Origin of the sequence: Veillonella tobetsuensis, from assembly GCF_001078375.1 — a bacterium.
GTDB classification, from domain to species: domain Bacteria; phylum Bacillota; class Negativicutes; order Veillonellales; family Veillonellaceae; genus Veillonella; species Veillonella tobetsuensis.
Map to the genome: position 1 here is coordinate 1 of NZ_BBXI01000009.1, position 115,343 is coordinate 115,343.

Consider the following 115,343-nt stretch of genomic DNA (forward strand, 5'->3'; position numbering starts at 1 on the left):
GATCCCATGTAGACGACATGGTTGATAGGCCAGGTGTGGAAGAGCCGTGAGGTTTGGAGCTGACTGGTACTAATAGATCGAGGGCTTTACTTAAGCAGTGTAGCCAATGTAAAGGAGCATTGCGACGCATACATTGCGCGTAATCGCTTATGTCGCAGCGTAAGATTTTGTGAAACAAAATCCACAGCTGACGACGAAAATAAATTAGTCTAGAATTTCTAGTGCAACAAATATATATAACTTCTATGTGGTTTTCAGAGTACAAACTCTGACAGATTCAGTGGCGATAGCTATGAGGGTCCACCTGTTCCCATCTCGAACACAGTAGTTAAGCTCATAAACGCCGAAAGTACTTGGCTGGAGACGGCCTGGGAGGATAGGAAGCCGCTGATTGACTAAAAGAAAAAGGTCTACCTAAAGGTAGGCCTTTTTCTTTTTGCTAGTCTTCGACTAGCTAATCCTACTAGAGCCGTCTCCAGCCAAGATTGTAGAGGTATTATCTAACTAAGTGTCCGTGTCAGACGGCGTGTGAAACCTAGGGCAATAGGGCGTAAAGGAGCGCAGCGACGCGTACGTCCATTGCATCAGGTTCGACGAAGCCCTACTATTAGAACCGTGCATTAAAAGACTATTTTAAATACGATCATGGGCGAGTGTGATAAGAAGTCGTAAAAAAAGAGCTGCCTAGGCAACTCTTTTAGTACTTATTCAACACCAATCATTACACTTGTAGATTTGATAACAGCAATAACTTCTTTACCTACCTCTAACTCTAATTCTTTTACAGATTGAAGTGTAATATCTGCAGTTATGATATTATCATTACCTACATTAATTTTTACAATAGCATTAACGGCACCTTCGTTTATTTCAATAATAGTTCCTTTTAATTGATTTCTTGCGCTTAATTTCATATGTGTCCTCCAGAATAATAAATAGGATTATTTGATAAATATTATACATAAATTAAGAAAAATAGCCATGATGTACATCACATCATGGCTATTTAGGGTGGAGCGGGCGAAGGGAATCGAACCCTCCTCTCAAGCTTGGGAAGCTCGCATTCTACCGATGAACTACGCCCGCATGATGTACATATTGTATCATACTATAATATATACATTCAAGTGGAGCTTGTTTATATACTCTATACCCATAGTGGTTTCTGTATTGTATTGATATCAAAATAGATGTATAAAATAATGAGGAAGGAGGCATATGTATGTCAAAAATTTATAAAATTCATAAATGGTTATCTATAGTTTCTGTGCTATTTTTCTTAATGTTTTGTATTACAGGACTTATTCTCATGTTCCGAACTGAATTAAATGCATGGGCTCAAGGAGGGTCACATCATTCCTCGTTATCAATGGCGATGAGCCAACAAGAAATATCTATTTTTAATTATGCTGATGAAGGTGCCCTATTAGTGAAAGAAAAATATCCGTCTAAGGATATTTTAAATATTTCTCCAGCTATGGGGGCTGCACATATTTTACGGTATCGTATTATTGATTCTTCCGCAACTGTAGCACCTCCAGCGCGTATGGGGATGGGAGGGGATTATGTATTATATAATCCTGAAACAAAGGGGCTTATTACTACGCATCATGAAACGCCTGCACATCCTTGGGTTCGAAGTGTATTACACACACTTCATCAACTACATACACGATTAGACCTTGGTAAAACAGGAATTTATATTGTAACAATTTTATCTTTAGTATGTGGGTTATCTATTATTTCTGGTGTTTTTTTATATGGTCCATTTCGTAAAAGCTTTGCCAAATCTACTGTATTGTCTAACTATATGAAATTAAGTACATTACACCGAGAATTTGCTATGGTTGCTACTGTATGGGGATTTATCTTATGTATTACAGGTGTATGGATAGGTGGATTTTTTATTGCTAATGACAGCTATAATGCAGATGTACTACACACTGCAAAGCAAGAACTTTCAGTTGGTCAATCTGACATTTTACAACCATCTGAAGCTATCTCTCGAATTATGAAAGCATACCCAGATCGTCAGCTTATATCTATAGATTATCCATCTAAATTTAATGATCATCATTATGCATTTTATTTAGGTGCTGAAAATGATGATGATCCAGCTATGTTCTTGGGCCAACCAGTCTATGCTAATTTATATACTGATTCTACTAAGGATATGTATTCTACAAAAAATATCCCCTGGTATTTTACGGGCATGACTACAATGATTAATCTCCATATTCATAATCATAATACGATGGCTCTTAAAATATTATGGGCCATCTGGGATATTGTTCTTATTGTAGGAATTGTGACTGGTATTATTATGACTATTAAAAAGAAATTTGGCAGAGCTAGTGCTACAGAATCTAAAGTATCGGCTGAGATAAAACATGTTTGGCGTACACCAATCTGTTGTGGTACCTTAGTATTACTTGGATTTATTATGCCACTTTGGTCCAATCCAGTTACAAATACTATAGCAGGTATTTGTTTAACTATTCCTCTAGTTGTATTTTTTATTTCTTTAATTAAAGGATTTAATCATTAAGTTATTATATTCTTCATGGATCTATTCAGCGTGCTTCATCATTAGTTTATTGATTGATTTCGAACTAAAATGATATAATAATATATATATATGAGATTTTTTATGTACAAATAACTGTATTAATATTTACGATTCAGAAAGTGGTAGTTATTATGAAATATATTAAAGCATTTATTCAGTCTGAATCATCTGGCGGTATTATGCTGTTAGTTGCTGCTATTCTCGGCGTAATTACAGCAAATTCTCCTATAGCTGGACAGTATTTCTCGTTCATGAATATATATTTAGGTCCTATGGATATATTGGAATGGGTAAATGATGGCTTGATGGCCTTATTCTTCCTTTATGTGGGGATTGAAATTAAGACTGAAATGATTTCTGGTGAGTTAAATACTAACTCAAAACGGTTATTACCTGTGCTGGCTGCATTTGCAGGGGTTGTAACGCCTGCTCTGGTATATTTTTTAATCGCTGGCTCTGTTCCTGAATATACTCATGGATGGGGGATTCCAACCGCTACAGATATCGCCTTTGCTATAGGTGTTATTATGATGCTTGGAAAGCGTGTATCACAGGCGATGAAAGCCTTTCTTTCAGCATTAGCCGTTATTGATGATTTAATTGCTATCGTTGTTATTGCCATATTTTATGGAGCTGGTGTGGATTTTCCGCATTTAATGGCAGCAGCTGTTGTAACTGGTGCTCTTTGGTACACAAATAAACAAGGATATGTACGTCCTGTGCTATATGGTGTATTGGGCTCTGTTCTTTGGTATTTTGTATTAAAGTCGGGTGTTCATGCCACAATTGCTGGTGTTGTTCTAGCAATGACTATACCCTATTCAGGAACACTTGATGGTGAAAAAGTGTATCCTATGCATGCATGGGCAGATAAGCTAAAAAATTGGGTTAATTTTTTAATTATTCCTATATTTAGCTTTTTAAATGCCGGTGTATCATTTTCTGATGTTTCTGTAGATCATCTTTTCCATCCTGTGGTTTTAGGTGTTTCATTAGGTCTTATTCTTGGTAAACAGTTTGGTATTTTTTCTGCTGTTTATGTATTGGTGCAATCTAAGATTATCAAGATGCCTACCAATACAACTTGGCCAGAAATTTATGGTACAGCCATCGTTTGTGGTATTGGTTTTACTATGAGTTTATTTGTTGCGACGCTGGCATTTCCGCCAGGTGTGACGCAAGAAATGTCTAAAATTGGTATTTTTATAGGATCTATTATATCTGGTTTGTTAGGGGCTACTGTTTTGGCAGTTGCTTATAAAATTAGAACAGCTAGAAATAAATAGTGAGTGAAGTATATTAGGAAGGAATCATATGGAACGGATATTTGTATTTTTACGTTCTCCTGGTGCAGCTACTACTGTTTTACTAGGGGCTACACTTATTGCCTTAATTGTTGCTAATTCTCCAATGGCGACACAATATATGTCACTAGTTAATCTACAATTGGGGCCATTAACTGCTATGGAGTGGGTCAATGACGCATTAATGGCAATATTCTTTCTCTTTGTAGGATTAGAAGTAAAACGTGAATTAGTAAGTGGTGAACTTAATACCAATGCTAAACGTATTATGCCTGGTGTGGCAGCTTTATTTGGTGTACTTATACCAGCTTTTATTTATTATTTAATTGCTGGTTTTGATCCTGAATATATTCATGGATGGGCTATTCCAACAGCCACGGATATTGCTTTTGCAATTGGTGTTATCACTGCATTAGGATCACGAGTTCCAAATTCTATGAAGGTTTTCTTAACCGCTTTGGCAGTTATTGATGACTTAATTGCGATTATTGTTATTGCAATTTTCTATGCCGCACATCTTAATGTTTTCTATTTAATGGCTGCGATTATCGTAACAGGTCTTTTGATTTATTGTAATCGAGCTGGTTATGTTCGTTCTTTGTCGTATATTATTCTTGGTATTATTTTATGGTATTGCATTCTTCGCTCTGGCTTACATGCTACCATGGCGGGTGTAATTTTAGCTATGACAATTCCAGATCGAGGTAAGATTGGTCGTAAATATGTTAGACCAATGCGTCATTGGGAACATTTCTTATCTAATTGGGTAAGTTTCATCATAGTTCCAATCTTTGCATTCTTTAATGCTGGTGTTCACCTTGGTGGATTTAGCCTGGCTGATTTGACACATCCCGTAGTACTTGGTGTTACTCTTGGTCTTATTTTAGGTAAACAAATCGGTATTTTTGGTGCCATGTTTGGTATGATTAAATTAGGTCTTGTGCCTATGCCTGCAGAAGCAAACTGGAAATTTATATATGGCACATCTATTGTTTGTGGCATTGGTTTTACAATGAGTATCTTTGTTTCTATTCTAGCCTTTGATCCAGGTCATGCACAAGAAATGGCTAAGGGTGGCGTATTGATTGGTTCAATTATTTCCGCTATTGTTGGTTATATATTCTTGCGTATAGTTGGAGCAAAACGTAAAGAATGCCATATCGGGGTATATCATAATTGCTAATGAAAGCAATGAAGGGGAATGTACATGATAAGAAAAGCAGTAATAATATGTACTGTGTTGTGTATGACTAATATGATGGCTTTCACGCAAGCAAAAACAATTGATAAGGGACAGCGTGGTCATCATGTGCAAAAAGTTCAGACTATGTTAGTGCAGCAAGGCTATCTTAAGGATTCAGCGGATGGTATTTTTGGACGTAATACTGAGTTGGCAGTACGAAAATTCCAAAAATCAAAAGGTTTGGCTGTAGATGGGCGAGTAGGACCTGCTACAATGAGTGCTTTAGAAAAAGGTTCAAAAGGGTCTAGCTATTCCCAATATACAAAGGGTGCGCCTAGTAAATATACGAGAGCTATAACAATGCATGCTACGGCGTATAGCTCACAGGATCCTGGTAATGGTAATTATACGGCTACAGGTAGTCGTTTAAAAAAAGGTATCGTCTCCGTTGATCCTAAAATTATACCTTTAGGTACAAAAATGTATGTTGAAGGTTATGGCTATGCCATCGCTGATGATGTAGGTGGAGCTATTAAAGGTCATCGTATCGATTTAGCTTTTGACTCTAGATATGATGCACTACAGTTTGGTCGACAAAACGTGACAGTATATATTTTGTAAATTCTATACTCTCAAATTGAAAAACTCTAGTCATTAGGCTAGAGTTTTTTGATTGCAATAGCTATATTTATCTCCGAATTATTTATCTTGATAAAATACGAATATTCGGAAATTCATGGTATAATATAGATATCAATATAAATCGAGTATTCAGCAAAGGAAGGCTTATGAATAAAGTTCGACGTGTTGAAAGAATGGTGGCAATGACTAAATTATTAGTCGATTCTCCACAAAAACTTATATCTCTTAATTATTTTTGTGATTTTTTCGGAATGGCGAAATCTACAGTAAGTGAAGATTTAACCTGTGTCCGTCAATCGATGGAACATTTTCAGTTGGGTACTCTAGAAACGGTAGCGGGGGTAGCTGGCGGTGTTCGATTCATACCTCATCGAAAAGGCGAGCAGGCCAATGAAATCCTACGCGATGTGCAGCAACGTTTGCGTGAACCAGATCGTATTATTCCCGGTGGATTTATTTATATGTCGGATATTTTGTATGATTGGCATGTGATGACTCGGTTAGGCGAAATTATTATGACTCGCTTTGTAGATCGCAATCCTGATTATATTTTGACGGTAGAAACAAAAGGGATTCCTTTGGCGGTTATGGTAGCTAGGGCTTTCAACAAGCCACTTGTCATCGCGCGTCGTGATAGTAAGGTTACAGAAGGATCTGCCATTAGTATTAACTATGTAACGGGTTCATCTGGTCGAATTCAAACGATGACATTAACTAAACGCGCTATTCCACAAAATGCGAAGGTGCTAATTATTGATGATTTCATGAAGGCTGGCGGCACTGCAAAAGGGCTTACAGAACTTGTTCATGAAATGAATGGTAAGGTTGTGGGAACTGGCGTTCTTGTTGCTACTGCAGAACCTAGTCCTAAGTTAATCAATGATTATGAATCACTATTTACGTTCCATGGCATTGATGAAAGTACAAATGAAATTCACATTGAACCTGTATTTGATACGATTGATAGATAGGAGTTTACTATGAATATTGCAAGTCTTATTTTAGCAGCTGGTAAGGGGACACGGATGAAGTCCAAATTGCCAAAGGTACTTCATAAAGTTGGCGGTAAAGCTATGGTTGAACGCGTTCTAGAAACTGTTCAATCTCTTGGGACCGATAAGGATGTTGTTATCGTTGGCTTTGGTGGTAATGCAGTACAAGACTATCTAGAAGGTCGTGCTGAATTTGTACGTCAAGAAGAGCAAAATGGTACTGGTCATGCAGTAAAAATGGCAGAACCTGTATTAGGATCTTTTGATGGCACTATTTTATTGTTGTGTGGGGATACGCCACTCGTAACTAAGGAAAGTTTAGAAGCTCTTTTAAAAGAGCATACTGCATCTGGAGCAGCGGCTACAATTTTAACGGCCCATATGCCAGATCCAACAGGTTATGGTCGTATCATTCGTAATGAAGCGGGTTCTGTTGTACGAATTGTGGAACAAAAGGATGGCAAACCAGAAGAATTAGCTGTACAAGAAGTTAATACTGGTATGTATGCTTTTGATAGTAAAAAACTATGGCCTTGTCTTAGCCAATTATCCGACGATAATGCACAAGGTGAACTGTATATTACAGATGTGGTTGGTATTCTCGTAAATGGCGGCGATAAAGTAAGCGCTTATATGACTGAAAATTTTGAAGAATCTTTAGGGGTAAACTCTCGCTTGCAATTGGCTGAAGCAGAATCTATTTTAAAACATCGTAAAAATGTAGAATTAATGACCGCTGGTGTAACGATTGTTGATCCTGACAATACCTATGTAGCACCAGAAGTTACTGTGGGGGCTGATACAATTCTACATCCTGGTACCGTTTTAGAAGGCAATACGGTTATTGGTGAAAATTGTGAAATTGGACCTCATACACGCTTGACGAATGTAACTGTTGGCAATGATACGGTAATTCATTTTACTTATGGCCATGACTGTGAAGTAAAAGATGGCGTAGATATTGGTCCATATGTTCATTTGCGTCCTAATACGGTTATTGGCAACAAGGTTCATATTGGTAATTTCGTTGAGGTTAAAAATTCCAATGTTGGGGAAGGCACCAAATTCCCTCATCTATCCTATATTGGCGATAGCGATGTAGGTTCTGGTGTCAATATCGGTTGCGGTACAATTACGGTAAATTATGACGGAAAAATCAAGCATCGCACAACTATCGGCGATGGTGCATTTGTAGGCTGTAACAGCAATCTTGTAGCACCTGTTACAATTGGTAATTATAGTTATGTAGGTGCAGGTTCTACGATTACAAAAAATGTTCCTGATAAGGCATTAGCTGTAGGTCGTAGCAAGCAAATTGTGAAAGAAAATTGGGTTACAGACGATACTTTCAAAAAGAAATAGGAATTTATTAAAAATTTTTCACACAAGATAGGAAAAATAGTATACAATAATAAGGCAATAAGGTTGTATATCTGTAATATTTCGTTACATATACATTGAGTAACTAACTAAGATTACGGAGAAATGAAAGGGTATCAAAATGGCATTTGAAGACGGCAAAAAACTTAAGATTTTCACAGGTAACGCAAATCCAGAGTTGGCAAAGGAAATTTGTGATTATTTAGGTTTGCCTTTAGGTGAAGCGTTTGTAGGTCGCTTTAATAATGGCGAAGTACAAATTATGATTGATGAAAGCGTACGTGGCAAAGATGTATTTATCATTCAACCAACTAGCTATCCTGTAAACGATAATTTAATGGAATTAATGGTTATGGCTGATGCGTTAAAACGTGCTTCTGCTCGTCATATTACAGCTGTAGTTCCTTACTATGGTTATGCTCGCCAAGACCGCAAAACTCGTGGTCGTGAACCAATTACTGCAAAATTAGTAGCAAACTTGATGCAAACTTCTGGTATTACACGTCTTGTAACAATTGACTTGCATGCAGGTCAAATTCAAGGCTTCTTCGATGTACCAGTAGATCATTTATATGGTGCATCCATTTTAGCTAAATACATTAATGAAAAAAATCTTGAAGATGTTATTGTAGTATCACCAGATCTTGGCGGTGTTACAAGAGCTCGTGATTTGGCTGACCGCATTGGTGCGCCAATTGCAATCATCGAGAAAAAACGCCCTGAACCAGGCGTAGCTAAAGTTATGAACCTCATTGGTGATGTAAAAGACAAAAACTGTATCATCGTTGATGATATTGTAGATACAGCAGGTTCTCTTGTAGAAGGTGCCAAAGCATTAAAAGAATTTGGTGCTAAATCTGTTATGGCTGCTGTTACTCATGCTGTATTAACAGATCCAGCAAGTGAACGCATTGCAAACTCCAACATTAAAGAGCTTATCGTAACAAACACAATGCCATTACCAGAAAATTGCAAATTAGACAATGTAACGCAACTATCTGTAGCTCCATTATTGGGCGAAGCAATTATGCGTATCTTTCATGAAGTTTCAGTAAGTAATTTGTTTGATAAATGATAGGTGATTCTTGAAGTTAGTAGTAGGCCTTGGTAACCCAGGCAAGCAATATGAAGCGACAAAACATAATATTGGATTTATGGTCATCGATGCCATTGCGGATAGCGCATCTCACACTCCTTGGAGAGAAGAACAAAAGGCAGAGGTGTGCAGTATTAATGTAGCTGGTGAAAAGGTATTGCTTGTAAAGCCTCAAACATTTATGAATGCAAGTGGCGAATCTGTAGGTCCACTAATGCGATACTACAAGATCGATCCATCTGATGTGTATTGTATTTATGATGATATGGATTTACCGGTAGGCAAATTACGTATTCGACCAAATGGTAGTTCTGGTGGGCATAATGGGATTAAATCTTTAATCTCCCATATAGGAACAGAAAATTTTCCGCGTTTTCGCGTAGGTATTGGTCGTCCATTACCACAATGGACTGTCATTGACCACGTGTTAGCACCATTTAGTGAAGAAAATCAAGAGAAAGTACAAAAAGGTATCAAAGACACAGTAAAAGCTGTATTAGGCACCTTAGAGGTGGGCATAGACAAAGGGATGAATCAGTTTAATCCTAAGCGTCGTCCACAGCGATAAATAACATGCATAAGGGCATGAGTCTCATTGAGATTCATGCCCTTTTTACGAGGTATATATGAGCAATCAAGAAAAAATGCCTTTTGTAGAGGCTTTAGAATCATATAAGGAACAACATTTTGTGCCTTTTCATACACCTGGTCATAAGATTGGTGTTGAAGCGCCTCAGTTACTAAAGGACTGGATGGGAGCAGCACTGCCATATGATTTAGGGGTTATGTATGCTCTAGATGATTTACATGAACCTGAAGGAGAGTTAAAAGAGGCGCAAGACTTAACTGCTGAATTATATGGAGCTGATGATTGCTGGTTCTCTATTAATGGCACAACCGCTTTAATTGAAGCGATGATTATGGGGACAGTAGGTCCTGATGAAACGATTATTATTCCTCGAGAAGCACATCGTTCCGTTATTAGTGGATTAGTGTTATCTGGTGCAAAGCCTGTTTATATGGATTGCCAATTTGATGATCGGTGGGGTATCCCTTTAGGTGTATCAGTGGAAGATGCTATTAAAACCATGGATGCTCATCCAGAGGCTAAGGCGATTCTCTTAGTGTATCCAAACTATTATGGTGTAGGTGTAGATATTGTAAATATCGTAAAAGAAGCTCACAAACGGGGGTTAATAGTCCTTGTTGATGAAGCTCACGGCCCTCATTTACCTTTTGCTGAAGCATTACCTATTGGTGCTATCGAGGCTGGCGCTGATTTAGTGGCACAAAGTACGCATAAGTCAGTAGGTTCATTAACTCAAACATCATGGTTACTAGGTCAAGGTGAGCGTATTAATAAGCGCCGTATTATTCAGATGCATCAAATGTTACAGAGTACGAGCCCTAACTATATTTTTCTTGCATCCTTAGATATGGCACGCCATCAATTAGCTATGGCAGGTAAGGAGCTAGTAAGTCGTACTGTAGAATTGAGCCTATATTTAAGAAATGAGCTACATAAGATTCCTGGTATTACAACTATGGAATACTCGGATATTCAAAATCAAGTTGTAAATTATGACTGTACCAAGGTAGTAATCGATGCTAAAGAATTAGGTCTTACTGGTGTTGTTTTTGAACGAATGTTGCGAGAGAATCACATTGAGGTGGAGTTAGTGCAAGCTCATCATGTGCTAGTACTTATCACCATTGGTGACACTAAAGATTCCGTACATGCTCTTATTAAGGCCGTTCGATCTATAAGTGATGAAGTATTAAATGGTTTATATACAACTGACCATAGCTTAGAGGGTAATTTTGATGTGCTTAGTAAAGATTCAGCTCTATTACCTGAGCCAGTCGTTCGTGTAACACCTCGCAATGCTATGTATGCTCATCGTGAGCAGGTTCCGTTAAGTGAAGCATTACATCGTATTGTTGGGGAGACTATAGCTTATTATCCTCCAGGGATTCCTTGTGTAGCCGTAGGTGAAGTGATTAGTGAGTCTGTGTTACAATATATAGAGAATAGAAAGGCTTTAGGTTATGTACCGAATGGAGCCGATGATATGACATTAGAAACAATCTGGGTGTTACAGGAGTAATTATGGGGACTTTAATCATATTAGAAGGCGGAGATGGTAGTGGCAAAGCTACGCAAACAAAGCGTTTAGTAGAACGATTACAGGAGGAAGGCCATCGCGTGTGTAGTGTTAGCTTTCCGAATTATGAGAGTGATGCATCTATGCCTATTAAAATGTACTTATCTGGGCAATTTGGTACAGAGGTTGATGCAGTAAACCCTTATGTGGCAAGTACCATGTATGCCATAGATCGTTTTGCTTCTTTTAGAATGGACTGGGAATCATTTTATAATGATGGTGGTATTATTATTGCAGATCGTTATACGACATCAAATATGGTTCATCAAATGGTGAAATACACTGATACTGATGCACGAATTCAATTTTTAGAATGGCTTGAAGATTTTGAATTTGTTAAGTTCGGACTACCACGTCCAGATGTGGTTTGTTTGCTAGATGTGCCTTTAGAGGTAACAGAAGCATTGATGTCCGAGCGAACTGGTAAAACTGGTGGTGAGACAGGGGACATACACGAGGGTAATCGCACGTATTTACAATCGGTCCATGATGCGTATGATGAATTGGTAAATCGCTATCAATGGCATCGGATTTCATGCACACAAAAAGGTGATAGTGAGAATTTTGCTATGCGTAGTATAGAATCAATTCATAATGATATATATGATGTGGTAAAAGGTCTATTGAAATAGGCGAAACTACTGGTCTTTGAAAATGGCGGCTCTTTAAAAAGTCGCCATTTTCCTATATAATAGTAATATTGGACAGGATAGGAGGAATTATGACATATTTTGATAATGTAATCGGTCAAGATACGATTAAAAACCACCTAACTGAATTGGTAAAACGGCAAACATTACCGCATAGCTTGTTGTTTTATGGAGAGTCTGGACTTGGTAAGCTCGATATGGCAATAGGTCTAGCATCACTTATTTTGGGACGACAAGTTTTTTCAGGTCATAATGGCACTGAATATTTAGAGGCAGTAAAATCCGCACGTATTGCTAATGGTGAAAGTGAAAAGAAAATAGAGGCCGAAGGCTTACCAATTTATATGGATAAGGGGGATGCATTTTGGATTCGGCCCATGAAATCAACCTTAAAGGTAGAGCAATGGTATAGCCTGTTACAAGACCATCTATCCGTAGCTGGATTAGGTAACCGCGTCGTTATTATTGAAGACTTTCATGCAGCCAATGCTATCATGGCTAATGCCATGTTAAAAACGATTGAAGAACCACCTGCACAGGTGTACTTCATTATTATTACGAATAAGATTAACCTTGTACTACCAACGATTATTTCACGCTGTATGGGTGTTGGATTTCAACCTGTATCGGATGAAAGCATACGCCTTGCATTAGAAAAACGTGGTGTTACAGGAAATATAGATGAAGCTATTTTCATGGGGCATGGTAATACTGCTGTTGTAGAATCTCTATTGCAACAGGGAACAATTACTATGCTAGAGTTAGCTGTTAAATGGATGCGTACTTTGGGCACTGATGCACGATGGTTCTCCAAAATTGCAGTTTGGTGTGAGTCTTTGATTCGTGAGGATGCATTAGAATTAATGCATTGGTTACGATTAATAAGTCGCGACATGATGGCCTTAAAGTGTGGAGCTACTATTGAGCAACTTCAAGTTCCTATGCATAAAGCAACATTATTAGAATTATTACCGCAGTGGACAATGACCGCTTTAGCAACTGTATCACATGAAACATTGCGAGCGGAACAGGCCTTGCGGTTACACATAAAAATTGCTCTCGTGGTGGACGGTCTTAGCATCGCCCTTCACAATGCTCGTGAGGAGGTTTAAATGGTAACCATCGTTGGTGTACGATTTAAAAAGGCCGGTAAAATTTATTATTTTTTACCAGGTGATGAAGCTTTAATGATTGATGACGGTATCATTGTAGAAACAGCGCGTGGCGTTGAATATGGTACGGTTGTAATCGGACCAAAAGAGGTTTCAAAAGATAATTTGGTGATGCCTGTTAAGCAAGTAATGCGTAAAGCAACACTAAAGGATTTGCAACAATTAGAGAAAAATGAGGAGCGGGAAGAAAAAGCCTATGCAATTTGCTTAGAAAAAATAGCTAAACGTAGACTGCCTATGAAATTAATCAATGTAGAGTATACATTTGATATGAATAAAATTGTATTCTTCTTTACTGCAGATGGTCGTATTGATTTCCGTGAACTCGTAAAGGATTTGGCTACAGTATTTAGAACGCGTATTGAATTGAGACAAGTAGGCGTTCGCGATGAGGCGAAGGTATTAAATGGTATTGGCGCCTGTGGCAGACCTTTATGTTGTTCTAATTTTCTAGGTGATTTTTCTCCTGTATCCATTCGTATGGCTAAGGATCAGAATTTAAGTTTGAACCCTACAAAAATTTCTGGCGTATGTGGTCGCCTGATGTGCTGCTTGAATTATGAAGACGATTTATATAAAAAAGGTGGCGATTTGTATGTAAAGAAAGATCGCAATCTTTCAGCTCAAGATGTAGAACCGCCAGGCATTGGAAAAGAAGTGGTTACTGATGAAGGCATTGGCAAGGTTCTAAAGGTAAATCACCACAAACATACTGTTAAGGTCCAATTAGAGGCCGGTAGAACTATTGATTTAAAATGGTCGGATGTGGCATTACCAGATGAATAATCAAGAACAACTTGATGATTTGATTATCGATAATTTAAAGATATATCAGCGGCAAGACCAATTTCGCTTTTCCTTTGACGCCATTGCACTCGTACATTTTTGTCGATTTAATCATCGGCATCGTTATATAGACTTAGGCACGGGCACAGGTGTACTTCCTTTAATCGGTACATCCTTAGGTGCTGGGCATATAACAGGCGTTGAAATTAATGATGTAGTGGCTCAGATGGCTGAACGCAGTGTTACCTACAATCATAAATCTGATGTAGTATCGATTATACATGGTGACTATCGCACAATGAATTATCATCAGTTTGGATCTAAACCATTTGATGGTGTATTGGTCAATCCACCTTATTTTGACCATCGAAAAGGTGAGATGCCCGATGATAATAATTTGTGTTTAGCCTTGCATGATAGGTGTACGACTATTGAGGATGTTTGTAATAGTGCATCGAGATTAATCAAAAATAAGGGGCATTTATGGATGGTGTATAGCGCCCCTCGTCTATTAGAGCTTGTGAACGTATTAACAGTTACCGGATTTGCAGTAAAACGGTTGCGTATGGTTCACGGCATGCTTTATAAGCCTGCTAAAATTGTTTTGCTTGAAGCCATAAAAGGTGGAGCTCAAGGTTTAACTGTTGAGCCTCCACTTATCGTATATAGCCAACCTAATGTGTACACGGAGGAGGTGTCTCGTTGGTATGAACGAAAATAACAAGGGCACCTTGTATTTAGTGCCTACGCCCATTGGCAATCTAGAGGATATGACCTATCGCGCTGTACGCATACTGGGTGAAGTTGATGCTATTGCTGCGGAGGATACGCGTCATACGGGTATATTATTAAAACATTTTGACATTAGCAAGCCTTTGATTTCTTATCATGAACATAATAAAGAAGAAAAGGGAAATGCCATTATTGACATGCTGTTAGATGGTAAGAATATTGCTTGTGTCAGTGATGCGGGCATGCCTGCTATATCTGATCCCGGTGCTGACCTAGCGTCAAAGGCCATTGCACATCATATATCTCTTGTGCCTTTACCAGGGGCTAATGCAGCCTTAACAGCACTGATTGCATCTGATTTAGACACCAAGCAATTTACATTCTTTGGATTTTTACCAAAACGTGGTAAACATCGAAGTGATGCCCTTCAGCTTATGGCAAAACAAAGGGGAACGCTTATATTTTATGAAGCCCCTCATCGTTTACAGGAGGTGCTCCAGGATATGTACGACGCCTTTGGTAATCGACCGATTACGATTGCTAGGGAGCTTACTAAGAAGTTTGAAACCTTTTTGCGTAGTGATTTATCATCTATTTGTAATGATTTAGAGAAAATTACGTATAAAGGAGAATTCGTTCTTGTCATAGGTGGTAGTGAAACTGGTGAGGCTATTGATGAAGTTCCGCAGCAATCTATGTCTTACGAAGAGGCGGTAGCTGAGTTGGTAGATTTAGGATTGCCAAAGAAGGAAGCTATTCGCGAAGTAGCAAAACGTTTTGGCGTTTCACGCCGTGAGGTTTATAATATTGTAGAACGATAACACTTTCACAAGTGCTGAATAGAAGGAGATTATGATGGGCGATACAAAAAAGACATATTATATTACAACTCCAATTTATTATCCTAGTGCTAAACTGCATATTGGTCATACATACTGTACATCTGTTGCCGATACAATTGCACGTTTCAAACGTTTAGCTGGTTATGATGTACGTTTCTTGACTGGTTCTGACGAACATGGTCAGAAAATCCAACGCGCTGCCGAGGCACAAGGTATTACACCTTTAGAATATACGACTAATATCGTAAATGGTTTTAAAGCATTATGGGAAAAAATGCATATTTCCAATGATGATTTTATTCGTACCACTGATGAACGACATGAAAAGGTAGTACAAGAACTATTCACAAAGGCCTATGAAAAAGGTGATATTTACAAGGCTGAATACGAAGGTTGGTACTGTACACCTTGTGAATCCTTCTGGACTGAACAAAAGCTTGGTGAAAATCATACTTGTCCAGATTGTGGACGCCCTGTAGAGCGTGTTAAAGAGGAAAGTTATTTCTTTAAACTTGGTAAATATACTGAGCAATGGCTCAAGTTCATAGAAGAGAACCCTGATTTTATTCAACCTGAATCTCGCCGTAATGAAATGATTCAATTCGTAAAACAAGGTCTTGAGGACTTAGCCGTATCTCGTACATCATTTGACTGGGGTATCAAATTACCATTTGACCCTAAGCATGTTGTATATGTTTGGTTTGATGCGTTAGTAAACTATATTAGTGCCTTACATCCATTTGATGGAGATGGAGAATTGTATAAAAAATTCTGGCCCGCTGATCTTCATCTAGTTGGTAAGGAAATTGTACGTTTTCATACTATCATTTGGCCGATGATGCTCATGAGCCTTGAGTTGCCATTGCCTAAAAAGGTATTTGGTCATGGCTGGATGATTGTAGATGGTACTAAGATGAGTAAATCTCTTGGTAATGTTATTGATCCAATTCCATTGATTGAGACCTATGGTGCAGACTCTTTGCGTTATTACTTGTTGAGTGAAATTACACTTGGCAATGATGGCAATTTTACATTACCTAATTTTGTTACAAAAATTAATGCAGATTTGTCTAATGACTTGGGGAACCTTTTGAATCGTACCATTGCGATGATTGAAAAATATCACGATGGTGTTATTACAAAAACTGATGATATAGACGCGTTAGATAAAGAAATTTCTTCCTTAGCAGAACAAACTGTAGCTGATTTTGAAGCGCAAATGGAGGCTATGGAGTTAAATAAGGCTCTTAAAACTGTTTGGGCTTTCATCGGTCGTATGAACAAATACATCGATGAAACGATGCCGTGGGTATTAGCTAAGAGTTCTGAAGATGTAGATGTTCTACGTTTGCAATCTGTTATGTATCATCTTGCTGAAAGCTTACGTATCATCGCAGTTCTCGTAAGTCCAGTTATTCCAGTAGGGGCACCAAAAATTTGGGAACAATTAGGATTGTCTGGCTTTGAACAAGTACAGTTAGATGATGTTCGTAGTTGGGGCGCTATTAATACGGGTACTAAGGTAGTAAAAGGTGAACCAATTTATCCTCGCTTTGAAATTCCAGAAATGGTAGAAACCGTTACTGTAACAGAAGAAGTAGAAGAAACTGTTGATACATCTAATGTTCCACCATTAAAAGAAAATATCACTTATGATGATTTTGAAAAATTAGATCTTCGTGTAGCTAAGGTTGTTAGCTGTGAAAAAGTACCTAAATCTAAAAAATTATTGAAATTTGTATTGGATATTGGTCTCGAAGAACGTACCGTACTCAGTGGCATATCTCAATATTATGAACCAGAAACAATGGTTGGTAAAAAAGTGATATACTTAGCGAACTTAGCACCTAAAAAAATGATGGGCATTGAGTCTTATGGTATGATTTTATCTGCTTCCGATTGGGAAGAACATTTAGAAGTTACCAATATCGAATCATTACCAGCAGGGAGCATTGTAAAATAATGAAACTCTTTGATACACATGCACATATTAACGATAATCGTTTTGATAACGATAGAGCTGAGATGTTACAAGCTTGTTTCGATGCAGGCATTGAATACATTATGATTCCTGGTGTAGATAGACAAACTGTTGAATCAGGTGTTGCATTGGCTGAAACTGATGACCGTTTATATGCTGCAGTAGGGACACATCCTCACGAAGCAAAAGATTTTACTGATGATGACTACGAATATTTTAAAGAGTTAGCCTTGCACAATGATAAGGTGCGTGCTATCGGTGAAATCGGCCTTGATTATTACTATGATTTCTCTGATAGACCAACGCAAAAGAAGGTCTTTATACGTCAGCTTGAGTTAGCTCGAGAGGTAGATTTGCCTATTATTATCCATGATCGCGATGCTCATGGAGATATCATGAATATCTTGCGCAATGAAGGAAAGGATAATTGGGGAATTTTCCATTGTTATTCAGGTAGTTGGGAAATGGCTAAAGAGGCTATTAAAATGGGGTTTTATATCTCCTTTGCAGGCCCGGTGGTATTCCCAAAATCTACTAACCTAAAAGAAGTTGCTAAACAAGTACCATTGGATCGAATCCTTATAGAAACAGATTCTCCTTATTTGACGCCACCTCCGTATAGAGGTCGACGCAATGACCCTAGTAAGACTCAATTTGTAGCAGAAGAAATTGCTGCTTTAAAAGGTATGGATGCAGATGAGTTTGCCGCAATCGCTTATGAAAATGGTAAGCGCGTATTTGGTATTAAATAAAATAGAATAGAATAGCTATATTTGTAAATACTATCAAATTAAAGTTATTTAATATATAGTTACATAGTGAACGCGATTCTTTCATTGAAGGAATCGCGTTTTTCTATGGTATACTAACAATATATAGTCTATATATGTTTGGACTTGAAAAAGGATGATAAGATGGAACGCATAGCATTTATTGACTTAGGATCGAACTCAGTTCGATTCGTTATTTATGAAATATCAGATACGGGTAGTTATCGTTTACTCTATCAAGAAAAAGACTCGATTCGGTTGAGTGAAAATATGTGGGGGGATCATAAGCTAACACAAGAAGCTATGAATCGTGCATTAGTATCATTACAATCGTATGTTCATATGGCCAAAGCTTTTGAGGTCGATACGATTAAGGCTGTTGCTACCGCTGCAGTCCGTTTAGCAAATAATGGTGATGAATTTATCAATCTTGTAAAACAAGATACAGGTCTTGAATTAGAATGTATTTCCGGTGTTGAAGAGGCTCGCTTAGGTTTCCTTGGTGTTATTAATACAATTGGCCTTAAGGATTTTGTTATCTTTGATTTAGGCGGCGCTAGTACAGAGGTGACTTTGGTAAGAAATAGACAAATTGAGAAATCTGTTAGCTTGCCAATAGGTGCTTTGACTTTAACAGGAACCTATCAGAAAGGCAAAGAATTTACAGACAAAGAATACAATAAAATGGTGAAGGCTATTAAGCAAGCCATAGAGGAACATCCATGGCTTAAAAATGTTAAAAAGCCTCTATTAGGTATTGGTGGTACAGCTCGTAATATTGCGAAAATGGATCAACGAAAATTATCATATCCTATTACTAAATTGCACAATTATGAAATACCCTATCACCGTTTTACAGAATTGTTAGATGAGGTTAAATCCAAACCATTAGCACAACGTAAAAAAATCAATGGCCTTTCATCAGAACGGGCGGATATTATTATTGCCGGTATGACAATTGTATATGAGTTGTTCAATTATATAAATTGCAAAACTCTTGTTGTAGGTGGCTCAGGTCTTCGTGAGGGGTTGTTTTACGACTATTATGGGCAAGCCTATTTAGGAGGAAATCCAATCATTCCAGATATCCTTATCCATTCTGCAGAAAATGTACTGCTAGGAATGACTCGATACGAATTAATTCATGCTAAACATGTCGGCAAATTAGCCGATATCTTATATGACCAATGGCAACCATTACACAAAGGTGATACTGCATTGCGCCGTTGTTTGCAAGTTTCTTCTTTGTTACATGATATCGGAAAACGGGTGAACTATTATAGCCATGCTCGTCATGGGTGTTATATGTTAGTTAATAGCAATTTATACGGAATTACTCATATTGAACAGGCTTTTAGTGCTTTTCTTGTGATGAACTCTCATGGTTTAAAACCAAAAGAGTATAAAAACTTTTTGTATGGGCAATTGTTGGATGATGAGCAGAAAGCGATAGGGAAGAAATTATCTATAATTCTTGCTATTGCTGAGGCTCTTGATGAAAGTCATGAGCAGTTGATTACACATCTTGAAAGTCGCATCAGTCCTGAAGAGGTTCAGTTGATAGTGCACTATCCAGCTAGCCGTGATATTTCCATAATAAAGGGTGCTGTTGAACGATTGGCAAAAGCCTTTAAAAAGGAATATAAGCGTCAGTTACAAATTGAGTGGTTCCCTCAGTAGGAGGTAGTTATGACATTGGCTAAAGTGCTTCGATATGCGATTTTGCATGTTGGCTCTAGTAGCATGAGTATTACCATATTAGAATATAAAAGTATTGATGAAGTGCGTGTTATCGATTATGCTGCACGGGAAGTAACCTTTGGGGAGGAGTTATTTCAAACATCTCGCCTTAGTTTTAAAACAATTGAAGAAATCTGTGATATTTTAAAAGGCTATAAACAATTAATGGCAGATTATAATGTATCTAGATGTCGCTTGTATGGTACAACTGTTATCCGTGAAGCCACTAATCGAAGGGCTATTTTAGATCAGATTTTTATTCAAACAGGTATGCGTGTAGAAGTTATAGACATGCCTAAAGAAGTTTATTTTAAATATGCCTTGTTATATTATGAAATGATGTATCATCATAAGGCTACGGATGACAGTACGGCTTGTCTATTTGCAGATATCACGTCCGGTGGGGTCGGTTTAACTGCTTGGAAAGGCAGATCACTATTGTTCCAACAAAATATGCATAGTGGTTCACTACGTGTTATGGAGTCTTTTAACCGTAACCAACGTGCTTCTATATCCTTTAGTACAGCCATTACTGAATATTTACATCGCATGATTAGTCCGTTACGAGAAGAATTGCAGAGGTTTAATATTAAAAATATTATTTTCTCTGGTGATGAGGCTCGCTTAGTGTTGCAGTTGATGGGATATAGTAATAGTGAGCAAATCATTTCTATTGATCCTCAACAGTTTAATGATCTTATGAATTCCTTTGATGGTATTACGGCTACAAAACTAGTCAATCGCTATAAGATTCCAGAGTTTAAGGCTAATATTTTAATGCCTACTATGATTTTTTTCTCTGAAATTATTAGTGCTATTAATCCTGAAGCCTTAATTTTTAGTAGTTATTCATTCTCTCAAGGTATTAGTTGGTTTTATGGTGTAGAAACGCAAAACCATCCTTATATGTATCAATTGCGTGAGCAAAATGCAGATTTGGCCCGTGCTATAGCGGCTCGTTATCATACAGATGCCGTACATGATAGAGAGGTTGAACGTTTTAGTTTGGAATTCTGTAATGCACTCCATCATAAAGGTTTACCAGAACGATGGGGGTATTTGTGCCGTATAGCAGCGATTTTATGTTCTGTCGGTAAATTTATAAGCCTTAGAAATCATGGAGAGCATGCGTATCATATTGTAATGGGAACCGATATATTTGGTCTTTCAGAAGAAGAAAAACAAGTTGTAGCGAATGTAGTGTATTACCATTACAAGGGTACACCTTCAGATGATGATGAATATTTTAAAGTTCTTACAGAATTACAAAAAATACAGGTCACAAAGCTAGTAGCCATTGTACGCGTAGCTTGTGCATTAGATGCAGGAAGCAATCAAAAAATAGAAGCTATACGTATTGAGGAAAAAGATAAAGAATTGGTTGTTCACGTTAGAACCAAGGAAAATATCTCTCTTGAATGGTGGACCTTTAATCGTGACTCCATCTATTTTAGTGAAATATTTGGTATGGAAATTTCCTTGACTATAGGGGGGGTATAAGTTGTTTACGAGTCCAAAGTATTATTTTAACCGTGAATTATCTTGGTTGAAATTTAATCAACGCGTCGTATTAGAAGCTATGGATACGAGTACCCCCTTGATGGAGCGTCTTCGTTTTATCTCCATTGCCAGTTCAAATCTAGACGAGTTTTTCATGATTCGTGTTGCTGGTTTGCGGCATCAAGCTATGAATGGAATTGTAAAATATGATGCGGCGCATATGGATGCTAAGGCGCAGTTGAAAGCAATTGATGAATCAGTACAGCGCGTAGTTTCTTTACAATATACATATTTACACCGCGTGTTAGATTCATTAGAAGAGGAAGGCTTGTATTTCTTGCATCCTGAAGAATTAGATGTAAAGACAAAAACCTGGCTTAGACATTATTTTGAAGAGCAAATTTATCCGGTGGTTACACCACTAGCAGTTGATTCAGGGCATCCATTCCCATTTTTGGCAAATCATACGATTAATACCATTGTTCGTATATTTCAAGTTCAATCTGATGGTACAAAGGATTATAAAATTGCTATTTTGCCAATTCCATCTGTATTGGATCGAATTATTGAAGTGCCTACACCGTCTAATAAGACGCATCATTTTGTGTATTTAGAAGATGTTATTAATTTCTATGCTATACAGTTTTTTCAAGGCTATGGTATAGAAGAGTCTATGACGTTCCGATTAACTCGCGATGCGGATTTAGAAATAGCGGAAGAGGATACAAAGGATTTACTTACAGAAGTTGAAGCCTCTTTACGACGTCGGCGCCGTGGTGATGCGGTTCGTTTAGAAGTAGCCGGTGAAGGTTCTCCGGAATTGTTATCTACCGTATTGAAAAGTGTAGAATTGGAGAAAAAGGATGTATATCATATAGATGGTCATTTAGATTGTCGTATGTATTTTGATTTTTCTAATTATCCAGGTTACGATTATTTGCGTTATAAACCGTTTGAGTCCAAAACACCAAGTGACTTGATTGGTTGTGAAGGTGAAAACTTACTCGATGTGATTCGAGAGCGCGATATATTTGTTCATCATCCTTTTGAATCTTTTAGTGTAGTTGAACAGTTTGTGGCACAAGCAGCTGTAGATCCCAATGTATTAGCTATCAAACAAACCTTATATCGCGTTAGTGGTGAATCACCTATTATTGCATCTCTCATAAAGGCTGCAGATAATGGTAAGCAGGTTACAGTATTAATGGAAGTAAAAGCTCGTTTTGATGAAGAGCATAATATCATTATGGCACGTCGATTAGAAAAAGCCGGATGTCATGTAATTTATGGTTTAAAAGGCTTAAAAACTCACTCCAAGATTACTATGGTTGTACGTCGTGAAGAAGATGGTATACGCCGCTATGTACATTTAGCAACAGGTAACTACAATGGCAAAACTGCACGTATATATACGGACTGTGGCATATTTACTTGTAATGATGAATATGGTGATGATGCATCACGTTTCTTTAATTTGATTTCTGGATATTCGGATCCCCCAATTTGGAATAAGTTTATCGTAGCACCACTTAATTTACGTGAGAAAATCATGGAGCTCATCGATGAGGAAATAGATTGTGCAAAACGTGGTGAAGATGCATATATTATTGCTAAAATGAATTCACTACTGGATAAACGTGTCATTGCTAAATTGTATGAGGCATCTACAAATGGTGTGAAGATAGATCTCATCGTACGTGGTATTTGTACACTTCGTCCTGGTATTGCTGGTGTGAGTGACCATATTACTGTACGTTCTATAGTAGGACGTTTTTTAGAACATCACCGATTATTCTATTTCCGTAATGGTGGTAATGAAAAGCTCTTTCTTTCCAGTGCAGATTGGATGCCACGTAATTTAAATGAACGTGTTGAATTGATGATTCCTATTGAAGATAAACGTCATAAGTCACGCATTAAGGGGATACTAGATTTATATTTAGTGGATACATTAAAGACACATATAATGAGGGCTGATGGGTCTTATTATAAGGCTTCAAACGTAGAAGGTCCGCTATCGGCTCAAGAAGAGTTAATGGAGGCTGCTAATACACAAGAAAATAAGGAGCAAATGACTGTTATTGAACGTTTTAAACCGATGTTTAAAATGAAAGAATAGTGAAGACCTGGGTTATGAACACTGTATAAATATAGAGTGATATATAATACTTTTATGAAGTCGAATATATCCTTATATAGCATTATGGATAAGAAATAAATTTTAGAAAAATTTATATTTTAGACGATAACAATAGCAAAAACATATAAAAATCCAAAGTGATGATTAATAATACATGGCATACAATATATTGTATTATTATCTTGTATACACCTACAATTTTGCTTATTTAGTATGTTATCGAAAAACATAGATATGTCTTTGTACAGTGGACATTGATTGAAAATATCATATTAAATAAATTTAAAAATACATATACAATCTATGTTTATTTGCTATTGTCAACCTTGTGCGTTTGACAGGTTATATCTAACTGTAGTAGAATATCATTGTTACAGGAGGTATTTCGTTATGAGAATTCAAAAAACGCATAAGCGATATGTATCGTCTGTGGTTGCTGGATTGATGGTAACTGCAATAACCTTGACTGGTTTTTCTTACAACGATAAAACTGTTACAGTCATGGCTGATGGTGCAGCCCATACTGTTAAAACACATTTAAATTCTAATGAAGGTATCGTGCGTAACGCAGGTATTAAATTAAATCCAAAAGATAAAGTGATTAGTGATTCTAATTCTGTACAAGAAGGTACGACGCTTACGGTCGTAAGAGCATTCCCTGTTTCTGTTACAGTAGATGGAAAAACTAGAACTGTTTATACAACACAAACAACAGCAGAAGAGTTAGCTAATGAATTAGGTTTTAAAGCTCCCAATTATACAACTGCAGCCAACGGTGCAATCCAATCTGGTAGCACAGTAAATATTGTGCGTGTTACTAGCCGTGCAGTGAATACTGTAGATCAAGAGATTCCGGTTCAAGTTATCCGTGAAAAGGATGACACTATGGCTATCGGTGAAGAAGAGGTCGTTCAAGTCGGTCAACCTGGCACAGAACGTGTTCAAGTTGAAACTTTATATAATAATGGTAATGTAATTAAAACAAATGAATTATCTAAATCCGTAATGACAAATATGGTGCCTACAATTATTAAAGAAGGCACTCGTGAAGTAACGACATCTCGTAATGTGGCTGGTCGAGCATCTCGCTCTATCGTTATGGAAGCATCTGCTTACTTAGCAGGTGATGGTGATGGATTAGGTATTACTGCTACAGGTGTTCCTGCAGTACGTGGTATTGTTGCCGTTGACCCTGATGTTATTCCGTTAGGCACACGTCTATTCATTCCTGGCTATGGTGAAGCTGTGGCTGCTGATACAGGTGGTGCTATTATTGGTAATCGTATTGACCTTGTTATGGACTCTTATGGAGAGGCTATGGATTTTGGTCGACGCGACGTAACTGTATATGTACTAGATTAATCTATACAATAAAAGGAGATATCCAATGTGATATCTCCTTTTAGTATGTGGATTTTATTATAAAATGACGACCGCCTTCGTGTGGAGGCTGTCGTCATTTATTCTTGAATATTCTATTCTATATAAGGAATTAAGTATTCGTAATTAGAACCGACTAATTGATCTTTTGGAATAAATCGAAGAGCAGAACCATTGATACAATATCTTAAAGAACCATTAGGACCATCTTCGAATACATGTCCTAAATGAGCATTACCAATACGGCTTCGAACTTCTATGCGTTGCATACCGTGAGAATTATCCTGGTAATACCGAATCACATCCTTTGCTATTGGTTTTGTAAAACTAGGCCAACCACAATGCGATTCAAACTTGCGAGATGAAGCAAATAGAGGTTCGCCCGTAGTGATATCAACATATAGTCCTGATTTGAATTCATCGGTCAATTCATGACTGAATGGTGCATCGGTAGCTGCATTTTGAGTTACCTCATATTCTTGTGTAGAAAGAGTTTTTAGCGTTTGTTCTGTCGGTTTGTTGTATAAACTGTCATCGATTAGAGGTTCTTGGGATAAACCTAGTGGAATATGACAATAACCAGTAGGATTTTTATCTAAGTAATCTTGATGGTATTCTTCAGCAGTATAGTAATTATCGAGTGGTAATACTTCAATAGCAAAAGGTTTGCTTTCAAAGGACTGGGCACGAGCTAGCGTAGCTTCAATAATAGGTTTATCTGAGTTATCGATATAATAAATACCGGTGCGATATTGAATACCTTCGTCACCGCCTTGTTTGTTGATACTGAAAGGATCAATAGCGCGAAGGAAATATTGAATCAAGTGGTCTAGAGACAGCGTATCCGCATCGTATGTAATCTTAAGTGCCTCTACATGACCGCTATCATGGCATACATCTTCGTAGCTAGGATTTGAACTTGGACCATTAGCGTAGCCTACTTCAGTAGAGAGTACCCCAGAAATTTGTCTAATATAACCTTGAAGGCCCCAAAAGCAACCTCCACCTAAATATATAGTGTGCTTTGTCATTTAATCACCCCATACTTCATGAGCAATTTCTTTAACTAATGCTAGTTTAGCCCATTGATCTTCTTCGGTCAATTGATTACCAATTTCACAAGAAGCAAAACCGCATTGTGGAGACAAGCATAGTCTTTCAAGAGGGATATATTTAGTCGCTTCTTTGATGCGTTCTTTAATAACTTCTTTATCTTCTAATTCAGGTCGTTTTGATGTAATAAGACCTAATACAACCTTTTTATTAGGCGAAACTTCACGTAATGGTTCAAAACCGCCGGAACGATCATCATCGAATTCTAAATAGTAGGCATCTACATTTTCTTTGGCGAAGAGAATAGGTGCTACTGGTTCGTAACCACCACTAGCGGCCCATGTAGAGTTATAATTACCTCTGCATACGTGAGTAGTAAATGCTAAGTCATGAGGACGACCTTCAAGGGCTAGATTGTTTAAGCGCAAGTATTTTGCTGTTTCACCTTCAATGGTAACGTTTTTATCCTTTTGACGCCCTGTCCAGTAAGCATGGTCACAGCACATACCCCAAGTACAATCATCAAATTGGATATTTCGGCAACCTGCATCATATAAATCTTTAATAACTTGTCGATATGCAGCGGCAATATCTTGGATTAACTCTTCTAAATCGGGGTAGAAGGAGCGTGTTGTAATGCCGTTATCTTCACGGAATAATTCTGCTAGGAATTGAGAAGGAGCAGGAATGGTTTGACGAGCCGTAGTGTTTTCATCTTCAAATTGTTTTACAAATTTGAAATGTTCTACAAATGGATGATTAGTACCTGTAATTTTACCAGTAAGAGCAAGGGAACCAGGCGCAGTTTCTTGACCGTGGAATTTATAGCCATGTTCAAGTTCGATTTCTTTAACGCCGTTAAAGCCCCACATAAAATCAAGATGCCAATAGGCACGACGGAATTCTCCATCTGTAATAACTGGTAGGCCAGCAGCTTTTTGTTTTTGAATCAATTCTGTAATGAGGCGATCTTCAACTGCTGTTAATTCATCTCTTGTAATAGTTCCTTTTGTAAAAGCTTCGCGAGCCTCTTTTAATTCTGCAGGACGTAGGAAAGAACCTACAATATCAAAATGAAATGGTGCTAAATATTTAGACATAATAATAATCCTCCTATAGTAAACGGTAGAGCCGATAATTTCGATAGGCTTATTATAACGAAGTATGATTATATATAAAAATATCTATATATTAGCGTTGTGTATAGCTTTAAGTTATGTTGCAGCAAGAGTTTGATTGATTTGGTTATATCTGAAGCAAGTATATAAATTAAGGAGGCATTCTCTTAACAGAGCTTGCCTCCTTAGTTTATGAATTGATATGCTTATAGAATATTTCTAGCTAGCTATATAACTGACATAATTATTGTGTTTATTTTTTATCTTCAGGTAATTGTATATGTCTACCATAGTTGCAAACGTATTGTTCTAAGGCTTGAATATATACTTGACCTAAACGGCTACGCTGCATTTTGTTATTTGTAATATAGCCGATATGCATCAAGCCCTCTTCGGCAAGAGGTACAGAAATGATGTTTTCACCATTCACCTCTTTATCAATTACACCACTAGATACAGTATATCCGTTAAGACCGAGCAATAAACTAAAGAGGGAGGCTCTGTCACGTACACGGATATGTTTTGGACGTACTACAGTACTGAAAATTTCCTCAGAGAAATAGAAGGAATTGTGGTCACCCTGTTCGAAGGAGATATATGGATACTCTTCTAATTCATCCATTGATACTACATCCTTATTTGCTAATGGATGTGTTTTACCAATAAAGATATGTGGATGTGCTGTAAATAATTCTGTAAAGGTCAATTCGTTAGTGTGAATTAGCTTTTCTAGTACGGGGCGGTTGAAATCATTGTAATATAATAAGCCAATTTCACTTTTCATATGCGCTACATCATCGATGATTTCATAGGTCTGTGTTTCTCGTAATGAAAAATCATAGGAATCCACATCGCTTTGGTTGATAAGATCAATAAAAGCATTAACCGCAAAGGAATAATGCTGTGTGGAAACAGAAAATTGCTTTTTGCCACCCTTATTAGATTTATATTGTTCTTCTAATAAGGTTGCTTGCTCTAATACTTGGCGCGCGTAACCTAAAAAGCGTTCTCCGTCCTTAGATACGGTTATCCCTTTGTTAGTTCGATCAAAAATGGTAATACCCATTTCTTTTTCTAGCTCTTTAATGGCCTTTGTTAAGCTTGGTTGGGATACGAATAAACGTTTAGCAGCCTCACTAATGCTGCCAATATTTGCAATTGTTGTTACATATCGTAATTGTTGTAATGTCACAATAATCTCCTTATTATATAGATTTATATATTTCTATACTAAACTATTCAATCTATTTAAGCAATGATATATATGTTACAATAATAAAATAGATAAAAGGAGGTCCTATGTTAAAAGAGGTCATCGTAGTAGAAGGAAAGTCTGATATACAGCGTATACATCAAGCTATAGAAGCTGATTGCATTGCTACAGAAGGTTTTACCTTGCGTAAAGGCGTAATCGATCAGATTCGCGTAGCCTATGAAAAACGAGGTATTATAATCCTAACGGATCCAGATACGGCTGGTGAGCGCATACGTCGTGTGTTGACCAAAAAGTTTCCCAATGCACAACATGCTTTTGTCCCTCGTGATGAGGCTTATGCTAATGATGACATTGGGATAGAACAAGCTTCACCTAAATCTATTCTAAAGGCTTTATCCGTACTTCATACTGAATCACTCGTATCCAGTGATGAATTTACGATGGGGGACCTTGTAAAACATGGCCTTTCTGGATTTCCTAATAGTGCCGATAAAAGGGCAGCTGTTGGTGCCATACTAGGTATAGGTTATGGTAATGGTAAACAGTTCTTATATCGATTGAACCATTATGGTATTAGTCGTGATGAATTTGAACAGGCTGTCTCTATGCTTTAATATGCTTTTAAGAGGTATATTATTATAGTAATAATGGAATAAATAATAAGTTATAAAATAGGAGCATTCATGATTGAATCTATCATTGCAAGCCCAGAAGTAGTTCATTATATATGTAAGCGGTTTGATATTAAGATGAGCAAAAAGCTAGGGCAAAATTTTTTAATTAAACGTGGCATCGTTGATGAAATTGTTAAGGCTGCTGATTTACATGATGGTGAACCAGTATTAGAGATTGGCCCTGGTATCGGCACCTTAACGCAAGGTTTAGCACAAAGTGGTGCGAATGTAACAGCTATTGAATTAGATACACGCTTATTAGAGGTATTGGATACAACACTAGCTCAATATGGTAATGTAAAGATTGTGCATGGGGATGTACTTAAATTAGATGTACCATCTATCATGAATCATGAGCCATTTAAGGTGGTGGCTAATTTACCGTATTATATTACAACACCTATTATTATGTCCTTGTTGGAAAGTCGATTACCTATTGAACGACTTGTTGTAATGGTGCAAAAGGAAGTAGCCTTACGTATGGTGGCAAAACCTGGTACAAAGGACTATGGTGCTCTATCGGTAGCGGTTCAATATTATACTAAGCCAGATATCGTGCTTGATGTACCGCCTAAATCATTTTTGCCAGCGCCAGCGGTAACAAGTTCTGTTATTCGCTGTGTATTGCGCGATAAACCACCTGTGGATGTAATCGATGAAAGACTATTCTTCCGCGTTGTGAAGGCTGGTTTTGCACAACGTCGTAAAACATTTGTTAATACGATGAAGACCACAGGCTTATCGAAGGATAGAATTGAAGAACTATTAGCAAAGGCTAATATCGATGGGCAACGAAGAGGGGAAACCTTCACACTTCAAGAGTTTGCCGATGTAGCTAATGCGTGGGCTGCATTAATTAAATAATATAACAGAAAGGTCCTAAGGAAATCCTTAGGACCTTTTGGCATAAGAAAAGGACCCGAATGGGTCCTTTCGTTTTAGTGTATTAACTTTGCCATTGTTGTAATAAGGAAGGCATTAGCAAAATCGATTAAGAATGCACCTACCAAGGAAACTACGAGCCATGCACGAGGGGATGGACCGTGTTTACTTGCTAAGGATAACATGTTAACCAATGCATTTGGCGTAGCACCTAAGCCGAAGCCGATGGCGCCAGCACCGAGCATAACAGAATCGTAGTTGCGTCCAAATAGGAGATAAATGAGGTATGCAAACACACAGATAAGCGCCATTTGAGCAACTAAGATTGTAATAAGCGGTAATGCAAGATTGATTAATTGTACAAGCTTCAAGCTATTGATTGCCATTGTAACGAATAAAGATAATGCTACATTAGATACTGCGTCAAGAGCTGCATCGTTAATTTTATAGGATTTTGTAAAATCGCCTACGTTACGAATTACTGCTGCACAAATCATAGCACCAATATATGCAGGTAATGGTGTAAGAACAGATAAACCAGCACTTACGATAGTACCAATACCCAATGCCAGGCCAATCCACATACAAATCGTTAACAAATCTTGAGAGTTAAATTGCTTTCCGCCGCCTTCAACGTGATCTTCGATATAATCGATGTTGTCATCATCCATAGTTTCAGGGTTGTCATAAGGTGTTTTTACCTTGTGCATCTTGATGATGCGTTCACCTACTGGAGCACCTAAGATTGTACCAGCTACCATACCGAATGTAGCTGCTGCTACCGCTGCGGATGCTGTTCCTGCGACACCATATAGTTCTTCATAGTATGGACCGAAGGCACCTGCCGTACCGAGACCGCCAATCATGGATACGGAACCGGCCATGATACCGATGATTGGGTCAATACCCAATGCTTTGGCAATGGCGATACCTGCAGTATTTTGAACTACAATCCACACGGCGCAAGCAAGGAAGAAGAAAACAATGAAAATGCCGCCCTTTTTTAATACTTTTAAGGAAGCCATCAAACCGATGGTAGTAAAGAAGGCAAGCATTAAGAAGGTTTGTAATGAACCTTCAAATTTAATATCCAAAATATGATAATAAGAAAGAATGGCGGTTAAAAATGCAAATGGTAAAGCCCCTACAGCAGGTGCAGGCATACACATGCGTTGTAAAAACTTGGAATGTTTATTAATCCAAGTACCTATGAATAAGGTAATTACAGCGAGGCCCACAGTTTGAATCATGGACAAGTTTAGAGTCCATACATCGTTGACTAACTTTAGGTCAATCAGTGGCATAAAATCACTCCTTTTAACAAATAAAAAATAATTTATTACATTGTATCATGAACAACCAATCAAATACTATAGAATTTATCATGTATACAAAATATGTATACATTATATATTCTGCATCATTATTAAAAATTCCTCTAAGTTATGAAAATTTTTTTATATCCATGTAAATCGAAAAAGAAAATGGCGAAGATTCACTGAAATAGAGAATCTTCGCCAGTATATATCTTAGCTTTATAGTTTTAACTAGATTTCATTATGTAGTTTTGGGGTATGCAAGAATGTAATATCAGGATTTCGTTCTATTACCCAGCCCATTTGCCATTCGTTTGAGATAAGGACTACTGTACGATTGCGATTATCCTTAACAATCATTGCATTATCTAAGCCTTTGAGTGTAGATGTATCTACGTCACCATCAATCCAACGTGCCACGCTATATGGCAATGTATGATTTAATAGGTCGACACCATATTCATTTTTAAGGCGATATTCTAGAACTTCAAATTGAAGCATGCCAACTGCACCAACTACGAAGGAGTCGAGGGCACCTGGTTGTTCAAAGATTTGGACCGCACCTTCTTGAGCAAGTTGAGTCATACCTTTTTGGAACTGTTTACGCTTCATTGTATCTTTTGGGGATACGCGAGCAAAGAATTCCGGTGGGAATACTGGGAAGTCACCGAATGTTACTTTGTGCTTTTGAGCACACAGTGTATCGCCTACACCCATTGTACCGGCATCGAAGACACCGATAATATCGCCAGGGTATGCATCTTCAACGATAGTACGTTCTGTAGCTAAGAATTGTTGCGGTTGAGATAGACGAATCGCTTTATTAGATTGACGATGTAATACGGACATACCTTTTTCGAATTTACCAGAGCAGATACGCATAAATACGATGCGGTCGTGATGATTAGGGTCCATATTTGCTTGAATCTTAAATACTAAAGCGGAGAAATCTTCGCTAGTAGGCTGTACAATTTCTTCTACTGCTTGACGTGGCGCAGGGGATGGTGCTAGTTCTAAGAATTTTTCTAAGAATGGTTTTACCCCAAAGTTAGTCATAGCAGAACCGAAGAACATTGGCGTTAATTCACCAGCACGAACCTTGTCAAAATCGAATGGATCGCCTGCAACATCTAGCAATTCAATATCGTCAAGTAATGCTTGATATACATCGTCGCCTAATAATTCTTTCATGCGAGGGTCTGTTAAAGCACCTTTTTCGGAGGCTAACTTTTCTTGACCATGTGTTTCGTCTTTGGCAAAGAGTTCGATGGTTTCGTGTTCTCTGTCATAAACACCTTTGTATTCGCCATTAATACCGATAGGCCAGTTCATAGGGCATGTACGAATACCGAGAACATTTTCAATTTCCTCCATCAAGTCAAATGGGCTGCGACCGAAATGGTCGATTTTGTTTACGAACGTAAAGATAGGAATCCCGCGCTCTTTAGATACAGCGAATAATTTCTTTGTCTGTGCTTCCACGCCTTTGGCTACGTCGATCAACATAACAGCACTATCAGCAGCCATCAATGTACGGTACGTATCTTCGGAGAAGTCCTGGTGACCAGGCGTATCAAGGATGTTTACTCGACATCCATCGTAGTCGAATTGCAAGACTGAACTCGTTACGGAGATACCACGTTGTTTTTCGATTTCCATCCAGTCAGAAACGGCGTGTTTTGCGGTTTTACGAGATTTAACGGAACCAGCCAAGTGGATGGCACCACCGTATAAAAGTAATTTTTCTGTTAATGTAGTTTTACCCGCATCCGGGTGAGATATGATAGCAAACGTACGACGACGTTGTACTTCTTCTAAAAATGTCATGGTTCACCTCTATTGTTTCGTTTGTGAAAGTTTTATTTCAATGTGTTACTTTCACATCATTCATATCTTTAAAATTATACATGATTTTGGTAGTTATGACCACTAAATTGTAGTATAATGAAATTTCAAAGGGCGGCTTGGGGAATAGCTGCCATATGTACGTTAAGGAGGGGACCATGCGGTTATTTATTGCAGAAAAGCCATCGATGGCTCGAGAAATCAGTAAATGTTTGCCGGAAAATAAAAATATACAAAAACGCAATGGTTATTTTATCCAAGGCGATGATGTTGTTACATGGGTTGTGGGGCATGTATTACATCAAGCTGAACCAGGTGATTATGATGATAAATATATCCGTTGGCGCCCTCAAGATTTGCCAATCGTGCCATCAGAGTGGAAACTACTAGTTACGGATAGTAGTCGACAACAATTTGAGGTCGTTAAAGATTTGATAGGTAAAGCTGATATAATCGTTAATGCAGGTGACCCTGATAGAGAGGGGCAACTATTAGTTGATGAAGTTCTTTACTTTGTAGGAAATACAAAACCTGTGCAACGTATTTTGTTAAATGCATTGGATGAAAAATCTATAAGATCAGCATTAGGTGATTTACGAGATAATAAGGATTTTCATAATTTATATCAATCTGCACTGGCTAGAGCTCGTGCTGATTGGCTAATTGGTATGAATTTATCGCGAGCCTATACATTATCCGAACGTTATAAAGGGCATAAGGTAACATTGCCGATTGGCCGTGTGAAAACACCGACGTTGGCACTTGTAGTGCGACGTGAACGTGAATTAGCAGATTTTAAACCAGTTGATTATTTTACTGTTAAAATTTTATATACTCATGTGAATGGTACATTCTGGGCAACTTGGCAGCCAAAGGATGAGCAAAAGGGATTAGACCCAGATGGGCGCCTTATCAATAAAGAAATCGCTGAAGAATTAGTTAAGAGATTAGAGGCTAGTCCTAGTGGCGTTATAAAGTCAGTTACAAAGTCTAAGAAAAAAGATCCGCAACGCTTGCCCTTATCATTATCGTCATTACAAGTATTAGCGGGGAAGGCGTATTCCTATGATCCTCAAACAGTACTTGATACAGCTCAAAAATTATATGAGAAGAAGTTAACAACCTATCCGCGGTCTGATTGTGAATATTTACCACCTAATCAATATGTCGATCGCATGGCGATATTGGATAATTTGACACAGTCTGGTGATGAGAAGCTTTCAGTATGGGCACAAAAAGCGGATCGAAACATCAAGAGTCGTGCTTGGAACGAAAAAAAGATTACTGCCCATCATGCTATTATTCCGACTACGGTGGCGTGTAATATCAATAATCTGACGCAAGCAGAACGAAATATATATTTTCTCATTAGTCAGGCCTATATCGCTCAATTTTATGGGGAACATGTGTATGAGCAGACTAAGATTATAGTTGGGCAATGTGATGAAGAATTCGTTGCCAATGGGCGCGTCGTTATTGAAGATGGTTGGAAATCTTTATATAAACGTCAAAAATCAAAAAATAATACTGATAATGATGAACCGGATTTAACAGATGAACGAGGTGCCGAATCAGATTCTAAAAAGGATGCTATAGAGGAAGCTGATCATTTGCCATCTGTTAGAAAGAATGATGATGTTCAATATACAGACTCCTCTGTGGATGCAAAGCAAACCAAACCGCCATCTCGATTTACACCATCCACATTATTGCAAGCCATGAAGGAGATTCATAAGTTTGTAAAAAATGAAGAACTGAAAAAGCAATTAAAAGCCGTATCTGGTATCGGAACGGAAGCGACGAGGGCTAATATTATCGATGAATTAATTAGTCGTGGCTTTATGCGAACCTCTGGTAAGAAACAGGTGCTATCACCAACAGATACAGGTTATTTATTGGTAGATGCATTGCCAGATGAACTGTTATATCCTGATGAAACTGCAGTATGGGAGGAACGCCTTGCCCTCATGAGTGAAGGGGAGGATACATTAGATTCTTTTTTGACGGATCAAATTCAATTTTTACGACATTTAATTGAAAAACTTGGTTTTGATAAACAGGTAGGTCGAGATCAGATGATGCCAAATGTGGTACGAACTATTTCCAGTCAAAATTCGAAACGGCCTCTTGATGATACGCAGGTAGATATTTCTAAGTTACCAGAATGTCCATCTTGCAAAAAGGGCCGTTTACAGCAACGAACAGGGAAATTTGGTGCTTTTATAGGCTGTACCAATTATCCGTCTTGTCGGTATACGCAGCCTGTGAATGAAGTATCTCAAAATGCTAGTACAAATATTGAGGTGCCAGAAGAATCGAAGCAGTATTTGTGTCCACGATGTAAAAAAGGCTATTTTGTTAAGCAAAATATGCGGGGTCGTACTACATGGCTATGTAGTAATCGTTCTGCGTGTAAAACACAGTGTACAGATGTAGATGGCGTGCCTAGCATATATGTGAATCAAAATAAGTAATATAGTAAATATGACATAGAAAAATGCGTGCAGCTTTTGCTACACGCATTTTGTATTATCTACGTTTACCACGACGACCTGTTTGTGATGTAGAGGTGCGGCGTTGCCTAGTGTTAGAACCTTTGTGGCCTCGAGCTTTGTGGGCTTTTGCCTTTGTAGATTGATATGAACTTGTGATTTTAGGTTTAGATGTAGTTTTGTTACGTTTAGGTGCGTTGTTGGCATTGCCCTTAGTTTTGATTTGACCATCTTTGGTATATTTTGTTAATGTTGCTTGAATAGCACGCTCAATACGTCGCAACCAAGATTCATCAGAAGGTGTAGCAAAGGTAACAGCGATACCTGTGTTGCCTGCACGACCAGTACGTCCGATACGGTGAATGTAGTAATCTACGTCGTGCGGTACGTCATAGTTGTACACATGTGTAATACCTTCAATATCGATACCGCGGGCTGCAATATCGGTAGCCACTAAGATTTGTGTTTTTGCTTTTGCAAAATCTCGCAGGATTTGTGTACGACGTCCTTGCGTTAAGTCGCCATGCATTTCTGCAATATTTAGGCCTGCTGCAGTCAATTCATAGGATAGTCTAATAGCGCCTTCTCGTTTGTTACAGAAAACAATTGCCAAATAGGGATCATCTTCTTGAATCATTTTGATGAGTCGAGGTGTTTTGTCCTCTGTGTTCATCATATACACGCGTTGGTCGATAGCCTCTAATGTAATGTGCTTACCTTCAGCTGTAACAGATACAGGTTTAGACATATAAGCTTTTGCAAGATTGCGAATTTTGTCCGGAATAGTGGCTGAGAAGAGAAGTAATTGTCGATTGGCATCTGTTTGACCAATCAAATTTTCTATATCTGGTAAAAAGCCCATGTGGAGCATTTGATCTGCTTCGTCTAATACTACTCGACGAATAGAGTCAAGATGTAGTGAACCGCGTTTTGCATGGTCTAATAAACGGCCAGGTGTACCTAAGATAACATGTGGACGTCTACCCAACTGTTGTAATTGTGATTCGATTGTTTTACCGCCAATGAGTGGCAGAATGTCAACCCCTAAAACAGCGCCCAATGTTTTTGCTTCATCGGAAATCTGTTTAATTAATTCACGTGTTGGAGCAATGATAAGTACTTGTTCTTGATGTACATCAGTGTGAACACGTTGCAAGATAGGTAAAAGGAAGGCCAGAGTTTTACCAGTTCCTGTTTGTGCCTTTGCAATAATATCGTTACCTTTGAAGACGATAGGAATCGATTGCTCTTGAATTGGCGTTGGTTCCTTGATGCCTTGTTTTTGTAAGATGCTAATGATTTCGTCACAAACGCCTAAGGATTTAAAAGATTTCATGTGTCGTCCTTTCTTTAATATATATTATGTTAATTATACCTAATCTAGTAGATAGGGGCAAATCTAACTATGATAAGACATAATTTCGTAAAAATGAAAAATCATGGGGGAGATGCATCTAGTTGAGAATAGTAAGTTGATTAATGAGAACGTAGGATCACTTAATAATTAATTGTTATTAAAATATTGTTTTGATAATGAGAATGGAATTTCATAAAAATGAGAAATAATTAACTGATATTCTCATTTAAATAGCCTTTAGATGATCTTAGACCCTTATATATAGTTATGGGCATAATATTATTGAACTAGATAATATGTGGGGGTTATGAATGGATTGCATAATTAATATTTATACTCTGTATTAATATTTTAGATGAAAAATTGATAATTATTGTTGAAATTGTAAGCTAGTATGATATAATTATTTAAGATATTAATACGCATTATTCATTGGGTGTGTGGTTAATATGAGGTTGTTAGATACAATAATTAGGAGGTGTCGTATGGCTATCAAAAAGTTAAAAGACATGAAACCAGGTGAGTCTGGTCTTATTGTTACACTACATGGCAGTGGCAACGTTAAGCATCGTCTAATTGACATGGGTCTTGTACATGGTACAAAAATCCATGTTATGAAGTTTGCCCCTTTGGGGGATCCGGTGGAAATCAAAGTAAAAAACTTTGAATTAGCACTTCGTAATAGCGAAGCTGGCATGATTGATGTAGAGGTTCAATAGGAGGTTCACATGGCAGAAAAAGGGCAAGTTCGCATTGCCTTAGCAGGTAACCCTAACTGTGGTAAAACTACAATGTTTAACAATATCACAGGGGCGAAGCAACACGTTGGTAACTATGCCGGCGTTACGGTAGAAAAGAAAGAAGGCCATACTAATTTTAATGGTCGTGATTTATTATTTATTGACTTACCAGGTACGTATAGTTTAACAGCACGTTCCTTAGATGAGTTAGTAGCTCGAAATGTAATCGTAAACGATAATCCAGATGTAATCGTAAACGTCCTTGATGCATCTAACTTAGAACGTAACTTGTATTTAGCGGCACAACTGTTGGAACTTGAAAAGCCAATGGTTATTGCTCTAAACATGGCTGACGTTGCTGAAGAAATGGGTATCAAATACGACTTTAAAAAAATGGCTGAATTAACAGGCGCTACAATCGTTAGTACAGTAGGTCGTACAAATATTGGTACAAAAGAGTTGTTAGAAGCAACAATTAGCGTAGCTGCTTCTCAAAAAGCACCTGGTGTAACAGTTAATTATGGTGATTTATTAGAAGGCAAAATTGCTGAACTCGTAGCCGCACTTGAAGAAGCTGGTACAGTAACGTATCCACTACGTTGGATCGCTATTAAATTATTAGAAAACGATCCAGATGTGGTGGAAAAAGTTAAAGGCTTTGCGAATACAGAAGCAGTTCTACAAAAGGCAGCAGCTATCCGTGAAGAAATCAAAGATCAAGTTGATCTTGATATAGTATTCCAAGAATATCGCCATCGTTATGCTGTTGAAGTATATAACCAATCTTTAACACAAGCTCCAAAAGAGATAGAAACACGTTCCGATCGTTATGATAAAATCTTAACGCACCGTATTTGGGGTTTACCAATCTTCATGGTTGTTATGTACCTATTGTTTGCGTTCGTAAACATCGTAGGTGGTATTCCTCAAGGTTGGATCGAGGATGGTTTCGCTGCATTACAAGCTTATGTGGTTCAGACTATTCCAGAAGGCCAACTACAGTCACTTGTATCTGACGGTATTATTGCCGGCGTAGGTGCGGTACTTTCATTCTTGCCATTAATTTTATTACTCTTCCTTGGAATTTCTTTCTTGGAAGATACTGGTTACATGGCTCGTGCAGCCTTCGTTATTGACCGCGTAATGCGCGCATGTGGCTTGCATGGTAAATCATTTATTCCTTTGTTATTGGGATTTGGTTGTTCCGTACCATCTGTAATGGGCGCTCGTATCCTTGATAACTATAAGGATCGAATGGTTACTATTTTGATTACACCATTCATGAGTTGTTCTGCTCGTTTACCGGTATATATCTTATTTGCAAATGCATTCTTCCCGAATGGTTGGGATAGTACATTTGTTGTCTTCTCTGTGTACTTCTTAGGTATTATCTTTGGTGTTATCTTTGCGAAAATCTTCCGTAAATTCATTTTCTCTGGTGAGGCTGAACCATTTGTAATGGAATTACCTCCTTATCACTTGCCTACATTGAAAGCCACTTGGTTACATATGTACGAACGTGCTAAATTGTACATTATTAAAGCCGGTACTTTCATCATGGCCGCATCTATCTTGATTTGGTTCATCACTGCATATCCTATGGATGTAGAATACTCTAAAGATTATGACGCAATGAAAGAACAAGTTGCTCAAGAGTACGAAGTAAAAGATGCAGCTACATTAGCACAATTTGGCATTACTGCAGATGACCAAAAAGAAGCAGTAGATAAAATTGTGGAAGATATGAAATCTACTGTACAAGATGCTACTGATGCTGCTAAGAACGCAGGAGAAGATGAACCTGAAGTAGCTGTAGAAGCTGATTCTGCAGCTCCTGAATTATTCAATAGCATTAAAGACCAAAATGAAAAATTGTTCCCAGCAGCATGGGCAATGTATAAAAATAGCGTTAACTTAGATGCTGAAAATGACAAAATTGATAAAGAACAAGCTGCGGAAAAAATTGAACAATCCTATGCAGCATCTTTTGGTAAAGCTATCAATCCAGTGCTAGAACCATTGGGGTTTGATTGGAAAATGGGCCTATCATTAGTAGCTGGTTTAGCGGCTAAAGAGGTTGTTATCTCTACATTAGGTACTATTTACGCTGTTGGTGGCGATGATCAAAATCCAGCACCGTTGACTGAGTACCTACAAAATGACCCTCATTTCACACCGTTAATTGGTTTGACAATGATGTTGTTTATCTTAATTTACCCACCTTGTTTGGCAACATTAGCTGTTATCAAACGTGAAACAGGTTCTTGGAAATGGGTTGCTTTCATGTTCTGCTATGAAAATACATTTGCTTGGATTGCATGTTTCATCTTCTATAACATAGGTCGCGCATTAGGTTTCTAATCTAAAATCGCTAAATAGGAGAGTTTAGCCACTTTTAGATTCTTTGAACAAAAATGAATTAAAACATTGCGATTTTGTTATAAGTAATTTAAAAATAATACTTGATAATTATCAATATTCGTGGTTAAATGATAATGAGAAAAGGGAAATATCCTTTAGATATTGCTTTTATCTTGTTTATCACTAATACACATATTGTAATTTAGTAGATATTGAGAAAGAGGCATAATAATGGATAATCTTGTTATAGGACTCATAGTTGTTCTAGCATTAGCTTATATTGGCTTTAAAATGTTTAAACAAGTAGGCGGTAAAGGTGGCTGCGGCTGTGGCGGCGGTAAATCTGACTCCGGCAAATCATCTAGTTGTGGTGGAAGCTGCAGTTGTGATGGTTCCAATAAAGCGTTAGGCATTAAACGAGCTGATAAGTAATCAGAACAACACTCAAGTTATTGAATGAGAAGAGGGGTCTCTATAATAGGCTCATCTTTTCAAAATATAGTAAGTAAATTTTTATATATTTAGTAGAAAGGGATATTATCATGTTCAACTTCAACCAAAACAATCTTAAAAACGCTAACTTATTCGCAGCAGGTCTTGCATTGGGTACTGTAGGTCTTAAAGTGTTAACTTCTAAAGACGCTAAAAAAGTATATGCTGGTATCGTAGCAGCTGGCCTTCGCGCTAAAGAAACTGTATTAGAAACAGCTGAAAAAGTACAAGCATCCGCATCTGATGTATTGGCAGAAGCTCAAGAAATCAACGAAGCACGCAACGAAGAAATCTTTGAAGAAAACAAATAATTAGAGGATTGCACATATGTTACAATTTTCTGTAGTAAAAAAACTCAGAAATCGCTTGCATGTTAAGGTAACTGGTCATCACTTTACAGAGGCTGAAGCAGCTTATGTAGAGGATACATTACTCCTTAATGATGCAATTTTAGACGTAACCTTCTACACTCGTAGCAGTCAAATCGCCATTAAACATACTGGCGATGTTGATGCTGTGCGTGAAGCAGTGCTAGGTCTAGGCGATTTAGACTTGTCCGAAGCACCTGCTTTGAACGAATATTCTCCACGCTTGGTAAATAAAAAATACCGTGAAATGATGATCAACCGCACTGCAGTTTACTTAGGTAAAAAAGCAGTGTTGCCTGCACCAATTGCAGCTGCATGGGCTTGGTTTGATGGTATTAAATTTATCGGCAAAGCGATTAAAACATTGTGGCAACGTAAGTTAACTGTAGAAGTACTTGATGGTGTAGCTATTGGTGCTGCATTACTTCAAAAAGATTACCCTACAGCTGGCGCAGTTATGTACCTATTAGGTATTGGCGATATCTTAGAAGAATGGACTCACCGTAAATCTGTATTAAATCTTGCTCAAAGCATGTCTTTGAATGTAGATAAAGTATGGGTTTTGGTTGACGACATTGAAGTGAGTAAGCCTGTTAACGAAGTTGTGGAAGGCGATAAAATCATTATCCGTCAAGGTGAAGTAATTCCATTGGATGGCACTGTAATCGATGGTGTTGTTCTTGTAAATGAAAGCTCCATGACTGGTGAACCAGAAGCAGTTCGTCGCGATAAAGATAGTTCTGTATATGCAGGTACTGTTGTTGAAGACGGTAAAGCTATTGTAGAAGTACGTAGCACATCTAAATCTTCTCGTTACGAAAAAATCGTTAACCTTATTGAAGAGTCTGAACAAATGAAATCTGGTATGGAACAACAAGCATACCGCATGGCAGATAAATTAGTTCCAATTAGCTTTATTGGTGCTGGTTTAACATATTTGTTGACTCGAAATGTAATGAAAGCATTGTCTTTCGTTATGGTTGACTTCTCTTGTGCTCTAAAATTATCCATTCCATTGGCAGTACTTTCCGCTATGCAAGAAGCATCTAAACGTGGTATCACTGTTAAAGGTGGTAAGTTCTTAGAACAAATTGCACAAGCAGATATGATTGTGTTCGATAAAACTGGTACTCTTACAAAAGCAGAACCTGAGTTTGAACAAATCATCCCGTTCAACGGTCATGATGCAGATGAAATGTTGAAATTAGCTGCATGTATTGAGGAACATTTCCCTCACTCCATGGCAAAAGCAATTGTACGCGCTGCTAAGGATCATGACTTGCCTCACAAGGAAATGCACTCCGATGTAGAATACGTTGTAGCTCATGGTATTGCATCTAAAGTCGGTCGCTACCGTGTACGCATTGGTAGTGCTCACTACATCTTTGATGATGAAAAGACAAAAATTCCTGCAGATGAACAAGAAAAATTCAACAATTTACCAAATTCATCTTCCCATATTTACCTCGCTATTGGGGGTACATTAGCAGCGGTTATTTGTATTAAAGATCCTGTACGCGATGAATCTAAACAAGTTATTGCTGATTTACATGCTTTAGGCATTAAAAAGATTGTCATGATGACTGGTGACTCTAAACGCAATGCGCAACGCGTAGCTGATGAACTCGGTATCGATGAAGTGCATGCAGAGGTATTGCCAGAGGATAAAGCAGCTTATGTAAAACAAGCAAAAGCTGAAGGTTATACTGTCATGATGGTAGGGGATGGTATCAATGATTCCCCAGCTATTTCTGAAGCACATGTAGGCATCGCAATGAATGAAGGTGCTCCTATTGCACAAAAAATTGCGAATGTTACTATCTCTTCTGATAATCTACAAGCACTTGTTGACTTGCGTCGTATTTCCTTAGCGTTGATGAAACGTATTAAGGCTAACTACAATGGCATTGTTGGCTTCAATGGTGCTCTAGTAGGTGGTGGCGTACTTGGTTTCATGCCTCCAAGTCAAACTGCTTGGTTACATAACCTATTCACATTGGGTATTGGTATTGAAAGCATGACTCCATTGTTGAAAGAAGAATCTGTAGAAGAAGCTAACGATGTACAAACTATTGATGTTTCCGCTGAATCTACAGTGGCATAGTAACATTATAATTCAATACATTGAGTTAATATGATGTAAATAAAGGACCTCTTATAGAAAATATCTGTAAGAGGTCTTTTTTTGTGGCATTTTCATGATAGGTAGTGTACAATATCAAGTGATTAATTATCTTAGGAGAACGTATATGAACACACTATTAGATATTTGTAAACGATCCCTATATATGAATCTTTTTATTGTGGCAATTCCGGTCATCTCGTATATGATTCATAATGGGTCTAGTGCTGCGGTAGCATTAGTATGGTATTTGCTACTATCCTTATGCATTCCTTGGGCATATTTATCATTTAGAACAAGTACATTCGGTAATGCTAATCGACGGATTAATCGTATTGTCTATGTAGTTGCTTGGGCTGCGATTCAATTTGGAACTTATAAATTGATATTTTTAGGTATGAATTTAGATTGGCTTTGGAGCCTACCAGCTATCGGAAGAGATATAATTTTTCTTGGAGGCATGTATGGTCAGGTTACAGTTATGCTTGTTATAGCTTACTTAATCTCACAGATATTAGGAGGTCAGAATGAATAAACAATTTATTCTGTTTACCTTAATTAGTGCATTTTTTGTAAGTGTATTTACCGCTATTTTACATCAAACGGGTTTAGGATCTCCTTATCTTACATTTCCTGTGTTATCCTTGTTAGTACCTGTAATCTTACAACGTATGCGTCAGGGGCAGTTTAGTGATTTACCTCTTTGCATGAGGTATCATACATATAGTTGGGCTATATTTACGGTTATTAATTTATTTACAACACCATTTAATGTGATGATTGATAATAAGGCTCTTATTATCTTAGTATTCTTAGGTGTCTATTTCTTTACACAAGTATTATTGGAATTGGTCGCTTTATTAATGACATTCTTCTTTAATCGAAATCATCGATGGGGAATTGTTGATGAAGCAATCGATATGTCTGTTTATATTTTGCCAATTCCATTTATTTATTTGGGATCAATTTTTTATATTGACCTTACTAATCCAGTGATGCTAGCTTATTTTGGACCTACAATCAGTTTAAATTCTTTAATTGGCGAATTTGTATTTGTTCTAGTTTCTATGCTAGTATTTGTGTTTTATATGTATCCACGAAGTGGTGAATATAAGGCATCTAGATTGTTGCGTATTATTGTTACAGCGATTATGTTGTTGGCTATGAATGGGCATATATTATATGGTGGATATATTCCTAAATTTGTGAAAGCAATAGCGCCTACTATTTTCCCACTTTATCAAGGTAATCTACTAGTATTTATTACACCTGGATTATTAGAATTTACGTTTATTATCGCGTCTGTACTGATTGGTAAATTAGTAGAGGTGGGTATAATAAAAACCATTGCTAAACGCAAGGGTTGATTTTTATTTCTGGTTTCGACTCATATCCTTAAAGAATGAGAGCGGAGGAGGACTTTTCTATGAATGAAAATGTGAAGGATGGTAACCAACAGGTATCAATCCATGAACAGCAAACTGACACAATGGAGCGTAAGCAGAGCAAGGAACCTGTTAAAAAATCTAGTCTTACATTACGTGAGCTTACCATTGTAGGTTTGTTAGCAGCAATTACAATTATTTTAGGCTTATCTGGATATGGCATTATGGCTTTGGGGCCTTTAAATGTCACAACATTACATGTACCAACCTTGATAGGGGCCCTAGTAGAAGGTCCTAAGGTAGGTGCTTTTGTTGGACTTATTTTTGGTATGTATAGTTTCTGGCAAAACTTTACAGCACCAAATATTTTGTCACCCTTATTTATTAATCCATTGGTATCAGTGTTACCGCGCGTTTTATTTCCAGTGCTAGCCGTATTGGTATATAAATCACTGTGGAAGGTGCCACAAGGACCTCGTTTAATAGTTTCCGCATTCATGGGCACTATATTCCATACATGTATGGTAATGGGATTAATTTATGTACTATACTCCAATATGTTTGCAGAGGCAATGCATCTTTCAGCGGATCAAGTGTTAGGGACTATATTGATTTTGTCTGCTACGCATGGCATTCCGGAGGCCATATTTGCAGGTGTAATTGTAACACCAATTGCATTAGGTTTACGAAAAGCATTGCGTAAGGATGTACAAAAAGTAAAAAAAGAAGAACCTAATGAATCTGTTGAATTGTCTAATTAATGGATTTACTTTTATAGGTGCACTACAATTTATGTTTTACATAGTTTCAATACCTATGATAAAATAATATTAATACAATAAGTATTGAGGAGGATAATCATGGCTAAACGTATTCGTACAATCAACACTGAATCTCTACAAAAAACTGCTAAAACTGGTGGTTGTGGTGAATGCCAAACTTCTTGCCAATCTGCTTGTAAAACAAGCTGCACAGTAGGCAACCAAGTTTGCAAACAAAAATAATAAAAAGGGAGCCGATGGCTCTCTTTTTTGTTATGATTACATTACATAATGTATATGGTATATATTTATGAACACTTTCAGCACGATATACTAAAAATGTGGTACAATTATCTAGAAAGTTCTATATAGTTTAGTTCTTTCACATACACACAATTTGGAGGTACCATGTTAGAATTAAAACCAATGATCCATAAGTTTCGGATGAAAGATAACTACTATTGTTTAGATGTAAATAGCGGTATCATTCACGTTATTGATGAACTCATTGATAAAGTATTAGATATATATGATGGCACGAATCGCGATGCGGTTCATGCTACTTTAGATAGCTCTCATGATCCTGTAGAATTGAATGAAATCATGGATGAATTAGATGAGTTAATCGCTGCAGAGCAGTTATTTGCGCCTATGAGTACAGAGTTTAAACTTGTAGTTGGTGAGAAGCCAATTGTTAAAGCTTTATGTTTAAATATTGCACATGATTGTAATTTAGCTTGTAAATATTGTTTTGCTAGCCAAGGTGATTACGGTGGTGTAAAACGAGAATTGATGAGCTTTGATGTAGCTAAACGGGCTGTTGATTTTCTTATCCAAATGAGTGGTTCTCGTCAGCATTGTGAAATCGATTTCTTTGGTGGTGAACCTCTTCTTAATTGGGAAGTAGTAAAACAAACAGTAGAGTATATCGAACAAGAAGCTCCAAAATATAACAAGATTTTTAAATTGACATTAACTACGAATGGTATGTTATTGAATCAAGAGAAAATCGATTATGTAAACGAACATAAAATGAGCTTAGTATTGTCTTTAGATGGTCGTGAAGATGTACATAATGCAATGCGCCCAGTAGCTGGTAGTGGAGCTAACTCTTATGAGTATATTGCTAAAAATCTTGTAAATGCTGTAAAGCAACGTCATGGTTTAGAATATTATGTACGCGGTACATATACACATAAGAATCTTGATTTCACTAAAGATGTATTGGCTATGTCTGATTTAGGCTTTGAACACTTATCTATGGAGCCCGTAGTTGGTGAAGAAGGCGATTATGTACTTCGCGAAGAAGATTGGCCAACGCTTGAGAAAGAATATGAAAAATTAGCAGATATATATTTGCAACGCCAAAAGGACGGGTGGGGTGAGAAATTTAATTTCTTCCACTTCCGTATGGACTTGTACCGTGGACCTTGTATGGCAAAACGTTTGCGTGGCTGTGGGGCTGGTCATGAATATATGGCTGTCGTGCCAAATGGAGATATTTATCCATGTCACCAATTTGTAGGCAAAGATGGTTATATACTTGGTAATGTATATGAAGGTTTAAAAAATACTGAAATTCCAAAGGATTTCCGTAATACACATGTATTTACAAAACCTACATGTGCTGAGTGTTGGGCTAAATTCTTCTGTTCTGGTGGTTGTCACGCCAATAATATTACATTAGGTGGCGATTTAGAGACACCTTATGAATTTGGCTGTCGTCTACAAAAGAAACGCATTGAATGTGCTATCATGATTCAAGCTGAACTTGAGCAAGCTGGCATTGATGGTAGTATTCCTGTAGCTTTAGGATAAATAAGTTATAAATATTGTTATACTTTGTGTAATAGGAGCCACTATGGACACTAGATTGGAAGACAAACAAACTAATGAACGGTGGGGAATTCGATTTACAGGTATCGTACAAGGGGTCGGATTTCGACCCCTTGTTTCTATGTTGGCCCATCAATTAGGTATTAATGGATTTGTATTTAATGATGGTTCCGGTGTATATGTTGAGGCTCAAGCTGATAAAGATACATTACAATTATTTGTGGATATGATTCAAGATGAACAACCGCGATTATGTCGTATAACCCATGTCGGTATTACACCTTTGGAACCTACTGACTTAGAATGTAATGAAAAGGATGCTTTTGTCATTGCACCATCTCCTCTTGGAGGGACCGTTAACACTTTCATTAGTGCTGATACATCTCCTTGTGATAAGTGTTTAACAGAGATGAAAGAGCAGGGGCGCCGTCATGACTATCCATTTATCAATTGTACAAACTGTGGACCTCGATATTCTCTTATCAAATCTATGCCTTATGATAGAGAACGAACTACAATGGCTGATTTTACAATGTGTGAATCTTGTCATACTGAGTATGTAGATGTAATGGGGCGTAGATATCATGCGGAACCAAATGCATGTGCAAATTGTGGTCCCAGTTATCGTTTGTTAGACCGTAACGGTCAGCTGTGTGCTGTGGACAATTGTTTTGATAAAGCGAGAGAATTAATCGCCAGTGGTGCGATTATAGCGCTAAAAGGCATTGGGGGCTATCATTTGGTGTGTGATGCTACAAATGATGAGGCTGTAAAAACTTTGCGTGAACGAAAACAAAGAAAAGATAAACCTCTTGCTGTTATGGCGGGCTCCATTGATATTGTAGAGGACTTTGCTGTTGTTAGTGATGGCGACTTAGATGCGCTGGCAAATATGGCAAGACCTATCGTGCTGTTAGAGAAAAGAGATAGATCGACATTATCAATTAGTAAATTTGTAGCGCCAGATAATCATATGATAGGCGTAATGTTACCTTATGCACCTATTCATTATGTATTGGTGCCCTCAGATGGGGTATGGGTAATGACAAGTGGCAATGCTAGTGGCGATTCTGTTATTTATAAAGATGAACCTGCACTTTCTAAATTACAAGGGATTGCAGACTATTATTTGATTCATAATCGTCAAATTTTTGCACCTGTAGATGATTCGATTATATCAGTTGTGGAGGACAAACCTCTTTTGATTCGTCGCAGTCGTGGGTTTGTACCTGAGCCTATTCATTGTGAATCGTTGTCTAATAAATCTGTATTAGCAATGGGGAGTGATTTAAAAAATACTTTTGCCATGAATAAGGGGCAAGAGGTTTTAATGGGCCCGCATATTGGTGATTTAGCGAGTCAGTCCACGCATGACACCTATGAGTGGACCATAGAACGGTATGAGCAGCTATTTGATGTAAAACCAGAGGCTATAGTTATGGATAAACATCCTTCTTTTTTCTCATCCAATTATGGTCGAATCTTAAGTGAAAGGCTCAATATTCCAACTATAGAAGTACAACATCATCATAGCCATATTGCATCGGTTATGGCTGAATATGATTTAAAATATCCCGTATTGGGGATATGTTTTGATGGTACTGGTTATGGCGATGATGATACTATATGGGGCGGCGAGTTTATGTTGTGTTATGGCGCTGAATACATGCGCGTAGCACATATTCACGGGGCACCACTTCCAGGTGGTGAGAAGGCTGTCTTAGAACCGTGGCGCCAAGCTTTGTGGTATATACGAAATTATTATGGTAAGGATATACCAGAGGTTTATAAAGAGTGGACTGGTAATCTGCCTGTGGGATGGGAAATTCTTGATAAAGCACTACAGTCTGATATGCCGATGATGATGACCACTAGTGTAGGCAGGCTATTTGATGCGATTGGCTCTTTATTGGGGTTGGGGAATATTCACACCTTTGATGCACAAATCGCCATCGCTTTAGAGTCTAAATGCGGCGACGAAAAAGGCCAATTATTAGATTTTAATTATGATGGGCAAGTTTTGGATTTGATACCTACCGTACAACAAATTATGGATGGCTATGTGCATGGTGAAAGTGTAGCCTCCTTGGCTGCAAGCTTTCATAAGACGCTAGCTATTGCAATATGTGAAGTAGGTGCTGATTTATGTGAGCGCTATGGCATTGATGATGTATGTATCAGTGGTGGTGTATTCCAAAATCGTAAATTATTGAATTTGTTACAACATAAATGGCATCATGGCAATTTATATGTTAATAAAAAGGTTCCCTGTAATGATGGGGGGCTATCATTAGGTCAATTATGGATTGCTCATCATACATAATATAAAGTGTTCTAGGTTACAGAAATTCATCTTCTAATTGTGATACAATAACTATATTGAAAATATTCAAATTAATGATAACAAATATAAGTTTAATTTTTATTAACTAGAGGAGGGTATATGTGTTTAGCAGTACCAGCACAGTTAATCTCTATTAATGATGCCATTGGCACCGTAGAGTTAACCGGTGCAACGCGCGATTGTAGTTTGCTTCTTGTGCCAGATGCAAAGGTGGGGGACTGGCTGTTAGTTCATGCCGGTTTTGCCGTTCAAATTGTAGATGAAGAAGAAGCGAAGGCAACGCTAGATGCCTTCCGGGAGTTGGAAGAACTTGAAGAAGCTTACTTTGCAGGAAAAACAGAAAACAGCTGATGCCTTATTGCATCGCATTAATGAACTTCATACACCTGGTGAACGGGTGAGAATTATGGAGGTCTGTGGTACACATACAGTATCCATTTTTAGAGAAGGATTGCGTCAATTATTACCAGCAGGTATTGAATTGGTGAGTGGACCTGGATGTCCTGTATGTGTAACAGATCAAGTTTACATGGATAAGGCTTTAGAATATGCCAAACGCGATGATGTCATCATTGCTACCTTTGGTGATATGTTAAAGGTACCAGGTAGTTATAGTAGTCTTAGTGAGGCACAGACACAGGGCGCACATATTCATATTATCTATACACCTTTAGAGGTATTAGAATTAAGTAAACAGAATCCTGATAAGCATATTGTGTTTCTAGCTATCGGCTTTGAAACGACGATTGCCGTAATCGGAGCTACTGTGAAAGCCGTAGCTCAGGCAGATGTGAAAAACGTATTCTTTTTGGTTTCTCATAAATTAGTACCGCCTGCATTGCGTGCCTTATTAGATCGACATATAGGGCAAATTGATGGTTTTATCTTGCCAGGGCACGTAAGTGTTATTATTGGGGAAAAACCATATGAATTTTTGCCAAATGAATATAAAATACCTTCCTGCATTGCTGGATTTGATGGAATTGAAATACTTTCAGCTATCGTCAATATTTTGGAACAACGACAAAGTGGGCAGTTTAAAGTAGGCAATACTTATCATTCGGTGGTTATGAAGGAGGGTAATCCGGTTGCTGTGTGTGTGATGAACGAAGTGTATGATGTATGTGATGACACATGGCGCGGAATTGGTGTAATTCCAAGTTCAGGACTAACATTGAATGAGGCGTATTCCTTTTTGGATGTAGAAAAGGTCTTGCCTATTCAGTTAGAAAAACCTTCTATGGATCCAAAGGGATGTCAATGTGGTAGTGTATTACAAGGCTTAATCAAGCCTAATGAATGTCCATTGTTTGGTAAGGCTTGTACACCTGATCATGCGGTAGGTGCCTGTATGGTGTCCGTAGAAGGTAGCTGTGCAGCTTGGTATAAATATGGTTTTTCCAGCGGTGGATTAGCCTGGGAGGATTAGATGGAACGAGTTCGTTTAGTTCATGGCAATGGTGGCCGTTTTAGTCACGAATTGACAGAACGATTTATATTAAAATATTTTACCAATGATTTGTTGGCACCTTTACATGATGGAGCTCAATTTTCTGTTCCTTCTGGTCGTATGGCTTTTACTACTGATTCCTATGTAGTACAACCTACCTTTTTCCCTGGTGGTAATATAGGCAAGCTTGCTGTATGTGGTACGGTTAATGACTTAGCTATGAATGGGGCTATTCCGCAATACCTTAGTTGTGGGCTTATTATAGAAGAAGGGCTACCTTTTGATGAATTAGAGCTAATTCTCAGTACCATGGCTGATATGGCTAAGGCTGCTAATGTACAAATCGTTACAGGTGATACAAAAGTTGTTAAAAAGGGCGAAGTAGATAAAATTTATATTAATACCTCTGGTATTGGAATGATTCCTGAAGGGATTAATATAGGGCCTAATCGTGTGAAACCTAATATGGATATCATAGTATCAGGTTCCCTTGGAGACCATTCCATAGCCGTCATGGGTGAACGTTTTGGCCTTGAATTATCAGATACGATTCAGACGGATTGTGCACCGCTAAACCATATGGTTCATGCTGTCCTTCAACAGGTGGGTTCACAAGTTGCATTGTTGCGTGATCCTACGAGAGGTGGTTTAGGTACCGTATTAAAAGAGATTGCAGAACAAAGCCAAGTCGGCATTAAGGTAAACGAATCTCAACTTGTTATTCATGATGAGGTTCAGTCTGTTTGTGATATTCTTGGCTATGATCCGTTATATTTAGCTAATGAAGGTAAATGTATTTTTGTGGTGGAGCCAACGGTGACGAATCAAGTATTAGAGATACTACATAGTTATCCTGAAGGTCGTGAAGCCACTCATATAGGAAAAACTATGGATAAGAATATTGGTAAAGTTGGTTTACAAACATCCATAGGTGGTGTTCGGCTTGTAGATTTGTTAGGCGAAGATCAAGTGCCAAGAATCTGTTGATTGCTTTATTTTAGTGATTAGTGTATAATTTTTTTAAAAATACATAGTTAAAAATTAAATTGTGTAAAACTCACAATAAACTCATTGTACTTTTATATAATTTTATTATCTTTAAGTATAAGTATTTATACTTATACTAGAAACTATGTATAGAATTTGTTAAAATATAAGTATCTATTAGGAGGCTTATCATGAAAAAGAAAATTATGACTGCTGTACTAGGGATTTGTTTGACTACGACTGCATTTGGTGGTGTTTTAACCACTCAAGCTGGTGGCTTGAGCAGTATTCTTGGTGGCGCTGCTAAAATTGGTGGTGTCGGCATTTTAGTAAGCAAATTTGGTCCACAAATTGACTCTTTCCTAAATAAATTACTAAAACAAAATAATTTAAGTACTGAATATACTACAAAGGTTGTTCCTATTGTAAGTATTGGTACTAAAGGTTATATTGGTGCTGCGCAAGTAACTGGCCCTGCATCTAGTATTGAACAAGTTAAAGCTGTTGCTCAAATCGAAGGTAGCTTTAATGGTATGGTTCGCGTTAAAGGTTTAGTACCTGTAGATAGTACAAATCCAGTTGGCGCTTCCCGTGTTCAAGGTGTAGGTGTATCTGCGCTTATTGATTTGAAAATTTAATGGCCACTGAGATACTTCGTTAGAGGTACTCAGAAAATAAGCACGGTCTTAGGCCCGTGCTTATTGTGCTGTTTAACGTATACGTCCTATAGGGGATTAGTTTTGGAGGATTATATGAAGAAGCAAGTACTTACACTTTTGATGGCATCTTTGTTGACAGGCACAGCGTTTGCTGCACCTGGTACAGTAACGGAAAAAACACAAGTATTGGAAACCACTGTATATGGTGCACCTCAAGATGGTGCCGTAGTAGATCGCATTAACCAATTAGATGAAACAGTGTATGGTAACGGATTCTCTGGAAATAGTGCGACATTAAGTAAACGTGTGGATTCTTTATATGATTCTGTAGAAGGTAGTGGTACTAGTATTTCCTTACGTGAAGAAATGGATGCTCTTGAATATACTTATCAAAATAGCATTAACGACGGATCTCTTGTAGAACGTGTTGAAAAAATGGAACGTAGCGTTAATGGTAGAATTGCAAATGGTCCATTGAAAAAGCGTATTATCAGTTTGAAAACAAAGGTGTATGGTAGCAATGTAACGCTTACAAATCAAGTCGGTACATTAGCATCTGACCATGTGTTCAAAGTAATCCTCAATGATGCAGTATCTACAAAAACAAGCCATGAAGGCGATGTAATTAAATTTACTGTTGCTGAAAATGTAATGGATGGCAATGTTTTACTCGTTCCAGCTGGTACTGTTGGATCTGCAACGATTACTACTTTGAAAAAAGCACGCTCCTTTGGTCGCAATGGCGCACTAGATATTACTTTTGACTCTGTTCCTGCTATTGATGGCACAGAATTTACTGCTATCCAAGGCAATGAAGCAAAAGAAAAGACAAAAGGTGAGATTAAGGCTGCTGGTGCATCTATTGCTGGTGCTGTACTATTAGGCCCTGTTGGTCTTGTAGGTGGTGCTTTTATTAAAGGGAAAAATATTGATTACCCAGCAGGATCTACTGTATTCATTCAACCGCAAGATTCTGTCTCCATTCAAGGTCTTGTTATTGGTGGTGATGGTTTAGCTCATAGTGATGATGAGTTAGCTGATGCGGTTACTGTACCATCTACAAATACAAATGAAAGCATAGTAGATGATTCTGCAGATAGCCCTAATAATGATGTAGTTGGAAATGATGTCGATGCAGAAGATACTTCAGAGGAAGACGTGGAAGATACAAATGATACGGTCGAAAATGTATCCCAACCAATCGTTGTAGTAAAACGTAACTAATAGAGGAGTTTAGTGACCATGAGGAAACAAAGAATACAATGGCTCGTGGCAGCATGCTTGCTTTGTCTAGCCCAGCCAGCATGGGCTGCTTCAGAATCAATTACATATCAAGATAGTTTGGATAGTATATCTGAATCTTATGCAGGTGAAATTCAACAGCCGTCTACACCTGAACGCAGCAATATTCGTGTTGTTCGTCGTGGTGCTTCACCGATTACTGCACCGACAGAAAAGTTACCAACTCGTGTAGATGCAGATAAGATGACATATTCCGGTAGTACTGGCGATGTAAATGCTTTTGGTAATGTAGTGGTTACTCAAGGTAATCGCACATTATTAGCTAATCGCATTACTGGTAATACTAAGACTACAGAGTATAGGACTGCAGATGGACCATATCGCTATTTGGAAGATGGTGGTAAAACAAAAGATCTTACTGGTGATGTTATGACCTATCGTACTAGTGATCAACATTTTGATGCAGGTCATACACAAGGCTGGTCTGATCCGTATTATGTGAAGGGTCAAAACTTATCTTATGATGGGCAAACTGGTTCCATAGAGAAGGGTATGATTACGTCTAAGCATGCCATGGCATTTAAGCATACACCTGATTACCGTATTGAAGGTGAAGACATTAAAATCTATCCTGGCGATAAGGTAGTAATTCAACATCCAAGCTTTTACATCAAGAATTTTAAACTTTTTAGCTTGAAATCTTATACAAAATCTATACGTGGAGATAAACAAGGTAAAGTAAGTGCATTTTCTATTATGCCTCGTCCTATTTATAATAGTGATGATGGGTTTGGATTACGTGGTAATGCTGATATTCCAATGGGAAAATCCGGCGAAGCCTATTTTGATTATAAATGGTATTTCAAATCGGGATTTAAGCCGCAAATAGGCTATCGTCATTACCTACCTTGGGGGACTGCATCTATCGGGTATAGTAAAGTATCCAATGAATACAATGATGAAACTGTATGGGTAGAAAAAATCGGCGAATTACGTCTTGATACACATACGTACCATATTGGTAAATCTCCATTTACTGCACGTGGTGAAACAAGCATTGGTTATTGGAAAGAAGGATCTGTAAAGGGGGTCCATAAGGACTATAAGGTAGAAGTATCTCATGATCCTATCACCATTTGGAAAGATGGTACTTTGCGATTCTTCGGCGGTTATCAACGCGATTATTATGGCTATGATAAGTCGATACGTAGCATGCCGTACTGGGGCGCTCAATTCCGTACAGCTGTAGGACCTAGAGTTAATGCGTGGGTATCGTATAATCAACGCAATATTAACTATAACAACTCGCCATATCGCTTTGATAGTACAGAGCTTCCTAAGGAGCTCATCTATGGTGGTTCCTTTAAATTGACACGTCTCGATGATATTTCTGTGAGTGTTAAACAAAATATGATGAGTGGCGATGTGGATTCTATCTATTACACATACCATCGTGATTTGCACTCCTTTGATATGTATTTAACATATAAAGATTCTCATAAAAATAACAATAACCAATGGAAAATCAAATTCGTTGGTAAAGATTTCTAAGGAGCATACACATGAAGTCTATTCGTAAGGCTGTCATTCCAGCTGCTGGTTTTGGTACGAGATTCCTACCAGCAACGAAAGCACAACCAAAGGAAATGTTGCCTATTGTTGATACACCGGCAATTCAATACATTGTAAAAGAAGCACTTGATTCTGGTATTGAAGAAATTCTTATCATAACCGGTCGTAGCAAACGCGCTATAGAAGATCATTTTGATAGTAGTGTTGAGCTCGAAGAGTTATTGCAAAAACAAGGTAAAAATAAACAGTTAGCTATGGTAAAGGACTTGGCGGATATTAAGGTTCATTTTATCCGTCAAAAAGCACCTCGTGGTTTAGGTGATGCCGTACTATGTGCTAAGGCATTTATTGGTGATGAACCATTTGCAGTATTGTTGGGTGATGATATTGTCTATAATCCAGAAAAACCATGTTTACAACAATTAATGGAGTGTTATGAGACACATTCAGGGATTATACTTGGTGCTCAATTTGTGCCTAATGATAAGGTAAGTTCTTATGGTATTGTTTCAGGAGAACCACTAGCTGATAATTTATATCGCGTAAATGGTTTAGTAGAAAAGCCAAGCGTTGATAAAGCACCTTCTAATTTAGCTGTTCTCGGACGCTATATTTTGACACCGGATATTTTTGATATTCTAGAAAATACAAAACCAGGCGTTGGTAATGAAGTACAGTTGACAGATGCTTTAGCCGCATCAAAAACAGATACTTATGCATTAGCTTATGAAGGTATTCGCTATGATACAGGCGATAAATTAGGATATCTAAAAGCTACTGTAGAATATGCCCTTCGCAATGAAGAATTAGGCACTACCTTCAAAGAGTATTTGAAAGGTTTGAATTTATAATATATATTATATTTTATAAATCTAGCTTTACAGTGTAAGCCACCATTGATTATCAATGGTGGCTTTTGTTGTTAACTAGTCAAAATTAATTAGTTGACGATGGTTGGCTGGTTGATTATAATTTAATAGTAATAATTATAATATATAGAGAGGTAAAATATGGAAGCAAGACGTTTAACTAAAATGGCTTTACTAACGGCCTTATTATGTGTTTCAGCATGGATTTCTTTTCCATTACCATTTAGCCCTGTTCCAGTGATAGCACTAACTTTAGTGGCTACACTAACAGGATTAATGTTGGAGCCGAAGGACGCATTAATGGTATTCTTAGTATATATTTTATTAGGCCTTATAGGGGTTCCCGTATTTGCTGGTGGTACTTCTGGATTAACTAAATTATGGGGGCCTACAGGTGGCTTTATTGTTTCTTGGCCAATAGCATATACATTGTTGAGTGTTTGTAAAGGTAAGTCTCGAAGCTTTTTCTCTTATGCTTGGCGTTCTATTGCTATAACAATTCCTGTAGTATATATTTTTGGTGTTGCTGGATTTATGCTTGTTACAGGAACTCCACTTTGGGCTGCATTAACCGCTGCAATGTTCCCTTATATTCCTGGAGATATTGTAAAATGCTTAGTTGCTGCTTGGTTAGCCACTAAAATTAAAATCTAATACTATAACAAGGGAGGTGTTAACAGGCACCTCCTTTGTTGTATTAAGAGGATATATAATTACTTTCTCTTAATTTATGAACATAAATATAGCTGTTTAAATTATGTCTAATTATTGATCATTCAAAAATAGACAAAGAATTGCTAAAAGAATGGTATAATAAAGAGTAATATTTTTATTCTTTAGGAGTTATCATGCAAATTAATAAAGCAGCCTTAGAGATTTTTGATTTTATATCATCTTTAGCGGTCTATTCTGAACATGAATTAAAAATAGGTGAGCAAGACATACATGACTATATTGCAGGCCATGTAACGAAAGCTTTTAAAGATCCTGGTGCGAGAACAGGGACATTACATGCACATAGCCCTATGGGAAAGCGAATCGGTGAATATAAATCTGGTGAAATCGCCTTTGTTACGTTAGCAAAAGAGTTAGGGGAGAAGACCTTTGACTATATGAAACAAGCCACAGTAGGTGTTGTCATTGATACTATCGTATGCGATGTGGTGACAGATACATCCTATATTTGTATGCTTTTATGCCAAGCTCACGATGCATTTACCCACCAATTATTTAGTGAAGATGATGGTTCCCTAGCCACCGAGCTTGTACCTCATAAGGCAGTATTACCGATGCCTACACAAAAATTACGTGCTTTTGTATCAATAAATACAATGGATTTATCTGTTCGTATTTTTGAACCAAAAGGTGAATATGACGGTGAAGTTTGTTACATCTTAGCAGATAAGGTGTTACAACTCGGTACAGATCAATCCTCTAGAGATACTGTTAAAAAGGTAAAAACCATTATAGATAAGGTGGCTCAAGCACACGAATCCGATGGCGTAGCAGAGCTGACAATGGCGAAATCTATGATTGCTAAAAATGCGGAAGTATCTGATACAGTTAATCCTATTCGCATTGTAGAAGAAGTGTTTAAATCTAATCCTATTCAACAAGAAGCTGCGAAAAAGGAGTTAGCTGAACAAGATATGATGCGACCTTTACCGGTAAATCGTGAATTTGCTACGAAAGTAGGCGAACATCATAAGATTAAAACCGATACTGGCATAGAAATTTCGTTCCCTGTAGAATATATGCAAAATCGGGAGTTTATCGAAATTAAAACTAATGATGATGGTACTTTACGCATTGAATTAAAGAATATAAATAAAATTGTTAATAAATAGGAGGCTCTTATATGAGTAAGGAAAAGCATAAAAAAACAAATGCATTACGCATATTAGATACTCATCACATAGCATATACGATTGATGAATATGAATGGTCTGAAGAACGAGGTCAGGGTGTTCATGTAGCTGATGAACTAGGTCTTGATGAAAAAGAAGTATTTAAGACTTTAGTTGGCAAGGGTGATAAAACAGGATATGTAGTATTCTGTATTCCAGTAGCTGAAGAACTAGATATGAAACAGGCTGCTCGTGTCAGTGGTAATAAATCAGTTGAATTAATTCATGTTAAGGACTTATTAGGTATAACTGGTTATTTACGGGGCGGTTGCTCGCCGGTAGGTATGAAAAAGCTATTTCCTACATATTTTGATGAAACGATGCAAGCTCAAGAGGCTGTATATGTTAGTGCTGGTTTACGAGGCATGCAGATGCATGTTAATCCACAAGATTTACAATCTGTAGTAAATGCTGAATTTGTACCGCTTACCATGAAGCATTAGGAGGTTGTATGGCGAAGAAATTTTATGCTGTAAAAGCAGGCCGTACGCCAGGCATTTATGAAACTTGGACCGATTGTGAAAAACAGGTTAAAGGCTTTGGTGGGGCTATTTATAAATCCTTTCCCACTAAGTCAGAAGCCCAGGCCTTTATAGGTGATGAAGGTATGAGTATTGGTGATTATCTAGCATCATCAAAAACGTCTAAAACAAACCATACAAAGAAATCTATAGCTCCTGATTTCTCAGAAACCAATCATTTAATTGCATATATTGATGGTAGTTATGATAAATATAATCAGTCTGTAGGTTCCGGAGGTATTATGTTTCTAAATGGAAATAAAGAAACATTTTCATTCGGCACAAAAAATGTGAAATATACAGAGTTTTGGAATGTGTCTGGTGAGTTATTGGCGGCCATGCATGTTATGAAATATGCTTTAACTCATGGGATTTCTAAGTGTTCTTTATATTATGATTATATGGGGATAGAAATGTGGGCCACGAAGAAGTGGAAACGAAATAATGTATTAACCAATGAATATGCAACTTTTTGTGAACGTGTATTTCCGCATGTGAAAGTATACTTTCACAAGGTACATGCTCATACTGGTGATACATATAATGAAATGGCTGACCAACTCGCAAAGGCAGGGGCAGCGATAGGTAAATAATCAAAAGGGGAAAACAATGCGCGTTTGTGTAACGGGGGGCGCCGGATTCATAGGGTCCCATCTGGTCGATCGACTCATAGCATTAGGTCATACAGTATTGGTAATAGATAATCTCACAACAGGGGTACGAGAATTTGTTAATCCAAAAGCAGTATTTATAGAAATGGATGTACGAGACGCTAACATAGAATCTATTTTTGCAGATTTTAAACCTCAAGTAGTATTTCATGAAGCGGCACAAACGATGGTACCTGCATCTATGGAAAATCCTAAGATGGATTGTGATGTAAATTTACTAGGCTTGGTTAATATACTTGAAGCATCTAGAAAGCATAAGGTAGAACATTTTCTTATGCCATCCTCTGCTGCAGTATATGGGGATCTTGATACATTACCGCTCACAGAGGATATGATAGGGAAACCAACATCGTTTTATGGACTAACCAAGTTAACCGGTGAAGGCTATTTGCGTATTTATGAACAAGCCTTTGGTTTGAAAACAGTATGTTTTAGATATTCAAATGTATATGGACCGCGTCAAGGTGATGGTGGTGAAGGTGGTGTAATTAGTATTTTTACCCGCCTCATTAATGAAGGTCAGGGGCTTACTATATTTGGAGATGGTGAGCAAACTAGAGATTTTATTTATGTAGATGATGTAGTAGAGGCTAATATTAAAGCCATGAATCATCCGGAATTAACAGGGGTCTATAATATCTCTACCAATACGAGTACATCTGTTAATAAATTGGTGAGCTATTTTAAATCTATTAGTAATAAGGATCTTCCAGTCTATTATGAGGCGGAACGAACTGGGGATATTCGTCACTCTAGACTATGTAATCAAAAGGCTAAAGTTGATTTTGATTTTCTTGCTACAGTTGATTTAGAACGTGGATTGAGAGATACTATCTCATATTTTAAGGGGAAATAATATATAGGATTATGAGTGAAACGTCTTTTCTAATTACTATGGCTGTATGGAATTGTATTGTATTTTGTATATATGGATACGATAAGTTTTCTTCCATTAAGGGATATGAACGCATTTCTGAATTCACATTGTTATTTTTAGCATTTGCTTATGGCGGTCTTGGCGCATTGTTAGGCATGGTAGTTTGTAATCATAAAACGGCAAAACTAAAATTTAAGTTATTGATTCCCATCGCTATTCTTTGGACCGTATTTGGTATTGGTTATGGATATGGTTGGATAGGTACATAAAGGAGATTCTTGATGTTACAGTTAGATTCTGGCTTTGAATTAGATTATAGTAATATCTATAATGAAAGCTGCATACAGGCAAGAGACATACAAAACTTTGAACGGGCCATTCAAAATGTATGGCGTCACACCAATATTTTGAGATCTACAGGGTATGAAGAAGGGCATCTATCTAAAGATGGTCAACCAGAACCAATTTTATTTTATCAATTACCTTATATTTCAGAAGATGGTATAAATACACCAGAAATGATGAATCGATTGCATTGCTTACGTGAGTACGCTCGTGAGAATATCGATACGGTTATATCTATTGGTATTGGTGGTTCTTACTTGGGGAGTAAGGTTATTTTTGATGTACAATGTGGCTCATTTTGGAATAACTATACTGATGAAGAACGACAAGGCTACCCTAGATTTTATTTTGCTGGGTTTAATGTTGATGGCCCTTATTTAGAAGGACTTATTAAAACTTTAATATCTCAAGCCAATGAAAAGGGAAAAGATTACAAGGTTTTACTTGTAGTTACATCAAAATCTGGATCCACAATCGAGCCAATGGCAAATTTCATGATTCTTCAGAAAGCACTTGAAGATCATCATATTAATTATGAAGTTACTGTTGTTACAGAAACAAATGATGATACACATCCTACTATTCTTCATGATATGGCTATCAAGCATCAATGGAGAACATTCTCCGTTCCTTATGGTGTAGGAGGCCGATTCTCCGTTTTTACTGAGGTAGGATTCGTTACAGCGGCTCTTGTGGGATTTGATATTGAAGGATTTTTAGCCGGTGCTGCATCGATGGATATGGCTTGCCAAGAAGAGGATGTTTATAAAAATCCTGCACTATTTAGTGCATTATTAAAATATATTGCATCTGAGCGATATGGACGTATTATAGAGGTATTCATGCCTTATGGTGAGTCTCTACACTCTTTATCCGATTGGTATGTGCAGCTCTTATCCGAATCATTAGGTAAAATGAGTAATACCTGTCTTCCTTATGGACGTACACCTGTTCCTGCAGTAGGCACGATGGATATGCACGCACAAGTGCAAGAACACCAAGAGGGGCGACTTAACAAGGTAGTTCAATTTATTAAGGTAAGAGATTGGAATACATCATTGGTTGTTCCTAATTTATATAGTGAGTACGACAAACTTGATGCAATTGGTGATATTCCTATTAGTGATATTTTAAATAGCGCACTTGATGCAAATCGTGAGGCCCTATCTATAGATAATCGTTTTAATATGACCATATCTGTACCAACATTAAATGCATTTCATTTAGGGGAAATAATGTTTATGCATTGTTGGGCTGTTTATTTTGAATCTATTTTGGCTGGTGTAGATGCATTTGATCAACCTGGCGTTGAGGTGTATAAGCGTCTCATCGGTCCAAAGCTTCAAACAATAAAACAATCGTAGTTATTATGGGGGTGTATATGAATATTTTAGTTACAGGTGGTGCTGGTTACATAGGTAGCCATACGGTTAGAGCATTAATACATGCTGGTTTTACACCTATCGTAGTTGATAATTTTTCACGTGGTCATCGTAATGCGATTCCTAGTGACGTTAAGGTTATAGAATTAGATATTGCAAATCCTAAAATCATTAATGTCTTAAGAGATAATAATATAAAAGGTATTATGCATTTTGCTGCACATTCTCAAGTTGGAGAATCTATGATAAATCCATCGATTTATTATGAGAATAATGTTGTAGGATCTTATCGACTTATAGAGTCAGCTCGGCAGGCAGGTGTACAACACTTTGTATTTTCAAGTACAGCAGCGGTTTATGGTGAACCTGAAGTAGTGCCAATTGTAGAGACATCTAAATTACAACCAACTAATGTATATGGTAGAACCAAATTGATGATTGAAGATATGCTACATGATTATAGTTCTATCTATGGCTCAACATATGTAGCACTACGTTATTTTAATGCTGCAGGTGCTGATGAAAGTGGTGAGATTGGTGAAGATCACTCTCCTGAAACACATCTGATTCCCTTGGTGTTAGAGACGGCTTTGGGAAAAAGACCTCACATTACAGTTTTTGGAACTGATTATGATACGATTGATGGCACTTGTATTCGTGATTATATTCATGTCACTGATTTAGCATCAGCTCACGTTTTAGCTATGAATTATCTTGTTGGCGGAGGAGAATCTAGAGTTTTTAACTTAGGAAGTGGCAATGGCTTTTCTGTAAAAGATATTATAGATACAGCTAAAAATGTGACTGGTATTAATATTCCTGTTGAATATGGTGAGCGTCGGAAAGGAGATCCAAGCACATTAATTGCTTCCTCAGACTGTATAAAAGATATTTTAGGATGGAATCCAAAACATAGTGAGTTATCACAAATTATTAGTGATGCATGGCGTTGGCATCGTTTGCATCCATCTGGTTACGATGACATATAAAGTTAAAAGCATATAGTTTATGATTTGTAAAGGACACTAATAGTCACGGGGGTGACTATTAGTGTCCTTTTTTTATAGGTATAAGTGTTGCATACTGATGTTAGGTATTAATCTAAGACATATGAAAGGAGTTTTTATGAATGCATATTAATCAGCTTTTACAAGATAAATTTATTCAGTATGTAACTCAATATAAACGATATAAAAAAGGGATACTCATATTAATTTTATTAGGTTTAATTATTTTTGCCTGGAGTGTATTTCACATACCAGAGGAGAACCATATCCCGATGGAGTCCCAGTCAAATGTAGTGTCTAAATCAGCTGAAGATAAAAATGAAGCAAAATTACTATATAATACGGGAGATACATTAAGAGGGTTTCCCTGGCGTGAAGTGTTAGGTGATTCAAAGGCTATGAATGGTTTAGCTCCTTTACAAATGCTTGATAATGAGACTATAGATGATGGTATGAGTGAAATGGTTAACAAAGGAGAGTTATCAGATTCTAAATCTAAGTTACATTCAAATAGTAAGAAGAAAGAAAAGCAAGAACGGAAAGCAAATACGGCGGATAAAGTAGGTACTAAGAGTATCGAATCAAAATACAATAAACAAAAATCAGTTCATGTTAATGGTATTGTCCGTGGTCCTAAATCATCTGTCATTGTAAGTGTTGGTTCGAACTCAAGCGTTGTCATGGAGGGGGAGTCCTGGCAGGGCATCAAGATAGTTAGTGTGGATGAAAATTGTATAACCCTTGATGAAGGAGGAAATGTACGATGTGTAGTTATTGGCGAATTATGATAGTACTGTTGATTTGGTGGGTAGTAGGAAATCCGTATATGAAGGCAGAGGAACCAGTCCAATTACAAGCGTCTAATGCTACTGAACACGCATATAGTATGACCGTGAGTAAAGCGTCATTGGCTAATGTTGTGGAGGCAATTAGTCGTAGTTATAAAATTGATATACTTGGTATCAATACATTGGAAGGTACTGTGACAGGAAATATATATGGTAAATCACCGTTGGAGATGTTACAGCGCTTAGGCGATATGTATCATTTTGATATACAAAATGAACAGGGCATAATTACTGTTATTGGGCATTCTGGTGTAAAGGAACATCGTCATGTTATGGTAGTGGAGCCAAATGTAGCATCAGCAAGCTCCTTGGAATCGGTAATAAAAACAGTAGTGCCTAATGGAAAATTTGCAATTCATAAAGAAACCAATCAGTTAGTATTCAATATTACTGGCGATGAGGAAAAAGGAGTAAAATCAGTTATTCAGGCTATTGATCGTGATGTAAAACAGGTCCGGTTAGAGGCTACAATTATGGCTATGGAACATTCTTATACAAAGGAAACCGGATTTCGGTGGTCTTGGTTGAGTCTAACTGGACATGGCAGTGATAAGACTCATTCTTATGGGGCCATTACATTTGGTAAGGCGCCAGATGGTGAAGCATACAAGTTCTTTGTAAAACCTGAGTTGAGTTTATTAGAAACAACAGGGAAAGCGGTTGTGATTGCAACACCATCCATTATGGCTCTAAATGGAGAAGAAGCACATATACTAATTGGTGAAAGAATTCCCGTAGTGGAGGAAACTATATCTAATGGGGAAAGAAAGCAATCCATTCATTATGAAGAAGTAGGTATAAAATTAGATTACACGCCTATTGTTACAAAAAATGGCAGTATTGATACATCAATACGAGCAGAGGTGAGTTCACCTATTATGGTATCTGAATTGAAATCTTATAAAATTACAACTAGACAGGCACAGACAAGAGTGCGATTACAACCGGGCGAAGTATTAGTCATTGGTGGACTAATGGATAATCGAGATCAAAGACAGATGGAGAAAATCCCATTACTTGGAGATATTCCTTTATTAGGAAAATTATTTAAACACAGTCGAAAGACGAAGGATAGTGTGGAAATGGTCATTTTTGTAAAGGCGACTGTGGTATAATAATATTTACTGAATGATAAAGGAGGTATTGAATGGAACGCATTCGAATGATCGGCCTGGGAAAATCATTTGGGGTGCGCCAAGTGTTTTCCAATGTGTCCTTTGAGATAAAAGAAGGCGATAGAATTGCCTTAGTTGGTCCTAATGGGGCCGGAAAATCAACATTATTAAAATGTATCCTCGGCATTGAGGAATTAGATGAAGGTCAAGTTGTAACATCGCCCGTGGCAAGTATTGGCTATCTACAACAAGATGTCAACTTGGGTGATGCCAGTTTGGCCGAAGAAATAGAAACTGCCTGGGAAGATGTTCATGCTTTAGAAGATAAATTACACGAGCTCACAACATATCTTGAAACTCATGAGGCTAGTGAAAGTGACTTACAACGTCTTGATTATTTACAAAATCGGTTAGAATGGCTAGGTGGCTACGATTATGAGCAAAAGACTAAGCGTATAGTTTATGGACTTGGCTTTACAGATGAAGATTTAGATAAACCAGCCAATGCCTTTTCTGGTGGACAAAAGACGCGCATTAATTTGGCAAAGGCCTTAGTTCGTAGTCCAGATTTTTTATTTTTAGATGAACCTACGAACCATTTAGATATGGAAATGTTAGAGTGGTTGGAGGGTTATTTATCCTCCTATCGAGGGGGGATTCTCATCGTTAGTCATGACCGATATTTTATGGATCGGATTGTGACTGGCGTAGTAGAATTAGATCATCATAAGGCTACAACCTATCGCGGTAATTATAGTCGCTATGTGGCACAACGGGATGAACGTTTAAAAGCAGATACAATTGCTTATGAAAAGCAGCAAGAATATATCAAGAAAACTGAAGAATATATTGATAAGTATCGTGCAGGTATTAAGTCTAAGATGGCTAGAGGGCGTCAATCACAGTTGAATCGGTTGGAACGATTAGAAGCTCCTGTAACCTCGCACTCATTAGAGTTTAAATTTCCTCCTGCTGCAATGAGTGCCGATAAGGTACTCGTATTAGACCATGTGTCTATTGGTTATGGATCAGGGGAACCAATTATTGATGATGTATCCGTAGTGGTTCGTCGTGGTGAATCTGTCGCTTTAATCGGTCCTAATGGGGCTGGTAAATCTACAATGGTAAAAGCTATCATTGGTGAATTACTCCCTACTGACGGTTATATAGATATTGGAAATCGTGTACAAGTAGGCTACTTTTCCCAAGAGCATGAAGAACTACATAATCAATGGCAAGTGGTTGATGAGATCATAAATAACTATAATTTCACAGAAGAAAAAGCACGAAATGTGTTAGATTCATTCCTCTTTAAAGGTGATGATGTGTTTAAGCTTGTGGGGGACTTATCTGGTGGTGAACGAGCACGATTAGCATTGCTAAAATTATTCTTGCAAGGAGATAATTTCCTAGTCCTCGATGAACCGACTAACCATTTAGATGTACCTACACGTGAAATTGTTGAAAGTGCATTAAAACAGTTTGGTGGTACTTGCTTTATTATTTCTCATGACAGGTACTTTTTAGATCAAGTATCCACGCGAACTTTGGTGTTAGAAGATAAGGGAATTACTGAATATTTAGGTAATTATTCATACTATAAAGAAAAACTTAAAGAGCAAAATGATATAGCTGCACTGACTGCTCCAGTACAAGAATCCTCTCAAACTGTGGCAAGGGGTGAAAATGAGATTATTCTTTCAAAAGATGAATCTAAGAAAAAAACAAATACTTATATGGTTGAAAAGCAATTAGCTGAGGTGGAAGAAGAAATTGCTCGCTTAGAGGCGACAATGAAGATGTATGAGGTACAGTTAGCAAATCCTGTAGTGCAACAAGATTTAGATGAAATGTCTAAGCTTTCTAAACAGATTGAAGATACTCAACATGATTTAGATTCATTGTATGAGAAGTGGGAACATTTTTCTGAACTACTAGGTGAATAAAAATATTTTATATTACTTTCAACAAAATTCTATAGAAAATGTATCAAATTCATTGACAAACATAATAAATACCTCATAATATAAATGTATATATAATTTATACTAAATAATTTGCTATTAAGACGTGTTAAAGGAAGGATGTAGCATGAATAAATCTATGTTAAAAAAAGTTGCCGTTTTTGGCCTTGCTGGCGTAATGGCTGTTGCTGCTGGTTGTGGTAGTAATAAAGATGCAGGTAATGCAAATAGTAATGAAGCTAAAATTGCATTGTTAACAACAACAACCGGTGGTGCCGCAGCATATGGTGAATCCATTAAAGCTGGTGCAGAATTGGCTGTAAGCGAAATCAATGCTGATGCAAACGCTGTGAAAATCAATTTGTTAGTAGAAGATACTAAAGGTGATAAAAACGAAGCTATCAATGCGATGAACAAAGTAATTGCAAAAGATAAAGTTGTAGCAGTTATCGGTCCTATGCTATCTGGTGAAATGATGGCAGCTGGTCCTGTAGCAAATAAAAGCAAAGTAGTAGCGCTTGGTACATCTACAACTGCTGAAGGTATTACAGATATTGGGGATTATATCTTCCGTAATGCTGTTCCTGAATCCTTAGCGGTAGATACAGCTATCAAAGAAGCTCATAAAACATTGGGCTTTAAAACAGCAGCTATTATGTATTCTAACAACAATGACCAAATGGTATCTGTAAACAATACAGCTCGTAAAGCATTGGAATCTGTAGGCGTACAAATCGTTGATACTGAAACATTTGCAGATAAAGATACTGACTTCTCTGCTCAATTGACTAAGATTCAACAAGCTAAACCAGATGTAATCATCGTTGCATCCCTTTACCAAGAAGGTGCCCTTATCATGAAAAAAATGCGTGAAATGGGTATGAATCAACCTGTAGTTGGATCCAACGGCTTCAACAGCCCACAATTTATTAAAATTGCTGGCGATGCGGCTAACGGCGTCATCGTAGGTACACCTTGGTTCCCAAATAAAGAAGACCAAAAGGTTAAAGACTTCCGTAAAGCGTATGTGGCTAAATATGGCAAAGAACCTGACCAATTCGCTGCACAAGCATATGATGCCGTATATCTTTATGAAGCAGCGTTGAAAAAAGCAGGATCCACAACTGATCGTGAAAAATTCCGTGAAGCATTGAAAAATATTGCTGACTTCGTTGGTGTAACTGGTCAGTTCAAGTTCAACGAAAAACGCGACCCTTCCATGGAAGTTCAAGTATTACAAATTAAAAACGGTCAATTTGACGCATTAACAAAATAAGTTGAGGTAGTATAGTGTTTTTACAACAATTAGTTAACGGGTTAACCCTCGGTAGCTTATATGCTGTACTCGCTATTGGCTTAACACTAGTGTTTGGTGTTTTGAATATTATCAACATGGCTCACGGAGGCATCTTTATGATAGGTGCCTTCGTTGGTCTTTTTATGGTAACAATTTTTAACGTTAACATTTTTGTAGCCCTTATCGTAGCTATGGCAGTAGGTGCTATCCTTGGTTATCTTCTAGAATTCGTGGCTCTTCGTCCACTGCGAAAGAAAAAGGTGTCTCACTTGGCACCACTTATCAGTACCATCGGCGTTTCTATTTTTATTGAAAGCTTGGCATTATTGCTTTGGGGTCCTCAAACGAGATCTTTCCCACCAGATTATATTGGCGGTTTAATTGATTTTGGGGCTTTTAAAATTTCCATGGTACAAATCATCGGCTTAGGTGTATCCATCTTATTAATGGTTATTTTAAATGTAGTGATTAAAAAGACCAAAATTGGTAAAGCAATTCGTGCCGTATCCATGAGTACTGAAACAGCGGCTCTTTTAGGTATTAATCCTACGATGATTATTTCTGTAACTGTTATGATTGCTTCTGCACTAGGTGCAGCTGCAGGTGTACTCGTAGGCCTATCCTTTAATGCGATTGAACCTACTATGGGCGTTATCATCGGATTTAAAGGTCTTGCGGTTCTTATTTTAGGTGGTCTTGGCAATATTACTGGTGCCATGGTTGGTGGCTTCATTCTTGGTGTAGCAGAGGTATTCTCTGTTGCTTATGGTGCATCCACATTCCGTGATGCTGTAGCCTTTGGCCTCATTATCCTATTATTGTTCTGGCGCCCACAAGGCTTGTTTGGTTCTAAAGATAAAGGGGGGAGACCGTAATGGATTTATTAAACCCGTATTATCTACAGATCGTGATGTTCTTCATCATCAATGCCATCATGGGTATTTCTATTTACTTCACCCTTGCAAGTGGTCAGCTCTCTCTTGGGGCCGCTGGTTTTATGAGTGTTGGTGCTTATGTAGGTGCTATGCTTTCTTTGAAAGCTGATTTGCCTATCATCGTAGGTATCATTATTGGTGGTTTGGTTGCTAGTCTAGTAGCCGTTATTATTGGATTACCAACAACACGTCTTCGTGGTTTATATCTTGCCATTGCTACCCTTGGCTTTGGTGAAGTTGTACGCGTTATTTTCTTGAATTTAGATGTTACTAATGGTGCATTAGGTTTATCTGGTATACCATCTATTCCTCAAGAATTGACAAATTATGCCTATGAATTTGATATTGATGGTCTAATGGGCCTTGATGCAGTAACATGGGGAAATTTAATGGCTATCATTATTTTATTGGTAGTATTGGCTTTAATTATTGCTTTCTGTGTACGCATTAATAATAGCCGTGTTGGTCGTGCTTTTGCAGCTATTAAAGCTGATGATCATGCAGCAGAATTAATGGGGATTAACGTTGTATACTACAAAATGATGGCTTTCATCATTGGTGCCTTCATCGCTGGTATCGGTGGTGGTTTGTATGCTCATATTACAAACTTTATTAATCCAACCGATTTTAGTTATCACAAAGTAGTACAAATTTTATTATTCCCAGTATTTGGTGGTTCTAATGTAGTATGGGGCTCTGTACTAGGTTCTTTTATTCTTACATTATTGCCAGAAGTTTTGCGTTTCTTATCCGATTATCGAGATATCATTTATGGTGCATTGCTCGTAATCTTAATGGCTGTTCGCCCAGACGGTATTTTGACAGAATCTATGGTAGATAAAATCAGCCGTAAATTAGGTTTTAAAAAGGCTCCATATATCCCAGAATCACAAGTGTTAACAGAGCGATTTGAAGCGTATAAACGCAAACAAGAAGAGAAACAAGGATAGGAGGGAACTGAATGCTATTAGAATTAAATGAAGTAAGTAAAAGCTTTGGTGGCGTTGCAGCTCTCACAGGTGTTTCCTTTGGTGTTAAACAGGGTGAAGTATTTGGTGTTATCGGTCCGAATGGTGCTGGTAAGACTACACTATTCAATTTGATTACTGGTGTATTCCCTGTTAGCTCTGGTGAAATCGTATTCGACGGTATGTCTGTTGTAGGGATTAAGCCGCATAGAACGGTAGAGATGGGCATTGCTCGTACATTCCAAAATATTCGTCTCTTTGGTAATATGACGGCTCTTGAAACTGTATTAACAGGTATGCATTGTCGTACCGGTTCTGGTTTTTTATCAAGTTTCTTGAGAACAAAACGTCAACGTATTGAAGAAGAACGTTGTCGCGGTATTGCGTATGAGTTCTTAAAGCTAGTCGATCTTGAAGAAGATGCGGAAGAGGTTGCTACATCATTGCCATATGGTAAGCAACGTCGGCTTGAAATCGCTCGTGCGTTAGCCACACATCCACAATTGATTTTGCTTGATGAACCAGCTGCCGGTATGAATGATAGTGAAACAGAGGTTCTTCGCCAATTAATTGGTAAAATTCGTGACTTAGGCATTACTGTTGTAGTTATTGAACATGCTATGGAATTGATGATGAATATTTGTGATCGCTTAGTCGTTCTTAACTTTGGTAAGAAAATTGCGGAAGGTACACCTCAAGAAATTCAAAATAATGAGGCTGTAATTGAAGCGTACTTAGGTAAAGAAGAGGTGTAATATGTTAAAACTAGAAAATATCATGGCTGGTTATGGACATATTACAGCCTTAAAAGATATTAGTTTAGAGGTTCCACAAGGTTCTATCGTTTCTTTAATCGGTGCCAATGGTGCAGGTAAGACTACAACTATGAAGACCATTATGGGGCTCGTAAAACCGACTTCTGGTCGAGTTCTATTTGAAGGTCAAGATATTACTGGTCATAAGACTCACAATATCGTACATGGTGGGATTTCTCTAGTTCCAGAAGGTCGTCAAATTTTACAAGATATGAGCGTATATGAAAACCTTGAAATGGGTGCTTATACACGTAAAGATAAGGAAATTGATGCAGATATTAAAAAGGTATTTAAACGATTTCCAATTCTTGATGAACGGAGCTATCAATTAGGTGGTACATTGTCTGGTGGGCAACAACAAATGCTTGCCATAGGTCGTGCTCTTATGGCGCGCCCGAAATTATTGTTACTAGATGAACCATCTATGGGGCTTGCACCACTTGTAGTTAATGAAATTTTTGAGACTATTAAAGAGATTAGTGCAGATGGTACAACCGTTTTATTGGTGGAGCAAAATGTGCGCCAAGCCTTAAAAATAGCAGACTATGCGTATGTATTAGAAACCGGTAAGATGGTTTTATCTGGAACTGCTGATGAAGTACGTCATAACCCTAGAGTTATGGAGGCTTATTTAGGTGGCCGTGTAGAATAATATAAAAATCAAATTTTTAGATGTATATATCTATCATTGTATGGATATATACATCTTTTTTTATTCCAAATTATTTATCGTAAATTGGCTTTAGAATGGATTATACTATTGAACATATTTATTATGTGTAGAAAAATACACATAATAAATAATGGTAAGGGATAGAGAGTTTCAAGGTTTATAAAGTTTCATAAAGTTTCATGAAGTTTATAACATTGAGGTTCATCTTGCTTATATAGTAGTTGCAAGCAAACAATGATAAACTATATATACGATATTTAATAAAATATTAAATTAATTTAAATAGTATGATTATAAAATTTTCTTATACATATAAATAATATGAGGTGTATTATGAATCGGAAATTGATAGCTCTATCTCTTGTAATAGGAACGATGGCCACTACAGGCTTTGCAAAAGATATTTCAACCGAAGCAGTTACCGCTACATCTATGGAAACGTCTGCTTCCACAATAGGTTCTGATCAAATCTATCGGTTGAGACAAGGTGATGAATTAACTATTGATGTAGTACAACAAATGGACCTAGGTGCCAATAAAACTTTTACCATTCGCCCTGATGGCTATGTATCATTTCCTATGGTAGGCAATATTAAAGCCGATGGCATGACTGTAGAGGAATTCACTCAAAGTTTAATCAATTCCTTGTCTACATACATCATTAATCCAGATGTATCCGTGAATGTTGCCAAATTAGGTGGCGTTCGTGTCTATGTATTTGGTGAAATTAATAAACCAGGTGCATACACATTAACTAAATCGAGTACAGTTATTGATGCTATTGGTGCTGCTGGTAGTTTCAATTGGGATACAGCTAAGAAGAAAATATTCTTGATTCATCAGAATGATCCAACAAAACCTATTGAGATTAATTTAAATAATATATTGAAAACTGGTGATATGTCCCAAAACTATGTTATGCGCGAAGGCGATATCTTGTACTTAACTAAAAATAGCAAGATTAGTTTCTCCAGAGATATTGTGCCTATTTTAACTGGTGCTTATATGGTATCTCGTATCGGAAAAGACTAATTAGCAGATAGTATATATCTTAATATCATATGTAAGTCATATAAGGAGGGCTTTCATTGCGTTCATATTTATTACCGGTCCTATTACTTATTGTAGATGTTATTACTATCATTGGTGTAGCACTAATTAGTTTGCTCATACGTTTTGATGGTTATATAACACCTCAGTATATGGAACAGATGATAGCTGCGTTGCCGATAATGGTAATATCCTACATTATTATGCTCTTATCGATGCATCTATATACGCGCATATGGCGTTATGCGGGGATGCGCGAAGTTGTTGCCGTACTGATTGCTACCACATTAGGGGCAGGATTGTTCTATACCGGAATGCATGTGTTTGATAAATCCTTACCTAGGTCTATTTACTTAATCAGTTGGCTACTTAGTACCGGTGTCATCGGTATCGGTAGAATGGTATTACATTATATTGCGATACGCTATGGTGGAAAACCTAGTGCAGATGCGGAAATGGTGAATACATTAATCATTGGTGCCGGAGATGCAGGTGCAACGATTGCTCGTGAAATTGAAAGATATCATAAGCGCTCACGCAAAGTAATTGGTTTTATAGATGATGATGAGTCAAAGTTCAATCGCTTGATGGGTGGTATTCGTATACTTGGTAATCGTAATGATATTCCTACTATTGTAAAAGAATATAGAGTGAAAGAAATTATTATTGCCATGCCATCTGTTAAACGAGATGAAATTAGAGGTATTATGGAAATCTGTTCACCTCTAAAATGTAAAGTTAATACTTTACCTGGTATGTACCAATTATTAGATGATGAAGTACTGGTATCTCATTTACATCCTGTATCCATAGAAGATTTATTAGAACGAGATGAAGTTCGACTCGATATGGACATAGTGGAGCATTATATTCATGATAAGGTGGTTCTTGTAACAGGTGCTGGTGGATCTATTGGTTCTGAAATTTGTCGTCAGATTATGCGTATTGGGCCTAAAAAACTTTTGCTACTAGGACATGGAGAAAATAGTATATATCTCATTAATCAGGAGTTAAAAGGTTTATATAAGGATGGTCCAATCATTCCTATTATTGCAGATATACGAGATCGACAACAATTAGATCAAATATTTACTCAATATAATCCTCAGGTAGTATTTCATGCAGCGGCACATAAACATGTCCCTTTAATGGAAATACAACCAATGGCTGCCGTTTTAAATAATATTTATGGTACTAGAAATGTAGCAGAAGTAGCAGGACGTCATGGTACAGAGCGATTTGTCATGATTTCTACGGATAAGGCCGTAAATCCAACAAGTGTTATGGGTGCTACTAAGCGTGTAGCAGAAAAGGTCATTATATCGATGAATGACACCTATGATACAAAATATATTACCGTTCGTTTTGGCAATGTATTAGGTAGCCGTGGTTCTGTTATTCCTCTATTTAAAAAGCAAATTGAAGCTGGGGGTCCTGTAACTGTGACAGACCCTGAAATGACGCGCTATTTTATGACAATACCAGAAGCTAGTCAGCTTGTATTACAAGCTGGTGCTATGGGCAAAGGTGGCGAAGTATTTTTGCTTGATATGGGTGAACCAGTTAAAATCATTGATTTAGCAAGAAACATGATTCGCTTATCAGGTCTTGAACCAGATAAGGATATTCATATTAAAATTACTGGTTTGAGACCAGGTGAAAAGAAATATGAAGAATTGCTTACCTCTGAAGAAGGGACAAATCGGACGAATCATACTAAGATTTTCGAAGCTGCATTAGATACTGTTGATAGTGAATGGTTGATGGGAAAAATTAGTACATTTGAGTCCTGTCAAACAGATATGGATGTAATAGGTGTATTACAAGATATTATTCCAACATATACGCCTAATCACAATGTATAAGCGGAAAGAGAGACCGTTGTGTTGTATGCCTACTTGAAAGGGGTATTGGGATGGAACAAATTATAGATTTAAAAGACATAGCTAAGATTCTTATTCGGAAACGGAAAACTATCATAAATGTTACGGGTATTTGTATTCTCCTTGGGGGTGCTTATTTAGTAGTTACACCATCCACATATCAATCGACAGCGATGTTGCGAATTAAACAGACTCAAGGTTTAGGTAATTCTGTATTGTCAACAGAAACCGGCTATTCAGATGCGATGGCACGTCAGCTGATGAATACAAATGCTGAGATTTTAAAAAGTCGTAATGTTGTGGAACCTGTTATCACCGCCATAGAGGGTGAGGGTAGTACTGCACCGACTTATGAAGAGTTTGTTAAAAACCGCATTGAAACAAAACCATATAAAGAAACTCAGCTTCTACAAGTTAGCGTAACTGGTAAGAGTCCAGAAAAGGCACAAGAAGCCAATCAATTATTAATCGATTCCTTTTTGAATCGCTTAGCAGATTTATCTCATGTGGAACAAAAAACGACACGTGAATTCTTACAAAAGCGTGTGGTAACAGCGAAGGCTGAGTTATCTGAAGCGGAGCAAAAATTACAACAATTTCAAGTAGATAATAAGATCTATTCGACTAATGATCAAATGAAGGGTCTTACCGATAAGATTACTTTAATTGATCGAGAAAAAGCTCAAAATAAACTTGATTTAGAAACTGCACAAGCTGCATTAGGGAGTATTAATGCGGACTTAGGATCTGCTGGTGCGAGTATTGCCGATAGCTCAACGGTTCAAGCTTATAAAGCACAGTTGGCAAATCTAGAGGCGCGCAAGGCTAGTTATGCAGGCAAATATACAGACTCTCATCCTGATATGAAAGAAGTTAATGATCAAATTGATAAGGCTAGAGCTGGGTTACAACAAGAAATCAATGCTATTATTTCCCAACAAGCACCATCTAGTAATGCGGCTCAACAAGGCTTATTAGCAGATAAGTTTAGAAATGAAGCAGCATTAGCTGTTGCTCAAAGTAAAGAGGTGGCTTTAGCTGATTTGGATAAGGCTAACGAAGATGCTATGAAGGCTCTTCCTGAAAAGGAACGTGGCTATATTCAGGCTAAACGTGATGTAGATGTAGCACAAGACATTTATCAAATGCTTTCAAAGCGATTGGAAGAAGCCAAGGTAGCGGAAGTCATGGTACCAAATGAAGTGCAAATTGTAGATGCCCCTACGTTACCGGAAAAATCTATTGCACCACGGAGAGTACTTATTATGCTTGCTAGTGCTGTTATAGGCCTGCTATTGGGTTGTTTCTATACATTAGTACAGTCCTTTGGAAATCGTAAAGTACAAACATCCAAAGATGTTGAGGATATGTTACAAGTGCCAATGTTAGGTATTATTCCTAATCACAGTAAAACAGTAAGAGAAGAGCCTAATAATAAAGTGTTGCGTTGGTTGTATAAGGTGAGAGGTTAAGATGGATACAATACGATTAATTTCAAAAGAATATGGTGATACTCCTCTTGTGGAATCCTATCGAACATTACGCAGCAATCTACAATATCGCTGTAATGCAGAAAATAGAAAGTTACTATGTGTTACATCTGCCACAACCGGTGAAGGCGTATCCGAGGTTGCCGCTAATTTAGCAATTTCTTTGTCTAAAAATAATGAAAAGGTATTATTAATCGATTGTAATTTGCGTAATCCTGTACAACACATATTGTTTGATGTGAAAAATCAAGGGCTTACCAATCATGTTGTTATGGATGAAGATTTGACAATTCATCGTAATGTGATGCCTCATCTAGATTTAATTAGCAGTGGAACTGCGGTGGAATCTCCGTCCGAGGTGGTTGATTCCCATCGATTATCAACAGTATTTGAATATATTCGCGATGAATATGATGTCATCGTTGTAGATACCCCATCCGTGTTAAGTGTTACAGATGCATTGGTTATAGCTGAAAAGGGCGATGGTGTCCTCTTTGTTGTTAAAGGTCATTATGTACAGCCTGATGATATGGCATTAGCTAAACAACGATTAGATCAAATTGGAGTACCTATTATCGGATCAGTATTTATTGATATGGAATAAATGGAAAGTATAGGTGAAAGCTATGAAAATTAATTTCTCTCCTCCAGATATTACTGAATTAGAAATCAATGAGGTGGTAGAATCGTTAAAAAGTGGTTGGATTACAACTGGACCACGGACTAAGGAATTAGAACGACGTATTGCAACCTATTTAGGGACACCGAAGGCTGTATGTTTAAATTCAGCAACAGCTGCTTTAGAAATGATTCTTCGAGTTTTAGGTGTTGGACCTGGTGATGAGGTTATAACTAGTGCTTACTCCTATACGGCTAGTGCAAGTCCCGTAGTTCATGTGGGGGCCAAGTTAGTATTAATTGATACTGCACCTAACTCTTATGAAATGGACTATGATCAGGTTGCTGCAGCTATTACGGACAAGACAAAAGCAATTATTCCTGTAGATGTAGGTGGTGTTCCTTGTGATTATGATCGCCTATTCTCAATCGTAAATGATGCAAAATATCTTTTTAAACCAAGTAATGATATACAACGTGCATTAGGACGAATTCCAATTGTTGCAGACTGTGCACACTCCTTTGGTGCTACGTATAAGAATCTTCACACAGGCAATGTAGCTGATTTTAGTAGTTTCTCTTTTCACGCTGTAAAAAACTTTACTACTGCGGAAGGCGGTGCTGCTACATGGAAACATATAGAGGGTATCGATGATGAAGCAATCTATAAGGAATTCCAATTGTTATCCTTACATGGTCAAGATAAGGATGCATTAGCGAAAACTAAGATTGGTGCTTGGGAATATGATATTAAAGGCACCTATTACAAATGTAATATGACAGATATTATGGCAGCTATTGGATTAGCTCAGTTAGAACGATATCCTAAACTATTAAAACGACGTCAAGAAATCATTAAACGCTATGATGAGGCCTTAAAGGATTGTCCTGTATCTATTGTCGAACATTATACGGATGAGCATATGAGTAGTGGTCATTTATATCTAGTACGTCTCAATGATGCAACCATGGAACAACGCAATGAATTAATTGAAAGAATGGCTGAAAAAGATGTTGCTACGAACGTACACTATAAGCCGATTCCAATGCATACAGCTTATAAGAACTTGGGTTTCTCCATAGATGATTATCCAAATGCATATAATCAGTTCAAAAATGAAATTACATTGCCTCTTCATACTAATTTAACTGATGAAGAGGTAAGCTATGTGATTCATACATTTAAAAAATGTTTAGGTGTATTATGATCTGGAAATCATGGCAGGAATTACCCGATGATATGCGTTGTGAAGCAGTTCGTCCTTATTATGAAATTTTAGCATCTAAGCGTTGTGATTTGATGCTTAAGGCTATATTTGATCGATTAATGGCGGCTATTCTATTAATTTTTTTGAGTCCTATATTTCTAGTATTAGCTATATGGATAAAACTAGATAGTGAGGGACCTGTATTCTTTAGACAGGAACGGGTTACTCAGTATGGCCAAACCTTTAGGATTTATAAATTTAGAACCATGGTACAAAATGCGGAGCAACTTGGTGCACAAGTAACGTCTAAAGGCGATATGCGTGTTACATCGGTAGGACAGGCTTTGCGAAAATGTAGACTCGATGAATTGCCTCAATTAATCAATATATTGGAAGGGGCCATGAGTTTTGTAGGTACCCGTCCAGAGGTTCCGAGGTATGTAGCGGCTTATACAGATGAAATGAAAGCGACATTGTTGCTTCCTGCAGGTGTAACAAGTATAGCCAGCATTCGGTATAAGGATGAAGATACTTTATTAGACGCCGCAGATGATGTGGATGAATGCTATATTCACAATGTACTACCAGCAAAGATGGAATGGAATTTACGAAGTATTGTAGAATTCTCATTTTTTAGAGAATTGAAAGTTATGGTGGAAACGGTATTGGCCGTTATACGTTAGAAAGGTAGTATGGCAGAAACAACAGCTCATGATATACAAGCTAAAGAACTGAATATGCTTTTAGTATTTAAAGAATTTTGTGATGCCCATAATCTACGATTCTATTTGTGCGGTGGCGGTCTTATAGGTGCCATTCGTCATAAGGGATTCATACCTTGGGATGACGATTTAGATATCTTTATGCCTCGTCCAGACTATGAAAAATTGGCTGAACTTTGGCCTATACACGGTGATAAACGATATACCTATTGTAGGACAACGAGAGATAAAATCTATCATGATGCGGGTGCATCAATTCGCGATGAAGAAACTACTTTCATTAATCGTCATAGTGTAAATGAAGACATATGTCATGGTTTGGCCCTTGAAATTATGCCTATTGATGGATGCCCTAAGGGTCCTGTAAAACGATTCTTTCAGCTCATGTGGGCCATGACCTTTGCTCTATTTAACGCACAACGGTTGCCTGACAATAAGGGGAAGCTATATCGTATGTTGGCAGGTTGTATATATAAGGTGATTTCTAAACCTTCGTGGCGTTATCACATATGGCGCTTTGCAGAAAAACAAATGAGTCAATATGATTTTGAAACATCTGATGAAGTGACAGAATTGATTGGTAGTTTGAAGGGTATGAAGTTACGCCATCCACGCCAAGATTTTGATCATGTTATATATAAGGAGTTTGAAGGTTATCAAATCCCAGTTATGGCTGGCTATGAGCGTTATCTACGTTTAATTTGGGGCGACTATATGCAATTGCCTCCTGTAGAGCAACGTGTGGCGAAGCACGATGCCGTATATATTGATATGAATAATAGTTATACAAATTATAAGGGCATTCATTATTTAGTAAACGAACATCGTTAATAGTTAAGGGAGGTTCTATGAAAAGAATAGCAGTTATATTTGCTGGTGGCGTAGGATCCCGAATGAAAAATGATAAGATGCCAAAGCAGTTCCTTGAATGGAATGGCAAGCCTATACTTATACAAACCTTAGCCATTTTTGAAGCAGAACCATATATCGATGGCATTGTTTTAGTCTGTAAGGCGGACTGGATGGATTATGCAAAAGCATTAATTGAAAAAGAGGGACTTCAAAAGGTTGTATCTGTCGTACCTGGTGGTGAAACCGCATTAGACTCTCAATATAATGGTTTACTTGAGACTAAGCGATTGTATGGTGTTGATAATGTAACCGTATTAATTCATGATGGCGTACGACCTTTAGTTGATAGTTCCACCATTGTTAGAAATATTCGTTCAGTAGAGTCTAAAGGGAGTGCTATTACGGTAACTCCCGCTATTGAAACTGTTATGGTTACAGATGATGGTGAAATCAAGACGATTTTAAATCGTCAACAATGTTTAATGGCAAAAGCTCCTCAAAGTTTTAGGCTCGGTGATATTCTTTCTGTTCACGATACATCTATAGCAGAGGGTATTCATGATTTTATCGATTCTGCATCTATGATGATGCATTATGGGTATCCATTATACCCTGTATGGGGGGAGCCAGAAAATATTAAGATTACAACTCCGTCAGACTACTATATGTTTACGGGGATATTAAAAAATAGAGAAAGTGGAGGTGAGGGCAATTAATACGGTTGTTGAACGAGACATACAAGAAATTATAAGTGATTCCCAGATATTCGATGCCTTTCGTGGCAAATTAATCCTTGTTACTGGAGCGACTGGTTTAATTGGCTCTATGGTGGCTCGTTCATTAATAGCCGCGAATGATGCTTATCATCTTTCACTACGTGTCATCTGTCATGTTAGAAATATAGAAAAAGCTCACCATATGTTTAGTGATATTGTTGACTCAGATATATTAACCTTTGTTGATACCCCATTAGAATCTCTTGATATAGCTTGTGACTATATTATGCATGGTGCAAGCCCTACAAAATCAAAATATTTTGTAGAACATCCGGTTGATACGATTCGTACGTCAATTCATGGTACGGAGCGTATGTTAGAACTTGGAAAAGAGCAGAAAATTAAAGGTATGGTTTATTTATCTAGCATGGAACAATATGGAGTTCCTTATGAGTCAGGTCAAGTGATGACCGAAGATCGTATCGGATATTTAGATCATCTTAATGTGCGTAGCTCTTATTCTGAAAGTAAACGCTTATGTGAGTGTTACTGTAAATCCTATGCTGTTGAATTTGGTGTTCCTGTTAAAATCGCTCGCCTTGCGCAGACATTCGGCGCTGGTGTGCCGTTAGATGATAATCGGGTGTTTATGCAGTTCACCCAACATGCCTTGGATGGTCGTGATATCATCCTTCATACGAAGGGGGATTCAATGTCTAATTTCTGTTATATTACTGATGCGGTAAGAGCTATCCTTATTTTGCTGAGTCAAGGTGAAGTAGGCGAAGCTTATAATGTGTGTCATGATGAGGAAACTCGTAGCATTGCTAGTATTGCTAATTTAGTGGCATGTCATGTGGGTGAAGATAAGATTTCTGTTATTTTTGATATTCCAGAAAATCTATCTTCCTTTGGTTATGCTCCTACAGTCCATATGTTTTTGAATTCAAAGAAGATGCGAAGTCTATCCTGGGAACCACAGGTTTCGATGAAAGAAGCATATATGCGACTTGCCGAATATATCAAAGAGGAGCGTCATCATGAGTAAAGAAATCATTATAGTTACCATATCTCTTGGGAATGATGGGGCAGAACGTATTTTAACGGAACTTGCACGACAATGGCATCAAGATGGTCATAAAATCACGGTAATTCAAACGAGTCCTAATCGATATGGAACAGAGTATGCATTGCCAGAGGGGATAGAGCAAATTCAAATTCATACGACTAGCTCAAATAAAATCATTCGCTTCTTACAAGAGATAAAAGTCCTTATTGGAATATTGAAAAAACGCCCCCGTGCGACATGTTTGTCTTTTCTAAGTGCGTCTAGTTTCATTTTGGCCATCAGCTCTTGGTTTGTGAAAAATCGTATAGTTTTTTCTGAACGAAATAATCCGCGCAAGGTACCTGTGGGTAAACATCAACAAATGCTGCGAGATTTCGCGTTTCATTTTGCAGATGCTATCGTATTTCAAACGGAAGATGCAAAATCATATTTTTCTAACACCATACAAAGTCGTGGTCATATCATTCCAAATCCTATTAATGGTAATCTACCGGAACCTTATGAAGGTGAACGGGATAAAACTATTGTAACGGCTTGTCGATTACATCCACAAAAGAATTTACCTATGATGATCAATGCCTTTAGCATGTTAGCTGATGAATTTAAAGAGTATAAGCTCGTAATTTATGGGCAAGGTGTGTTAGAAGATGAACTTCGTCAACAAATAGCCAGCCTAGGCTTAACTGATAGAATTATATTACCAGGCTTTGCATCAAATATCTTAGAAAAGGAACGGCCTTGTACGATGTTTGTTTCATCGTCTGACTTTGAAGGTATATCAAACTCCATGTTGGAGGCCATGGGAATGGGCTTACCGGTTGTCGTTACAGATTGCCCTGTAGGCGGTGCGCGTATGGTCATTCAGGACGGTGTCAATGGATTACTTGTTCCCGTAGGTGATACGAAAACAATGTATGAGAAAATGAAATCCCTATTAGCAAATCCTGAGCTAGCGAAGAAAATATCTCATGAAGCACTTAAGGTACGAGACACATTTCCACTCAGTAAAATTGCTAAACGTTGGATTGATATTTTATAAATTAGCTTTGTGTTGTGATGTACATATATAGAGAGAAGAGGGACAGTATTGAAATTAAATATTACGGCCATATCTAATCGTCTTATATGGTTTATAACATTAATATTTCTTGTACTTTCATTAACCATATCATTTGCCCTCGGTGAAGCTAACTATGGTGCCTATGTATTATTCGTATGTTTATTTGGCCTAATTTTATGCTACCTCATTAGAGAACAGGGACGTATTACACTGTCTTTTAATTGGATGCATATGTATATGCTACTATTCATAGGCGTTTGTTATGTTAGCTCAATTGATGCACTTGATTCATCGGTAGCACTGAGTAGAAGCTTTGATATTGTAAAAATATTTTGTATGCTCATTGTTTTGTATATGTGCTTTCAGCGAGAAAAATCAGTGGATTCACTGTTAAAAATTGGTATGTGGGCAGGGTATATCGTCTGTTTTTATACGGTATATTATTACGGGCTAGATTATTTTATCAATGTATTATCTTCGTCTACACGAATTGCAAATGAAGCTTTGAATGCAAATACTGTTGGCTTATTAGGGGCAAATGCCATCGTTATGACTGTGTACTACATGATGTATGACAAGCCACGGTGGTGGAACATTATAGCATTACCAACATTAGGAATATTAGCAGCTACTGGCAGTCGAAAAGCATTGGTGTTTGTTGTAGTTGGGGTAGCTTTACTTTTTGTATTTAAAAGCTTTCGCAGTACAAATATTGTTAATTCCTTAGCTAAATTGGTGACTTACTTAACCGTATTAATTGTAGGTTTTATAGGGATTTTACAATTACCTATGTTTAGTGAAATACTTGAGCGGATGAGCTCTATGGTTGAAGCTTTCACTGGGACTGGAGGCGATTCATCAACTATTGTCCGTTTGATGTTAGTAGATATTGGATGGGATTTATTTCATCAGTCTCCTCTCATAGGTGTAGGGATTCATAATCCTTCCGTTTATACATATTCTATATTTGGAATAGAAAACTATTATCTCCATAATAACTACATTGAGTTATTGGCTGGTACCGGCATTATCGGAGTTGTAACGTATTATTCGATGTATGTGTATCTCGTATATAACATGTTGCGCTATCATGATTTACACAGCAATGAATATGTAATGGTATTTATTCTGCTTATGTCTCAATTAGTTATGGATATGGGTTTGGTTTCTTATGAAAGCAAAAGTACCTACTTTTACATGATGCTATTTTATATGGAAGTACAAATTTTACGTGCTAAAAGGGGGGCATTAGATGAATATACAAACAATATTGAGCAAAGGAAAGAAGTTCGTTCGTGATCCGTATTATCGGCTTAAGACGATGATAAAGCTGGGTTTTTATGATTCTTTAAATGATGAGGAGTTTTTGCGTAAAATATTTCAGAAATATCAAGGCTATCCATTAGATTTGGACAACCCTAAGACATTTAATGAAAAAATGCAATGGATGAAACTACATGATCGTCAACCAGAATATATTACTATGGTGGATAAGCATGCGGCGAAACACTATTTAGCAGATAGGATAGACTCAAAATATATCATTCCCACCTTGGGAGTGTGGAATTCTTTTAATGATATTGATTTTGATGCATTGCCAAATCAGTTTGTATTGAAATGTACCCATGATAGTGGAGGCATTGTAATCTGTAAGGACAAATCTACATTTAATAAAGAAGAAGCACGAAACATTATAAATAAGTCTTTAAAGCGTGATTTTTATCTGATAGCTCGAGAATGGCCTTATAAGGATGTGCCTCGACGTATTATTGCTGAAGAATACATAGATGAATTAGGCAGTGACGACCTATTAGACTATAAAATCTACTGTTTTCATGGTGAACCCAAAATAACTGTTGTTTGTTCTGAACGTTTTTCTGAAACCGGGACGCGGATGGATTACTATGATGAAAACTGGGAATTTATGAATATTTCTGTTCCTCATTATGAACCTTCTAATAAGGACTTTAAAAAGCCGCCTCATTATGAGGAGATGATTGCTTTAAGTAAACAGTTATCTAAAGAATTTCCTTTTTTACGGGTGGATTTTTATGATGTGAATGATCGCCTATACATCGGAGAACTAACACTATACCCTGGCGCAGGATTTATAAAGATGGAACCAATTGAGTATGATTACAAAATGGGAGAGTGGTTACATCTTGAAAATATACATCGGAGCTGATTTTGTCCCTACAGATATAAATCGCATATTATTTGAAAACGGTGATATGCACTCTATAATTGGAACGCAATTATATAGCATGTTATGTGAGGCTGATTTAAATGTATTTAATTTGGAGGCCCCTCTTACAGACAACGATACATCAATTGACAAATTTGGACATAATTTAAAGTCTCCTACAAAAACAATTAATGGATTTAAAGCTATACCATCCTTATTATTAGGATTGGCAAATAATCATTCCTACGATCAAGGCTATGAAGGTCTGCAATCTACAATGCAGGTGTTAACTCAATCTAATATTGCATATAGTGGTGCTGGTGGCAATGTAAATGAGGCGAAACAGCCTTACATATTTACAAAAGATGGGATACGGCTGGGCATCTATATGTGCACAGAAAATGAGTTTTCTAGTGCTAGTGTACATCGTGCAGGGGCTAATCCTTTCGATGTATTAGAAAGTTTTGACCATGTACAAACCCTTAAAGAACAATGCGATTATGTGATTGTTATTTACCATGGTGGGAAGGAGTTTTACCGCTATCCTTCACCAATGTTGCAACGCTATTGTCGCAAGTTTATTGAAAAAGGAGCTTCCCTAGTTCTTTGTCAACATAGTCACTGCATTGGTGCTCGAGAAGACTACGAGGCTGGTACGATTATCTATGGGCAAGGTAGTTTCGTATTCCAAACAGAATATTTTAATAATTTACATGATATAGTTGCTGATTCATTGGTCGTAGAAATTAATATTGATCAAGATGGTGTCCATATCAATGAAATTCCTATTACTCGTACAGAGGTAGGGATTACTTTAGCAACTAAGGAACATGCTCAGCTTGTTATAAAAATGTACAATCAATTAAGCGAGGATATTAAGAATCCTCATTTTGTATATGAAAGCTATAAGTATTTTGCTGATGAGCACATTAATCGCTATTTGCGAGAATTCTTAGGTCGCTCTTGGGTTGTGAAAGCACTTAATCTTTTATGTAATCGCAAGTTAGCTCGCTTATTATTAGGTAAAACAAGTTATTTAGCCATACAAAATTATCTGACCTGTGAAGCTCATTATGAATTATTTTTACAAGGCTTAAAGAATATAAATCATAAGTAAAGGGATTTGAATCTCTATGGATACTAAAGTTGTAGCTGCTGCTAAGTGGTCACTCATAACAGAGGTCTTAGCAAAGCTTATTACACCGGTTACAAATATCATATTGGCACATATATTGGCACCTACAGCATTTGGTATTTTAGCGACCATTATGATGGTCATCTCCTTTGCAGAGATGCTAGCCGATGCAGGTTTTCAAAAATTTCTTGTGCAATATGAATTTGAAAGTGAAGATGAAAAGCAGAAGAATGTAAGTGTCGCTTTTATCTCGAATATAGTTTTGGCGATTGTATTGTGGCTTATCATTATTATTTGGCGTGATGAACTAGCAATATTAGTTGGAAATGAAGGATTAGGATTTCCATTGGCTGTAATGGGGGCCATGTTGCCGTTAGGTGCATTTAGCAGTATACAAATGGCCATGTATAGAAGGAGCTTTAATTTTAAATTCCTCTTAAGTATCCGTATGATTACAATCATTACACCTTTGTTCATATCTATACCAATGGCTTTAGCCGGGTTTGATTACTGGTCCTTAATTGCCGGATTATTGGCAGCGCATTTATTTACAGCTATTGCACTATGTGTTCGACAAGAAAAGTTGATATCTATCTATTTTTCGAGTACTGTGTTTCGAAAAATGTTCAGCTTTAGTGCTTGGTCCTTAGCAGAAGCTTTTTCTATCTGGCTTACTGCTTGGGTAGATACCTTTATTATTAGTCATTTTTTAGATGCATATTATCTTGGCCTGTACAAGATGCCGACAGCTATAGTAACAACTGTAATGGCTATTGCCACATCTTCAATGGCACCTGTATTATTTTCTGCCTTATCACGACATCAACATAATCAGGTAGAATTTGAAAAAACATTTTTAACCTTTCAAAGATACATGGCTTTATTCCTCGTACCTTTGGGTGTGGGGATGTTTGTATACCAAGATTTTATTGTAGAAATTTTGTTAGGGCCACAATGGAAACTAGCTGGCATCGTGTTAGGATCTTGGGCTTTAAGTTCGTCCCTAGTAACGGCAATATCCTATTTAATATCCGAAGCATTCCGTGCGAAGGGGATGCCTAATATTTCATTTCTCGCACAAATGGCACATCTATTCGTATTAATACCTGTTATATATGTATGCGTGCAATATGACTTTACAACCTTTGTATATGCTCGTTCTATTGTGCGTGTACAGATGATTGCTGTACTTCTTTATCTATTAGCCATATATGTTGGTATGAATGCATGGCTTGTCATTCGAAATATTAAATCCTATATCATTGCTTCCGCTGTAATGGGCACTGGCTCATATGTTTTATTACATTTACATAATAGTATGATTTGGACGATTTTCTGTATATGTATCAGTCTTATTTTGTATCTTGTTGTGTTGTATCTATTTCCAACGGAGAGAATTATACTTACTAAAATATGGGAGAGCGTCTTATTACGATTAAAACGCTCTTAAAGGAAAGGACAGATTATGCTTTCACAAAATGTATCATTACATAATAAAGTCATTCTCGTTACAGGTGCGGCCGGATTTGTCGGTGCCAATCTTGTTATGTGGTTGTTTAAAACAGCTCAAGCAAGTCATATCATAGGTGTTGACTCTGTCAATGACTATTATGATGTAAGTTTAAAAGATTATCGCTTACAACAGATTGAGTCAGATGATAAACATGATAATCAATGGACCTTTAAAAAGGGCAATATCGCAGATAAAGCATTTTTAGAATCTATTTTTGAGGAATATAAACCGGAAATAGTTGTAAACTTAGCGGCACAGGCTGGTGTACGATATTCTATTACTAATCCTGATGCCTATATAGAGTCCAATATTATAGGATTTTATAATATATTGGAATGTTGTCGTCATTCTTATGATAACGGTACAAAAGGGGTAGAGCATCTCGTGTATGCATCATCATCTTCCGTATATGGGGCTAATAAAAAAATCCCCTATTCCACTGAAGATCAAGTAGATAATCCTGTATCCCTATATGCGGCTACAAAGAAATCTAACGAGTTATTAGCCTATTCCTATGCTAAGTTGTATAACATACCGAGTACAGGTTTGCGCTTCTTTACTGTCTATGGTCCAGCAGGGCGTCCAGATATGGCGTACTTTGGTTTTACTAATACCTTGCGCAAGGGAGACGTTATTAAGATTTTCAACTATGGGAATTGTAAGCGTGATTTCACTTATATAGATGATATTGTTGAAGGTATTTATAAGGTTATGCAAGTGGCTCCAGAGCGAAGAAATGGCGCTGATGGATTACCAGTGCCACCATATGCAATTTATAATATTGGCAATAATAGCCCTGAAAATTTATTAGACTTTGTAACAATTTTAGGAGAAGAATTAGTATCAGCCGGTGTTCTGCCACCAGACTTTAATATGGAACGCCATAAGGAGCTTGTAGCGATGCAACCGGGCGATGTACCGATTACCTATGCAGATACATCGGCATTAGAAGCCGATTTTGGATTTAAACCAAGTACAACACTTCGTGAAGGTTTAAGACGCTTTGCGATATGGTATAAAGATTTTTACATGAAGGGTGGTAAATAAATGAAAATAGCAATAGCTGGTACAGGCTATGTGGGCCTTTCGAATGGTGTATTACTAGCACAACACAATGAGGTAGTAGCTCTAGATATCATTCCTGAAAAGGTTGAAATGATTAATCACAAGGAATCACCTATTGTAGATGCGGAATTAGCAGATTATTTAAAGAATAAATCTTTAAATTTCCGTGCCACTTTAGATCCAAAAGATGCTTTTCTGGGGGCCGATTATATAATTATTTCTACCCCCACAAACTATGATCCGCAAAAGAATTTTTTTGATACATCATCAGTTGAATCAGTCATTAAAACCGTATTGGATATTAATCCTGATGCGGTTATGATTGTTAAATCAACGGTTCCTGTAGGTTATACAGAGCAAATGAGAGAACGTTTTAATACTAATAATATTATTTTCTCCCCAGAATTTTTGCGTGAAGGTAAAGCTTTATATGATAATTTATATCCTTCTCGTATTGTGGTTGGGGAAGATTCTGAACGAGCTCGTACCTTTGCAAGATTATTAGCAGAAGGGGCCCTTAAAGAAGATGTACCTCAGTGTTTTACCGGCTCTACAGAGGCTGAGGCGATTAAGCTCTTTGCTAACACATATTTAGCATTGCGTGTAGCCTACTTTAATGAACTAGATTCTTATGCAGAAGTACGGGGGTTAAATACAAGTGAGATTATTCATGGCGTATGTTTAGATCCACGTATTGGTGATTTTTATAATAATCCGTCTTTTGGTTATGGTGGGTATTGTTTACCAAAGGATACAAAACAGTTATTAGCAAATTACAATGATGTACCACAAAATCTCATTTCTGCTATTGTTGATGCTAATCGGACTAGAAAAGATCATATTGCGGATGCTATTATTGCGAAACAACCAAAGATTGTAGGTATTTATCGATTGACAATGAAGACTAATTCTGACAATTTTAGAGCTTCTGCAGTACAAGGTATCATGAAGCGCATCAAGGCAAAGGGTATTGCCGTTGTTGTTTATGAGCCAACCCTAGAAGCTGAAGACTTCTTCCATTCGCCTGTGATTAGAAATTTTGAAGATTTCAAACGAGTTAGTGATGTAATTGTGGCTAATCGATGGGATGAAGCATTGGCAGATGTAAAGGATAAAGTATACACTAGAGATATCTTTGATCGAGATTAGTGGTGAGGAGAATAGATGTTAAAAAAACATTGGATAAGCTTTGCTTTAGTTATTCTCGTTATTCTTTTTATATGGGATAATTCATTACAAAATGATGTTTCCTCAGATGGTTTTAGTCTTAGAATAACTCAATGGTTAAGTCCATTACTTTATAAATTTGGATTCACAGGTGATGTGTGGTCCCTAAATCGCATTGTGCGCAAGATGGCCCATGTCTTTGAATTTTCCGTACTCGGAGGCTGTTTGTATATTGCGCTTCATCAATTTAATCGAGAATATGCTGGTCTTAAGGTAATTGCTATTGGTCTTGCTATAGCAGGGCTCGATGAATGCTTACAGTTGACTAGTGTAGGTAGAAATGCATCAATTCGCGATGTAGCAATTGATACTGCTGGTGTTATTATTGGTGTAGTAATTGTTCAGCTAATACTATCTATCTATCGCTCTTTCAGTCATAAATCTTAGAACTATAAGATTTCTATATTTATATTTTTAGATATTTAAATATGATAAAAAAGACTTTTATGATTTTTCATAGAAGTCTTTTTTTTGTGAAATTTAAATGAAAATATAAATTAACCTTTAATTTGAAACAATCAAATATTATCAAAAGTTTAGGTATAGGTACTTTTCAAGACATAGAAAGATTGATATAATATGAATACAAAATGAATTTAATGGTTGAGAGAATTATATCGAGGTAAGGGGCGATATAATGATTAAAATGGGGAAGAACATGAAACGCATATTAGATTTACAAACACATATTTTGCCAGGCATAGAGGAGGGGAAAGGTCCTCAAACTATGGCTGAATCTGTACAAATGATTAAGGGGTTAGTTGCGTCTGGTATTACTGATATTTTCTGTACGCCAAAGGTAAATACTCACAATTTATATAGTATCCTTGAAACACTATCAACTGATGTGGAAAAAATGGTACATATCGTGAATGAACAAAATATTAATGTTACTCTACATAAAGGTGCTGTTGTCGAGCTAAGTGACAATATGCTTGCATATATTAGCAATCATAGAGAATCTCTTGCACTAGGAAACAGTCATTTTATGTTGGTTACTGTTCCTGAGAACTGTAAAGTTTATCATGTAGATGCGTGGTTACAAGAATTATGTGACCTAGGGATTACGCCGATTATTAGTGAAGTTGAATGTAACAGTTTATTCTTTAATCAACCAGAACGCCTATTGCAATGGGTTGATAAAGGAATTTTATTCGAATGTAATATTACATCCTTCCAACACCACTCTGAGCACTATAAACGTGCATTAGATTTGTATACAAATGGTTTAATACATTTCTTTGGCACTGGTTATGATGCGATACCTAATCATTATGAAAGTTATGTAGAAGCCATTTCTAAGCTTGATACAGAGTATAAAAAAGATTTGCTTAGCGATGTACGATTAAATGAGCGTGATTTACTAGCAGACCGAGTTTTTTATCCTGCCGTACCAGAACATTGGATTGGACAAAGACCTAATTTTTGGACTCGTCTTTTATCATTTGCTTTATAAAATAAAGAGTTTTTTGTTATGCTATTTTAGTATAACGAAAAACTTTTTTTTTACATGATATTGTATTTTTTATTGCAAATGAACACTATATATAGTATACTGTGAAAGCAGAAAGAAATATGAAATTCTATGTTAATTTCTAGATTTCTCGTATTAATAATATAGATAAGTATGGTTTTTCCATACTTTTTTGTATGTAATGACATTAATTAATTCGGAGTATGGTAAACGGGGAGGTTCCGAGATGTTGCAGGTCATTAAACGAGATGGTACAAAGGTACCTTTTGATAAACATAAAATTGCAATAGCTATTGAAAAGGCAGAACATAGTAGTACGGGGTTATATGAATCTGGCTTAGCTGAGCGCATTGCTGATGAAATTGAAGCATATGCTATAAAACTTCAAAAGGATATGACAATCTATGCGATTGAAGATCAAGTATATTATAAGTTAATTGAATATAATAATCCTGCAACAGCTCGTGCATATGAAGGTTATAAAGCGGTACAAGCTTTCAAACGCCGTCAAAATACAACTGATGAAGATGTAATTGGTTTATTAGATCGTAGCAATGTAAATGTTCTTGATGAAAACTCTAATAAGGATGCTGCTATTGTATCTACACAACGCGATTTAATTGCTGGTGAAGTGTCCAAGGATATTGCTCGTCGTAAATTGATTCCTACAGATATCCTTGAGGCTCATGATAGTGGTGCTATTCATTTCCATGATATGGACTACATCATTCAACCAATGTTTAACTGCTGTCTAATCAATTTAGAAGACATGTTAACTAATGGCACTGTTATCAATGGTAAACGAATCGATACACCAAAATCATTCCAGGTAGCATGTACGGTAACGACTCAAATTATTGCACAAGTAGCATCTGGTCAATATGGCGGTCAAAGTATTAATGGTATCGATCGTATTTTGGCACCATTTGTACGTAAATCATATGAAAAGATTCTCAATAACGTTATTGAAGAACAAGTTGAAATTTACGGTATGGAGCCTAATATGGAAAAGGCTCGTGAAATCGCATGGAAACGTACTCGTAAAGAGGTAAAAGACGGTATTCAAACCATTCAATATCAAATTAATACATTGATGACTACGAATGGACAATCTCCATTTGTTACACTATTCATGTATTTCCAACCAGATTATGAGTACGCAAAAGAAGCGGCTTTAATTACAGAGGAAATTTTACGTCAACGCATTAAAGGTGTTAAAAATGAGGCTGATGTGTATATTACACCAGCATTCCCAAAACTTATTTATGTGCTTGATGAACATAATGTAACACCTAATAGCCCTTATTACTATTTAACAGAGCTAGCTGCTCAATGTACAGCTAAACGCATGTACCCTGATTATATTTCCGCTAAAAAAATGAAGGAAAATTATGAAGGTAATGTATTCAGTCCTATGGGCTGTCGTTCGTTCCTATCTCCATGGCAAGATGAACAAGGTAATTATAAATTTGATGGCCGATTCAATATGGGCGTAGTAAGTTTAAATTTACCACAAATCGGTATCTTAGCTCGTGGTAGTGAAGAAAAGTATTTTGAAATTTTAGACAAACGTCTCGAATTAGCTGAAAAGGCATTAATGCTTCGTTACAATTTATTAAAAGATGTAGTGAGTGATGTGTCTCCAATCCATTGGCAACATGGTGCTATTGCACGTCTTAAAAAGGGTGAAAAAATCGCTCCATTCTTGACTGGTGGTTATGCTACAATTTCACTTGGTTACATTGGTATTTACGAAGCGTGTCGTTTGATTACGGGTGAATCTAATACAGGCGAGCATGGTCGCGTATTTGCCATGAAAATCATGGATCGTTTAAACCAAGCTATCTATGAATGGCGTGAAAAACATAATTTAGGCTTTGGTCTTTATGGTACGCCGGCTGAAAGCTTGACAAATCGTTTCTCATCGTTGGATCGTGCACGTTTTGGTATCATCGAAGATGTAACAGATAAAGGTTACTATACAAATAGTTATCATGTTAGCGTTCGTGAAGAAATCAATGTGTTTGATAAATTTGCCTTTGAATCTGAGTTCCAAAAGAAATCAACTGGTGGCTGTATTTCTTATGCAGAAATTCCTAATATGTCAAACAATATTCCAGCTGTATTGACGATGATTCAATATATTTATAATAATATTTCTTATGCTGAGTTCAATACGAAATCTGACTATTGTCACGAATGTGGCTTTAATGGTGAAATCAAGGTTAACGCAGACAATCAATGGGAATGCCCACGTTGTCATAATACAAATCGAGATAAACTAACAGTTATTCGCCGTACTTGTGGTTACCTTGGTGAAAACTTCTGGAATGAAGGTCGTACAAAAGAAATTAAAGATCGGGTAATGCACATTTAATTGCATTAAAATAGTAATGGTAAAAGCTGTGCCAATGGCACAGCTTTTACTATGTAAATGATAAATTGAAATATATCTATATGTTTGATTCAGTCAAAATTAATCATAGCTAAGATATGGGGGTCATTATGAGATATGGACAGATTCGACAATATGATATTGCCAATGGGGAAGGGATACGGACATCAATCTTTGTAACTGGTTGTACCCATTGTTGTTATAATTGTTTTAATGAAGAATATCAGGATTTTAATGCTGGTCAAGAATGGACTGATAAAGAAACACAGCTAGTTGTGTCTTATGTAAAAGATCCTAATTGTGCTGGCCTTACCTTGTTAGGCGGTGAACCATTTCAAAATGTAGATGGTATGCTAGCCATAGTGAAAGCAGTGCGTGAAGCAGCGCCTGAGAAACCTATCTGGGCTTACTCTGGCTATGTTTGGGATGACCTTATATTAAATCCTTCTCGTCGAAACCTAGTTGAACAAATTGATATTCTTGTTGATGGTCGATTTGTAGATGAGTTAAAAGATCCATCCTTACGATTTAGAGGCTCTTCTAATCAACGAATTATTGATGTACAATCTTCGTTGAAACAGGGTGAAGTAGTACTGGCTATGGAGTGATACAGAGAGTATGTTAGATAAACGTTTACTTGGTTTAATAATAATCGTTGGCCTGGTGGCGGGCTTAATCGGTTCTTTTTATACCCATTTGTTACATTATATCCAGCATTTTATGTATGCCTATTCCACGTCAGATGGTTTGTCCTTGGCTATGGGGGCTGCTTTGATAACTCAGCAGATTGTAAAAGCAAGATTCCAATTATAAAACAAAACTGTATACTATATCGGACGATATTCTGATAATAAAGAAATAGCGACTAGTTGATATCCTATAATCAACTAGTCGCTATTTTGCGTGTGAAGGCTCTATTTATAGAAAACCTTATTTTTTACATTGTAGCTATACAATTTTCGCGTTTTTATCGTATTCTTCGCCACCGCAATCTGGCAACATGCCATATTCAACAGTCCATAAGTGTTTATATTTCAATGCTTGGTTATGAATTCTTTCAACTTGAGATTCATCAGTACGTACTATGCGAGCTGGAATACCAACGACCAAAGAGTATGGAGGTATTGTTGTATTTTCTTTTAGCACAGCGCCCGCTGCAATGATGGAACCAGTACCAATATGACAACCGCTTAACACGATAGCACCCATACCAACTAGAACATTATCTTCTAATGTAGAAGCATGAACAATAGCACCATGACCAATTGTTACATAGTCGCCAAGAACACAGGCTTTATCATCGTCAACGTGAAGCACGGAGTTATCTTGTACATTAGAATAACGACCTACAATGATTTTATTAACATCGCCACGAAGAGCACAGTTTTGCCAAATAGATGCAAACTCTTTAAGCTCTACATCGCCTGCAAGTTCAGCCCCAGGCATGACACAAGATTTTGGATCTAATTTTGGATATTTTCCATGAAATGGTAACATAGAACCTCCTATTAAATTACTTCAATAAAACGTTGTGCTTTACGAATAGCCATGATAGCTTCATTGATAACAGAGTGTACAATTGCTTGAGCTGGTTCAATGGCATTAAGTCTATTGAGTGCTTGACCTACTTGTACAGCACCATTAACTACATCGCCATCGATAGCAGCTAATTTATTTGTACCTTGAGACATTTTACTACGTTCTTCTTTTGTTGTAACACCATCTGTTTCAGCTGCAATATACCGATCTGTAAAGTCACTGCGCAAGCTACGAACGCCACCATGACCAGAGAGGAGGCCTGTTACAACGGAGTCGGTATCAGTAGCTTTGATAATAGCTTCTTTCATATTTTGATGGGCTTTACACTCTTCAGCGAGTAAGAAACGGGAACCCATTTGAACGCCTTCCGCACCCATGAGTAAAGCTGCTGCTAAGCCTCGACCATCAACGATGGAACCAGCTACTACAACAGGAATATCAATTTCTGGTAAAATATTTTCCATCAAGGACATTGTTGTTTGCGATCCGATATGTCCACCAGCCTCCATGCCTTCTACGACGATTGCATCGGCACCAGCATCTTGGATACGTTTTGCCAATTTCAAGGAAGGAACAACAGGAATAACTTTGATGCCTGCTTCTTGGAATGGTTTGATATATGGAGTAGGGTTACCAGCACCTAATGTAACAAAAGCAGGTTTTTCTTCGATGATAACATCTACTAACTCATCCTTGTTTGGCGCCATAAGCATTAAATTAACACCGAATGGCTTATCTGTTAATTCTTTGCAAGCTCGGATTTCATTACGAGTCCAATCTGCATCGCGACCGCCTAATGCGATAACACCTGTTGCACCAGCATTTGCAACAGCAGCTACTAGTGTAGCTTCAGAAACCCAAGCCATTGCACCTTGAATGATAGGGTATTCAATATTTAGTAATTCAGTTAATTTCGTTTTCATGTAACCTCCTATAAATAATTATATATCATTATATACAAATTAAAATCTAAATTATGGTATATAAATTAAACTATACTACCATGAAATTATGATACTAGTATATCATAAAAGTTTAATTGATAATAGATTTCATTAATAGAAGTAATTGTAAAACTAGTAAATATCGACATAAATGTCATTATAATTAAAAATAAAAAATAGAAAAATGAGTATTGAAAACTTTCGATATCTTTGTTATACTATGTACAGACGAAGTATCTCAAAGATATGAACACATTTATATAATCTCAAGTGAAGGAGGAAATAGACATGGAAAAATACGTATGCGTAGTATGTGGTTGGGTTTATGACGAAGCTGTAGAAGGCGTTAAATTCGAAGATCAACCAGCTGATTATGTTTGCCCAATTTGCGGTGTTGGCAAAGATCAATTCGAAAAAATGTAATTAATACATTAGAAAGGCTATCTTAAGCATTATTGAGATAGCCTTTTTTATTTGACAAAGCACCCTGTCATGTTTATAATATTATAAGTCGAGGTAAGATTATGAAACTGCAAGTAGAGCAAGCAAAAGAACATATAGGAAAGAAATTTCCTTATAGCTATACGATGCCGAGTGTAGAACTTGGTAGTGACGTAGTTGCTTTTCCTTGGAGCCGTCATGATATAACCATCAGTGGTGAGTTTTGGTTTGATGGTCAAAATTACATCGTTCAAGGTTCAATTGAATCTAAAGGTGATTACGATTGTTCTCGTTGTTTGAAAACAACGGAACATGAGCGAAATGATTCCTTCGAGGAAATCTATAGTGAGCGTAGAGATGCCGAGGATGATGCGACTCCTTTCAACGGAGAGGAGATTGACTTAACAGAACTAATTAGGGATACATTAATCATCAATGAGCCCTCTCAAGTGTTATGTCAGGATGATTGCAAAGGATTGTGCGTTCATTGCGGAGCAAATTTGAATGTTTCACCGTGTTCTTGTGAATCCTTTGTGGTGGATCCTCGATTTGCAGAGTTACGTGCTTTGCTTGATGAGAAAGATGATAGATTATCCTAATGATTGTACTAAGGAGGTGCAGATAATGGCAGTACCTAAACGTAGATTATCTAAATGCCGTCGCGATCGTCGTCGTGCGAATTGGAAATTAGAAGCTCCTGGTTATGTAGCATGTCCACAATGCCACGAACCTAAGATGCCTCATCGTGTTTGCCCTACATGTGGTCACTACAAAGGTGAACAAGTAGTAGCAAAAGCTTAATGTAAGCATGTAAAACACCTACACATATGTGTAGGTGTTTTTTCTATGTAAAAAACAGTGTTTTTACAATTGTGTAGTCTTTCAATAGGCAGATCGGCTACATAATTGTAAGAGTGTTGTTTTAGAAGCTGAATATATGTAATGTATTAATATCTAATTTAAAGATTAACGAAATTTAAAATAAGAACAATATTTAGTATATTACAATAAAGTATAACACTATATATACGAAAAACCTTGCCAATATGGGAAATATTATATATACTTAGGATGTAATATTAATACTAGGTCATAAAAGGTGGTCCCATGAGTAGGTTGAAGAAGCAAGAAAGACAGAAACAGTTAACTGAAAAACTGAATATTACGCCTTTTCTTACTGATGAAGAGTTGGCATCGCACTTTGGTGTCAGTGTGCCTACAATTCGACTTGATCGATTAGAATTGGGAATTCCTGAATTGCGTGAACGTATTAAGGCTATGGCTACCGGTCATGCTCAGGAAGATCAACCTGAACCAATACAACATGAAATCGTTGGCGAATTGATAGATGTTACAGAGGGAAAACAAGCTCTTTCTATGTTGCATACGACGCCAGATATGGAAGATCGTTTTGGTTATATAGATCCACAGTATTTGTATGCTCAAGCAAACTCCTTGGCGAAGCTTGTAATGGGGACAACTGTTTGCTCCGCAGAGGTAGGGAATATTAAATATAAAAATCCAGTAGAGTCAGGCACCAATTTGGTTGCGAAAGCAGAAATCGTTCGACGTCGTGGTGATAAGTACTTTATTTGGGTTATAATTAGAGATAAAATAAAAGAAGTGTTTAGAGCTAAATTTATCATGGAGTCTGTGGAGAATCGGGTGTAGTATATGAAAATTGCAATTGACGCCATGGGTGGTGATTTTGCTCCCTTGGAAACCGTCTTAGGCGCCTTGGAAGCAGTGCGAGAAACAAAACATATCGATGTAGTTCTCGTAGGCGATGAAACTCAAATTAATAAAATTTTAGAAGATAATAATGAAATAAATAATCCGCGCGTTACTGTGCATCATGCTAGCGAAGTGATTGGCATGGATGAGCATCCAGGACAAGCATTGCGTAAAAAGAAGGATGCTTCTGTCGTAGTTGCTACAGCATTGGTTCGAAGCAAAGTTTGTGATGCTGTTATCGCACCAGGGAGCACTGGAGCAGCGGTTGCTGCTGCATTATTTGGATTAGGTCGTATTAAAGGTATCGACAGACCGGTTATTGCGACGCCTATGCCTACTGTAAACGGTATTACTGTTATGTTGGACTCTGGTGCCAACTCTAACAGTAAACCTAAACATCTTGTGCAAGGTGCCTTAATGGGTTCTGAATATGCAAAACTATTATTGGGTAAAGAAAATCCTACAGTAGGCCTTTTAAATATTGGTGAAGAGGCCACTAAGGGTAATGAAGTTGTATTGGCTACGTATCCAATTTTAGAAAAAATGAAAACTATTAACTTCAAAGGCAATGTTGAAGGCCGTGATATTCCAAAAGGTGCGGTGGACGTTGTCGTATGTGATGGGTTCGTTGGTAATGTAGTTCTTAAATTTGCAGAAGGTCTTGTAACTAGCTTGACACAGCTTATTAAGGATAGCATTATGGGTGGCAGTATTTTTGCAAAGATCGGTGCTATGCTTATTAAACCAGCATTAAAACCTATAGCTAAAAAATTAGACCACACTGAAAGTGGTGGTGCACCTCTTTTAGGTGTTAATGGTGTATTTATGATTTCTCATGGCAGTTCTAAGGCAAAAGAAATAAAGACTGCTATTAAAATAGCTACCGATTTAGTAGAACGTAAAATTATTGAGCAGATTCGACAAACAGTGGAAATTGAAGGAGCCGTAAAATATGAATATGATGAGTAAACATGTCGGTATTATTGGTACAGGCAGCTTCCTTCCTGATAATGTAGTAACGAACTTTGATTTAGAAAAAATTGTTGATACTAGTGATCAATGGATTAGAGAGCGTACTGGCATTGAAGAAAGACGTATTGCACCAGAAGGTATGAACACATCCTATATGGCTACTGAAGCAGCAAAAAAAGCACTTCAAATGGCTAACTTAAATGCAGAAGATATCGACATGATTATCTTTGCAACACTGACACCAGATATGATAATTCCATCTGCTGCTTGTGTATTACAAGCAAATTTAGGTGCTAAAAATGCGGCTGCTTATGATCTACAAGCGGCATGTTCTGGCTTTGTATATGGCTTAATTACCGCTCATAGCTATATTAGTTCAGGATTATTTAAAAATGTACTAGTGGTAGGTGCAGAAGTACTATCACGCCGTATTAACTGGAAAGATCGTAGTACATGCATCCTATTTGGTGATGGCGCTGGTGCAGCTGTTGTATCAGAAGTTCCTGAAGGATATGGCATCAAAGGTGTTGACTTAGGTGCTGATGGTACTGGTGGGCCAGCACTATGCATTCCAGCTGGTGGTACTGCTGTTGTAGCTAATGACCAACGTATCGAAGAGGGGTTGACCTTCGTTCATATGGATGGCCCAGAAGTATATAAATTTGCAGTTAAAACAATGGGGAGAACAGCATTAAAATCATTAGAGCGTGCTAATATGAATTTAGAGGAACTGGATTTCTTTATTCCTCATCAAGCTAATATTCGTATTATCGATTCAGCTGCTAAACGTTTACACATGCCAAAAGAAAAGGTATTTGTAAATTTACATAAGTATGGGAATACATCTGCTGCATCAGTAGCGATTGCGTTAGATGAGGCTAATCGTCAAGGTTGCTTAAAACGTGGTGATAATGTAGCACTTGCAGGATTTGGTGCTGGTCTTACCTGGGCTAGCCTCGTCTTGAAATGGTATTAAGGAGGAAACATCAAGATGATTAAGACAGATATTTGTGATTTGTTGCAGATTGAATATCCAATCTTTCAAGGTGGTATGGCTTGGTTAGGAACTGCAGAACTTGCATCAGCTGTATCTGAAGCTGGCGGCCTTGGCATCATTGGTGCAGGTCATATGCCACCAGATGTTTTCCGCAATGAAATCCACAAAGTAAAAGAACGTACTAGTAAACCGTTTGGTTGTAACATTATGCTTATGTCTCCATTTGTAAAAGAAGTTATGGAAGTAGTCGTTGAAGAACGCGTTCCTGTTATTACAACTGGTGCAGGTAATCCAGGTGTTTATATTCCAGCATTGAAAGAGATTGGTACAAAGGTTATTCCTGTAGTGGCATCTGTATTATTAGCTAAACGTTTGCTTCGTGGTGGCATTGATGCGCTTATTGCAGAAGGTACTGAGTCAGGTGGCCATGTTGGTGATATTACAACAATGGCATTGTTACCACAAGTTGTAGATGCTGTCGATGTTCCAGTTATTGCTGCTGGTGGTATTGCAGATGGTCGTGGCGTAGCAGCTGCGTTTGCACTAGGTGCTCATGCAGTTCAAATGGGTACACGTTTTGTCCTATCTGAAGAATGTATCGCTCATGAAAACTATAAAAACGCTGTATTGAAAGCAAAAGATCGTTCTACTGTTATGACTGGTCTTACAACAGGTCATCCAGTTCGAATTATCGACAATCAATTAGCACATAAATATAAAAATCTTGAATTTAATGGTGGTTCCAAGGAAGAATTAGAAAATCTTGGCGCAGGCACACTTCGTAAAGCTGCTATTGAAGGTGATGTAAAAGAAGGTTCTGTTATGATTGGTCAAATTGCAGGTATGTTGCAAGATGTTAAACCATGTAAAGATATCATTGTTGATATTATGACAGAAGCTGAAGCTGTTATTAATAACTTACAAAGATTTGGTAAATAAGGAGGATATCCTATGAAAACAGCATTTGTTTTTCCTGGTCAAGGTTCACAAAAAGTAGGTATGCTGCAAGATTTATATAATGCATATCCTATTGTAAAACAACGTTTTGAAGAAGCTGACGAAGCATTAGGTTATTCTATTACTAAATTATGCTTTGAAGGTCCTGATACTGAATTGGTTAAGACAGCTAATACGCAACCTGCCATTTTAACTGCTTCTGTAGCTTGCTACGAAGTATTAAAAGAACAAGGCTTTACACCTGATATTGTAGGTGGTCATAGCTTAGGTGAGTACAGTGCGTTAGTAGCTGCAGGTGTTTTAGATTTTAAAGATGCCGTATATGTAGTTCATAAACGTGGTGAATATATGCAAGAAGCAGTGCCATTAGGTAAAGGTGCTATGGCGGCTATCCTTGCATTGCCAAGAGAACAAGTTGTTGAAATTTGCCAACAAGTAAATGATACTGTAGGCTCTGTACAAGCAGTTAACTTTAACTGCCCAGGTCAAATCGTTATTGCTGGTGAAACAGCAGCTGTGGAGACAGCAGCAGAAAAAATGAAAGAAGCTGGTGCAAAACGTGCCGTTATGCTTCCTGTAAGTGCTCCATTCCATAGCCGTCTTATGGAACCAGCAGCTGTTCGCTTAAAAGAAGAATTAGATAAAATTCAAGTTAACGATGCTCAAATTCCAGTGGTAGCTAATGTAACAGGTAAGATTTTGACAAATGCTAGCGATATTAAAGAGTCTTTAGTAACTCAAGCTGCTAATCCTGTATTGTGGGAAGACTGCGTAGCAGAAATGGTTAACTTTGGTGTAACTCGATTTGTAGAGGTTGGTCCTGGTAAAGTATTAACGGGATTCACTAAAAAAATAAATAAAGAAATGGAATTAGCTAATGTAGAAGACATTCCATCCTTAGAGAAAACGCTTGAATTTTTAAAGGGGGTTCGATAAAATGCACTTAGAGGGTAAAGTAGCTCTCGTAACTGGCGCATCTCGTGGTATCGGTCGCGCTGTTGCTATTCAGCTTGCACAATCTGGTGCTGATGTAGCTGTTAACTATAGTGGTAGTGAAGCTGCCGCTCAAGAAACAGTTGATGCTATCTTAGCATTAGGTCGCAAAGCGATTAAAATTAAAACCAATGTTGCAAACGCAGAAGAAGTGGCAGCAATGGTAGAAGAAACGCATAAAACATTTGGTCATATCGATATCTTAGTAAACAATGCTGGTATCACTCGTGATGGCTTGCTTATGCGTATGAAAGATGAAGACTTTGATGCAGTTATCGATATCAACCTTAAAGGTGTATATTTGGTAACTAAGGCAGTATCCAAAATCATGATGAAACAACGCTCTGGTCGCATTATTAATATGACTTCCGTTGTAGGTGTAATGGGTAATGCGGGCCAAGCAAATTATGCAGCTTCTAAAGCAGGTGTAATTGGTTTTACTAAATCTTGTGCTAAAGAATTAGCTAGCCGTGGCATCACAGTTAATGCTATTGCGCCTGGTTTTATCAATACTGATATGACCGACGTATTGCCTGAAAAGGTTAAAGAAGCTATGGTAACACAAATTCCGTTGGGCCGTATGGCTAACCCAGAAGAAGTGGCTGCCGTAACAACATTCCTTGCTAGTGATTTTGCTAGCTATGTTACTGGTCAAGTTATCAATGTAGATGGTGGCATGGTAATGTAGATACAAAATTAGACTATATATAAATCTCATTTGAAAGGAGGTGAACCACTAATGAGCACTTTCGATAAAGTTAAAGCAATCGTTGTGGAACAATTAGGCGTTGATGAAGCTGAAGTTACCATTGATTCTACATTCATCGACGACTTAGGCGCTGACTCCTTGGATATCGTTGAATTAATCATGGCATTTGAAGAAGAATTCAATGTTGAAATCCCTGACGACGTTGCAGAAAAAATCAAAACCGTTAAGGATACAGTAGAATATATTGATTCTGCTAAATAAGCTGTATAGCTGACAATTCAGCCGTGCGGGGGGCCGAGTGGCTCCCCAAATCGGTTTTGTTTACAGGAGGAATTGATAGTGAAGCTCCCTGAACTTCGCATTGGGAATCTAGTGGCCAAAGTACCTATTATTCAAGGTGGTATGGCGATTAGATTGTCTACAGCTCGGTTGGCAGCAGCCGTTGCAAATGAAGGTGGTATTGGCCTAATTGCAGCATCTGGCTTGCCTTTTGATGAATTACGATATGAAATACAATTAGCTAGAAAATTATCACCTACGGGTATTATTGGTATAAATGCGATGGTAGCGGCCACTCAATTTGCTGGCCTTGTTAAAACTGCCATCGAAGAGGGCATTGATCTTGTAGTAGCAGGTGCTGGTTTTTCAAGAGATATGTTCGCAATGGGCAAAGAATCTGGTACTCCAATCGTACCAATTGTTTCGTCCGCAAAATTAGCTCGCATTTCTGAAGGTTTAGGTGCTGCAGCAGTAATCGTAGAAGGCTGCGAAGCTGGCGGCCACTTGGGTACGGATCGTTCCGCTCGAGAAATCGTTCCAGAAGTTGTAGCTGCCGTTAAAAACATTCCAGTTATTGCTGCTGGTGGTGTTCTCGATGGTCGCGATATTGTAGAAATGTTGAAATTAGGTGCTAATGGCGTTCAAATGGGCAGTCGTTTTGCTGCATCTGATGAATGTAATGCATCTGATGAATTGAAAAAAATGTATGTGCGTGCTACAAATCCTGAAGATATTGTACTTATTCAAAGTCCAGTAGGGTTACCAGGACAGGCTATCAAAAATAAATTTGCTGAATCTGTTCTTGATGGTACAGTAGCGCCACCAACAGTGTGTGACAATTGTTTAAAACATTGTTCCCATAAATTCTGTATTATCCGTGCTTTATCTAGAGCACAACAAGGTGATGTGGAAACGGGGTTAGTATTCTCTGGCAATAATATGAGAAAAGTCGACAAGATTATGCCAGTTAAAGATATTTTTGCTCAGTTGAAACAACAAGTAGCAGAAATCGATTAATTAAAGGGGCTATATAGCTATAAGAGGTGGAATAATTGGAAAAACGTGTAGTAATTACTGGCTTAGGAGCAGTTACTCCGGTAGGTATCGGTAAAGAAAATTTCTACAATGCGTTATTAGAGGGTAAATCTGGTATTGGCCCGATTACACGCTTTGATGCATCTGACTATGCAACACGCATTGCAGGCGAAGTTAAAGATTTTGATATTACTCAATATGGTGTAGACAAAAAAGAAGCTCGCCGTATGGACCGTTCCGTTGAATTCGCTATTGGTGCAGCCGTTCTTGCCGCTGATGATGCAAAATTGGCACTTGATGAAGAAGATTTGGACCGTTGTGGTACAGTTGTTGGTACTGGTATTGGCGGTATTGATTCTATTCATGAAGTATATACAACATTGTTTGATAAAGGTCCTGGTCGCGTAAGCCCATTTGCAGTTCCTATGATGATTGCAAATATGTCTTCTGCACGTGTATCCATTCGCCTTGGCTTGAAAGGTCCTGTTATTACAGACGTAACAGCTTGTACTTCTGGTACTAATGCAATTGGTGATGCATTCCGCATTATCCAACGTGGCGATGCAGATATCATGTTTGCTGGTGGTACTGAAGCGGCTGTTTCCCCTGCTGCTGTAGCAGGTTTTGCAGCTATGAAAGCTATGTCTACTCGTAACGATGAACCTACAAAAGCTTCTCGTCCATTTGATAAAGACCGCGATGGTTTCGTAATGGGTGAAGGTGCAGGTATCGTTGTACTTGAAGAATTAGAACATGCTAAAGCTCGTGGTGCTCATATCTATGCTGAAGTTGTAGGTTATGGTACAAATGGTGATGCATACCACATTACTGCTCCAGCTCCAGGTGGTGTACAAGCTCGTAAATGTATGGAATTAGCAATTAAAGATGCTGGTATCGATCTTAAAGATATTAACTACATCAATGCTCACGGTACATCTACAGGCCTTAATGACCAAAATGAAACATTGGCTATTAAAGAATTGTTCGGCGACCATGCAAAAAATATCGCTGTTAACTCTACAAAATCCATGACAGGTCACTTGTTGGGCGCTGCTGGTGCGATTGAAACTATTGTAATGGCAATGGCAATCGAAACAGGTAAGGTTCATCCAACAATTAACTGTGATAATCCAGATGAAGGTTTAGATCTTGATTATGTACGTGAAGGTGCTCGTGATTTACATATTACAGCAGCTCTTTCGAACTCCTTCGGTTTTGGTGGTCATAACGGTACACTTTGTGTTCGCCGTTATGAAGATTAATGGGGCGTCACGTATCGCATAAGAATATTATAATGACACAAGCTCGTGAGGATTCTCTTCATGAGCTTGTTAGTCGTTTAGATATACCGACGATTGATATTTCAGTTTTAGATTGTGCTTTAACTCATACATCTTATGCGAATGAACATAAAACTAAGTATATTCATCACAATCAGCGATTAGAGTTTCTTGGTGATGCCGTACTAGATCTTATCATTGGGGAATATCTATTTAAAACACATCCAGATATGTCGGAAGGTAATTTAACGAAAATTAAGGCTGCTACAGTTTGTGAAGATTCATTAGCTTCTGTGAGCCGCTCTTTGCGGTTAGGTGATTACTTATTGTTAGGTCATGGAGAGAAATCCTCTGGTGGTAATAATCGAAAATCTATTCTGGCAGATACCTTCGAATCCTTAATTGGGGCATTATATATTACTACTGACTATCAAACTGTAATGAAGTTTGCTCTTCATCACTTGGCTCCTAATTTAAAGCAAGCCTTAGAAGGGAAACGTGGTAAAGATTATAAAACATTGTTGCAAGAATTTGTACAACGAGATGGTGATAAACACATCGTGTATAATCTTATTGGTGAAGCAGGTCCAGACCATGCAAAAACCTTTACAATGGAGGTATCTATTGATGGCGTAAATTATGAGGCCGGCTCTGGTAAAAGTAAAAAAATTGCAGAACAACATGCAGCACAATTGACCCTCGAAAAGTTAATGGCTGCTATATAAGAAGCGCCGAAAGGCGCTTTTTATATAGGAACTATTAATAGAATAGAAATAAATAGCTATAGACAGTCTTAATATGATGAATGCATTGATATGTTGAAAGCTCTAATGGGTTAGTATACATATAGGTTAAACAAATATAGGTTAAAATATATAGATTAAAACACATAAATAATTAATAGAAAGGAGGTAAAAGTAATGAGATATGGTATGATTCCTTTTTTTATACCCCATGTAGGATGCCCACATGTTTGTACATTTTGTAATCAGTCTCGTATTACAGAAACGGTGGGGATAGGACATTTAACACCCGAATATATTGCATCTACTATTAAGGACTATGTAGGGGACTCAAAAAATGATAAGTTTTGGGAGGTCTGTTTTTACGGAGGATCCTTTTCTGCTATCGATCAAAAATTGCAGATACAGTTATTAAAACCTGCTTATGAAGCATTACAATCAGGATTAATAGACAGCATTCGATGCTCTACAAGGCCAGATGCAGTCAGTGACAGACAATTAGAATTATTATGTTCATTAGGCATGAAGACAATTGAGTTAGGCGTACAATCGATGGATGATACCGTTCTATCCCTCGCTAAACGCGGTCATACCTCTGATGATGTAAAAGTGGCTGTTAAACAATTACGAAAGTTTGAATTTACTGTAGGACTACAACTATTGCCAGGGCTTTTAGGCGATTCATGGGAAACGATAATACAAACAGCTGTCGAAATAACTGCATTGCAGCCTGATTTTGTACGTATTTATCCCGTTCTCGTCATAGATCATACGGAATTGGCGGAACAATACAAGTCAGGTATATATGAGCCATTATCATTGGAATTAGCATTACAGTATTGTGCATTTTTAAAGACTTGGTTTGAATCGCATTATATTACTGTTATTCGGACTGGATTGCAAAGCACTGAAGAACTCGATACAGGTACTAGTCTATTGGCAGGTCCTTATGAGCCTGCTATGGGGGAATTGGTGTCAAATGAACAATGGCGCCAGAGGATAGAGTATTGTATGAATGAACATACAGAATATTTTGAAGAAACTATTAAGGCTGTTGTTGTTAAATACCCAAGAAGTCTTACCTCTAAGGTTCGAGGATTAAAAAAACGAAATGTTGAATATTTTGAAAATATGTATAAGGATATAACTTTCACATGGCGAGAAAATAATGATATTGATACAGTACAATGCAGTATAGATGGCATGGTATATGTGGTATAATTAAAGATATTAACAAAAACCCTAACAATCATTGATATTGCTAGGGTTTTGTTTTATTTATCAAAAAATCGTCAAAAATTATTAGCCAAAAATATTAGCTACGCTTTCCGCAGCCTTTAACCTCATCTCATCCGTGTAGTGTATGTAATTGTGAATAACTGTATCTACTGTATCACCAAGTAGGCTTGCTACTGTTTTAACATCTACATTATTTGCTAATAAAGTAGTAGCGTATGTATGACGGAATGCATGCATTGATTTTTCTGGAATATATTTTTGTAATATTCTGTTAGGGGTAGTAGTATTACTCCGCCTAAAGTTAAACAACCTATCTGTTGTACATACATTTTTATATTTTTTCAGTATCTCAAGTAATGCAGGCGGTATTGGTATAGTCCTTATTCCATTAGTGGATTTAGTAAATGAGTAGTCGAATTGATTATTTCCTAGTGCTACCCATTGTTTGTTTATGGCGATTGTTTTATTTGTGAAGTCTATATCGTTCCATGTTATAGCTATTATTTCGCCATACCTAGCACCTGTATATCTTGCCACCATGAACAATACGTAGTATAAATAGTTGCCATCCTCTAATTCGTCTAATCGTTGTAACTCATCAGCGGTAATAACAGAAACCTTTTTTACATCACGTTGTTTTAACGGCTTAATAGGTTTACAAGGATTTTCACGAACTACTTTGTATGGAGAGATAGCATAGTTAAATAACATATTTAGCACTCTATATGCTAGGTTTATTGTAGCAACTGCATATACGGAATGATTGAATTGATGTAGTATATCTTGCGTTGTAATCGTGGATAGTTTTTTATCCTTTAATGCATCAACTACATTGAGTGCGTTCTTGTAAGTGATCAATGTATTCTTTGTAGCGTTGATATGTTCACTAATAAATATATTAAAAAACTCAATAAGCGTTATATCTTTTAGACTATCATCAAGTGGACTGGTGATAGTCTTTTTTAGATTGTCTACTATTTCTTGGCCATAAAGTTTTGCATCTCTTTGTGTAGCGAAACCCTGTTTAGATTTCTGTTTCCACTTATAGCCATCCTTATAGCTAACTATAATCTGAAACCCTTTGTCTTTTTTTCTGATAGTGAAATTGTATTGCATAATTCACCTCATATGATGTGAGTGTAAAAGTTAATACCCTCTACATCGTCAAATTGCCTTGCATGAGCCATACGCTCGATTAAATCAACATTAGCGTTATTGTACATATCGTCATGTATGATATGGCCTAATTCGTGTAGTATTCCTTGCCTTTGTATATCTCGTGGCTTATTGCTATTAACTAGGATTGTATATGTTCCGTCATCATTTAGTTTTAATACCGCAGTTTGTGTTTTCCGTAATTTTATGTAAATCAAATTGATGTTCATACTATCATCCCCTTATAGGGTTATTGTACAAAGTAGTATGTGCATAAAATTTCCCATGTGTTAGTTAATAAATGAAATATAGAGCTATTATTCTGAAAGTGTATTTGATGGATTATGCTTTTTAAGTAATAAAGCAATTAGGACTATAAGATTTAAAATAGGGAAAATAGAAAGTATGGAAAGTATTGTTGCTTTAAGATTATATTTGCTTTGATATATGTCTACTGCCATATGATACGTTAAAGACGCAAATATAAAGCTAGCAATATAAGAAATATTCATAAGAAATAGTGATGACGAGTACGAATGTTTGCCAGTAACCGAAACAAAAACAAATATAATCGCCCAGATTATAAAAACAACCATAGACAAAGCACAATACGAATCTTTAGACATCATTAAATTCGGCGAGTTTTTTTGCCTTTTTTTATTTAGAAAATAATTTAAGATGATTAATACTATAATATCTAAAATCATATTATTTACCCTCTCTTTTCTTTAACATTTCGATAGTATTTATCACAAAATCTATATCGCTTTTAGACATATCTTTACTGGCATCAAATAGTATGCGTAAATCTGGATTATCTTTAATCGCTTGTGCGTATTCTGATACAGATGAATCATTGTAGTACTGTTCGTCAGTATCAGATTTATCCTCTATTAAATCTGATTTTTCTACCCCAAAATAGTTAGCTAACTGTTCTATTTTATTCATTCTAGGCATTTTAGTGCCGTTAACCCATGTTGAAATAGTTGATTTGTTTAATCTTAAATCGGCTACTAAATCGGCTTGTGTCTTTTTGTTTCTTGCTAATAAATTACTTAAATTTTTAGCAAACACCTTTTTGTAATCAGAATTCATGATAAACTCCTATTCTTCTCACCTGTATATTTCTATATTAATACTTAAAGTAGTAAACTTCAATACTATTTTTTAAAAAAGTTTACTTTTAGTATTGACATTCTACTTTAAGTAAACTATACTAATAGCATAAGAAAGGGGTGATAAATTGAAGCGATTAAAAATTTCATTGAAAGCAGCAAGAGTTAATGCAAATCTATCTCAAGAAAATGTGGCAAAGAAAATGAAGAAATCTAAAGTTACAATCAACAATTGGGAGAATGGTAAAACAGAAATCGACTATGGAAATTTAACTGAATTATGTAGATTGTATTCAGTAACTATGGATGATATTATTTTGCCTTATTAGTCTACTTTAAGTAGAAAAAAGAAAGGGTGAATGCATGAGTGAATTACAAATTTTTAAAAGCAATCAATTTGGTAATGTACGCATTGTAATGCAAGGTCAAGAAGCTTGGTTTGTTGCTAAAGATGTATGTAACTGTCTTGAAATTAACAATTCAAGACAAGCGTTAATCCGATTGGACGATGATGAAAAGAGTAGTGTCATTTTAAATGACGGTACTCCGGGAAATCCAGAAAAATCTGTTGTCAATGAATATGGCTTATATAGTTTGGTGCTTTCAAGTAGAAAGCCAGAAGCTAAAGAATTTAAGCGCTGGATCACACATGATGTTATCCCTCAAATACGTAAAACAGGACAATACGTTGCAGATATACCTCGCACATTGCCAGATGCATTAAGAGCATATGCTAATGAGGTTGAAGAACATAATAAAGCAAAAGCTTTGATTGAAGAGCAAAAGCCAAAAGTTTTGTTCGCTGATAGTGTAGCAGCCAGTCATACATCTATCTTGGTAGGTGATTTAGCAAAATTACTTCACCAAAATGGAGTAAAAGACATGGGGCAAAAACGATTGTTTAATTGGTTACGTGAAAACTCATATTTAATAAAACGTAAAGGTTCTGATTATAACAGTCCTACACAAAAAGCAATGGAAATGGGACTATTCCAAATTAAAGAAACTGTTGTAAGCCATGCTGATGGTCATACATCGGTTAATAAAACTACAAAAGTAACAGGAAAAGGACAACAGTATTTTATTAATAAATTTTTAGGTGAATAAAATGGAAAGCCTTGTATACACGGCTAACCAAGTAGCGGAACTATTTCAAATTTCACTAACTGCAGTATATGACCTAAGAAATAAAGGCAAGCTAAAACAACTACCGAATGTAAGCGGTGTAAGGTTTAGTAAAAAAGAGGTCGAAGCACTAGCAGGAGTTGAAAGCGAATACTCGGCTATTGGTTACAGAAAATTAAAAAACGAAGTGGAAACACTAAGAGAAGAAAACAATCGTTTAAAAAGTGAAATAAAAAAAATCACTAGCCAAATGCTAGTGATTGTAGGAGAAGAATTATGAGATTTGAGTGGAAAGTAAAACAGCTAAAAAATGAGTTGGTAATGCTAAAAGAAAGATTAAACAATGCATTTCACAAAAGACATGCATTCAGAACAGACCACCCTTGCTATAAAGTAATAGCAAAAAGAAGAGTGGCTGTTGCAATTAGAGAGATTAGGACTTGCAATCATGAAATAGCACATTGGAGCGTACAATGAAATTTATTTATCTTACAAGAGCAATTGCCCTGTTCTTTATGGTTGGCTCTATCAACTCAATAGAGTATGACCTAATAGACGCATGGACAGGGTTTTTGCAAATCTCATTAGGTATAACATTACTCATCCTTTCAAATTTCTGGATGAGGGAAATAAAAAAAGCACGCTAGACCGACCAAAGCCATAAGCGTGCGTGTAGAGTGATTTTGAAAATACTCTACTTGTATTTTAACACAAATATAAGGAGAAAAACATGGAAATTAATTTAACACCAGTTGTTAGCCGAAACGAACAAGTATTCAAATGGAATAAAGATGAAATTAAATCTTACTTTGAGGCGCAGTTAGAGAAATACAAAGGCCTTGTAGTAACGGAAGAAAACTATAAGGAAATGGTAAGTGCTAAGAATGAAATTGTTAAGTATCGGACAACGCTTGATAAATTCTGTAAAGAGAAAAAAAGAGAACTCAAAAGACCTATTGAACTGTTTGAGGAAGAAGTAAATGAAGTATTGAAAGTCGTTTACGATGCAGAAAAGCCATTGGCGGAACAAATTAAATACTTTGACGAAAAAGAAGTACAAGAAAAAACAGAAACCATCAACAAGTTTATTGAAAAGATGGTTGAAAAGTATTACGTTCGTGCAGAATATGCGGAACAACTACAACGTGATAAACGATGGTTAAATAAAACTGCAAAGATGAAAGACATTGAAACCTCTATTGAGGGAATGATGATTGAAATTGCAAAGCGACAACAATCGGATGACGATTATAAACAAATTCTAGCAGAGAAAGAAGGAATGATTGAGTTTGTGGTTGATACTTGCAACCAGCAATACGAATTAGCCACACCGATTACTTTTAATGAGTGCTGGCCTGTAGTAAAAGATATGCCACTAGATCAAGCTAGAGAATTTATCAATTCAAAATTTGCTAAACGCAATGAAATGGAAGAGGCTGCACGAGCAAGTATCACAAATGAAACAGTTGAAATAGTAGAAACATCAGAAGCAAAAACAAGTTTAACAGTAACTGTATATAACTTAACAGAAGAAGATGCAAAAGATTTAACTGATTTCTTGGAAATGCGTGGTTACAAATATAAAGAGGTATAGATGGATAGTAGATATATAGCGGTTAAAACTGTACCGCAATCAGCGTTGAAAGTAATTGACTTTGGGAAACTTAAAGGAAAATATGACATTTCTCCTCAATGGCGATGGGAAATCTTAACCGAAACATATGGTATGTGTGGAATTGGTTGGAAATTTGAAGTTGTTAGTACTCAACAAGTACCAGTCGAAGAAACCAAAGAAACTATGTTGTATGTATTGGTAAATCTATACATCAAAGATGGTGATGAATGGAGTGAACCAATTCCTGGATATGGTGGAGATTTCCTAATCTACAAAGATAAAAATGGTTTTCACGGCAACGATGAAGCCTTTAAGATGGCCGTTACTGATGCATTAGGTACTGCAGCAAAAATGATTGGTGTAGGTGCTGATGTATATCGAGGCTTGCAAGATACAAAAATCAATGCAGCGGCAGAAAAAGAAAAGAAAGAAAAAGAGTTTAACCCTCAAAATGCGTATGCAATTGTATTACAAACGGCTGGCGAACATGGGATTAGTAGTGAGCAACTAAACCAACAACTTACAAAAATGTTTGGTGTTGGTGTGATTGATAACATTACAAGAAATCAAATGTCAAAACTTTATGACTGGGTAAAAGGTTATGAAGTGGACAACAAATAACATCGAAACATTAAGAAGTCCGCTGGGTGTAATGGTAGTAATACCTGCACCACATGACAATGATTTGTCAAATATCTCTACCGATAAAGAATACACAGTAGAGATTAAAAGGAAATCTAAAAGCCGTAGTCTTAACTCAAATAGTTATGCTTGGATATTGTGCCAACGCATAGCTGATGAGTTAAGCAAGAATGGTTATACATCAAAAGAAGATGTATACCGAAAAGCTATAAAAGATTGTGGACATTTCTCATATGTGCCAGTAAGAGCGGATGCAGTCGAACGCTATATACAAATATGGCAAGGGCACGGATTAGGGTGGCTTGCAGAAGATATCGGCGAATGTAAAACCTTAGAGGGTTATCACAATATCATGTGTTACCACGGCAGCAGTGTATATACAGTATCAGAAATGCAACGATTGATAGATTGCCTAGTCGATGAATGTCATCAACTAGGGATACAACTTGATGATAGCGATTACATACAATCGCTAGTTAAGGAGTGGGGGAATGAACAAAAGAAAAAGACTTGATGATAAACTCTACAAAATCACAAGACCGAAAGCTATCGAACGAGATAGTATTGACGGCTATCCATGTTGTGTAATATGTGGTTCACCTGCAACGGAAGTACACCACATATTGCCTAGAGGTAGAGGTGGAACAAGTGAATTAAATAATCTAGCGTGTTTGTGCAGATATTGCCATGAGAATTTAGCACATGGAGTATTTGCCAAAGAAACAAAAAGGAAGCTAGAAGCGATCATTGAAGAAAGGACGAAACGATATGAAGAAAATTGATGTAGTCGAACTATATATAACAAAACGAATTGAATTGTTAGAACGTGAAAATGGTGAATATAAAATTCATAAAAAAGAAATCAGTGAATTAAAAGACGTGCTAGATGTAATCAATAAAACAAGAACTGTTAGATGTGCTAAAACATTAACAAAAATCAATGGCTTTGATGTAGATAAACTCATCAAACAAACTACTAGCTATCTATAAGAGGTAGCCTATGAGCGATAACAAAAAATATTACTATCTACGGCTGAAAGATAATTTCTTTGATAGTGATGAGTTGAAGATACTAGAAAGCATGAAAGATGGCTATTTGTACAGTAATATTCTTTTAAAACTCTATCTCCGTAGCTTAAAGAATGATGGCAAGTTAGTTTTTAATGATCGCATTCCGTATAGTGCTGAAATGTTAGCTAGTGTAACAGGCCATAAAGTTGGAACTATAAAACAAGCGTTATCTATATTTAAAAATTTAGGCTTAATCGACATATTTGACAATGGTGCAATATATATGCTTGATATTCAAAACTTCATAGGAAGAGGCAGTAGTGAAGCCGATAGAAAGCGTGAATATAGACAACGAATAGAAGTAGATAGGACAAATGTCCAGACAAATCTCCGACAAATTTCCGACAAAAATCCACCAGAGATAGAGATAGAGTTAGAGAAAGATATAGAGATAGAGAAAGAGATAAATAAAGAGTTATATATAGAGAAAGATATAGATATAGATACTCTATCTTTATGTGAACAAAAATCTCTAATTCACGATATATGGGAAGGTGCTTTTGATTTGATAACTGCAAATGTAAAGAAATCACTAGATAATCTTGTAGATGAATATGGAGCAGTAATTACGAAACAAGCTATTCTCGATGCCAAAAAGCAAGGTAAATCTCATATCAAGTATGTTGAGGATGTTTTAAAAAATAAGATGCTTGAAGAAAATATTCCTGCAAACAATCCAAAAAGAAAGCGATTTGTAAAACCAACAGTAGAAGAAGTAAGGCAATATTGTATTGAACGAAACAATTGTGTAAATGCTGAACAATTCTATGACTACTACGAAAGCAATGGCTGGAAAGTAGGAAAGAACTCTATGAAAGATTGGAAAGCAGCGGTTAGGACTTGGGAGCGTAGCGAATACAGAAAACCTAATTATAAAAAGAATAGCAAGGAAGATGCAATCAACGTAGTAAAGGAGTTGATGAACGAATATGCAGATGAACAGTCAACAAAAGACAACTGCTGCACTATCGATGTTACAGATAGCATGGTCTACTGATATGACAAAGGAACGCATGAAACTATATGTATCGATGCTTGCTGATGTAAATTCTGTTACCTTGGAACAAGCGGTAGCAAATTTAATAAAGCGTAGTAAGTTTTTACCGAGCATTGCTGAAATCCGTGAAGAATGTTCCGCACTAAGTGCTTATGTAAATGCACATGATGAAATGCCAATCGCACAAAGTGAATGGGAAAAAGTCATTAAAGCGGTAGGCACTTATAGCTTTGAATATGGAAAAGAGCATTTAGAGGGAATAACTTTAACGGCTGCAAGGGCGATATGGTCGTCCTTTGACCCTAGAATGGGTCATGAATACAACGAGGCAAGTTGCAGATCACAATTCATCCGTTGCTATGAGCAATTGGTAGACCGTGAGAAACACCGCCAAAGAATGGCAAATTCAATCAAGGATAATCATGTGTTGTTGAAAGCTAGAGAAAAGGCACAACATGATAAGGCTTTGATAAGTGCAGGTCAAAAGCAAATTGAAATGACTGCTACAGGTAACTTGGTAGAAGTTGCCAAAGAACCTGTAGACGTCATGAAAGTATTAGAAAAAAGCACCATATCGGATAGTGCGAAAAAACTTATACGAGGTGCATT

The 115,343-nt window shown here is 37.1% G+C and carries 115 protein-coding genes, 1 tRNA gene and 2 rRNA genes (1 of these 118 running past the window's edge); 105 read left to right on the plus strand and 13 right to left on the minus strand.

Annotated elements, in window-relative coordinates:
- Both VEI_RS02780 and rrf read left to right on the plus strand, forming a co-directional pair.
- A 23S ribosomal RNA gene (locus VEI_RS02780) occupies positions 1-93 on the plus strand; the annotation flags it as partial.
- Between the two features lie 183 nt (positions 94-276).
- Positions 277-393: ribosomal RNA gene (gene rrf, locus VEI_RS02785) — 5S ribosomal RNA — on the plus strand.
- A 311-nt stretch (positions 394-704) separates the two neighbouring features.
- Here the strand turns inward: rrf and VEI_RS02790 are convergent.
- Together VEI_RS02790 and VEI_RS02795 are read right to left on the minus strand one after the other, a co-directional pair.
- Positions 705-914 (minus strand): TOBE domain-containing protein, encoded by a 210-nt coding sequence (locus tag VEI_RS02790; protein ID WP_059361778.1) that lies wholly within the window; start codon positions 912-914, stop codon positions 705-707.
- Between the two features lie 98 nt (positions 915-1,012).
- Positions 1,013-1,086 (minus strand) — tRNA-Gly (locus VEI_RS02795).
- A 136-nt stretch (positions 1,087-1,222) separates the two neighbouring features.
- Here VEI_RS02795 and VEI_RS02800 point away from each other — a divergent pair.
- The 20 genes from VEI_RS02800 to VEI_RS02895 all read left to right on the plus strand — a co-directional run bounded on the left by VEI_RS02800 (position 1,223) and on the right by VEI_RS02895 (position 25,006).
- On the plus strand, positions 1,223-2,548 hold the full coding sequence (locus VEI_RS02800; RefSeq protein ID WP_059361780.1) for a PepSY-associated TM helix domain-containing protein: 1,326 nt from the start codon (positions 1,223-1,225) through the stop codon (positions 2,546-2,548).
- 152 nt (positions 2,549-2,700) lie between these two features.
- Positions 2,701-3,855 (plus strand): Na+/H+ antiporter NhaA, encoded by a 1,155-nt coding sequence (nhaA, locus tag VEI_RS02805; protein WP_059361782.1) that lies wholly within the window; start codon positions 2,701-2,703, stop codon positions 3,853-3,855.
- Between the two features lie 28 nt (positions 3,856-3,883).
- Positions 3,884-5,056: a Na+/H+ antiporter NhaA gene (gene nhaA, locus VEI_RS02810; RefSeq protein ID WP_059361784.1), complete on the plus strand. Its 1,173-nt coding sequence runs from the start codon at positions 3,884-3,886 to the stop codon at positions 5,054-5,056.
- 24 nt (positions 5,057-5,080) lie between these two features.
- Positions 5,081-5,677: a 3D domain-containing protein gene (locus VEI_RS02815; RefSeq protein WP_059361786.1), complete on the plus strand. Its 597-nt coding sequence runs from the start codon at positions 5,081-5,083 to the stop codon at positions 5,675-5,677.
- Positions 5,678-5,844: 167 nt separating this feature from the next.
- Positions 5,845-6,669, plus strand: a complete 825-nt coding sequence (gene purR, locus VEI_RS02820) for a pur operon repressor (RefSeq protein ID WP_059361788.1) — start codon at positions 5,845-5,847, stop codon at positions 6,667-6,669.
- Between the two features lie 9 nt (positions 6,670-6,678).
- Positions 6,679-8,052, plus strand: coding sequence for a bifunctional UDP-N-acetylglucosamine diphosphorylase/glucosamine-1-phosphate N-acetyltransferase GlmU (gene glmU, locus VEI_RS02825; protein WP_059361789.1), 1,374 nt, complete (start codon positions 6,679-6,681; stop codon positions 8,050-8,052).
- 139 nt (positions 8,053-8,191) lie between these two features.
- Positions 8,192-9,145: a ribose-phosphate diphosphokinase gene (locus VEI_RS02830; protein ID WP_059361791.1), complete on the plus strand. Its 954-nt coding sequence runs from the start codon at positions 8,192-8,194 to the stop codon at positions 9,143-9,145.
- 10 nt (positions 9,146-9,155) lie between these two features.
- Positions 9,156-9,734, plus strand: coding sequence for an aminoacyl-tRNA hydrolase (gene pth, locus VEI_RS02835; protein ID WP_059361793.1), 579 nt, complete (start codon positions 9,156-9,158; stop codon positions 9,732-9,734).
- A 58-nt stretch (positions 9,735-9,792) separates the two neighbouring features.
- Entirely contained in the window at positions 9,793-11,274 is a 1,482-nt protein-coding gene (locus VEI_RS02840) for an aminotransferase class I/II-fold pyridoxal phosphate-dependent enzyme (RefSeq protein ID WP_059361795.1), read from the plus strand.
- Between the two features lie 2 nt (positions 11,275-11,276).
- Positions 11,277-11,963, plus strand: coding sequence for a dTMP kinase (locus VEI_RS02845; protein WP_059361798.1), 687 nt, complete (start codon positions 11,277-11,279; stop codon positions 11,961-11,963).
- An 89-nt stretch (positions 11,964-12,052) separates the two neighbouring features.
- On the plus strand, positions 12,053-13,093 hold the full coding sequence (locus VEI_RS02850; protein WP_059361800.1) for a DNA polymerase III subunit delta': 1,041 nt from the start codon (positions 12,053-12,055) through the stop codon (positions 13,091-13,093).
- A complete protein-coding gene (locus VEI_RS02855; protein WP_059361802.1) occupies positions 13,094-13,939 on the plus strand; it encodes a PSP1 domain-containing protein in 846 nt (281 codons plus the stop codon).
- On the plus strand, positions 13,932-14,660 hold the full coding sequence (locus tag VEI_RS02860; RefSeq protein WP_059361804.1) for a tRNA1(Val) (adenine(37)-N6)-methyltransferase: 729 nt from the start codon (positions 13,932-13,934) through the stop codon (positions 14,658-14,660). Before VEI_RS02855 ends, VEI_RS02860 begins: the two co-directional genes overlap by 8 nt.
- A complete protein-coding gene (rsmI, locus tag VEI_RS02865) occupies positions 14,647-15,492 on the plus strand; it encodes a 16S rRNA (cytidine(1402)-2'-O)-methyltransferase (protein ID WP_059361806.1) in 846 nt (281 codons plus the stop codon). The genes VEI_RS02860 and rsmI overlap by 14 nt, the downstream gene beginning before the upstream one ends.
- Positions 15,493-15,526: 34 nt before the next feature.
- Positions 15,527-17,476, plus strand: coding sequence for a methionine--tRNA ligase (gene metG / locus VEI_RS02870; RefSeq protein ID WP_059361808.1), 1,950 nt, complete (start codon positions 15,527-15,529; stop codon positions 17,474-17,476).
- Positions 17,476-18,246, plus strand: a complete 771-nt coding sequence (locus VEI_RS02875; RefSeq protein ID WP_059361810.1) for a TatD family hydrolase — start codon at positions 17,476-17,478, stop codon at positions 18,244-18,246. Before metG ends, VEI_RS02875 begins: the two co-directional genes overlap by 1 nt.
- A gap of 162 nt (positions 18,247-18,408) precedes the next feature.
- Positions 18,409-19,944 (plus strand): Ppx/GppA phosphatase family protein, encoded by a 1,536-nt coding sequence (locus VEI_RS02880; protein ID WP_059361812.1) that lies wholly within the window; start codon positions 18,409-18,411, stop codon positions 19,942-19,944.
- A 9-nt stretch (positions 19,945-19,953) separates the two neighbouring features.
- Positions 19,954-21,504 (plus strand): Ppx/GppA phosphatase family protein, encoded by a 1,551-nt coding sequence (locus VEI_RS02885; protein ID WP_059361814.1) that lies wholly within the window; start codon positions 19,954-19,956, stop codon positions 21,502-21,504.
- 1 nt (position 21,505) lies between these two features.
- Positions 21,506-23,623 carry a polyphosphate kinase 1 gene (gene ppk1, locus VEI_RS02890; protein ID WP_059361816.1) on the plus strand — a complete coding sequence of 706 codons (2,118 nt, stop codon included), beginning with the start codon at positions 21,506-21,508 and terminating at the stop codon, positions 23,621-23,623.
- Between the two features lie 411 nt (positions 23,624-24,034).
- A complete protein-coding gene (locus VEI_RS02895) occupies positions 24,035-25,006 on the plus strand; it encodes a 3D domain-containing protein (protein ID WP_059361818.1) in 972 nt (323 codons plus the stop codon).
- A 113-nt stretch (positions 25,007-25,119) separates the two neighbouring features.
- Here VEI_RS02895 and msrB read toward each other — a convergent pair whose 3' ends face one another.
- From msrB to VEI_RS02910, 3 genes are all read right to left on the minus strand, one after another.
- Positions 25,120-26,055, minus strand: coding sequence for a peptide-methionine (R)-S-oxide reductase MsrB (msrB, locus tag VEI_RS02900; protein WP_059361820.1), 936 nt, complete (start codon positions 26,053-26,055; stop codon positions 25,120-25,122).
- Complete coding sequence (locus VEI_RS02905; RefSeq protein WP_059361822.1) at positions 26,056-27,177, minus strand: 5-methyltetrahydropteroyltriglutamate--homocysteine S-methyltransferase; 1,122 nt, start codon at positions 27,175-27,177, stop codon at positions 26,056-26,058.
- A gap of 271 nt (positions 27,178-27,448) precedes the next feature.
- Complete coding sequence (locus VEI_RS02910) at positions 27,449-28,387, minus strand: LysR family transcriptional regulator (RefSeq protein WP_059361824.1); 939 nt, start codon at positions 28,385-28,387, stop codon at positions 27,449-27,451.
- A 107-nt stretch (positions 28,388-28,494) separates the two neighbouring features.
- On the opposite strand from VEI_RS02910, the gene rnmV reads away from it, so the two are divergent.
- Both rnmV and rsmA read left to right on the plus strand, forming a co-directional pair.
- On the plus strand, positions 28,495-29,025 hold the full coding sequence (gene rnmV, locus VEI_RS02915) for a ribonuclease M5 (protein WP_059361826.1): 531 nt from the start codon (positions 28,495-28,497) through the stop codon (positions 29,023-29,025).
- A 69-nt stretch (positions 29,026-29,094) separates the two neighbouring features.
- The gene (gene rsmA / locus VEI_RS02920; RefSeq protein WP_059361828.1) at positions 29,095-29,949 is read left to right on the plus strand and encodes a 16S rRNA (adenine(1518)-N(6)/adenine(1519)-N(6))-dimethyltransferase RsmA; all 855 of its coding nucleotides are present in this window, start codon (positions 29,095-29,097) and stop codon (positions 29,947-29,949) included.
- Between the two features lie 74 nt (positions 29,950-30,023).
- Here rsmA and VEI_RS02925 read toward each other — a convergent pair whose 3' ends face one another.
- A complete protein-coding gene (locus VEI_RS02925) occupies positions 30,024-31,271 on the minus strand; it encodes a sodium/glutamate symporter (protein WP_059361830.1) in 1,248 nt (415 codons plus the stop codon).
- A gap of 243 nt (positions 31,272-31,514) precedes the next feature.
- Positions 31,515-33,110, minus strand: a complete 1,596-nt coding sequence (locus tag VEI_RS02930; RefSeq protein ID WP_059361832.1) for a peptide chain release factor 3 — start codon at positions 33,108-33,110, stop codon at positions 31,515-31,517.
- A 176-nt stretch (positions 33,111-33,286) separates the two neighbouring features.
- On the opposite strand from VEI_RS02930, the gene VEI_RS02935 reads away from it, so the two are divergent.
- The gene (locus VEI_RS02935) at positions 33,287-35,602 is read left to right on the plus strand and encodes a DNA topoisomerase 3 (protein ID WP_059361835.1); all 2,316 of its coding nucleotides are present in this window, start codon (positions 33,287-33,289) and stop codon (positions 35,600-35,602) included.
- A gap of 55 nt (positions 35,603-35,657) precedes the next feature.
- On the opposite strand, the gene VEI_RS02940 is transcribed toward VEI_RS02935, so the two are convergent.
- Entirely contained in the window at positions 35,658-36,956 is a 1,299-nt protein-coding gene (locus VEI_RS02940; protein WP_059361836.1) for a DEAD/DEAH box helicase, read from the minus strand.
- A gap of 506 nt (positions 36,957-37,462) precedes the next feature.
- Between VEI_RS02940 and VEI_RS02945 the strand changes: the two genes are divergently transcribed.
- The 55 genes from VEI_RS02945 to VEI_RS10055 all read left to right on the plus strand — a co-directional run bounded on the left by VEI_RS02945 (position 37,463) and on the right by VEI_RS10055 (position 93,965).
- Complete coding sequence (locus tag VEI_RS02945) at positions 37,463-37,696, plus strand: FeoA family protein (protein WP_005376797.1); 234 nt, start codon at positions 37,463-37,465, stop codon at positions 37,694-37,696.
- 9 nt (positions 37,697-37,705) lie between these two features.
- Positions 37,706-40,078: a ferrous iron transport protein B gene (feoB, locus tag VEI_RS02950; RefSeq protein ID WP_059361837.1), complete on the plus strand. Its 2,373-nt coding sequence runs from the start codon at positions 37,706-37,708 to the stop codon at positions 40,076-40,078.
- A gap of 231 nt (positions 40,079-40,309) precedes the next feature.
- On the plus strand, positions 40,310-40,510 hold the full coding sequence (locus tag VEI_RS02955) for a FeoB-associated Cys-rich membrane protein (protein WP_059361838.1): 201 nt from the start codon (positions 40,310-40,312) through the stop codon (positions 40,508-40,510).
- Positions 40,511-40,620: 110 nt separating this feature from the next.
- Positions 40,621-40,881, plus strand: a complete 261-nt coding sequence (locus VEI_RS02960; RefSeq protein WP_005376730.1) for a DUF6110 family protein — start codon at positions 40,621-40,623, stop codon at positions 40,879-40,881.
- 16 nt (positions 40,882-40,897) lie between these two features.
- On the plus strand, positions 40,898-43,042 hold the full coding sequence (locus VEI_RS02965; protein WP_059361839.1) for a heavy metal translocating P-type ATPase: 2,145 nt from the start codon (positions 40,898-40,900) through the stop codon (positions 43,040-43,042).
- Positions 43,043-43,187: 145 nt separating this feature from the next.
- Positions 43,188-43,595 (plus strand): hypothetical protein, encoded by a 408-nt coding sequence (locus VEI_RS02970; protein ID WP_059361840.1) that lies wholly within the window; start codon positions 43,188-43,190, stop codon positions 43,593-43,595.
- Complete coding sequence (locus VEI_RS02975) at positions 43,588-44,427, plus strand: hypothetical protein (protein WP_059361841.1); 840 nt, start codon at positions 43,588-43,590, stop codon at positions 44,425-44,427. Before VEI_RS02970 ends, VEI_RS02975 begins: the two co-directional genes overlap by 8 nt.
- A 59-nt stretch (positions 44,428-44,486) precedes the next feature.
- Positions 44,487-45,206 (plus strand): ECF transporter S component, encoded by a 720-nt coding sequence (locus VEI_RS02980; protein ID WP_059361842.1) that lies wholly within the window; start codon positions 44,487-44,489, stop codon positions 45,204-45,206.
- A 99-nt stretch (positions 45,207-45,305) separates the two neighbouring features.
- On the plus strand, positions 45,306-45,449 hold the full coding sequence (gene scfA, locus VEI_RS02985; protein ID WP_004693318.1) for a six-cysteine ranthipeptide SCIFF: 144 nt from the start codon (positions 45,306-45,308) through the stop codon (positions 45,447-45,449).
- A 165-nt stretch (positions 45,450-45,614) separates the two neighbouring features.
- A complete protein-coding gene (gene scfB, locus VEI_RS02990; RefSeq protein WP_059361843.1) occupies positions 45,615-47,024 on the plus strand; it encodes a thioether cross-link-forming SCIFF peptide maturase in 1,410 nt (469 codons plus the stop codon).
- Between the two features lie 43 nt (positions 47,025-47,067).
- Positions 47,068-49,365: a carbamoyltransferase HypF gene (gene hypF / locus VEI_RS02995; protein WP_059361844.1), complete on the plus strand. Its 2,298-nt coding sequence runs from the start codon at positions 47,068-47,070 to the stop codon at positions 49,363-49,365.
- Between the two features lie 120 nt (positions 49,366-49,485).
- Positions 49,486-49,737, plus strand: a complete 252-nt coding sequence (locus VEI_RS03000) for a HypC/HybG/HupF family hydrogenase formation chaperone (RefSeq protein WP_059361845.1) — start codon at positions 49,486-49,488, stop codon at positions 49,735-49,737.
- A complete protein-coding gene (hypD, locus tag VEI_RS03005; protein ID WP_059361846.1) occupies positions 49,697-50,815 on the plus strand; it encodes a hydrogenase formation protein HypD in 1,119 nt (372 codons plus the stop codon). The genes VEI_RS03000 and hypD overlap by 41 nt, the downstream gene beginning before the upstream one ends.
- A complete protein-coding gene (hypE, locus tag VEI_RS03010) occupies positions 50,816-51,823 on the plus strand; it encodes a hydrogenase expression/formation protein HypE (protein ID WP_059361847.1) in 1,008 nt (335 codons plus the stop codon).
- 191 nt (positions 51,824-52,014) lie between these two features.
- Positions 52,015-52,461, plus strand: a complete 447-nt coding sequence (locus VEI_RS03015; RefSeq protein WP_059361848.1) for a hypothetical protein — start codon at positions 52,015-52,017, stop codon at positions 52,459-52,461.
- Positions 52,462-52,575: 114 nt separating this feature from the next.
- A complete protein-coding gene (locus VEI_RS03020; protein WP_059361849.1) occupies positions 52,576-53,706 on the plus strand; it encodes a hypothetical protein in 1,131 nt (376 codons plus the stop codon).
- Between the two features lie 18 nt (positions 53,707-53,724).
- Entirely contained in the window at positions 53,725-55,275 is a 1,551-nt protein-coding gene (locus VEI_RS03025) for an LptA/OstA family protein (RefSeq protein WP_059361850.1), read from the plus strand.
- An 11-nt stretch (positions 55,276-55,286) separates the two neighbouring features.
- A complete protein-coding gene (gene galU / locus VEI_RS03030) occupies positions 55,287-56,147 on the plus strand; it encodes a UTP--glucose-1-phosphate uridylyltransferase GalU (protein ID WP_059361851.1) in 861 nt (286 codons plus the stop codon).
- A gap of 159 nt (positions 56,148-56,306) precedes the next feature.
- Positions 56,307-56,819, plus strand: coding sequence for a biotin transporter BioY (locus VEI_RS03035; protein ID WP_059361852.1), 513 nt, complete (start codon positions 56,307-56,309; stop codon positions 56,817-56,819).
- 194 nt (positions 56,820-57,013) lie between these two features.
- Entirely contained in the window at positions 57,014-58,012 is a 999-nt protein-coding gene (locus VEI_RS03040; RefSeq protein ID WP_059361853.1) for a nucleoid-associated protein, read from the plus strand.
- An 11-nt stretch (positions 58,013-58,023) separates the two neighbouring features.
- A complete protein-coding gene (gene ybaK / locus VEI_RS03045) occupies positions 58,024-58,515 on the plus strand; it encodes a Cys-tRNA(Pro) deacylase (protein WP_005380842.1) in 492 nt (163 codons plus the stop codon).
- Between the two features lie 8 nt (positions 58,516-58,523).
- Positions 58,524-59,186 (plus strand): ribonuclease H1 domain-containing protein, encoded by a 663-nt coding sequence (locus VEI_RS03050; protein ID WP_059361854.1) that lies wholly within the window; start codon positions 58,524-58,526, stop codon positions 59,184-59,186.
- 16 nt (positions 59,187-59,202) lie between these two features.
- Positions 59,203-60,120 carry an NAD-dependent epimerase/dehydratase family protein gene (locus VEI_RS03055; protein WP_059361855.1) on the plus strand — a complete coding sequence of 306 codons (918 nt, stop codon included), beginning with the start codon at positions 59,203-59,205 and terminating at the stop codon, positions 60,118-60,120.
- An 11-nt stretch (positions 60,121-60,131) separates the two neighbouring features.
- On the plus strand, positions 60,132-60,410 hold the full coding sequence (locus tag VEI_RS03060; protein ID WP_059361856.1) for a DUF1294 domain-containing protein: 279 nt from the start codon (positions 60,132-60,134) through the stop codon (positions 60,408-60,410).
- A 12-nt stretch (positions 60,411-60,422) separates the two neighbouring features.
- Complete coding sequence (locus tag VEI_RS03065) at positions 60,423-61,850, plus strand: glucose-6-phosphate isomerase (RefSeq protein WP_059361857.1); 1,428 nt, start codon at positions 60,423-60,425, stop codon at positions 61,848-61,850.
- A gap of 17 nt (positions 61,851-61,867) precedes the next feature.
- Positions 61,868-62,857, plus strand: a complete 990-nt coding sequence (galE, locus tag VEI_RS03070; RefSeq protein ID WP_059361858.1) for a UDP-glucose 4-epimerase GalE — start codon at positions 61,868-61,870, stop codon at positions 62,855-62,857.
- 140 nt (positions 62,858-62,997) lie between these two features.
- Entirely contained in the window at positions 62,998-63,663 is a 666-nt protein-coding gene (locus tag VEI_RS03075) for a hypothetical protein (protein WP_059361859.1), read from the plus strand.
- A complete protein-coding gene (locus tag VEI_RS03080; protein ID WP_059361860.1) occupies positions 63,639-64,838 on the plus strand; it encodes a type II secretion system protein GspD in 1,200 nt (399 codons plus the stop codon). The genes VEI_RS03075 and VEI_RS03080 overlap by 25 nt, the downstream gene beginning before the upstream one ends.
- A 32-nt stretch (positions 64,839-64,870) precedes the next feature.
- On the plus strand, positions 64,871-66,784 hold the full coding sequence (gene abc-f / locus VEI_RS03085) for a ribosomal protection-like ABC-F family protein (protein ID WP_059361861.1): 1,914 nt from the start codon (positions 64,871-64,873) through the stop codon (positions 66,782-66,784).
- Positions 66,785-66,929: 145 nt separating this feature from the next.
- A complete protein-coding gene (locus VEI_RS03090) occupies positions 66,930-68,078 on the plus strand; it encodes an ABC transporter substrate-binding protein (RefSeq protein WP_059361862.1) in 1,149 nt (382 codons plus the stop codon).
- Positions 68,079-68,092: 14 nt separating this feature from the next.
- Positions 68,093-68,974 carry a branched-chain amino acid ABC transporter permease gene (locus tag VEI_RS03095; protein ID WP_059361863.1) on the plus strand — a complete coding sequence of 294 codons (882 nt, stop codon included), beginning with the start codon at positions 68,093-68,095 and terminating at the stop codon, positions 68,972-68,974.
- A complete protein-coding gene (locus tag VEI_RS03100; protein WP_059361864.1) occupies positions 68,974-69,984 on the plus strand; it encodes a branched-chain amino acid ABC transporter permease in 1,011 nt (336 codons plus the stop codon). The genes VEI_RS03095 and VEI_RS03100 overlap by 1 nt, the downstream gene beginning before the upstream one ends.
- Before the next feature lie 11 nt (positions 69,985-69,995).
- Positions 69,996-70,757 carry an ABC transporter ATP-binding protein gene (locus VEI_RS03105; RefSeq protein WP_059361865.1) on the plus strand — a complete coding sequence of 254 codons (762 nt, stop codon included), beginning with the start codon at positions 69,996-69,998 and terminating at the stop codon, positions 70,755-70,757.
- Between the two features lies 1 nt (position 70,758).
- Positions 70,759-71,469 (plus strand): ABC transporter ATP-binding protein, encoded by a 711-nt coding sequence (locus VEI_RS03110; protein WP_059361866.1) that lies wholly within the window; start codon positions 70,759-70,761, stop codon positions 71,467-71,469.
- 354 nt (positions 71,470-71,823) lie between these two features.
- Positions 71,824-72,522: a polysaccharide biosynthesis/export family protein gene (locus tag VEI_RS03115; protein ID WP_082161453.1), complete on the plus strand. Its 699-nt coding sequence runs from the start codon at positions 71,824-71,826 to the stop codon at positions 72,520-72,522.
- Between the two features lie 56 nt (positions 72,523-72,578).
- Positions 72,579-74,405 (plus strand): polysaccharide biosynthesis protein, encoded by a 1,827-nt coding sequence (locus VEI_RS03120; RefSeq protein ID WP_059361867.1) that lies wholly within the window; start codon positions 72,579-72,581, stop codon positions 74,403-74,405.
- 50 nt (positions 74,406-74,455) lie between these two features.
- Positions 74,456-75,895: a GumC family protein gene (locus tag VEI_RS03125; RefSeq protein WP_059361868.1), complete on the plus strand. Its 1,440-nt coding sequence runs from the start codon at positions 74,456-74,458 to the stop codon at positions 75,893-75,895.
- A 1-nt stretch (position 75,896) separates the two neighbouring features.
- Entirely contained in the window at positions 75,897-76,517 is a 621-nt protein-coding gene (locus tag VEI_RS03130; RefSeq protein ID WP_059361869.1) for a CpsD/CapB family tyrosine-protein kinase, read from the plus strand.
- A 22-nt stretch (positions 76,518-76,539) separates the two neighbouring features.
- The gene (locus VEI_RS03135) at positions 76,540-77,739 is read left to right on the plus strand and encodes a DegT/DnrJ/EryC1/StrS family aminotransferase (RefSeq protein WP_059361870.1); all 1,200 of its coding nucleotides are present in this window, start codon (positions 76,540-76,542) and stop codon (positions 77,737-77,739) included.
- Positions 77,736-78,422 (plus strand): sugar transferase, encoded by a 687-nt coding sequence (locus VEI_RS03140; protein WP_059362587.1) that lies wholly within the window; start codon positions 77,736-77,738, stop codon positions 78,420-78,422. The genes VEI_RS03135 and VEI_RS03140 overlap by 4 nt, the downstream gene beginning before the upstream one ends.
- Before the next feature lie 9 nt (positions 78,423-78,431).
- Positions 78,432-79,292, plus strand: coding sequence for a LicD family protein (locus VEI_RS03145; RefSeq protein ID WP_059361871.1), 861 nt, complete (start codon positions 78,432-78,434; stop codon positions 79,290-79,292).
- 17 nt (positions 79,293-79,309) lie between these two features.
- Positions 79,310-80,029, plus strand: a complete 720-nt coding sequence (locus tag VEI_RS03150; RefSeq protein ID WP_059361872.1) for an IspD/TarI family cytidylyltransferase — start codon at positions 79,310-79,312, stop codon at positions 80,027-80,029.
- Entirely contained in the window at positions 80,010-81,077 is a 1,068-nt protein-coding gene (locus tag VEI_RS03155) for an NAD-dependent epimerase/dehydratase family protein (protein WP_059361873.1), read from the plus strand. The genes VEI_RS03150 and VEI_RS03155 overlap by 20 nt, the downstream gene beginning before the upstream one ends.
- The gene (locus tag VEI_RS03160) at positions 81,070-82,137 is read left to right on the plus strand and encodes a glycosyltransferase (protein ID WP_059361874.1); all 1,068 of its coding nucleotides are present in this window, start codon (positions 81,070-81,072) and stop codon (positions 82,135-82,137) included. The genes VEI_RS03155 and VEI_RS03160 overlap by 8 nt, the downstream gene beginning before the upstream one ends.
- 48 nt (positions 82,138-82,185) lie before the next feature.
- Positions 82,186-83,457, plus strand: a complete 1,272-nt coding sequence (locus tag VEI_RS03165; protein WP_059361875.1) for an O-antigen ligase family protein — start codon at positions 82,186-82,188, stop codon at positions 83,455-83,457.
- Positions 83,411-84,343: an ATP-grasp fold amidoligase family protein gene (locus tag VEI_RS03170; protein WP_059361876.1), complete on the plus strand. Its 933-nt coding sequence runs from the start codon at positions 83,411-83,413 to the stop codon at positions 84,341-84,343. The genes VEI_RS03165 and VEI_RS03170 overlap by 47 nt, the downstream gene beginning before the upstream one ends.
- The gene (locus VEI_RS03175) at positions 84,291-85,460 is read left to right on the plus strand and encodes a CapA family protein (RefSeq protein WP_223209316.1); all 1,170 of its coding nucleotides are present in this window, start codon (positions 84,291-84,293) and stop codon (positions 85,458-85,460) included. The genes VEI_RS03170 and VEI_RS03175 overlap by 53 nt, the downstream gene beginning before the upstream one ends.
- A gap of 16 nt (positions 85,461-85,476) precedes the next feature.
- Entirely contained in the window at positions 85,477-86,928 is a 1,452-nt protein-coding gene (locus VEI_RS03180) for a lipopolysaccharide biosynthesis protein (protein WP_059361878.1), read from the plus strand.
- Between the two features lie 15 nt (positions 86,929-86,943).
- A complete protein-coding gene (locus tag VEI_RS03185) occupies positions 86,944-88,038 on the plus strand; it encodes a GDP-mannose 4,6-dehydratase (protein WP_059361879.1) in 1,095 nt (364 codons plus the stop codon).
- The gene (locus VEI_RS03190) at positions 88,039-89,205 is read left to right on the plus strand and encodes a nucleotide sugar dehydrogenase (RefSeq protein ID WP_059361880.1); all 1,167 of its coding nucleotides are present in this window, start codon (positions 88,039-88,041) and stop codon (positions 89,203-89,205) included.
- Between the two features lie 15 nt (positions 89,206-89,220).
- Positions 89,221-89,670 (plus strand): VanZ family protein, encoded by a 450-nt coding sequence (locus VEI_RS03195; protein WP_059361881.1) that lies wholly within the window; start codon positions 89,221-89,223, stop codon positions 89,668-89,670.
- A 271-nt stretch (positions 89,671-89,941) separates the two neighbouring features.
- The gene (locus tag VEI_RS03200; RefSeq protein ID WP_059362591.1) at positions 89,942-90,739 is read left to right on the plus strand and encodes a CpsB/CapC family capsule biosynthesis tyrosine phosphatase; all 798 of its coding nucleotides are present in this window, start codon (positions 89,942-89,944) and stop codon (positions 90,737-90,739) included.
- 244 nt (positions 90,740-90,983) lie between these two features.
- A complete protein-coding gene (nrdD, locus tag VEI_RS03205; RefSeq protein ID WP_059361882.1) occupies positions 90,984-93,134 on the plus strand; it encodes an anaerobic ribonucleoside-triphosphate reductase in 2,151 nt (716 codons plus the stop codon).
- 128 nt (positions 93,135-93,262) lie between these two features.
- Positions 93,263-93,760, plus strand: a complete 498-nt coding sequence (gene nrdG, locus VEI_RS03210; protein ID WP_059361883.1) for an anaerobic ribonucleoside-triphosphate reductase activating protein — start codon at positions 93,263-93,265, stop codon at positions 93,758-93,760.
- Between the two features lie 10 nt (positions 93,761-93,770).
- Complete coding sequence (locus VEI_RS10055) at positions 93,771-93,965, plus strand: hypothetical protein (RefSeq protein ID WP_071824883.1); 195 nt, start codon at positions 93,771-93,773, stop codon at positions 93,963-93,965.
- A 135-nt stretch (positions 93,966-94,100) separates the two neighbouring features.
- Here the strand turns inward: VEI_RS10055 and VEI_RS03215 are convergent, their stop codons facing one another.
- Together VEI_RS03215 and VEI_RS03220 are read right to left on the minus strand one after the other, a co-directional pair.
- Positions 94,101-94,649, minus strand: a complete 549-nt coding sequence (locus VEI_RS03215; RefSeq protein WP_059361884.1) for a gamma carbonic anhydrase family protein — start codon at positions 94,647-94,649, stop codon at positions 94,101-94,103.
- An 11-nt stretch (positions 94,650-94,660) separates the two neighbouring features.
- Positions 94,661-95,614 (minus strand): nitronate monooxygenase, encoded by a 954-nt coding sequence (locus VEI_RS03220; protein WP_059361885.1) that lies wholly within the window; start codon positions 95,612-95,614, stop codon positions 94,661-94,663.
- A gap of 309 nt (positions 95,615-95,923) precedes the next feature.
- On the opposite strand from VEI_RS03220, the gene VEI_RS03225 reads away from it, so the two are divergent.
- The 14 genes from VEI_RS03225 (at position 95,924) to VEI_RS03290 (ending at position 106,996) form a co-directional block, all read left to right on the plus strand.
- Positions 95,924-96,058: a rubredoxin gene (locus VEI_RS03225; protein WP_004693422.1), complete on the plus strand. Its 135-nt coding sequence runs from the start codon at positions 95,924-95,926 to the stop codon at positions 96,056-96,058.
- 101 nt (positions 96,059-96,159) lie between these two features.
- Positions 96,160-96,675: a YceD family protein gene (locus tag VEI_RS03230; RefSeq protein ID WP_059361886.1), complete on the plus strand. Its 516-nt coding sequence runs from the start codon at positions 96,160-96,162 to the stop codon at positions 96,673-96,675.
- A 25-nt stretch (positions 96,676-96,700) separates the two neighbouring features.
- Positions 96,701-96,877 (plus strand): 50S ribosomal protein L32, encoded by a 177-nt coding sequence (gene rpmF / locus VEI_RS03235; protein WP_059361887.1) that lies wholly within the window; start codon positions 96,701-96,703, stop codon positions 96,875-96,877.
- 306 nt (positions 96,878-97,183) lie between these two features.
- A complete protein-coding gene (gene fapR, locus VEI_RS03240; protein ID WP_059361888.1) occupies positions 97,184-97,747 on the plus strand; it encodes a transcription factor FapR in 564 nt (187 codons plus the stop codon).
- 3 nt (positions 97,748-97,750) lie between these two features.
- Positions 97,751-98,779, plus strand: coding sequence for a phosphate acyltransferase PlsX (plsX, locus tag VEI_RS03245; protein ID WP_059361889.1), 1,029 nt, complete (start codon positions 97,751-97,753; stop codon positions 98,777-98,779).
- Positions 98,763-99,758, plus strand: coding sequence for a beta-ketoacyl-ACP synthase III (locus VEI_RS03250; protein ID WP_059361890.1), 996 nt, complete (start codon positions 98,763-98,765; stop codon positions 99,756-99,758). The genes plsX and VEI_RS03250 overlap by 17 nt, the downstream gene beginning before the upstream one ends.
- Positions 99,759-99,773: 15 nt before the next feature.
- Positions 99,774-100,718, plus strand: a complete 945-nt coding sequence (fabK, locus tag VEI_RS03255; protein ID WP_059361891.1) for an enoyl-[acyl-carrier-protein] reductase FabK — start codon at positions 99,774-99,776, stop codon at positions 100,716-100,718.
- A gap of 12 nt (positions 100,719-100,730) precedes the next feature.
- Positions 100,731-101,672: an ACP S-malonyltransferase gene (gene fabD / locus VEI_RS03260; RefSeq protein WP_059361892.1), complete on the plus strand. Its 942-nt coding sequence runs from the start codon at positions 100,731-100,733 to the stop codon at positions 101,670-101,672.
- Between the two features lies 1 nt (position 101,673).
- On the plus strand, positions 101,674-102,417 hold the full coding sequence (fabG, locus tag VEI_RS03265; protein ID WP_059361893.1) for a 3-oxoacyl-[acyl-carrier-protein] reductase: 744 nt from the start codon (positions 101,674-101,676) through the stop codon (positions 102,415-102,417).
- Between the two features lie 51 nt (positions 102,418-102,468).
- Positions 102,469-102,699 carry an acyl carrier protein gene (locus VEI_RS03270; protein ID WP_005376767.1) on the plus strand — a complete coding sequence of 77 codons (231 nt, stop codon included), beginning with the start codon at positions 102,469-102,471 and terminating at the stop codon, positions 102,697-102,699.
- Positions 102,700-102,777: 78 nt separating this feature from the next.
- Positions 102,778-103,734, plus strand: a complete 957-nt coding sequence (locus VEI_RS03275) for an NAD(P)H-dependent flavin oxidoreductase (RefSeq protein ID WP_059361894.1) — start codon at positions 102,778-102,780, stop codon at positions 103,732-103,734.
- 35 nt (positions 103,735-103,769) lie between these two features.
- Complete coding sequence (gene fabF / locus VEI_RS03280) at positions 103,770-105,014, plus strand: beta-ketoacyl-ACP synthase II (RefSeq protein WP_059361895.1); 1,245 nt, start codon at positions 103,770-103,772, stop codon at positions 105,012-105,014.
- Entirely contained in the window at positions 105,014-105,757 is a 744-nt protein-coding gene (gene rnc / locus VEI_RS03285) for a ribonuclease III (RefSeq protein WP_082161454.1), read from the plus strand. The genes fabF and rnc overlap by 1 nt, the downstream gene beginning before the upstream one ends.
- A 195-nt stretch (positions 105,758-105,952) precedes the next feature.
- Positions 105,953-106,996 (plus strand): elongator complex protein 3, encoded by a 1,044-nt coding sequence (locus VEI_RS03290; protein ID WP_059361897.1) that lies wholly within the window; start codon positions 105,953-105,955, stop codon positions 106,994-106,996.
- An 81-nt stretch (positions 106,997-107,077) separates the two neighbouring features.
- Here the strand turns inward: VEI_RS03290 and VEI_RS03295 are convergent, their stop codons facing one another.
- From VEI_RS03295 to VEI_RS03310, 3 genes are all read right to left on the minus strand, one after another.
- Positions 107,078-108,130, minus strand: a complete 1,053-nt coding sequence (locus VEI_RS03295) for a site-specific integrase (protein ID WP_059361898.1) — start codon at positions 108,128-108,130, stop codon at positions 107,078-107,080.
- Positions 108,131-108,138: 8 nt separating this feature from the next.
- Entirely contained in the window at positions 108,139-108,399 is a 261-nt protein-coding gene (locus VEI_RS03300) for an ImmA/IrrE family metallo-endopeptidase (protein ID WP_059361899.1), read from the minus strand.
- A gap of 478 nt (positions 108,400-108,877) precedes the next feature.
- Positions 108,878-109,264: a helix-turn-helix domain-containing protein gene (locus VEI_RS03310; RefSeq protein WP_059361901.1), complete on the minus strand. Its 387-nt coding sequence runs from the start codon at positions 109,262-109,264 to the stop codon at positions 108,878-108,880.
- Between the two features lie 148 nt (positions 109,265-109,412).
- Between VEI_RS03310 and VEI_RS03315 the strand changes: the two genes are divergently transcribed.
- From VEI_RS03315 to VEI_RS03365, 11 genes are all read left to right on the plus strand, one after another.
- On the plus strand, positions 109,413-109,613 hold the full coding sequence (locus tag VEI_RS03315; RefSeq protein WP_059361902.1) for a helix-turn-helix transcriptional regulator: 201 nt from the start codon (positions 109,413-109,415) through the stop codon (positions 109,611-109,613).
- Positions 109,614-109,647: 34 nt separating this feature from the next.
- The gene (locus VEI_RS03320) at positions 109,648-110,391 is read left to right on the plus strand and encodes a phage antirepressor (RefSeq protein WP_059361903.1); all 744 of its coding nucleotides are present in this window, start codon (positions 109,648-109,650) and stop codon (positions 110,389-110,391) included.
- Between the two features lies 1 nt (position 110,392).
- Entirely contained in the window at positions 110,393-110,689 is a 297-nt protein-coding gene (locus VEI_RS03325; RefSeq protein ID WP_059361904.1) for a helix-turn-helix domain-containing protein, read from the plus strand.
- Positions 110,686-110,886, plus strand: coding sequence for a hypothetical protein (locus tag VEI_RS03330; RefSeq protein ID WP_059361905.1), 201 nt, complete (start codon positions 110,686-110,688; stop codon positions 110,884-110,886). Before VEI_RS03325 ends, VEI_RS03330 begins: the two co-directional genes overlap by 4 nt.
- Positions 110,887-111,139: 253 nt before the next feature.
- A complete protein-coding gene (locus VEI_RS03335) occupies positions 111,140-112,003 on the plus strand; it encodes a DUF1351 domain-containing protein (protein ID WP_059361906.1) in 864 nt (287 codons plus the stop codon).
- Positions 112,004-112,645 carry a Rad52/Rad22 family DNA repair protein gene (locus VEI_RS03340; protein WP_059361907.1) on the plus strand — a complete coding sequence of 214 codons (642 nt, stop codon included), beginning with the start codon at positions 112,004-112,006 and terminating at the stop codon, positions 112,643-112,645.
- 31 nt (positions 112,646-112,676) lie between these two features.
- On the plus strand, positions 112,677-113,180 hold the full coding sequence (locus VEI_RS03345; RefSeq protein WP_145749505.1) for a NinB/YbcN family protein: 504 nt from the start codon (positions 112,677-112,679) through the stop codon (positions 113,178-113,180).
- Entirely contained in the window at positions 113,158-113,448 is a 291-nt protein-coding gene (locus VEI_RS03350) for an HNH endonuclease (protein ID WP_059361909.1), read from the plus strand. Before VEI_RS03345 ends, VEI_RS03350 begins: the two co-directional genes overlap by 23 nt.
- Positions 113,435-113,656, plus strand: coding sequence for a hypothetical protein (locus VEI_RS03355; RefSeq protein WP_059361910.1), 222 nt, complete (start codon positions 113,435-113,437; stop codon positions 113,654-113,656). Before VEI_RS03350 ends, VEI_RS03355 begins: the two co-directional genes overlap by 14 nt.
- 10 nt (positions 113,657-113,666) lie before the next feature.
- Entirely contained in the window at positions 113,667-114,734 is a 1,068-nt protein-coding gene (locus VEI_RS10420) for a phage replisome organizer N-terminal domain-containing protein (protein WP_059361911.1), read from the plus strand.
- On the plus strand, positions 114,667-115,343 hold the 5' portion of the coding sequence (locus VEI_RS03365; protein ID WP_059361912.1) for a hypothetical protein. 10 nt of this gene lie beyond the right edge of the window; the window shows 677 of its 687 coding nt (coding positions 1-677); the start codon lies at positions 114,667-114,669; its stop codon lies beyond the right edge, outside the window. The genes VEI_RS10420 and VEI_RS03365 overlap by 68 nt, the downstream gene beginning before the upstream one ends.

Excerpts from the sequence above, each read along its gene's own strand:
- plsX (WP_059361889.1), top strand. The coding sequence starts at position 97,751 with ATGAAAATTGCAATTGACGCCATGGGTGGTGATTTTGCTCCCTTGGAA.
- metG (WP_059361808.1), top strand. The coding sequence starts at position 15,527 with ATGGGCGATACAAAAAAGACATATTATATTACAACTCCAATTTATTAT.
- VEI_RS03195 (WP_059361881.1), top strand. The coding sequence starts at position 89,221 with ATGTTAAAAAAACATTGGATAAGCTTTGCTTTAGTTATTCTCGTTATT.
- VEI_RS03140 (WP_059362587.1), top strand. The coding sequence starts at position 77,736 with ATGATCTGGAAATCATGGCAGGAATTACCCGATGATATGCGTTGTGAA.
- VEI_RS03225 (WP_004693422.1), top strand. The coding sequence starts at position 95,924 with ATGGAAAAATACGTATGCGTAGTATGTGGTTGGGTTTATGACGAAGCT.
- VEI_RS03220 (WP_059361885.1), bottom strand. The coding sequence starts at position 95,614 with ATGAAAACGAAATTAACTGAATTACTAAATATTGAATACCCTATCATT.
- VEI_RS03335 (WP_059361906.1), top strand. The coding sequence starts at position 111,140 with ATGGAAATTAATTTAACACCAGTTGTTAGCCGAAACGAACAAGTATTC.
- glmU (WP_059361789.1), top strand. The coding sequence starts at position 6,679 with ATGAATATTGCAAGTCTTATTTTAGCAGCTGGTAAGGGGACACGGATG.
- VEI_RS03105 (WP_059361865.1), top strand. The coding sequence starts at position 69,996 with ATGCTATTAGAATTAAATGAAGTAAGTAAAAGCTTTGGTGGCGTTGCA.
- VEI_RS03355 (WP_059361910.1), top strand. The coding sequence starts at position 113,435 with ATGAAGAAAATTGATGTAGTCGAACTATATATAACAAAACGAATTGAA.
- rsmA (WP_059361828.1), top strand. The coding sequence starts at position 29,095 with ATGATTGAATCTATCATTGCAAGCCCAGAAGTAGTTCATTATATATGT.
- VEI_RS02875 (WP_059361810.1), top strand. The coding sequence starts at position 17,476 with ATGAAACTCTTTGATACACATGCACATATTAACGATAATCGTTTTGAT.
- VEI_RS03215 (WP_059361884.1), bottom strand. The coding sequence starts at position 94,649 with ATGTTACCATTTCATGGAAAATATCCAAAATTAGATCCAAAATCTTGT.
- VEI_RS03100 (WP_059361864.1), top strand. The coding sequence starts at position 68,974 with ATGGATTTATTAAACCCGTATTATCTACAGATCGTGATGTTCTTCATC.
- ybaK (WP_005380842.1), top strand. The coding sequence starts at position 58,024 with ATGAGTAAGGAAAAGCATAAAAAAACAAATGCATTACGCATATTAGAT.
- VEI_RS03180 (WP_059361878.1), top strand. The coding sequence starts at position 85,477 with ATGGATACTAAAGTTGTAGCTGCTGCTAAGTGGTCACTCATAACAGAG.
- VEI_RS03300 (WP_059361899.1), bottom strand. The coding sequence starts at position 108,399 with ATGAACATCAATTTGATTTACATAAAATTACGGAAAACACAAACTGCG.
- hypE (WP_059361847.1), top strand. The coding sequence starts at position 50,816 with ATGGAACGAGTTCGTTTAGTTCATGGCAATGGTGGCCGTTTTAGTCAC.
- VEI_RS03325 (WP_059361904.1), top strand. The coding sequence starts at position 110,393 with ATGGAAAGCCTTGTATACACGGCTAACCAAGTAGCGGAACTATTTCAA.
- VEI_RS02970 (WP_059361840.1), top strand. The coding sequence starts at position 43,188 with ATGAACACACTATTAGATATTTGTAAACGATCCCTATATATGAATCTT.
- VEI_RS03130 (WP_059361869.1), top strand. The coding sequence starts at position 75,897 with ATGGATACAATACGATTAATTTCAAAAGAATATGGTGATACTCCTCTT.
- VEI_RS03115 (WP_082161453.1), top strand. The coding sequence starts at position 71,824 with ATGAATCGGAAATTGATAGCTCTATCTCTTGTAATAGGAACGATGGCC.
- VEI_RS03000 (WP_059361845.1), top strand. The coding sequence starts at position 49,486 with ATGTGTTTAGCAGTACCAGCACAGTTAATCTCTATTAATGATGCCATT.
- VEI_RS03330 (WP_059361905.1), top strand. The coding sequence starts at position 110,686 with ATGAGATTTGAGTGGAAAGTAAAACAGCTAAAAAATGAGTTGGTAATG.
- VEI_RS03190 (WP_059361880.1), top strand. The coding sequence starts at position 88,039 with ATGAAAATAGCAATAGCTGGTACAGGCTATGTGGGCCTTTCGAATGGT.
- VEI_RS02880 (WP_059361812.1), top strand. The coding sequence starts at position 18,409 with ATGGAACGCATAGCATTTATTGACTTAGGATCGAACTCAGTTCGATTC.
- VEI_RS03060 (WP_059361856.1), top strand. The coding sequence starts at position 60,132 with ATGAGTGAAACGTCTTTTCTAATTACTATGGCTGTATGGAATTGTATT.
- scfB (WP_059361843.1), top strand. The coding sequence starts at position 45,615 with ATGTTAGAATTAAAACCAATGATCCATAAGTTTCGGATGAAAGATAAC.
- VEI_RS02965 (WP_059361839.1), top strand. The coding sequence starts at position 40,898 with ATGTTACAATTTTCTGTAGTAAAAAAACTCAGAAATCGCTTGCATGTT.
- VEI_RS02980 (WP_059361842.1), top strand. The coding sequence starts at position 44,487 with ATGAATGAAAATGTGAAGGATGGTAACCAACAGGTATCAATCCATGAA.
- fabG (WP_059361893.1), top strand. The coding sequence starts at position 101,674 with ATGCACTTAGAGGGTAAAGTAGCTCTCGTAACTGGCGCATCTCGTGGT.
- VEI_RS03135 (WP_059361870.1), top strand. The coding sequence starts at position 76,540 with ATGAAAATTAATTTCTCTCCTCCAGATATTACTGAATTAGAAATCAAT.
- VEI_RS03110 (WP_059361866.1), top strand. The coding sequence starts at position 70,759 with ATGTTAAAACTAGAAAATATCATGGCTGGTTATGGACATATTACAGCC.
- VEI_RS03200 (WP_059362591.1), top strand. The coding sequence starts at position 89,942 with ATGAAACGCATATTAGATTTACAAACACATATTTTGCCAGGCATAGAG.
- VEI_RS03050 (WP_059361854.1), top strand. The coding sequence starts at position 58,524 with ATGGCGAAGAAATTTTATGCTGTAAAAGCAGGCCGTACGCCAGGCATT.
- VEI_RS03090 (WP_059361862.1), top strand. The coding sequence starts at position 66,930 with ATGAATAAATCTATGTTAAAAAAAGTTGCCGTTTTTGGCCTTGCTGGC.
- nrdD (WP_059361882.1), top strand. The coding sequence starts at position 90,984 with ATGTTGCAGGTCATTAAACGAGATGGTACAAAGGTACCTTTTGATAAA.
- VEI_RS02840 (WP_059361795.1), top strand. The coding sequence starts at position 9,793 with ATGAGCAATCAAGAAAAAATGCCTTTTGTAGAGGCTTTAGAATCATAT.
- VEI_RS02960 (WP_005376730.1), top strand. The coding sequence starts at position 40,621 with ATGTTCAACTTCAACCAAAACAATCTTAAAAACGCTAACTTATTCGCA.
- VEI_RS02790 (WP_059361778.1), bottom strand. The coding sequence starts at position 914 with ATGAAATTAAGCGCAAGAAATCAATTAAAAGGAACTATTATTGAAATA.
- VEI_RS03350 (WP_059361909.1), top strand. The coding sequence starts at position 113,158 with ATGAACAAAAGAAAAAGACTTGATGATAAACTCTACAAAATCACAAGA.
- fabD (WP_059361892.1), top strand. The coding sequence starts at position 100,731 with ATGAAAACAGCATTTGTTTTTCCTGGTCAAGGTTCACAAAAAGTAGGT.
- VEI_RS03020 (WP_059361849.1), top strand. The coding sequence starts at position 52,576 with ATGAAGAAGCAAGTACTTACACTTTTGATGGCATCTTTGTTGACAGGC.
- rpmF (WP_059361887.1), top strand. The coding sequence starts at position 96,701 with ATGGCAGTACCTAAACGTAGATTATCTAAATGCCGTCGCGATCGTCGT.
- VEI_RS03340 (WP_059361907.1), top strand. The coding sequence starts at position 112,004 with ATGGATAGTAGATATATAGCGGTTAAAACTGTACCGCAATCAGCGTTG.
- fabK (WP_059361891.1), top strand. The coding sequence starts at position 99,774 with ATGATTAAGACAGATATTTGTGATTTGTTGCAGATTGAATATCCAATC.
- VEI_RS03015 (WP_059361848.1), top strand. The coding sequence starts at position 52,015 with ATGAAAAAGAAAATTATGACTGCTGTACTAGGGATTTGTTTGACTACG.
- feoB (WP_059361837.1), top strand. The coding sequence starts at position 37,706 with ATGGCAGAAAAAGGGCAAGTTCGCATTGCCTTAGCAGGTAACCCTAAC.
- VEI_RS03170 (WP_059361876.1), top strand. The coding sequence starts at position 83,411 with ATGAATATACAAACAATATTGAGCAAAGGAAAGAAGTTCGTTCGTGAT.
- VEI_RS02855 (WP_059361802.1), top strand. The coding sequence starts at position 13,094 with ATGGTAACCATCGTTGGTGTACGATTTAAAAAGGCCGGTAAAATTTAT.
- galE (WP_059361858.1), top strand. The coding sequence starts at position 61,868 with ATGAATATTTTAGTTACAGGTGGTGCTGGTTACATAGGTAGCCATACG.
- nrdG (WP_059361883.1), top strand. The coding sequence starts at position 93,263 with ATGAGATATGGACAGATTCGACAATATGATATTGCCAATGGGGAAGGG.
- VEI_RS02845 (WP_059361798.1), top strand. The coding sequence starts at position 11,277 with ATGGGGACTTTAATCATATTAGAAGGCGGAGATGGTAGTGGCAAAGCT.
- VEI_RS03345 (WP_145749505.1), top strand. The coding sequence starts at position 112,677 with ATGGTAGTAATACCTGCACCACATGACAATGATTTGTCAAATATCTCT.
- VEI_RS03175 (WP_223209316.1), top strand. The coding sequence starts at position 84,291 with ATGATTACAAAATGGGAGAGTGGTTACATCTTGAAAATATACATCGGA.
- rnc (WP_082161454.1), top strand. The coding sequence starts at position 105,014 with ATGGGGCGTCACGTATCGCATAAGAATATTATAATGACACAAGCTCGT.
- purR (WP_059361788.1), top strand. The coding sequence starts at position 5,845 with ATGAATAAAGTTCGACGTGTTGAAAGAATGGTGGCAATGACTAAATTA.
- nhaA (WP_059361782.1), top strand. The coding sequence starts at position 2,701 with ATGAAATATATTAAAGCATTTATTCAGTCTGAATCATCTGGCGGTATT.
- VEI_RS02885 (WP_059361814.1), top strand. The coding sequence starts at position 19,954 with ATGACATTGGCTAAAGTGCTTCGATATGCGATTTTGCATGTTGGCTCT.
- nhaA (WP_059361784.1), top strand. The coding sequence starts at position 3,884 with ATGGAACGGATATTTGTATTTTTACGTTCTCCTGGTGCAGCTACTACT.
- hypF (WP_059361844.1), top strand. The coding sequence starts at position 47,068 with ATGGACACTAGATTGGAAGACAAACAAACTAATGAACGGTGGGGAATT.
- VEI_RS03185 (WP_059361879.1), top strand. The coding sequence starts at position 86,944 with ATGCTTTCACAAAATGTATCATTACATAATAAAGTCATTCTCGTTACA.
- VEI_RS03025 (WP_059361850.1), top strand. The coding sequence starts at position 53,725 with ATGAGGAAACAAAGAATACAATGGCTCGTGGCAGCATGCTTGCTTTGT.
- VEI_RS02955 (WP_059361838.1), top strand. The coding sequence starts at position 40,310 with ATGGATAATCTTGTTATAGGACTCATAGTTGTTCTAGCATTAGCTTAT.
- fapR (WP_059361888.1), top strand. The coding sequence starts at position 97,184 with ATGAGTAGGTTGAAGAAGCAAGAAAGACAGAAACAGTTAACTGAAAAA.
- VEI_RS03310 (WP_059361901.1), bottom strand. The coding sequence starts at position 109,264 with ATGAATTCTGATTACAAAAAGGTGTTTGCTAAAAATTTAAGTAATTTA.
- rsmI (WP_059361806.1), top strand. The coding sequence starts at position 14,647 with ATGAACGAAAATAACAAGGGCACCTTGTATTTAGTGCCTACGCCCATT.
- VEI_RS02975 (WP_059361841.1), top strand. The coding sequence starts at position 43,588 with ATGAATAAACAATTTATTCTGTTTACCTTAATTAGTGCATTTTTTGTA.
- VEI_RS02860 (WP_059361804.1), top strand. The coding sequence starts at position 13,932 with ATGAATAATCAAGAACAACTTGATGATTTGATTATCGATAATTTAAAG.
- scfA (WP_004693318.1), top strand. The coding sequence starts at position 45,306 with ATGGCTAAACGTATTCGTACAATCAACACTGAATCTCTACAAAAAACT.
- VEI_RS03250 (WP_059361890.1), top strand. The coding sequence starts at position 98,763 with ATGAATATGATGAGTAAACATGTCGGTATTATTGGTACAGGCAGCTTC.
- VEI_RS03230 (WP_059361886.1), top strand. The coding sequence starts at position 96,160 with ATGAAACTGCAAGTAGAGCAAGCAAAAGAACATATAGGAAAGAAATTT.
- VEI_RS03145 (WP_059361871.1), top strand. The coding sequence starts at position 78,432 with ATGGCAGAAACAACAGCTCATGATATACAAGCTAAAGAACTGAATATG.
- VEI_RS02925 (WP_059361830.1), bottom strand. The coding sequence starts at position 31,271 with ATGCCACTGATTGACCTAAAGTTAGTCAACGATGTATGGACTCTAAAC.
- VEI_RS02850 (WP_059361800.1), top strand. The coding sequence starts at position 12,053 with ATGACATATTTTGATAATGTAATCGGTCAAGATACGATTAAAAACCAC.
- VEI_RS03065 (WP_059361857.1), top strand. The coding sequence starts at position 60,423 with ATGTTACAGTTAGATTCTGGCTTTGAATTAGATTATAGTAATATCTAT.
- VEI_RS02815 (WP_059361786.1), top strand. The coding sequence starts at position 5,081 with ATGATAAGAAAAGCAGTAATAATATGTACTGTGTTGTGTATGACTAAT.
- VEI_RS10420 (WP_059361911.1), top strand. The coding sequence starts at position 113,667 with ATGAGCGATAACAAAAAATATTACTATCTACGGCTGAAAGATAATTTC.
- VEI_RS03035 (WP_059361852.1), top strand. The coding sequence starts at position 56,307 with ATGGAAGCAAGACGTTTAACTAAAATGGCTTTACTAACGGCCTTATTA.
- rnmV (WP_059361826.1), top strand. The coding sequence starts at position 28,495 with ATGTTAAAAGAGGTCATCGTAGTAGAAGGAAAGTCTGATATACAGCGT.
- VEI_RS02830 (WP_059361791.1), top strand. The coding sequence starts at position 8,192 with ATGGCATTTGAAGACGGCAAAAAACTTAAGATTTTCACAGGTAACGCA.
- VEI_RS03160 (WP_059361874.1), top strand. The coding sequence starts at position 81,070 with ATGAGTAAAGAAATCATTATAGTTACCATATCTCTTGGGAATGATGGG.
- msrB (WP_059361820.1), bottom strand. The coding sequence starts at position 26,055 with ATGACAAAGCACACTATATATTTAGGTGGAGGTTGCTTTTGGGGCCTT.
- VEI_RS10055 (WP_071824883.1), top strand. The coding sequence starts at position 93,771 with ATGTTAGATAAACGTTTACTTGGTTTAATAATAATCGTTGGCCTGGTG.
- VEI_RS03150 (WP_059361872.1), top strand. The coding sequence starts at position 79,310 with ATGAAAAGAATAGCAGTTATATTTGCTGGTGGCGTAGGATCCCGAATG.
- VEI_RS03295 (WP_059361898.1), bottom strand. The coding sequence starts at position 108,130 with ATGCAATACAATTTCACTATCAGAAAAAAAGACAAAGGGTTTCAGATT.
- abc-f (WP_059361861.1), top strand. The coding sequence starts at position 64,871 with ATGGAACGCATTCGAATGATCGGCCTGGGAAAATCATTTGGGGTGCGC.
- VEI_RS02945 (WP_005376797.1), top strand. The coding sequence starts at position 37,463 with ATGGCTATCAAAAAGTTAAAAGACATGAAACCAGGTGAGTCTGGTCTT.
- galU (WP_059361851.1), top strand. The coding sequence starts at position 55,287 with ATGAAGTCTATTCGTAAGGCTGTCATTCCAGCTGCTGGTTTTGGTACG.
- VEI_RS03075 (WP_059361859.1), top strand. The coding sequence starts at position 62,998 with ATGCATATTAATCAGCTTTTACAAGATAAATTTATTCAGTATGTAACT.
- VEI_RS03055 (WP_059361855.1), top strand. The coding sequence starts at position 59,203 with ATGCGCGTTTGTGTAACGGGGGGCGCCGGATTCATAGGGTCCCATCTG.
- VEI_RS03040 (WP_059361853.1), top strand. The coding sequence starts at position 57,014 with ATGCAAATTAATAAAGCAGCCTTAGAGATTTTTGATTTTATATCATCT.
- VEI_RS03125 (WP_059361868.1), top strand. The coding sequence starts at position 74,456 with ATGGAACAAATTATAGATTTAAAAGACATAGCTAAGATTCTTATTCGG.
- VEI_RS03080 (WP_059361860.1), top strand. The coding sequence starts at position 63,639 with ATGTGTAGTTATTGGCGAATTATGATAGTACTGTTGATTTGGTGGGTA.
- VEI_RS02895 (WP_059361818.1), top strand. The coding sequence starts at position 24,035 with ATGAGAATTCAAAAAACGCATAAGCGATATGTATCGTCTGTGGTTGCT.
- VEI_RS02935 (WP_059361835.1), top strand. The coding sequence starts at position 33,287 with ATGCGGTTATTTATTGCAGAAAAGCCATCGATGGCTCGAGAAATCAGT.
- VEI_RS02940 (WP_059361836.1), bottom strand. The coding sequence starts at position 36,956 with ATGAAATCTTTTAAATCCTTAGGCGTTTGTGACGAAATCATTAGCATC.
- VEI_RS03290 (WP_059361897.1), top strand. The coding sequence starts at position 105,953 with ATGAGATATGGTATGATTCCTTTTTTTATACCCCATGTAGGATGCCCA.
- VEI_RS03270 (WP_005376767.1), top strand. The coding sequence starts at position 102,469 with ATGAGCACTTTCGATAAAGTTAAAGCAATCGTTGTGGAACAATTAGGC.
- VEI_RS02930 (WP_059361832.1), bottom strand. The coding sequence starts at position 33,110 with ATGACATTTTTAGAAGAAGTACAACGTCGTCGTACGTTTGCTATCATA.
- VEI_RS02905 (WP_059361822.1), bottom strand. The coding sequence starts at position 27,177 with ATGTCTAAATATTTAGCACCATTTCATTTTGATATTGTAGGTTCTTTC.
- VEI_RS03320 (WP_059361903.1), top strand. The coding sequence starts at position 109,648 with ATGAGTGAATTACAAATTTTTAAAAGCAATCAATTTGGTAATGTACGC.
- VEI_RS02800 (WP_059361780.1), top strand. The coding sequence starts at position 1,223 with ATGTCAAAAATTTATAAAATTCATAAATGGTTATCTATAGTTTCTGTG.